Raw genomic sequence first — 115,343 nt, forward strand, 5'->3', positions numbered from 1 at the left:
TCTCTTCACGGTGGAGAACCGGGCCCAGTTGCTCCTTCGGGAAAAAGGAGTCAACGAGGACAACCTCCTGGAGCAACTGTCGGCGCATGACGCGGAGCAGGAGGGTCTGGTGCGCACCCTGTGCATGCGGGCGCGGGAGATCGCCCAGAGCATCGGCTCGCGCGAGGCGGACTGCCTGCACCTGCTGGTGGCGTTCACGCGCGTGCCCTGCACCGCGAGGGATCTGCTGGCCAAGACGTGCTCGCCGTTGATGAACCTGGCCAACACGGCGCTCTCCTACTGCGTCAGCGGGAGCACGCCCCGGCGCTACCAGCCCGGCCGCGCGAACACGCCGCTGACCATGCCCCGGCCCAGCCGGCCTCCGGGCTCGCCCCCCTCGGCCCCACCCGCCTCCATCCTCGCCCCGAGCGTGTCGCGCCCCCTGCCCGCCCTGCGCGCGCCCTCCCGGCCCGCCCTCTCCCCGCGCGACCTCATCGACGAGGTGCACGAGGACGTGGCGCCCCCCTCGCCGCCCGCGGCCCGCGCTCCCTCGCGCACGCCCGCGCCCGTTCCCCCTCCGGCGGCGCCCGCCCCCGTGACGCCCCCGCCCGCGACGGTGGCTCCCCCGACGGCCACGCCCTCGACGGCCGCCCCCTCGACGACGCCCGCCCCCGTGGCCGCTCCGGCCGCCCCTTCGGCCGCTCCCCGCCCCTCGACCACGCCTCCGCCCGCGTCCCGTCCGGCGGCGCCAGCCCGCTCCGCCGCGCCCCTGGTGCTCGACGAGAAGCGCTTCCCGGTCCTCACCTCGCAGGGCCGCAACCTGAGCCGGCTCGCCCAGGAGGGGAAGCTGGATCCGGTGGTGGGCCGCGCCAAGGAGATCGACGAAGTCATCGACGTGCTCGGCAAGCGGCGCACCAACAACCCGTGCCTGCTGGGCGAGGCGGGCGTGGGCAAGACGGCGGTGGTGGAGGGCGTGGCGCAGCGCCTGCTGGAGCTGCGCGGCAGCCTCGCGGAGAAGATTCTCATCGAGCTGGACATGGCCACGCTGGTGGCGGGCACCCAGCTGCGCGGCGCCTTCTCCGAGAAGCTCAACGCCCTCAAGGAGGAGGTGCGGCGGGCGGACGGCCGCGTGGTGGTGTTCATCGACGAGATCCACACGCTGGTGGGCGCGGGCTCCACGGGCGAGGGTCCCCAGGACGCCGCCAACGAGCTGAAGACGGCCATGGCGCGCGGGGAGTTTCCCTGCATCGGCGCCACCACCCACGACGAGTACCGCAAGTTCATCTCGCAGGATCCGGCGCTCGAGCGGCGCTTCACCCCCGTGGTGGTGCACGAGCCGTCGGTGCCGGAGACGGTGGAGATCCTCCAGGGCATCATCGGCCGCTACGAGGACCACCACGGCCTGCGCTACGAGCCCGAGGCGCTGGTGGCCGCCGCGTCGCTGGCGTCGCGCTACGTGACGGACAGGTTCATGCCGGACAAGGCCATCTCCGTGGTGGACCTGGCCGGCTCGCGGTGCAAGCGCGAGGGCAAGGAGCTGGTGGAGGCGGGGGACGTGGCGCGCGTGGTGGCGAAGATCGCGGGCATCCCCGAGGAGCGCCTGCTGATGACGGACTCGGCGCGGCTGTTGCGGCTGGAGGCGGACCTGGGCGAGCGCGTCATCGGCCACGAGGACGCCATCTCCCGCATCTCGCGCGTCATCCGCCGCAACTACGCGGGCTTCGCCTCGCGCCGGCCCATGGGCTCCTTCCTCTTCCTCGGCCCCACGGGCGTGGGCAAGACGGAGATGGCGCGCGCGCTGGCCGAGGTGCTCTTCGGCAGCAAGGATCTGCTGGTGCGCCTGGACATGAGCGAGATGTCCGAGAGCCACGGCGTGTCACGCCTCATCGGCTCGCCCGCGGGCTACGTGGGCTATGGGGACGGCGGGCAGCTCACCGAGCCGGTGCGCCGCCGCCCTTCCTGCGTGGTGGTGCTGGACGAGATCGAGAAGGCGCACCGTGAGGTGCAGCTGCTCCTGCTCCAGGTGCTGGAGGAGGGCCGGCTGACGGACGGCAAGGGAAGGCACATCGACTTCTCCAACACCGTCATCGTCCTCACGACGAACCTGGGCGCGGAGTCCTTCCACAGCAAGAGCCGACTGCTCGGCTTCGGCAATCCGCTGGCCAAGAACGCCCCCGCGGGCGACATGGAGGCGGCGAGCAACGCCGCGCGCCAGGCGATGCCGCCGGAGCTGTGGAACCGCATCGACGAGCGGCTGCCCTTCCGCCCCCTGGGCGAGGCGGACGTGGCGCGCATCGCCACCCTGCTCCTGGACGAGAGCCGCAAGCGGCTCGCCACGGAGAAGAGCATCGAGTACGTGGCGGGGCCGGACGTGGTGGAGCTGCTCATGAAGTCGGGCGGGTTCGATCCGAAGCTGGGTGCCCGGCCGATGCGCCAGGTGGTGCAGCGGCTGGTGGAGGCCCCCCTGGCCGAGCGCATCCTCGCGGGCGAGTTCATGACGGGCGATCGGGTGAAGGTGAGCGTGCAGGCCGGGGAGTTGCAGTTCCAGCGCGAGGAGCGTTGAGCCCATGAGCGCCGCGCGTCCCAATCGCCCGAGGGTGCTGGTGGTGGGCGCGGGCCGGGTGGGTGGCGCGCTCGCACTGGCGCTCGCCGCGAAGCGCTGGCCCGTGCGCGTGTGGGCGCGCTCCGAGGAGGCGCGGTGCCGGGTGCGCGACTGGGGGCTCGGGCTCGCGACGGAGAAGGACATCGCGCGGGCCCGGGTGTGCCTGTTGTGCGTGCCGGACAAGGCGGTGTCGCCGGTGGCCGAGGAGTGGAAGCCGCGGCTCGCGCGGGGAGCGGCCCTGGTGCACTGCGCGGGCGCGCTGTCGCTGGAGGCGCTCGGTGCGCCCCAGGGACGGGTGTTGGGCTCCTTCCACCCGCTCGTCGCGGTGTCGGATGCGCGCGATTCGCTGGCGGGCAACTCGGTGGCCCTGAGCACCCGCTCGCGCTGGCTGCGCGAGGTGTTGGAGCGGATGGCGAAGGACGTGGGACTGCATGCGCTCCGGGTGAAGGAGCGGCAGCGGGCCGCCTACCATGCCGGGGCGGTGCTGAGCGCCGGGGGCGTGGTGGCGGCCCTGTCCGCGGCCGTGGAGGCGCTGCGCGTGGCGGGCATTGCCGAGGAGGAGGCGCTCGCGGCGTTGTTGCCCCTCACTCGCTCGGCGCTGCGGGGCGTAGAGGCACGGGGGCTCGCGGCGGGCTACACGGGCCCCATCGCCCGGGGAGACGCGCAGGTGGTGGCGGCACACCTCGCGGCGATCCCCCCGGATGCGGCCTCGGTCTACCGGCCTCTGTCCCGGCGTGGGTTGTCACTCGTCGGCCACCGCCTCCCCGCCGAAGCCCTGGCGAAGCTGAAGACCCTCCTGGACTGAAGACAGTCAGCCCCTGGACCGCAACGGCTGGCCGTGTCGGAAGGCTTCTCCGACGGGCTTCGGGTCCTATCCTTCAGGCGCCTCCACTCGGGCGGCGATGGAGAAAGGATATATCGATCGATGATTGATATTGGGGTGATACACGGCGAGGTAGGATTCGCCTGAGATCTGGATGACCGCCTGTCTGGGTGGCGAGGTCTGCCCCTGGAGCCACGCTTCTGCCTCTCCCCTCGTCGCGAAAGAGGCCTTGGGTGGAGGGAGGCCCTCCCGCATCCGCGTGCCGAGATAGTATTCGAGAACAGGATGAGGAAAGAGGCGGCGATGGTTCTTATCTCTGATGTAGATGAGATGGTGATACTGGTCCGCCACCAGGATGTAAGCAGAAGAAGGCGGGTCCGGGAGTTCACTCAGCCATGAATCCGCTTCCTCGCGCGTGTTGAAGGATGCGACCACGCGTGGAGGATCATCGGATACGAGGTGTTTGCGATAGTCCTCGAAGACGTATGTTTGACCCGTGGATTCGATGAAGAGAAGGGCGTCGAAGATGACGTCCAGAAACTCCTGCTGCTCCTGGGATTGAGGGGTGATCCCCATCCCCGCGAGGAAGTCCGTGGCCTTGATGAGGAGTTCGCGCGTGTTCATCGGGACGGCCGTAGCCTACATGGCTCGGATGAAGACGCACCGGAAAAGGGCAGCACGGCACGGCTGCCGCCCGAGGACTTCCGAGACAGGGGCCGCTGAAGCACCCTGCCCTCCGCATCAGGAGGTGGCGATCGACTTGGGCGGTAGCTTCAACACCTGGCCGACCTTGATCTGATCCGGATTCTTGAGCTGGTCCTTGTTGATCTCGAAGATGCGTGGGTAGAGCTTCGCATCGCCGTAAATGTCCTTGGCGAGCTTGCTCAGCGTGTCCCCCGACTTCACGGTGTACACACCGTAGGGCTCCGCGTGGGTCACGTTCAGCATCACCACGATCTCGTTCTGCCAGTTGGCGTGCTTCGCCTTGATCTGATCCCACATGCGATCGCGATCCCAGGCGTACTCCACCGTCCCCTGGATGATGAGCTTGCCGTTCTCCTCGCGGGACTCGACCTTCGCTCCCACGTTCTTCGCGACGTCGAGCACGTCCTTGTAGTCATTCTGCAGAGCCATGGCGTTCCTCTCGTCCCCACCTGGAGCGGGCAGACGCCCCCTCTGGTGGCGCGCCGCACTCTAGCCATCGCCCACCCTTGCAACAGGCAAGGCGCCCGCCCCACGGCCCGGATGATGGGCTGTCAACAGAGCCGTGGTCGCCCGTCCCTCACTCCGCCTCGGGCGTTGCGTGCCCGCTTGTTTCGGCCTCTCGATGAAGATATCTTCATCGAATGAGGAAACGCTCATCCACGGAGCCGGGCACGAAGACACTCCGGGAACGCCTGCGCGAGGAGACGGAACAAACCCTCCTCGAGGCGGCCGAGCAGGTCTTCGCCGAGCAGGGAGTGGGCGGCACGCGGATCGAGGACATCTCGAAGCGGGCGGGCGTGGCCGTGGGCACGCTCTACAACTACTTCGAGGATCGCGAGGAGCTGCTCGCCGCGCTCATGGCCCGCCGCCGCGCGGAGCTCGTGAAGATGCTGGACGAGGTGAGCGAAGCGGCCCGGAGCAAGCCCTGGAACGAGGAGTTCGACGCCTTCCTGCGCGCCACGCTCACCTTCCTGGAGCAGCACCGCCGCTTCTTCTCCATCCTCATCCAGGGCGAGATGACCGCTCCCTGCCACACGAGCGCGGCGGAGAAGCGGAGCGGCTCGGGACTCGACGACATCCACGCCTGCGCGGAGCGGCTCGTGCGGCGCGGCGTGGCCGAGGGCGTGCTCAAGCCCGAGTTCGCGGCGCTCTACCCGGCGCTGCTGCTCGGCATGCTCCGCTCCGCCCTCGTCCATGACCGGTACGCGGCTTCGCCCGGTCCGCTCATCGCGCTGTTGGAACCCTTTCGCGACTTCTTCCTGAAGGGGGCGGGGAAGAAGCGCTGAGTCCCACCCCGTGGTCGCCCCCCTATCCACCAAGAAAGCCCCCAACCCCCATGCAAGCCAGTGACTACAACCCCCTGTTGTCCACGGTGCAGGCCGATCCCTACCCGTATTACACGGCGCTCCGGGAGCACTCCCCCGTCTATTTCAACGAGCAGCTCGGCTGGTACATCGTCAGCCGCTACGAGGACGTCGTCGCCATCACCAAGAACCCGGCGGTCTTCTCCTCCGCGCGAGCCATCGTGCAACCGGAGCGGCTCGACGAGGCGGAGAAGGTAGCCCCCATCTCCGTGCGCAGCTTCCGCCGGGGCGTCCTCATCGGCGAGGATCCGCCCACCCACACGAAGACCCGGAACCTGGTGACCCGGGCCTTCACCCCCAAGCGCATCGCCGAGATGGAGCCGCGCATCCGGCAGATCGCCCGCGAGCTCATCTCCCAGCTCCCTCGCTCGGGCGAGTTCGATCTCATCAAGGACGTGGCCGAGCCGCTGCCCATGATCGTCATCGCGGAGATGTTGGGCGTGGAGCCGGAGCGTCGGCACGATTTCAAGCGCTGGTCCGATGATGCCATCGCCATCTCCTTCGCGCTCGTCAAGGGCGCGGAGCTGACTGGCCTCGAGCACAGCTCCCGCGAAATGGCCGACTACATGGCGCGGGCCCTGGAAGCGCGCCGCCAGCAGCCCCAGGAGGATCTCATCCAGGCGCTGCTGGACAACGGCGTGCGCGAGGGCCTGATCTCCGTGGAGGACGCGTCCGCCTTCTGCCGGCTGCTGCTCGTGGCGGGCAATGAGACCACCACCAACCTGCTCGGCAACGGCATGCGCGCGCTGCTGAGCCATCCCGATCAGCTGGAGCGGCTCACGCGCGAGCCCGAGCTGATCCCCAACGCGGTGGAGGAGATGCTTCGCTTCGACTCGGCCGCGCAGGCGCTCTTCCGCAAGACGACGCAGGAGGTGGAGGTGTCCGGCACGCGCATCCCCGCGGGGGCGAGCGTCCTGTTGCTCTTCGGCTCCGCCAATCGCGACCCGCGCAAGTTCCAGGATCCGGATCGCTTCGACGTGACACGCAACGTCGCGGGACAGGTCGCCTTCGGCCATGGCATCCACTTCTGCCTCGGGGCGCCCCTGGCGCGGCTGGAGGCCAAGGTGACGCTGGAGGAATTGCTCACGCCGGACCGCAAGCTCTCCCTGGTCCCCGGCCAGCGCCTGGAGAACGTGTCGCACTTCACCCTCCGGGGCCTCAAGTCCCTGCGGCTTCGCACGGAGCCCGCGCGGAGCACTCACGCGAGCGCTTGAGCGGGAGGTGAACGTTCCGGGGGGGCGGAACCGTCCTCGCGCACGTCAGAGCACCTGGTTGCGCCAGGTGTTCCGGTAGGTCTTGACGATCCCTAGCGAGGGAACGAACAGCGAGTGCTCATCCGGGTTCTGCTTGTCGCTCTGGGCGAGTGGCAGGGTAGGCCATGCGTAGTTCGCGAGCTGCTCTCCATCCAGGTTGGAGCAGTTCACGAGCAGCCCGTCGTACACGGAGCGGATGATCAGATTGCCAATGAGCTTGTTGCGCAGTTCCCGTCCCTCCCGATCCTGGAGGAGGTCCACGCCATGGACCTCCTCATCACCAATCTTGCTGAAGACGTTCGCGGGCGTTCGGGTCTGGTTCAGGCCCATCCGATTGGCCCGGCTGACGTAACTCAGGAGCATCGTCTTGAAGGCCGCGTGCCCGGGTGGGCTGTACAGCGCCCAGACGTCGATCAAGGGAACGTCGATGGGCTTGGGAGAACCTTTCCCCGAATCATCCTCCCCGAAGAGGATGGCCTGGGTGGTCTGCAACAGGGGCGCGTGAGGAATGGTGTCTTCCAGGAGGACCACGCGCGGCTCCCCCCCGAGCTGCTCGATGCCCTTGTTGAGGTTCTGCTGGCCCATGTACTTCATGCGCTCCGCCATGGCCGACAGGCGAGTCGTCGTGTCCAGGTAGATGCCGCCTTGGGTATACAAAACCAACAGGCTCAGCAGATCCTTGACGGCCGAGAACGCCTTGTGCCGGTTCAGCTCATGAAGCACCCAGGTGGCGTCCTGGAAGTCCTTCTGGGCCAGCAGGCCTCTCTGGTTCTGCGCCAGCTGGAGGAAGGACTTGTTGATGCCAATGATCTCGATGCGCGTATCCAGGACCTGCCGGAAGGCTTGTCTGTCCTCGGCGCGGCACCAGAACTTGAGCTTGTGGAAGAGACCGCTGTACCGGGCAATGGCGTTGGGAGTGGCGTAGCACTCCGGACCACGAACGGGTCCCCACCAGATGAAGTGAATGTTCGCCATGGGCGGTGCTCCTCGAGGAGCACCCAGCTTACGAGGGGGCGCCCAGCCATGACAATGCGCCCCCCCTCAGCGTGCGAGCCTAGCTCAGGATGATGCGGGGCCCCTGCAGGGCGTTGCGCACCGCGGCCAGGTCACGCTCGGACATGGCATCGCCCTCGGTCATCTGGCGCAGGCACACGTCGCCCTTGCCCTCGAGCACCAGCTTCTTGAGGTCGCCCAGCAGCACCGAGGCCGCCTTGAGCATCTCCTCGTTCTGGGGGTTGGGGGGAGCGCCCTTGCCGGCCTTCTCCTCCATGTACTTGGTGAAGCGGCGCACCGTGTCCACCATCTGGTTCGGATCGAACTTGGCCAGCACCGGCTTGAGCCGCTCCATGTTCAGCTTGAGCAGGTGCAAGGGCGCCCGCGAGCGCTCGAAGCTCGCGTGCAGCGGGCTCACCTCGGTGCGATCGAACGCGCCGAGCAGCCCCTCGTCCGGCGCCTGCACCGAGTGCGGCACCACGTCCACGAACAGCTCCATGGGCGCCACGCCCTGGGTGAACGCCTGGATCTCCTCCTCGTCCACCGGCGGGAAGTCCTGCGGCGCGCCGATGAAGAGCATGGGCAGGATGAGGTGGCCCCAGAACTCGTTCTGCGCCGCACCCGTGCTCGCCTGCGTGCCGAACAGGTGCGCCATCAGCTCCACGATGCGCGGCGCCACTTCCACCTGCTCCGCCAGCTTCTTGCCCGGCTGCATCTGCTGCAGCGCATTGAGCACCTGGCCCTCGAACTGCTGGCGCACTTCCTTCGGAATCTGCGCCCGGCCCAGCGCGTCACGGATCTCCCGCGCCAGCGCGTCCGGCGTGGAGTCGAGCGCCTTGACCGTCTTGGCCGGATCCATCACCAGGAACTGCATGAAGCCCGGATCGATGAGCCGCTGGTAGTCCGCCGGGCCCAGCTTCTGCCCGCCACCCGCGCCGCCAAAGCGCGCCTTGCCCAGCATGCCGCGGATGCTCCCGGACAGCTCCTCCAGGCGCGACAGCTTGCCGGCGATGAGCGAGTTCATCACCTCACCAAACGGCGACAGCACGATGAGCGCGTCGGGGAAGCCCAGCGATGCCCCCTCGGGGGACTCGCGGTTGAGGAACCAGAACGCCCCATGGTCGCCCGCCAGACGCTCGGCCAGCGCTCCGCCGATGCCCAGCGCGAGCACCTGGTGGTTCTGGTTGTTCGGATCGAAGGCGCCGCCGAGCAGGTTCGGCAGGGCGGATTCCACCTCCTGCCAGGGCGTCTTCAGGAGATCCACGGGCTTGCCCGCGAGCTGCTCGAGGGCAGCGGCGACCTGGGCCTGGGCGGATTGGACATGCGGAGGGGCGGGATGAGCCATGAAGGATTCCTCTTCCGGGACAGTCGACCGTAACGAAACGAACGCCCCCTTACCGCGAAATCCAAGTTCATCGCCATCAATTGCGCACCCCCTTAGGATGGGGTGTTGATGCCGCGCCGCTTCCTCCCCTTCCTGGTGTTCCTGCTCTCCCTCTCGGGGTGCGCCTTCGTCACACCCCGCTTCGAGCAGAACGTCCAGACGGACTTCGTCCGGGCGGACATGCGCAAGCTGACCACGCGCACGCTCGAGCTGTACTACCCCGCCCGGCTGCGCCCCAGTGCCTTGCGCATCGCGGCGCGGGTGGAGGACTGCGTCGAGCGGCTGCGCCTGCTGCCCCGGCCCGCCCGCTCCCGCTCCCGGGTGCTCGTCTACCTGACGGGTGAGGACTTCAACAACGCGTACGTCGCCCCGGACTACTCCAGCATCCCCCAGCAGATGGTGTTGCCGGCGCACATGTCGCTGGAGCTCTTCAACCTCCTGGGCTTCGGCCCCGCGGAGCTGGGCTCGGTGGGCTGTCACGAGGCCGTGCACTACGTGCAGATGGAGCAGACGGGCGGCCTGTGGGGCGCGGTCAACACCGTGACGGGCGGCCTGTTCCAGCCCAACACCCTCACCGAGTCCTGGTTCCTCGAGGGGCTGGCCGTCCACTACGAGGGACGGATGGGCACGCACCAGGGCCGGCCGCACAGCCCGGTGTGGCGGGGCTTCTTCGAGGCCACCGCCCAGGAGCTCGGCCGGGACTTCCACGCGGGCTACCTCTCCCCCGAGCACCGGCGGATGGATCCCTTCGGGGGCAACTACCTCGTGGGCAGCCACTTCGTGGAGTGGCTCGCGCGCACCTACGGGGAGGAGCGGCTGTGGCGGCTGGTGGAGGCGCAGGGCACCACCCTCCTGCCTCCCGTGGCGGTGACGCTGCGCTTCAAGGCCGTGTACGGCGCCACCCTCGGCACGCTCTTCGACGCCTTCACCGAGAGCCTCGTCCGGGAGCTCCCCCGGCGCGAGCGCCCCCCCACGCAGCGGGTGCTCGCCCCCGAGGTGGGCTACTTCGCCCGGCTCGCGGCCTCGCCCACCGACGGCGCCCTGGCCACCGTGGACGTGGGCCGTGACGCGGTGCCCCACCTCACCGTGCGCGAGCGCGATGGCTCGACGCGCTTCCGCCGCTCGCTCACCCAGTTCCTCCCCGGGCGCCGGTGGATCTCCACCCACCCGCTCAACATGAGCGGCCTGTCCTTCACCGCCGATGGCCAGTCGCTCTTCCTCGTGGCCGCGGACGTCGACGCCCTGGGCAGCTACCTGTCGCGCGTGTGGCGGGTGGACGCGCGCACCGGCGAGGTGGTGCGCACGTGGGAGGGTCTCGAGGGCATGGGCGGCGGCGTCACGCCGGATGGTCAGGCGTATGTCTTCGTCCAGGTCCAGGACGATACCGCCAACCTCGTCCGGCTGGAGCTGGCCACCGGCGCACGCACGCCCCTCACCCACTTCGAGGGCCAGGTGTCGCTCGGGCCTCCGGCCGTGTCCGCCGACGGACGCGTCGTCTTCCCCCGCCTCACCCCGCGGGGATGGAACCTCGCGCTGCGCGAGGCCGATGGCACCGTGCGCGCGCTCACCGACGACGCGCACTTCAACTACTCGCCCCGCTGGGTGGACGCGGGCCGGCTCGTCTTCCTGCGCGAGCACGCGGGCCGCTGGCAGGCGCACGTGCTCGACCTCGCGGGCGGCGAGCCGCTGCGCGTCACCGATGCGCCCCACCTCGTCATGGACGTGGCGCCGCTCGGCAACTCGGAGCTGGTCTTCCTCAACCGCCACGGCTTCGACTTCTCGCTGGATGCCGCGCCCCTCGTCGTGCCCGCCCCGCCCGAGTCCCTCGCCCTGGTGCCCGCGCCCGCCCTGGTGCCCACCTCCGAGGCCGCGCCCGCATCCACGCCTGCCTTGGCGCACCAGCTCGACATCCTCTCCGACGAGCCCTACTCCCCCCTGGATCATTTCTTCCTGCCGGAGTTGCGCGCGCCCTATGTCTACGCGCTGCCCGACGCGAGCGCGCCCGGCCGGTTCATCGGCTACGGGGGTCTGTTGCTCGCGGGGCAGGACCGGCTGGGCTTCCACCAGTACGCGCTCGGGGTGGAGGCCGACACCCGGCTGAGGGATCCCAGCCTCACGTTCGACTACGGCAACGCCCTGCCCGCCCCCTGGTACCTGCGGCTGTCCGCAGCGCGCGTCGTCCAGGAGAGCCGCAGGGATCTCCAGGCCTCGCTGTCCCTGTCGCGGACCTTCTGGACCACGCCGGTGAGCTTCAGCCTGCTCGGGCTGCGCCGCGACTGGTACGCCACCTCCAAGCGCCCGGGGGTGCGCACCTCGCTCGTCGGCCCCTCGGCCAGCGTGTCCTACTTCGCCGGGGAGAGCACCTCCTACGGCGGGACGCAGCGGGGAATCGGCCTGGCGCTGGGCGCGGGCATGTACCCCCTGGCCTTCGACGAGACCCGGCCCTTCGCGGACGTGCGCGCCGAGCTGAACGCCTACCTGCCCGGACTGCCCTTCGTGCGGCGCGACAACCTGCAACTGTCACTCGTGGGCCGCGTCCTGCCCCAGGCCCCCGAGGGGCTGCTCCAGGTGGGGGGCGTGCCCCTGGGCGCCTTCGCCCTCCAGCGGCGCCAGGGCCCCGAGGACACCCGCAGCGTGCCCCTGCGCCTGCAGCCCGGACTGAGCTTCGTGGAGAGCCTGCGCGGCTATGAGGACTTCGCGCTCAGTGCGCGTCAGATCCTCATCGCCACGGCGCGCTACCGCTACCGCATCATCTTCGACCAGGGCTGGACGTCCTTCCTCTGGCTGGCGCCGTCCTTCTTCATCAGCCAGTTGGAGGCGGAGGCCTTCGGCACCTGGGCGCGCACGGACGGACGCGCGAATCACCGGGCGGTGGGCGGCGCGCTCTTCCTGCGCACCCGCTTCGGACAGGCCTTCCCCGTGTCGCTTTTCTACCAATACGCCCGGCGCTTCGACGATGGGCTGGGTCACCTCCATTTGGTGGGTATCGCGCTTTAGGCCGGACTCCGGGACGATTCCCCTTCCAGGATGGGATACCCCATGTAATTCCTTGATGACATGATAGGCCGGACCGCGCCTGCTCCCTTGCAATCCCAAGAAGAGAGCCGCAGCTTGCCCTACCTTCTGGATCTCCATCCGGGACGAGGACCCCCCCTCAACCCCGAGTGGGGGAATGTTCTCCAGGAGTCCTAGCCACTGGAGGTCCCGCAGATGAGAACGACTCCCAATCCCGCGGCCGAGTCCGTGCTGGTGGTCGATGACGAGCCGACCCTGCGCACCCTCCTGTCCTTCGTGGTGCAGCGCGCGGGTGCCCACCCGGTGCTGGCGCCGGACGCGGCCACCGCGCGCAAGCTCGCCACGGAGCAGTCCTTCGCCTGCGCGCTCATCGACAAGAACATGCCCGGGGAGAGCGGCCTGGAGTTCCTCAAGTGGCTGCGCTCGGCCCAGCCCGGCTGCAACGCGCTCATCGTCACGGCCTACGGCAACGTGGACAGCGCCGTGGAGGCGCTGCGGCTGGGGGCCTTCGACTACCTGCTCAAGCCCTTCGAGGTGGATGCCCTGGAGCACCGCCTCAAGCTCGCCCTGCAGCAGTACCAGATGCGCCAGGAGCGCGAGCGCATGCAGGCCATGCTGGTGCAGTCGGATCGGCTGGCCTCCCTGGGGCTCCTGGCCGCCGGCGTGGTGCACGAGGTGAACACGCCCCTGGCCTACATCCTGTCCAACCTGGACTGGCTCGACGAGGAGCTGCCCGCGCTGCGCCAGACGCTGCGCGGCCCGCCGGCCGCGGGGGGGGAGACGGGCTCGCTCGCGCAGCGCCTGGAGATGGTGGAGAGCACCCTGCGTGACATCCGCGAGGGCGCCGAGCGCGTGCGCGACATCGCCCGGGACGTGAAGGCGTTCGCGCGGGACTCGGACGACGCGAGCATGCTCGTGGACTTGCGCGAGGTGATCGACGCGGCGCTGAAGCTGGCGCTGGTGCACATCCGCTACCGGGCCCGCGTGGTGCGCGACTACCAGGAGGTGCCCCTGGTGATGGCCAACGAGCCGCGGCTGGCCCAGGTGTTCCTCAACCTCGTGGTGAACGCCGCCCAGGCCATCCCCGAGGACGGCAGCTCGCATCAGATCAGCGTGCGGCTGTGGACGGGCGCCAAGGGCGAGGCGTGCGCGGAGGTGGAGGACACCGGCACGGGCATCTCCGCGGAGAACATGGCGCGGCTCTTCGAGCCCTTCTTCACCACCAAGCCCCGGGGCGAGGGCACGGGCCTGGGCCTCTTCATCTGCAAGTCCATCATCGAGTCCTTCGACGGCACCATCACCGTGAGCAGCCGTCCGGGACAGGGCACCACGTTCCGCATCTCGCTGCCGCCCCACGTGCGCAGCGCCAACACCACCGACGCCCTGACGCCGATGTCCATCGCGGCCTCGTGAGACGCGTGCGCGCCGAGGCGCCTACCAGGTGACGGGCACGGCCACGGAGGTGACGGAGCTGGCCACCACGGGCAGGCCGTCCGTCGCGTCCTGACCCCGGGCGCCCACGCGGAAGGTACACGAGCCCGGCTGGGAGGCTTGCAGTTGCGCGCGGAAGACCGTGCGCTGCGCGCCGGGCAGATCCACCGCGCTCGGCGTGGGCGCCGAGACCAACCACACCCAGCAGCCCTGGCTGCCCTGCGTGAGGCCCGCGCCATCGAGCGCCACGCCCCGTACCTCGGACTGGCCGAGGTTGTCCACCGAGACCTCGACGGCGAACACCTCGCCCACCCGGACGCTCGAGGGCAACTGGCTGAAGCGCACCTTCAGCTCCCCTCGCTTCAGGACGGTGAAGGAGGGCGAGGTGGCCTCCGCGATGGGCACCGCGTCGCCGGTGAGCGCATCTCTGCCGGCCACCCCGACCTTGAACAAGCCCTCGCCGGGGTCCGTGGCGAGGGCGGTCCAGACGAAGTCCCGGCTCTCCTGGGGCTCGAGGTCCACGTGATCGGGCAGGGGCGCGGGAGGCAGGGCCACGCTCACGCCCTCCACGGATGGCACCAGGGGCCTCACGTCCTGCAACCGGACCTCGCTGTCGTTCGTCACGCGCAGGGTGAGGGTGAAGGGCTGGTTCACGTTCACCACCTGGGGCGAGACGAGGAGCGTGCTGGAGGGCCGGGCGCGGACATCCACCTGGAGTGGCTGGAGGGGGGCCGCCTGGAGCGCCTGCCCGGTGATCTCCTCGCGGCCCTGGAGTTCCAGCGCGAAGTGCACCGTCCCCTTCGCGCGGGCGGCGAGCTTCCACGAGAAGGAGGCGTATCCCCCCGCTTCCACGTCCAGGGGCTCCGGCTCGGGCGCGGAGAGCAACTCCACGCCCCCCGCTTCCACCGGACGCAGCACCGCCCGGACACCGAGCGCGCGCGTGCCTCCCGGGTTGTGCACCGTCAACACCAGGTGGGTCTGCTCGTCCGGCCACAACCGCGGCCGCTCCACGAAGCCCTGGGCCGTCAACGACGCGAGCGGCCGATCCGAGGCGTAGTACGCCTGGGGCAGCTCCACGCGGCCCCCCAGGGGCGTCACCACCGTCAGCGGGTACCAGCCGGGAGCGAGGCCCTCGGGAATCTGGACCCTCAACGTGCGCGCATCCGTCCACGTGACGTCGTCGAGCGCGCGCGAGCCCAGGTAGACATCGAAGTCGGAGTCCACGGTCACCGCGTCCTCACCGCCCAGCTGCTGGGTGGGGAGGACCAGGAAGTTCTCGCCCTCGATGACGCCGGACACCGGCGCCGTGGTCAGCCCCCAGCCGGGCACCAGCCGGTGCACCTGGGGCTCGTACCCACCGCTCTGGGAGCAGGAGAGCGCGAGCAGCCCCAACAACAACACCCCTGCCCAGCGGATCCGATCAGAAGAGCTCAAGCCGGTACCCCACGTGGAACCCGGCCCCCTGGAACACGCCCCTCAACACGGGCAGGGCCGGATCATTGAAACGGAAGAAACGCGCCTCGGCGAACGGCTGCCCGGGCCCCACCCTCATCCCCGCGCCCAACGTCGCCTGCGCCTCGAGCACCAGGGTTCTCTGCTCCAGCACGAGTCCCTCGCCCCACTTCGCGCGACCCCGCACCCACGCCACGCCCACGCCCGCCCCGGCCCACGCCTGAATCCCGTACTCGCGCGGCGTGCGCAACCCCACCGCCAGCGACGTGTCGAGGATCGCATTCTCCCCGGAGAAGCCGGGCACCGCCGTTCCACCCGCGCGCGAGAACCACAGGTAACCGGTATCGAGCCACACCCCCACGGAGGGCCACGCGCGCACCGGCCACGCCTCCACGCGCAGCCCCACGGACCCCGCCCGCACATCGGCGAGGTTCGTCATCACGCCCACGCGCGGCGCCAGGGACAGCACGCTGCGCCGCAGCAGTGGCAGCGTGCCGCGTTCGATCAACTCGCCCACGCGCACCACCACCTCGGACGGCTGATCCACATGGGACTCGGGCGGCACGTAGCGCAGCTCGTACTGGCCCGGCGCCTTCGCCAGGAGCATGCCCTCCAGGCCCCCGGTGAGCGTGGCCTCGGGCCGGGAGCCCACGACGGGGTTGCCGAACCGGTCCTCCAGGGAGATGTGCCAGGCCGCCTCCGACAGCCCGTCCGCCACCAGCACGGGCCGCAGCGGAGCCATCCGCACCCGGGCGAGCTTCCCCGCCAACAGCTTCAGGCGGCGCGTCGCCACCGGCGTCGCACTCCCCTCGCGCAACAGCCGCAGCTCCACGGACTCGCGTCCCGCGAAGCGCATGGGAAGCACCAACCGCGCGGCGTACTCCCCCGCCCGCTGCTCGACGAGCGGCAGCTCCTCCGAGAGCTCCGACGCGAGCCGCAGTCCGGCACGCGTGGGATTGCCCGCCGCGTCGCGGGCGGAGACCTCCACGAGCACCCGGGCCTCCTCGGACGCCACGAGCTCGTCACGATCCAACCGCATCTCGAAGTGCTGGGCCGGGCCGGGCCGCGCCTCCACCTGGACGAGCAGGGACCAGCGCGGCTCGCGGCCCACCGCGCCCCGCAGCTCCAGCGGGCCCATGGGCCCCGGCGGCACGGTCCAGCTCACGAGGAAGACCCCGGGCTCCCGCTCGACGGGCGCGCTCACGCGGCCGCGCGACACGGAGAAGGAGAAGGCACGGGGCGGCCGTTGGGGCGTGCCCGCGAGGCGCGACAGATGGAGCCACACCTCCACCGTCTCCTCGCGATCGGCCCACACCTCCCGGCGGTTGGGGACGGCATGCACGTAGGGCCAGGGGGGCACCCCGAGCTCGATGCGCCGGGAACCGAAGAAGGCCTCCCGCACCCCGGGAGGCACGGTGATGGGAACACGTGCCAGCCCCTTCGCGTCCGCGAGGATCGGCCCGAAGGTCTGCTCCCCCACCCGGACGGAAACGGGAGCACGGGCCCGGGTGCGCACCTCGGTCTCGCCCTGGCCCCAGAGTGGCAGGACGGTCCACCCCTCCAGGTCGCCCTGGGGCCCGCTCGCCCGCGCGACGAGGATGACCTCTCCGGGGCGGTTCTGCCGGGGTGGGACGTAGGTGGCGCGAAAGACGCCCGGTGCCACGGATGTCGGCGCGCCCACCGTCCCCGCGCTCACGAACAGCTCGAGCCGCGTGGCGTCCGGGGGCAGCTCCACGCGCACCTCCACCTCGCCCCCCGCGCCGAGCACCACGTGCGAGGGCTGGCACACGAGACGGATGCCCTGGGCGGGGAGGCTCGCGGCGTCCGCCCGGGCGGCGTGCACGGGGACGAGCCCCACCATCACCCCCACGAGCAGCAGCACGCATGGCACCCGGCACGCCCGCATCACGTCAGGGGGCCTCGTTCCAGTGGAACTTCACCGACTCCGACGGGGGCGGGCCGGCCGTGGGCCGGAAACGGCAGGTCAGGGAGACCTCCCGCGTGGCGCCACCCGGCTCCCGCGCGAACACCTTCACCCGCGAGCGGCCCGGGGCCTGGGGCACGTCCGCGCGGAAGCTCCCATCCTCGGACACCTCCGCGGGCTCATCCTCCACCCAGACCTCCGTGCCCACGCGCACCTTGCCCGAGAGCGACAGGCACAGCGTGTTCGCGGTGGGGGCCCTGGCCACCTTCAACAGCACGTCCAGGGGAATGGGCTCGGGGCCCACCGGCCTCGCGCCGTCGAACACGATGCCCTGCTGCCCCGCGCCCACCTGGATGCGGGCGCCCGCGGACGACAGGTCCACCGCCCCGCCCCGCGTCACCACCGCCACCAGGGTGCCGCGGCGCAGCATGGTGAAGCGCGCCGCGCGCGTCTCGGCCACCGTGCCGCCCTGGCTCCGCACCCGCAACACGCGCGCCTGACTCTCGCCGTAGTCCACGTCGATGCGACCCCGCTCCAGGCTCAGGGAGTGCACGTCGCGCGTGAGCTCGCCCACCCGCACCTCGGAGCGCTCGGGGATGGACAGCCGCGACGCCTCATCCCCCACCTGGAGATCCACCCGGGCCCCGGGGCCGGTGCGCACCGCTTCGTCCGGAGCAAGCGAGTCGCCCACCCGCAGCTCCATCCAGGCCTCGCCCCGGGTGCGCTCCACCGCGCCCACCACGTCGACCACCCGCGCGCGCGGCGCCACCTCCACGACGGGCGCCGGAGCCGGAGCGGGAGCCACGGGCGCGGCCACCTGGGGGGGCGGCGGCACGTCCGGCGCGGAGCGGCCGAGGAAGAACCCCCCGGCGCCCAGGACCAGCAACAGTACCAGCACCAGCACCCACCCTCGGGCGCGTCCGGACGGCTCCTGGCGTGGGCTCACGTCCGCGCTCCCCGGAGTCTCGTGGACTGCTCCCTCGGCCCTGTCCGCATCACGTCTCCTCGCTCCCGTCCGCCGGCCTACACCAGATGGGCCTCGGCGCCCACCGCGGGAAGGATGACGGTGATGGTGGTGCCTCGCCCCTCGGCGCTCTCCACCCGGATGCGGCCGTGGTGCGCCTCGACGATGCCGTGCGCCACCGACAAGCCTAGCCCGATCCGCCCGGGCTCGTCCTTCGTCGTGAAGAAGGGATCGAAGATGCGCTCGCGCAGGGACTCGGGAATGCCCTTGCCGGTGTCCTTCACCGACAGGCACACCGCGTCGCCCTCCACCGTGCCGAGCCCCACCGACAGAGTGCCTCCGGCCGGCATGGCGGTGACGGCGTTGCGCAACAGGTGGGACACCACGCTCTGCAACTGCTCCGCGTGTCCCAGCACCTGGGGGATGGGCTCGTTCAACGCGCACGTGAGGGTGATGCCCCGCGAGCGCAGCTCCGAGTCCACCTCGAGGAGCGCGGCGCGCACGGGCTGCGCCGGATTCAACGGCCGCCCCACCCCGCTGCGCTCCTGCTCCGTTATCTGCCGCATCTGCCGGATGATGGTGCACATGCGGCGCGACTGCTCGAGCGACATCTCCAGGCTCTGACGCAGGGGCGTGCCCTCGGGCACCTCCTCGCACGCCAGGGACAACAACCCGAGGATGCCCGTGAGCGGGTTGTTGAGCTCGTGGGCGAGCCCCGCGCTGAACGAGCCGAGCGCCGCCATCCGCCGGGTGCGCGCGATCTGATCCTGCGCCTCGCGCAACTCCCGGGTGCGCTCGTCCACGCGCTGCTGCAGCTCCTCGCTCCAGCGCCGCAGCTCGGCGTCACGCCGCTGCAGCTCGCCGGCCATGTGGTTGAAGGAGCGGGCGAGTTGACCGAGCTCATCGCGGCCCTGCTCGACGACGCGCTGCTCGTAGCGGCCGGAGGCAAGCGCGGCCACGCCCTCGGACAGCCGGGCGACGGGCTGGCTCACGCCCCGGGCGAACACGAAGCCGAGTCCGGCCGTGGCCCCCAGCGCCACCAGGGCCCCGAGCACCGTGGAGCGCCGCACCTGCTCGGCGGGCGCGAAGGCGGCGTGGGCCTCGCGTTCCACCACCACGCCCCAGCCGAGCTCCGGCACGGGCGCGAAGGCGGCGAGGTACTCCACCCCTTGCGCGTCGGACACGGTGCGCACCGCGGACGTGCCCCGGGACAGGCCCTCGCGCACGAGTTGGAGCTCCGCCTCGCTCAGCTCGCGGTAGCCGGGTGAGGCGATCACCGGCTGGCCGTCGGCGTCCACGACGAAGGCGCGTCCACCCCCCACGGAGAGCTCCTCCACGCGCGGGCCCAGCTCGGCGAGCGACAACTCCGCGAGCAGCACACGCGAGGCGTCCGTGCCCACGCGCACCGCGAGCGCCACGCGGCCGCCGGGGGACTCGGGGGACTGGTACGGCGGGCCGATGGCCGCGCCCGTGGCGAGCGCGGCCTGTACGGGCGCCTGGCTCGAGAAGAGCGCGAGGCTCGCCTCGGTGACGCGCTGCGCACGCTCGTCCTCGTCCGGCGAGTACACGGCCGGGGCGAGCGCGTGGCCGCGCTCATCCACCAGCACGAGCAGGTTGAAGGCCGACAGCTGGCGCAGGGGGATGTCCAGCACCTGGGAGAGCTGCTCGGGCGAGAGCCCCTCGAGGGGGAGGTACCTGGAGGCCAGGCGCAGGTTGTCCACGCCGGACAGGACGAGCTGGTGGCAGGAGCGCGCGAAGTCCATGGCGGCCTGCGTCTGGAGCCCGCCCACCACGCGATGCAGCTCGCGACGGTTGGCGTGGAAGGACAGCGCGCCGAACAGCAGCACGGGCACCACGCCCACCAGACAGAGCACGAGCATCAATCGTGAAGCGAAACGCACGGGCACGTCGGCACCCCGGTCCTACGAGACAGGGGGAATTGCACCACAGGGCCCCCCGGGAAGGGAGACTCCAGGACAGGTGCGACGTCACACCGTGAACGTGCCGCTCTCCCGACGTTGTGCGGTGGACAGCGCCGGGGGAGGACGGCTCGACGGGCGTCAGTAGACGACGAGCGGATGGGGCGCGTGGTAGCTGACGATGGTGAGCACGGGCAGCTTGGGCGCGTCCTCGTCCTCGTCCTCGCCGCTCGAGGTGGTGCGCAACCCATCGAAGCGGGCGAGCACGACGAAGTCCTTGCCCGGAGCGAAGAAGGGATCCGCGCTCGTCAGGCGGCCGAGCGCCTCGCGCCCCGTCTCGTCGGAGAGGTTGTCGTAGCGCGGCAGGGAGGAGACCGTCTGCTCGCTCTCCCGGGTGACGAGTTGCCCCCCCAGGTTGGCGCGGCCGAACGTGCCCACGTCCCCGCCGAGCGCGCCCGAGCGCACCTTCACCGTCTCGCGGCGGGTGGTGGCGCCCACGGGCTGCTCGCGCACCACCGAGCCCACCGACTGCTCGACGAGCCACACCGTGGGCTTGTCCTCGTCGCTGCGCACGTCGGCCACCTGGGCGCGCAGCAGCAGGTAGCGGCCCTTGTAGATGTCCGGCTGGGCGATGGCGTCGGACAACCCGAAGATGGGCACCTTGTGCTCGTGCAGGAGCGACAGCTCCCCCGGCACGCTGCCGCCGCGCAGGGCCACCACGCGGGCGATGATCCGCGCCGCGTCCGGCCGCACCCGCAGATCCTCGGCCCACGCGTCCGACAGGAGCGCGCCCAGGAGGGTGAAGTGGGTGCGCTCCACGCAGGACTTGAGCGCCGTCCAGGCCGAGTCGCGGGACGTGGCCTGGAGCGCCCGCGCCGCCGCCTCGCACTGGGAGGGCGTCGCGTAGCGCGCCCCGAAGGACTTCTCCTCCGGACGGACGGGCTCGGGAACGGATGAGGCGCGCTCCGGGAGGGGGCGCGGCTCCGGGGGGATGAGCGAGCGGGAGTTGTCGCGCGCCGCCACCGCGTGCGAGTGCCCGCCACAGCCCACGAGGGCCGCCGCGCACAGCAGGGCCGCGCCCGAGCGCGCCATGCCCTTCGTCATCTTCTGGAAGGCAGACATGAGTGCTTGCTCCGTTGAAGCGGTTGCCAACCTACAGCGAGCCCTGGGTCCGGGAGGGCCGCCGGGCCTGTTCCGTGGACCGGACATCCTCGGACGAGGCCGGGCCCGTCGGCATCGTCAGCTCACACGCCGAGCCGCACTGGTTGGACAGGCACGCGAGCGCGCTGGCGCCCAGCTTCTGCTGGGACACGTTCTCATGGCAGGAGTTTCCGGCCCCGGGGCAGCCCCGCTTCTGGGCGCACTGGCAGCAGGCGCTGGCCACCGTGGCCATGGTGGAGATGTCCTGCAGCACCAGCGACAACTGGCGGTAGCAGGCGCGCGCCGCCGGGGCGAAGCGGCCCTTGGCGTCGATGATGGGCACCTTGCCCTCCAGTCCACAGAAGTCCTGCGCGGCCTCGGAGTAGCGGCGCTCGCACTGCGCCACCAGGTCCTTGTCCGGCGCGAGCCCCGAGGACGGCCGGGCCGCCTGGGTGCACAGCGCGTGGCCAATGTCCGTGAGCGTGCGCACGTTGCCCGACGCCTGCTCCTTCACGTTGGAGGAGGAGGACACCTCGGACTCGAAGATGCATTCGCGGCCCGCGCGCAGCGTGTCCACGGTGCAGGCCCAGGCGGTGGGCAGGGCATTGGCTTGGGGGGGAGCCCCCAGGGCTTCGGGCGGCAGGGTGCCGCTGGAGGCCTCGGGAGTCGAACAGACGAGGGCGAGCAGGACTGCGGCGATCATGTATCCCCCAGCGTAGAACCAGTGCGCTCCATACTCAATCGAGCGGGGGGGCTCCAGCAACCGTCGGCCCACCACGTGCTCGCTGGTCATCACTGGCGGAGCTTCCCGGGGGGCTCGACGCCTGGCCGCTCCCCTTCCGATCGCCTCGCCCCCGGGTTCTGGCTTCTGGAAATTCCGGTATTGGACGGTTAGGATGCACGCCCCGTGGCAACTCCAGAGCCGCAGTCCTGGGGCCAGCGTCTGTGGCCCGCGGCGACCTTCCAGTTCGCCCTCATCGCCGGTGTGACGCAGCTGAAGACGGCTGTGAACGCCCTCGTGTTGTCGCGCTTCGAGTCGCACGTGCTGCCCTACCTGTACCTGGTGGGCGCGTTGCTGGTGGCGACGATCGCGCTCCTGCCGCGCCCCAAGCCGGGGGAGCCGGCCGCGTCGCTGCGGCTGCTCATGGGCCTGGGAGCGATGGTGGTGGGGGCGCTCGCGGTGGGGGTGTCGCTCGGCCACCGGCTGCCGGCACTGGCGCTCTACCTCTTCGTGGATGTGTTCACGACCTTCATCTCCCTGCGCTTCTGGGGGCAGATGGCGGCGGCCTTCGACGCGCGCGAGGCGCGGCGGGCCTTCACCGCGCTCAACGGGGTGGGCATGGCGGGAGGAATGATCGGTGGCCTGCTGGTGCAGGGGCTCGCCGAGCGGCTGGGCACCGTGGCCATTGTCGTGGGCGGAGCGCTGTCGCTGCTCGTGGCGGGCCTGGCCTTCCACTTCCAGCCAGACGAGGCGCCCGCCCCGGTGCGCTCGCGCCACCTCGCCCCGCCCGTGGCGGCGTGGGAGTACCTGGCCACCAGCAGCTACGCCCGGGTGCTGGCGGCCCTGGGGGTGAGCTTCGCGCTGCTCTCCGCCTTCGTCGACTACCTCTTCCGCCTGCGCGTGGAGCACACGCTGAGCGAGGACGGGCTGGCGGCGCTCTTCGGCTCGCTGCAGCTGTGGATTGGCCTGGTGTGCGTCGTCTTCCAGCTCGTGCTGGCCGAACGGCTGCTCAAGCGGCTGGGGCTGATGGCCTACCTGGCGCTGCTGCCGGGCATCATGGCGCCCCTGGCGGTGGCCTCGCTGGTGACGCAGCAGCTCTGGCCGGTGCACCTGTTGCGGCTGCTGGAGAACGCCGTCAACTACTCGCTGCTGCCGGTGGGCGTGCAGCTGCTCTACGCGGCGGTGCCCGACAGCGAGCGCGAGTCCCTGCGCGCCGCGGTGGAGGGGCTGTTGCGCAAGGGCGGCACGGTGCTCGCGGGCGTGCTGCTCATCGGCGCGGGCCGCGCGGCCGACGGCGTCTCCATGGCGCTCGCCGTGGTGGCCCTGTGCGGCCTGCTCGGCGTGCTGCTCATGCGCCTGCGGCCCGCGTACGTGGAGGCGCTGGGCGAGCAGGTGGGGGCCTCCACCGAGGAGGACGAGGCGCTGGGCCGCGAGGATCGCCGGCTGCTGGTGGAGGCGCTCGCCTCGAGCGCGCCGGAGCGGGTACTCAACTCGGTGGAGCTGCTGGCGCAGGAGGGGCTGCCCCTGCGGCCGCACCTGCCCGCGCTGCTGCTCCACTCGCACGAGCGGGTGCAGGAGCGCGCCGTGGAGCTCGCCCTGGAGCTGGGGGCCACGGAGACGGCGCCCCTCCTGGAGCAACTGGTGACGCAGGGCCCTCGCCGTCCCCGCGACCGCGCGGTGTGGGCGCTCTCCAAGCTCGCGCCGGAGCGGGCCGAGGTGCTGCTGCCGTCGCTGTTGCAGAGCCCGGACGTGGGGCTGCGCTGCGCGGCGATCGGCGCGCTCTTGAGCACCCGGTGGAACGCGGCGGCGCGCGTGTCCCTGGGGGCGCTGGCGGCGCGGGGCTCGCAGGCCCCGGTGGCGGACCGGCGCGAGGTGGCGGGGCTCTTCGGCCGGCTCCGGGACACCACCTACCTGCCCATGCTCACCCCCTTCCTGAGCGATCCGGACAGCTCCGTGCGGCGCGTGGCGGTGCGCTCCGTGGGCCAGGGCGGCTACGTGAAGCTGGCGCCCCGGCTGCTCACCTTCCTCACCTGGCGCGAGGAGCGGCGCGAGGCGCGCGAGGCGCTCGCCGAGCTGGGCGACGCGGTGACGCCCCTCTTGGAGACGACGCTCAACGATCTCTCGGCGCCGCTGCCCATGCGGCTGCAGGTGCCGCGCGTGCTGCGCCACATCGGCACGCCGGCGGCGCTGCATGCCCTGCTCTTCTCCAACGTGCGCGATGACGCCCGCCTGCACTTCCGCATCGGCGCGGAGCTGTCGCGTCTGCGCGACGAGCACCCCGAGCACCCGGTGGATCTGGATCGCGTGCGCGAGGCGCTCATCCGCCGGCGCGACGTGTACCGGGCGCTCGTGGGGCCCTACCGCGACGTGCGCGCGGAGCTGGGAGACCAGGCGCTGCTCACGCGCGTGATGTGCGACCGGTTGGATCAGGCGCTGGAGCTGTCCTTCTTCCTGCTCGGCCTGTTGCACCCGCCCCAGGTGATGCGGCGCGTGCACCAGCACGTGGCGGGACAGGACGCGCGGCGCCGGGCCTACGCGCTGGAGCTGCTCGAGGCGCTCACGGACGACGACGACCGGTCGCTCGTGCGCGAGCAGGTGGAGACGCACCACCGGGAGCTGCCGCCAGGAGAGACGGGACAGTTGGAGGCACACCTCGCGTGGTTGTGCCGGAGCGAGGACGTGGTGCTGCGCGCGTGCGCGCGCCAGGTGGCGGGCCGGATCGGCTTGGATCTGCCAGCGGCCCAGGAGTCGGACATGAGTCAGGCAACGGTGCAGAAGCTCTTCCTGCTGGAAGGGGTGCACGTCTTCTCGCAGAACGACGTGGATGACGTGGCGGCGGTGGCGGCCATCGCCCGCGAGACGCGCTTCCGCGCGGGCGAGCGCGTCTACAGCGAGGGAGATCCCGGCGACGCGCTCTACGTCATCATCGAGGGCTCCGTGGACGCCGTGAGCAACGGCGAGCACGTGATGCGCATTCGCGCCAAGGAGACCTTTGGCGACATGAGCCTGCTGGATGGCGCGCCCCGTCCCACCGACGCCGTCGCGATGGAGGACACGCGGGCGCTCGTCATCGACCGGCGCGACTTCCTCGATCTGCTGGCGGACCGGCCGGAGCTGCTCACGGGCTTCTTCCGCGCGGTGAGCCAGCAACTGCGCGCCGTCATCCAGGCGGCCGAGTCCCGGCAGCCGGGAGAGGTGGTGACGATGGGGCCACGTCCCGTGGAAGAGCCCCCACCGCCGCCAGAGCGGAAGCAGGCGGGTTAGCACTCCGCGCGGGATGACGCTCCGCCGCGAGCAGGTGCGCGGCGGCCACGGGAATGGTGGGGCGCAGGAAGCACCGCACCAGCGGCAGCTTCGACACAGCCCGCGCCAGCGCGAGCCCCATCAGCCCCCAGGGCCGCTGCTCCACGCACGCCGCGGGAGAGAACACCGGGTGGGTGACGCGTGCCCAGCGCGCGCCATAGGAGCCCAGCAGCGGGACGTGCGAGCCGAGCCAGTTCCAGGCGCGCAGGAACCAGGGCGCGCGCGCGTCCTCCTGGGTCCAGGCCCGCTCGCTCCTGCCGGCGGTGAAGACCACGAACCACCACGCGCCCCACAGCGAGAGCAGGATCGGCAACAGGCTCGGCTCTCCGGGCAACACCTTTGCGTACGCCATACGGCAGAGCCGATCGGCCCCCCAGAGCACGGGCACGCCCCAGGCGAACAGCCACAGCGCCCGCCAGTGCTGCTTCAGCTTCTTCATCAGCCAGGACATGTTGAGCCAGACCCGGGGCGTGAGCGGCTCATCCTCCGGCTCGAGCCCCGTGCGCACGCTCGCCTCGCGCGAGAGCACCGTGTGGTGGTCGCGCGACAGGGCGATGACGATCCACTGGAAGAGCTGCAGCGAGGAGAAGATCGCCGCCGAGTACACGAGCCACAGCTCGACGCCCGTGCGCCTGCCCACCTCGCGCGCGACGTCGTCCTTCCACTCCCGGGACAGCACCACCAGCGCGACAACGACGGCCGCCTGGGTGATGCCCACCGTCAGATAGCGCCGCCGCGTCGTTGGATCCTCCAGCAGAACCCGGACCAACTGGAAAGGCAGACAAAACCCCTGAACGAATTGGCCCCAACGACTCGCGGGCGGAGCCGCCACCTGCCACGGCAGATGATCCGCGTGACGTCTTACGTTGTCCCACACACTCCACAGCGTCTGTTCGTGGGAGGAGTCCTGCTCCGGTCCGCCCCGCGCCGGTGAAGCAGGAGCCTTCTGATGATGGCCGTGCACGGGGCCGACGATAGCACGCGGCTTCCGGGGGTCGGGACGGCCCCCTTTCTGAGGCTCCGGAGCGGGAGGTGTGCTATTCGCGCGATCGCAGCGTCAACCCTTTCGGAGACCGCATGCCTCCAGAGTTCGATTCCAAGCCGGTGTTTCGCGCGATGAAGCCGTGGCGCCGCGCTTCCGGTGTCCTGGCCCTCTCACTCGTGGGCGCGCTCACCGGCTGCGACGACAAGAAGTCCACCCCGGAGCCCGCGCCGGCCCCGGCTCCCTCGGCTCCGGCGCCCGCCCCCGCGCCCCAGCCGACGACGGTGACGGTGCTCGTCACCGGCAGCGTCAACGGTCAGCTCGCCCCCGCTCCCACCGAGGAGGGCACGACGCCGCCGGGCGCGGCGCAGCTGCTCGGCTGGTGGGAGGCCAAGGAGAAGCACTGTCCCGGCCCGCTCAAGGAGGGCCAGGCCCCCTGTGAGAACGCCTCCACGCTGGCGCTGACCATCGGCGACGCCTGGAATGGCCCCGCCCTCTCCTCCTTCCTCTACGGCGAGTCCACCGCCACGGTGATGGGCCGCATGGGCTATGCCGCGTCCGCGCTGGGCAACCACGAGCTGGACTTCGGGCGGGAGCAGTTCCAGAAGAACCAGCAGCTCGGCGGCTTCCCCTTCCTCGCGGCCAACCTCAAGGTGAAGGACGCGGCGCTGGCCAAGGGCTGGGAGCTGCCGGGCTTCAAGGTGTTCGAGCGCCAGGGCCTGAAGGTGGGCGTGGTGGGCCTCACCTCGGCCAAGACGGTGTCCACGGCCATGGCCGGCCGCGCCGAGGGCCTGGAAGTCATCCCCGACGAGCAGGCGCTGACGCAGGCGGTGGCCGAGGCCCAGAAGGCCGGCGCCGACACGGTGGTGGTGCTCGCGGACGAGTGCCCGAGCGACCTGAAGGCCGTGGTGGGTGCGCACAAGGACTGGAAGGTGTCGCTGGTGGCGGGCGGGCGGTGCCCGCAGCCCACGGAGATGAGCAAGGACGGCGACACCACGTACGTGTCGCTCGGCAAGGGCTTCGGCAAGTACCTGCGCGCTTCCTACACCTTCGATCCCTCCAAGCCCGAGGGTGAGCAGGTGACGGCGGTGGAGGCCACGCTCGTGGACGTGACGGGCGGCGAGGGCGCGCCGGCGGCCAACGCGGACATCACCCAGCAGCTCGCCGACTTCCAGCAGCGCCTGGACAAGGTGCTCGGCGAGGAGATCGGCTTCGTGAAGAAGGCGCTGCCCGCGGACTCCAAGCAGCTCGGGACCTGGGTGGCGGGCGCCATCCAGCAGCAGCTCTCCACGGACGGCGTGGTGCTCAACCGCAAGGGCTTCCGCGCGAGCCTGCCCGCGGGCAAGGTGACCAAGGGCAGCGTGTACTCGGTGCTGCCCTTCGAGAACTCGCTGCTGGTGGTGGACGTGAAGGGCGAGGACCTGGCGCGCCAGCTCGCCAACCCGGAGGCGGTGTTCGCGGGCTTCACCCCGGCCGGCAAGGGCAAGTTCAAGGACGCCAAGGGCAAGCCGTTGGACGCGAAGAAGGACTACAAGATCGCCACCGTCGAGTACCTCTACTTCGGCGGGGACGGCTTCGAGTTCGAGAAGCTCGACGCGGAGCCGGATGAGACGGGCATGTCCTGGCAGACGCCCGTCATCGACTGGACCAAGGCGCAGGCCACCACCGAGGCGAAGCCGCTGGACAAGGTCGTCAAGTAGGCCGCCCGTCCGCGGCTCGACTCCGGGGCCCGGTGGCTCCTCCCCAGGGAGGAGTGCCGGGCCCCCCGCTTTTGGGAGCGCCCCTCCATGAGCCCGTTGCCCCTGGTGCTCGACACCAACGTGGTGCTGGATCTGCTGGTGTTCGACGACCCCTCCCTCGGGCCCCTCGCGCGCGCGCTGGCGTCGGGCGCGGTCACCGCGTGGGCGGATGAGCACACCCTGCGCGAGCTGAAGTACGTGCTCGCCTACCCCACCTTCCACCTGGACGAGGCCGCCCAGCGCTCGGTTTTCGAGCGCTACCGGAGTCTCGTGCGGGAAGTGCCGGTGGAGCCGGGCGCGCCCCTGCCGCCCCTGCCCCGCTGCCGCGACCGGGATGATCAGAAGTTCCTCGAGCTCGCCGCCCGCTCGGGGGCCCGGTGGCTCGTGAGCAAGGACAAGCGGGTGTTGTCCATGGCCGATCGCGTGGGACTGCCCTTCGGCATCCTCTCCTGCCGGCAACTGGTGGCGCGGCTGCCCGGGTGAGCCCGGGCTTCAGGCGTACGTCAGGACGATCGCCTCGATGACATCCGCGGCCTCCCGGCACTTGAAGAGCGCGCTCGTGAGGGCGTCGTAGATCTCCTTCCACTTGAGCACGGTGAGGTGATCCACCCCGCTCTTGAAGAGCTGGCCCTTGCCGGCGCGCAGCACGTCCTTCGCCTCGCGCGTCAGCTGCTTGAGCTCCTTGCAGCCCGAGAGAATGGGCTCGGGGTGGCGCAGCGAGCGCAGCGCCCGCACCACCTCGCGCAGCTTCTCGGTGAGCGTCACGAGCAGGCGCGACAGCTGGGTGGCTTCCGGCAAGCTCGCGGGGATCTCGTAGAACCGCAGCCGGAGCGCCGCCGCGAGGGTGAAGTCGAGCACCTCGTCGATCCGCGACAGCAGCGCGTGGATGTGCGTGCGCTCGAACGGGGCGATGAAGGCCGAGTGCAACCGCTCGAGCGCCAGGTGGTTCACCGCGTTGCCCTGGTGCTCCATCCGCTCGAGCGCCTCGACCCGGGCGGGCACGTCGCGATAGTCGCTCAGCAACTCATGGAACAGGCGCGCTCCGGCCAGGGTCGTGGCGCACTGGGCATCGAAGTCGTCGTGGAACCCATCCGCCGTGGGCATCAATCTCTCGAGCATGCAACCTCCGGTTCACCGCACCCGATGAATGGCTCTGGGGAACGCCGGCTCATAAAGCCTTTGGCTCGTTTCGCGTTCGTTACATGTTCGTGACGAAAGATTGTGCACCCCGTCCCGGTCAGGGAAGACCCGGAGTGCGTTTTCCTCCTGGGCCACCAGGGATGGGGGGTGCCCGGACTCAGGGGGCGTACAGGTGGTGTTCGCGCGCGTAGGCGAGCACCGGGGCCGGCACGAGGTCCGCGGGAGGCTCACCCCGGACGAGGCGCTCGCGGATCTCCGTGGAGGAGACCTCGGCGAGCGGCGGCCCCACGGTGCCCTCGGCCGGGTAGCCCGCGCGGTAGAGCACCACCACGCGCGCGAGCCGCTGGATGCGATCGAAGTCCTTCCAGTACGGCAGGTCCTTGAGGATGTCCGAGCCGATGATGAGCGAGAAATGGTGCTCGGGGTGGCGCGCCTGGAGGAAGTCCAGCGTGTCCACCGTCCGCCCGTCCTTGCCCACCTCGCTCTCCACCCGGGACGTCTTCAGCCAGCCCGAGGTGTCCTCCCCGAGCAACTCACACATCCGCACCCGGTGCTCGAACGCAACGGACGCCTTGCCAAAGGGATGGCGGAAGGTGGGCATGAGCCACACCTCGTCCACGCCCTGGGTGGCGCGGACGTAGTGGGCGGCCATCAGGTGCCCCACGTGGGGCGGATTGAAGGAGCCTCCGAGCAGGGCGATGCGCATGGGTGGCTTCACTTGATGGACATCTTCGTGCGCCGCTCGAGGGGCAGCACCCGGGGCTCCAGCACGGCCTTTCCATCCAACCGCCACGCGGAGAAGCGCAGATCGCGCTCCACGCGCTCCAGCAGCGCGCACGTCTGTTCCGCGGCGCCCGCGAGCCGCCCGGGGGACAGGAAGAAGCGCGGGCCGATCTGCACGATCTTCGGCTCGGACTCGCGACCGTGGAGGAAGAGGCTGGCGTTGATGAGATCGTCCCGCTCCAGGTCGTTCTTGTCGTAGACGAGGCAGCACAGCGTGTCGCCCACCATGTCCAGCACCTTCCGGGGGATGGCCGGGTCACGGTACTGGAGGCAGTCGCGCTCGGGGGTGCGCAGGAAGTTCTCGCGCACGCGCAGGGGGTCCGCCGCCTCCTTCTCGAGTTCCTCGCGGCTCACCGACAGCGAGCGCGGACGGGGCTTCTTGTCGGAGACGGACAGCCAGCGCTCCACGTCCTGGAGGAAGTCCGTGCCCGAGTACTCCCGCCCGCCCCGGCTGCGCTCGCGCCGATCGAGGATCCACTCGTCCAGGTCGCTGTAGCGGCCGCCGAGAAAGACGAAGCGCTGGGCGCCCTTGGCGCGCAACAGCTCATAGGCCGCATCGAAGGCGGCCAGATCCCCATGGCTGTCGGAGACAATCCCGATGACGTCTTGGCTCACGAGCCGCGAGCGTACAGCAGGTGGCGCTCCCTGCGCCGGGCGAACTCCTGGGCCTGGGCGTCGAAGCCTTCCAGCAAACGATTCAGGGGCCAGCCCGCCTCGATGCCCCGGCGCACCTGGTCCGTCCCACACAGCAAGTCGAAGGCGGGCACGTCGTCCACGAACTCGTAGGCGTCCTCGCGCCAGGCGAACCCCTTGCCCTGCCCCAGCTCGTGGAGCGCCTGCCAGATGGCGATGCCCGTGCGCAGGGGGAGGAAGGCGGTGCGGTCCGTGACGTGGATGAAGGCGCCGTTGCACGACACGCCCCGGTACTTGTCGAAGGTGGGGGTGAATCCCACCGCCCGGAAACGCACCCCGGGCAACTGCTCGCGCTCGAGCCGGGCGATGAGCGCGTCCGAGTCCACCCACGGGGCGCCGAACTGCTCGAAGGGGCGGCAGGAGCCCCGGCCCTCGGAGACGTTGGTGCCCTCGCCCTGGCACATGCCGGGGTAGACGAGCGCCGTGTCGGCGGTGGGCATGTTGGGCGAGGGCGGCAGGAAGGGCAGCCCCGTGTCACTCCAGAAGTCCTCGCGGCGCCAGCCCTGCATGGGCACCACGGTCAGCTCGCAGCCAAAGCCCTGCTCGTCGTTGAAGAGGCGCGCCAGCTCGCCCGCCGTCATGCCGTGGCGGTTGGGGATGGGGTAGAGCCCCACGAAGGAGCGGTAGCGCTCGCCCACGAGGTTGCCCTCGAGGGTGACGCCGTTGAGGGGGTTGGGCCGGTCCAACACGTAGAAGGGAATCTTCGCCGCGCCCGCCGCCTTCATGGCCAGCGCCATGGTGTAGACGTAGGTGTAGTAGCGGCTGCCCACGTCCTGGATGTCGAAGACGAGCGCGTCCAGGCCCTCGAGCCACTCGGGGCGCGGGGAGAGCGACTCGAAGGTGGAGCCATAGAGGCTGTGCACGGGGACGCCCGTGCGCCGGTCCTTGTCCGCGTCCACGGCGACCATGTACTGGGCCTCGCCGCGCACGCCGTGCTCGGGGCCGAAGAGCGCCGCCAAGTGCACGCCCGGCGTGCGCGCCAGCAGGTCCGCCAGGTGCTGGAAGTTCGAGTCCACGCTGGTCGGGTTGACGATGGCGCCCACCCGCTTGCCCTTGAGCGGCGCGAAGCCCTGCTCCACCCACACATCCAGTCCCGTCTTCACCCGTCTCATCTCGTGCTCCCTCTCAGCTGCCCGAGCTGCACCAGCGCCCGCTCCGCGGCCTCGCGCGAATTGCACCCGGGATCGAACAGGCTCGGCTTCTTCTCTCCGTCCCCGCCCTTCTTCGCGAGCGTCTCCAACCCCTCGCGGGCGGACGCCACCCGGAATGCGCCCAGGACTTCCGCGGCCTCGCGGCGCACCGGGCACACCTCGTGATCGAGCAGCGCGATGAGCCGCTCGCTGGCCCGCTCCTCGCCGGCCTTCACCGCGAGGCGGTAATGCTCCACCGCGCGCTCGGGCCGCTGCAGCCCCTCCTCGAGCCGCCCGAGCAGCCACCGCCGTTCGCCCGCGGAGAGCTCCTTGTCCTCGGCGATGAGCCCGCGGGCCTTTTCCCCCCACTCGGCGCGCTCGGCGTTCGGCAACTCCCTGTTGGCGGCGGCCTTGATGGCGGCCTCGACGGGCGAGTCGTGCAGGAGCAGGAAGCCCCCCACGGCGAGCAGCACCAGGGCCAGCGCCGCGCCGCCCGCCATCAGCGCTCGGGGTGACGGGCGCCAGCGCCGCTGCCGGTGGGTCTTCACGGCGTGGAAGACCGTGCGGGTGCGCTGGGCGAGGCGCTCGCCCACCTGGGCCGCGGTGGTGGCGAGGTCCGGGCCCGTCGCCACCAGCATCGACTCGGGGACGCGTGAGAGGGCCAGGTTGCCGAACGGGGGTCGCTCCAGCGTGGGCTCGGGCGGCGCCTCGGGCGCGGGGGCGCCCATGCGGTACGGCCCTCGGGGGACGCGAAAGACGCGAATCTTGCTGGGGATGCCCTTGAGCTCGAAGAGGCCCACCTCGCGCGAGGGCACCTCGGCCTTGTTCATCGCGAGGTAGACGGCCTCGGTGAAGAAGACCTCGCCCGCCTCGGTGATGGACTCCACGCGGGCGGCGATGTTGACGGGCTCGCCGAAGACGTCCTGCTCCTCCAGCCGCACCTCGCCCACGTTGATGGCCACGCGCACATCGAGCCGCTCGGCCTCCGAGGCCGCCTGGTTGTACTGCCAGAGCCGGTCCTGAATGGCCATGCCACTCAGGACGGCCTGGGTGGGGGACTCGAAGGTGACCATGAACGCGTCCCCGATGGACTTGAGGATGCGCCCGCCAAACGCCTTGAACAGGGGCACGAGCAGCTCGTTGTGCACCCGGAGCAGACGCTCGTTCTCCTCGAGCGTCTGCCGGCTGGTTCGCTCGGAGAAGCCCTGGATGTCGGTGAACACGATGGCGAGGTTGGCGGTCTTCAAGGCGGGGGCAGTGTATGCAGTGACACTTTCCACGCAATCGCGGAAGAGCGCCCTGTCCTCCTAGCGACGCGACGGGCGCAGCGGACGCATTTTCTTGGGAGGTGAGGCGGGCCCCAGTTTCGCCCGGAGCTGGGCCGCCAGGTGGGGGCGGCCCGTGCGCTCGTAGAACCGGGCGAACTGTTCGACGACGAGCACGTTGGCGGGCTGTTCAGCGTGCAACTCACGCCACTCCTTCTCGGCGTCCTCCAGCCGGCCCTGCTGCTCGATGACGTGGATGAGCTGGAGGCGGACCTGGATCCACTCCGGGCGGGTGCGGGCGAGCAGCCGGTAGTGCATCTCCGCCTTGAGCCAATCCCCCAGGGAGGCCCAGACGCCGCCGAGGCGGAAGCGGGCCTCGTCGTACGAGGAGCGCAGGAAGACGGCACGCTCGTAGGCACTGGCCGAGCGCGTCAACTGGCCACGCTCCTCCCACAGGAGCCCGCGCAGGAAGTGCAGCCGGGGGTTGTTGGGCGCCGCGGTGGAGGCCACCTCCAGGTCCTTCTCCACCAGATCGAGGTCCCCTCCCAGCTTGAGCCTCAGGCGGGCGGCCTCCAGGCGAGGAAGCGCCTCGTTGGGCCAGGACTGGATGATCTCCTGGATGGCCGCGAGCGCTCCGGCGGCGTCGCCAGCGGCCTCCTGCGTGAGGGCGGGTGTCAGGTCCCCGGAGACGGGGACGTCCGTGGCGGCCGCGAGGGTGCCCGCTACCAGGAGCCAGAGCATGGCTGGCTGATAGCAGAGCGGCACGCGCAGTCCAACCGCACTTCCTCTTGACGGCCGCCCGGCCGCGCATGAAACCCATGACCGTGCAGATCGCTCAAAGAACTTTAGAAGACCTTGGCTACGCGGAAGTGCTTCGTGCGCTGGCCCACCGCTGTCGGACCGAACCAGGGAGGGAGCGCGCGCTCGCCCGGCCGTTCCTCGGGACGGACGAGGAGGTCGCCGAGGCCCTGGCGCTCGTCGCCGAGACGCGGCGGCTGGCCCAGGAGCAGTTCTCCCTGCCGCTCGGCGGGGTGACGGACCTGCGGGGGGCGCTGGAGTTGGCGTCGAAGAACGGCCTGCTGGAGCCCCGGCAGCTCATCGCCGCGGCGCAGCTGCTGTTCGCCTTCGTGCGCACGCGCGAGGCCCTGGAGGAGAGGCAACACGTGGTGCCCCGGCTGGCGGCCATCTCGCGGCGGCTGCCGCTGCTCGAGCCGCTCGCGGTGCGCATCGATCGGAGCTTCGAGGCGGACGGGGAGATTTCCGACCGGGCGAGTCCGGAGCTGCGCGAGGCGCGCGACCGGGTGCGGGGCCTGCACCGACGCATCAAGGGCCAGCTCGAGGAGATGCTCCACGACGAGGGCTTCCTGCCCAAGCTGCGCGAGAACTACTACACCATCCGCAATGGCCGGTACGTGGTGCCCGTCGTCTCCAACTACCGGGGCGAGGTGCCGGGCATCGTCCACAACGCGAGCCAGACGGGGCAGACGCTGTTCGTCGAGCCCGAGGGGCTGGTGGGCCTGGGCAATGATCTGGCGATCGCCCAGTCGCTGGTGGCGGAGGAGGAGCGGCGCATCCTCCAGGAGCTGACCAACCAGCTCGGGCGCGAGGCGGCCAAGGCGCTCGAGGGCATCGCGGCGGTGGCGGAGCTGGACGAGGCGGAGGCGGCGGCGGTGCTGGCCGGCGACCTGCGCGCCTATACGCCGGAGTTCCAGGGCGTGGAGGATCTGGCGCTGGTGCGGCTGCGGCATCCGCGGCTGGTACTGCGCGACACCGAGGTGGTGCCCAACGACGTGGAGATGAAGGGCGAGGCGCGGGCGCTGGTGGTGTCCGGCCCCAACGCGGGCGGCAAGACGGTGACGCTGACGGCGGTGGGCCTGTGCGCGTTGATGCTGCGCGCGGGTCTGCCCATCCCCGCGGGCGAGGGCTCGCGGATGCCGCTGTACCACACGGTGCACTCCACGGTGGGCGACGCGCAGGACCTGTCGCAGGGCCTGTCCACGTTCAGCGCGCACGTGGCGCGCCTGCGGGACATCACCCTCGCGGTGGCGAAGAACTCGCTGGTGCTCATCGACGAGATCGCCGCGGACACGGATCCGCGCGAGGGCGCGGCCATCGCCATCGCCGTGCTGGAGGAGCTGCTCGGCAAGGGGGCGGTGGTGCTGGTGACGACGCACCTGGAGGAGCTCAAGGCGCTCGCGCACCTGGATCCGCGCTTCCTCAACGCGCGCGTGGGCTTCGACTCCAAGCGCATGGCGCCCACGTACAAGCTGCAGCTGGGCGCGGCGGGTGCGTCCTCGGCGATCGAGGTGGCCGCGCGCATGGGGCTGCCGGCGCACATCTGCGAGCGGGCGCGGGACTTGTCGATGAACGCGGGCGGCGCGCTGGCCAAGGCGCTGACGGCGGCGGAGGAGGACCGGCGCCGGCTGCAGGACGAGCTGGATCGGGCCAAGGTGGCGGCGGAGGAGAGCGAGCGGCTGCGCAAGGAACTCGAGGAGCAGAAGGTGCAGTTCGAGCGCGAGCGCAAGGCGCGGCTGATGCGCTTCAACGAGGAAGTGGCGGCGGCGAGCGAGCAGGCGGCGGCGGAGGTGCAGGAGCTGCTCAAGGTGCTCCGGACGCAGTCGAACGAGAAGGCGGCGAGCGAGGCGCGCACGCAGCTGTTGCAGCGCATGGAGGAGGCCAACCAGCGGGCGAAGGCGGCGAGGGCGGAGCTGTTCCAGGTGGAGGCGCCAGCGCCGGCGGACTTGCGCGTGGGCGCGTGGGTGCGGCACTCGGGGCTGAACAAGGACGTGGAGATCCTGGAGCTGCACGGGGATCAGGCGCTGGTGGCGGCGGGCATCATGAAGATGCGCGTGCCGGTGTCGGAGCTGTCGGGGACGCGCGCGGGCAAGCCCAAGGAGTCGAAGTTCCCCGAGCGCAACAAGCAGTCGCAGCAGTTGCAGCGCGCCAAGGCGGCGGCGCCCGAGGCGGTGCCGTCGACGAACTACCGCTGCGACGTGCGGGGCATGCGGGCCGAGGATGCGCTGGGCGAGCTGGAGTCCTTCCTGGACCGGGGCATGCGCAGTGGAGAGGAAGCGGCGATCATCATCCATGGGCATGGCACGGGGGCGCTGCGCCAGGCCATCCGGGACTACCTCGCGGCCTCGCCGTACATCCGCATGTTCCGCCCCGGAGAGAACCACGAGGGCGGCGACGGCGTGACGGTGGTGGCCTTGAGGGCGTGAGGTGCCCTCCCCTTCCCCGTCACCGCCCGGGCTCGCTCCCGGCGGTGACGGGGAGGAAGGGCGTCAGCGCAGCCGTTCGATGTGGTGCTTGCGCCCCTTGATGCGGCCCTGGCTCAGGCTCTGGAGCGCCACGCGCGCGACGCTCCTGGCCACGGCGACGTAGGACAGCCGATCCTGGATCTCGATCTTCCCGATGTCGGTGGCCTTGAGCCCACCGGCCTCACCGGTCAGGGCGCCGAGGATGTCTCCCGGCCGCATCTTGTCCTTGCGCCCGGCGGAGATGCACAGCGTCTCCCAGGCGGAACCCAGGGAACCCTTGCCCGCCGGATCCTCGGGGGGCAGTGCGTCCACGCGCGCGTGCTCCAGCCTGGACTTGGTGGCGTGCTCGATCTCCTCGACCTTGCGGTCATCCTTCGGCGTGACGAGGGAGAGGGCGAGGCCCTGGCGTCCCGCGCGTCCCGTGCGGCCGATGCGGTGCACGTAGGGCTCGGGCTGTGAGGGCAGATCGAAGTTGAAGACGGCGTCGAGCGCCTCGACGTCGATGCCCCGGCCCGCCACGTCCGTGGCGACGAGCACCCGGGTGCTGTGGTTGCGGAACTTCGCCATGACGCGGTCGCGCTCGAACTGCTCCAGGTCCCCCTGGAGGCCATCCGCGCTCACCCCGGCCTCGCTCAGCGCGCGAGTCACCTCGACCACCGTCGCCTTGAGGTTGCAGAACACGATGGCGGACGTGGGCTGGTAGTGCCGGAGCAGCCGCAACAACACGGCGGTCTTCTCCTCGGGCGCGCAGAGGTAGGCGAGCTGCTGGATGTCGGGAGCCGCGTCGGTCGCCTCGACGGTGACGCGCGAGGGATCCTTCTGGAAGGCGCGGCTCATCGCCTCGATGGAGTCGGGGAACGTGGCCGAGAAGAGCACGGTCTGACGTGTCTTCGGGGTGGCGCCGAGGATGCGCTCCATGTCCTCGCGAAAGCCCATGTCGAGCATCCGATCGGCCTCGTCGAGCACCACGGTGGCGAGGTGGCGGGTGTCGAGCGCCTCGCGTTGGAGGAGATCCAACACGCGACCGGGTGTGCCCACCGCGAGGTGGGCGCCCTTCTCGAGCGCTTCGATTTGGGGCCGGATGGGTTGGCCCCCCGCGAGCACGAGCACCTGGAGGCCGGGCAATCTCCGGCCGAGGCGGCGGATCTCTCCGGCCACCTGGGCGCAGAGCTCGCGCGTCGGGCAGAGCACGAGGGCCTGGAGCCGGCGGTGTGGGAGCTGGATCTTCTGCAGGATCGGCAGCGCGAAGGCGGCGGTCTTCCCACTGCCCGTCTTCGCCTGACCGACGAGATCGCGGCCCTGGAGGAGCACCGGGATGCTCTGGGCCTGGATGGGCGTGGCGGTCTGGAACTTCAGCTCCGCGAGGACCTGCAACAACGGCGGGGACAGGGCGAGTGCGGAAAAATCCATCGGGGGTCTCGAGCGGCGGAGGTGAGGAGGCGACGCCGGAGCGCCACGAGGAGCCCCCAGCGCCATGGCTGGAGGCCCTCGGGTGGCTCCGACTGAGAGGGTCGTCGCCCGCCGCTACGACTTCCTTCCCTGGCGGGAGGTGGCCGTCTTCTTCGCTCCGCCCTTGGTGGGACGAGCCTTGGACGCCGCCGTGGACTTCTTGGCGGCGGCCTTCTTGGCCGGGGCCTTCTTCGCGGGAGCCTTCTTGACCGCCGGGGCCTTCTTCACGGGAGCCTTCTTGGCTACCGCGGCCTTCTTGGCCGGGGCCTTCTTCATGGGAGTCTTCTTGGCGGCGGCCTTCTTGGCCGCCGGGGCCTTCTTCACGGGAGCCTTCTTGGCCGCCGCGGCCTTCTTCGCGGGAGCCTTCTTGGCCGCCGCGGCCTTCTTCGCGGGAGCCTTCTTGGCGGCGGCCTGCTTCCGGGTCGCGGGTGGCTTCGCCCGCGTCGGCTTCTCCTCGGCGGCAACGGCGGCCCGCTTGCGCCGCGTGGGCGGCACGGCCTTCACCTTCTCGGGCGCCTGCTGCTCGGAAGGCTGATCCAGGGCCGCGAGGGCGCGGATGCGCTCGAAGCCCGCGGACGGCACGGGAAGGACCTCGGCGGAGACCTCCGGAGGAGCCCCCACCACCACGGCGTCGATGATCTCCTGGGGAATCTCCATCGTCACGGGAGCATCGGCGACCAGACGCCGCTGGGCCTCCTCGGCCTCGGCGAGCGAGCGATCGGCGCCGATGTCCACCCGGGGCTTGCCCCACTTCTCCTGACGCTCGCGCTCGCGCGCGAGGCGGGCCGCCTTCTTGAGATCCTCCTTGGACTGGCGCCGCTGCGCCTCCTGCTCCTGGCGCTCCACTGCGTGCATGGCCTTGATCGCCTGGCCGCCCACCTCGAGGGCCTCGAAGTCGATCCGCCGCAGGGCCAGGTTCACGCCGGTCAGCCGCACGCGGGCCTTCTGGCCCACGCGCACGCGGAAGCCACCCGGCAGTAGCAGGGCGAGCAGCGCCTTGTCGAAGCGGGTGCCGAAGCCGAGCGTGTCGGCGCGCACGAGCCCCTCGATGTGCAGCTCATCGAGCTCCACGAAGAAGCCGAACTCAGCGATGCCGGCGACGGTAGCGGCGAACTCCTCGCCCACGCGGTCCTTCACCATGAGGGCCGCGTAGTAGGAGACCACTTCGCGCTCGGCCTGCATGGCGGCGCGCTCGCGATCGGAGCTCTGGGCGGCCATGTCCTCCAGCGTGCGCTCCTCGCGCTCGACGTGGGCCTCCAGCCGCTTCTGGCCCTTGCGGTTCCAGTGCGCCTTGAGCAGCCGGTGCACGAGCAGGTCCGGGTAGCGGCGGATGGGCGAGGTGAAATGCAGGTAGTACTCGGCGGCCAGGCCGTAATGGCCCCGGTCTCCCGAGGTGTAGACGGCCTGCATCATGGAGCGCAGCAGGAGCTGGTTGAGGGCGCGCTCCTCGGGGTGGCCCTGCAACTGCGTCATGAAGCTGTTGAGCGCCTTGGGGGTGATGTCCTCGGCGTTGAGCTGGAAGCCGTAGGCCTGGGCCATCTGGGCGAAGATGGCGAGCTTCTCCTCGTCCGGCTCACCGTGGTAGCGGTAGACGCTGGGCAGCTCGCGGTCGGCGAAGTACCTGGCCACCGCCTCGTTGGCGGCGAGCATGCACTCCTCGATGAGCCGGTGGCTGTCCTTGCGCTCGCGCTTCTCCATGCGGGCGGGCAGGCCGTCCTCGCCCATGACGACCTTGTGCTCGGCCAGGTTGAAGTCGATGGCGCCGCGCTCCTTGCGCATCTGGGTGAGCGTGCGCGCCAGGGACTGGAGCCGCTCGAAGTGGGGCTTGAAGGCGTTGCGGTGCGGCACGTCCTTGCCATCGAGCACGTCCTGCACCTCGTTGTAGGTGCAGCGCGCGTGGCTGCGCATGACGGCCGGGTACAGCTCGCTGGAGACGAGCGTGCCCTTCCGGTCGATCACCATGTCGGCCACCATGCACAACCGGTCCTCGTCGGGACGCAGCGAGCAGATGCCGTTGCTCAGGCGCTCGGGGAGCATGGGCAGCACGCGGTCGGGCAGGTAGACGGAGGTGGCGCGGCGCAGGGCCTCGGCGTTGAGCGCGGTGCCCTCGCGCACGTAGTGCGTCACGTCGGCGATGGCCACCACGAGCCGCCAGCCCTCGCTGCGCTCCTCGGCGTAGACGGCGTCGTCGAAGTCGCGCGCGTCCTCGCCGTCGATGGTGACGAGCGGCAGCGAGCGCAGATCCTTTCGCTCCTCGCCCCGGGCCTCCTCCTCGGAGACGACGGTGTGGATGCGGTCCGCCTCGTCCATGACCTCGGGAGGGAACTCGTCGGAGAAGCCCTGCGAGTAGGCGATGGAGAGCACTTCCGCGCTCGGATCCCCGGGCTTGCCGAGGGAGCCAGCGACCTCGCCATAGAGGCCCTCGCCCGGCTCCAGCAGACCGGCGCCGACGCCCAGCCGCACCTTCACCAGGTCTCCGTCGCGCGCCATCTGGGTGGGCGGCACGCGGATGGGACCCTGGGCCTGCAGGTTCTTGTCGGTCGTCACCACCTGGGCGCCGTGCCGGCCGCGGGTTTCATACGTGCCCACGACGAGCTGGCGCAGGCGGCCCACCACGCTCACGAGGCGGCCCTCCATGCGTCCGGGACGGCCCCACGCCTCCACGACCACGCGATCGTTGTCGAGCGCGCGCGTGGCCTCCTGGGGCGGCAGGAAGATGTTGTCCCCCTGTCCCGAGCTGGGGTGGACGAAGCCGAAGCCATCCCGGTGCGCGTGGAACACGCCCTCGACGGTGGTGACCTCCTGACCCTTGGGTCCGCCGCGGCCACCCCGGTCACGGGACGCGAAGCGATCCCCGCCAAAGGAGCGCCCACCGGCCGGGGGACGGCGCTCCTTGTCGAAGCGGCCTGCCGGTGCTGGCCGACGCTCGTCCCGGGCGAACCGGCCCGGAGGCGCGGAACGGCCCGCATCAGCTGGATGCTCGGGACGGGCGAAGCGGCCACGCGGCTCGGCGCCACGGTCCTCGAAACGGCTTCGGGGCTGCTCGGCGCGACCCTCGCGCACGAAGCGGCCGCGTGGCTCGGGGCGGCGCTCCTTGTCGAAGCGGCCCCGGGGAGCGAAGCGCGAGTCGAGCTCGGACGGGGCTCGCGCCTCCGGGCCGGGTGCGCCGCGCTCTTCCCGGGGGCCAGCCCGTGGGGCCTCGGGGGGCCTTGCGTCCCGTTCGCGCCGGAAGGAAGGCCGGGGGCCGTCACCTCCGGGCGAAGGCGGCTGCGAGCCCCGGAGGCGGAAGCGCTTGCCCTCCTTGAGCAGGTCGCCCGCGCGCACCATGTCCCGGAGCGTCCGCTTGAGCTGGGTCTGCTGTCCGGGATGAAGCTGGGTGAGCTTGAGCAGTTCCTTGATGCCGAGGGGCTGCTTGGACTCGGCCAGGTGTCGCTTCACGTCTTGAGGAAGATCCGTCACGAGAGATCCCACGGAAGGGAGCCCAGCGGGCCCTGAAAAAAATAAGCCCGGCCGGTCCCACTGGGGACCCCCGGGCATGACTGGAAGAGCGAAAGATGGGGACGGAGGATGGTCAGCGGGACCCTCTCAGGCCTTGACGGTCACGTTGAGCTTGAACGAGCGCTCCACCTGACCGGGGTTGAAGGCCTTGGCGAGGAAGAACTCGATCTCCGAGGCGCCCGGATTGCGGGGCGTGAAGAAGAACTCGCGCGAGGCGGGCCCCTCGGCGTTGACCTCGAAGTTGGCCTCGCGCAGGCCCAGACGCTTGGCCGCCGTGGGCTCGATGGTCCACGAGAAGCCCGGCTGCTCCTGCAGGCGCACGGTGAAGGCGTGGTTGAGCCGCACGTCGATGCTGGTCGACTGCTCGCCTTCCACGTGCACCGTCTCCAGGCCCTCGCGGGACATGGGGCGGATTTCCGCGGGGCGCACTTCCACGTTCTCCACGTCGATGCGCCCGCCCCAGCCCGAGGACTTGTCCACCACGCCGGTGACGGACAGCGTCTGGCCGAGGTAGCGGCGCAGGCCCTTGGCGCCCTTGCCCTCGAGGATGTAGGACACCTGCTGCCGGGTGCCGGCGTTGGAGACCACCAGCACGAACTCCTCGCCGGTCATCTCCAGGTTGCCGCGCAGCGCGGCGAAGCCCTTCATGCCCGCGCCCATGCCGGCCGAGATGACCTGCGACACCTCGCCGGGCGACAGGTAGCGCAGGCGGGTCTCCGACTCCACCGGCTCGGGGATGGGCTCCTCGGCCTCCGGCTTCTTCGCGGAGAACTTCCGCACGTCCACCGTGCCGCCGTAGTTGGTGGTCTTCTTGATGAGACCACTGACGGACACCTTGTGGTCCACGTAGGCCGGCAGCACTTCCTGATCCGGCCCCTGGAGGATGAAGATCAGCTCGCGCTTGTCGCGGCCGATCACCACGAGGCCCGGCAGGCCCTCCACGACCGTCAGGCGGCCCTTGAGGCTGCCCTCGCCCACCACGCCCCGGCCCTGGCCGGCGGTGAGCAACTGCTCCATGTCGCGCTTGTTGAGGGGCTCGCCCGGCGGGGGCAGCTTGGTGGCGCGGGGACGAGGCTTCTCGACCGGAGGAGCGCTCGGCTCGGCGCGAGCGCCCTTGGAGCCGGACTCCTTGCCCTTGGTGGCTTCCTTGGGCTTGGCGGACTCCTTGCCCTTGGCGGCCTCCTTCACCTTGGCCGCCGCCTTGGCCACCACCTTCGTGGCCGCCTTGGCGACCTGCTTCACCTTGGCGGCGGCCTTCTTCGCGGCAGGGGCCGCGGACTTCTTCTTCGCGGGGGCCTTCTTTCCCGCCTTGGACGCCTCGGTCGCCTTCGCCACCAACTTCGCGGCCGCCTTCGCCACGCGTTTGGACGCGCTCTTGAGGACACCCCCCGATTTCGCCGACTTGACCTTCTTCGCGGCGGGAGTCGCCTTCTTGGCCCCGGACCTGGGCTTGGCCATCGACGCTGTCTCCTTGAATTCCCGTGTCATCTCAACGGGTTGGCACACCTGACCACGACCAGATCAGGTCCTCGCGATCATCACGGCTTGTAACGGTGATCATCAGACCTGTCAAACAAAGTCTTGAATTTCCTGGGGACTTTGATGCCAAAAGGGGCCCCTCGCTACACGCCTGTAACGGGTTGTTCCGCCCCCTACCCTCTCTCCGAGGTCGCCCCCGAATGAAGGATGACACCGAGTTGCTCGCCGTGGAGGAAGCGCGAGCCCGCACCCTCGCCCTGGTCCAACCGTTGTCCACCGAATGGGTGCGTTGGGAGGACGCGCTCGGGCGCACGCTGGCCGAGGACGTGCGGGCCCAACGCACCCTGCCGCCCTGGGACAACTCGGCCATGGATGGCTTCGCCGTGCGCAGCGCGGACCTCTCGGCCCCCCTGCCCGTTCGTCTGCGGGTGGGGGAAACCATCTACGCGGGGCAGACGCCGCGCGAGGAGGTAGGCCCCGGGACGTGCGCGCGCATCATGACGGGGGCTCCCCTGCCCGCTGGCGCCGACGCGGTGGTGATGCGCGAGCGGACGCGGCTGACGCCCGAGGGCGACGCGGTGGACATCCTCGAGGGGGTGGGTCCCGGCCACTTCGTGCGGCCCCGGGGGGAGGACGCGCGCGAGGGCGAGGTGCTGCTGCCCCGGGGCACGCCCCTGGGAATCCCCGAGCTGGGCCTGCTCTTGGGCCAGGGGCGCACGAGCGTGCCGGTGCCCCGCCGGCCCCGGGTGGCCATCCTCTCCACGGGGGACGAGCTGTGCCCGGCGGACGCCCCCGCCGAGGGCCGCATCGTGGATGCCAACGCGCCCGCGCTCAGCCTCGCGGTGATGCGCGCCGGAGGGGTGCCCTCGGTGCTCGGCATCGCCCGGGACACCCGGGAGGACGTGTCCCGCCTGCTCGCGGCCGCCGAGGGCCATGATCTGGTGCTCACGAGCGCGGGCATGTCGGTGGGCGAGCACGACTTCGTGCGCGAGGCGCTGGCGCAGCTGGGCGTGGCGCAGGACTTCTGGCGCGTGGCCATCAAGCCCGGCAAGCCCCTGGCCGTGGGCCGCAAGGGGGGCACCCTCTACTGCGGGCTGCCCGGCAATCCCACCTCGTCCCTGGTGACCTTCGAGCTCTTCGTGCGCCCCGCCCTGCGCCGCATGCTGGGACACGCCGACGTGGAGCCACCGCGGGTGCCGGGCCGGCTCGCCGGGGAGCTGAAGAAGGCCCCGGGGCTGGACCACTACATCCGGGTGACCGCCGCCTGGCAGGAGGGCGAGCTGTGGGCCCGGCCCCTGGCCACCCAGACCTCGGGAGCCCTGCGCTCCGCGGCCTCGGCCACTCATCTGCTTCATTTCCCTCGTTCTTCCAGTAGGTTGGCTACTGGGGACGAGGTCGAGCTATTGCCCCTGTCCTGGAGTGCCTAGAGGAACAACGGCACCCGATGAGCATCCATCTTGTGTCCCCAATTGTTGTAAGGGAGAAAGGTCTTCTCATGTCCGACACGCCTCAGGTCCTCCCCACCCGAAAAAGCTCTTCGCTCCTGGAGCGCTTCTCCGAAGCGGACGTTCCGACGGAGCGAGGCGTGCTGCGCACGGTCGTCTTCCGGGAGAAGCGCAATGGCCGGGAGCACGTGGCCCTCGTCGTGGGGGACATCCACGACAAGGAGGGGGTGCCGGTGCGCGTGCACTCCGAGTGCCTCACCAGCGAGGTGTTCGGCAGCCTCAAGTGCGACTGTCGGCAGCAACTGGACCGGGCACTGGACTTCGTCACCCAGAATGGCTGTGGCGTGGTGCTCTACCTGCGCCAGGAGGGCCGGGGCATCGGCCTGGGTAACAAGATCAAGGCCTATGCGTTGCAATCCCAGGGGTTGGACACGTACGAGTCCAACCGGAAGCTGGGGTTCGCCGATGACCTGCGCAGCTACGACGTCGCCGCGGAGATGCTGCGCTCACTGGGAGTGCGTTCCGTGGATCTCATCACGAACAACCCCCTGAAAATTGCAGGATTGGTGGAAGAGGGTATTCCCGTACGCCGACGCATTCCCTCGCGTACGGCGCATAATCCACATAACGTGGACTACCTGAGGACAAAGCGCGAGCGCACGGGACACCTGATTGAGCTCTTCGCCGAGGACGACACAGAAGCGAAGGTGGGCTGAGGACGCGCCGGGCCAGGAGCACGCCGAGCCGCGAGTCCCCTTTCACGTCCGGTTCTGGGGGGTGCGTGGCTCGGTCCCCGCCCCTGGACCGAAGACCCAGCGCTATGGGGGCAACACGCCTTGCGTCGAGATGCGATGCGGGGACGAGTTGCTCATCTTCGACATGGGCACGGGGGCTCGCGCGCTGGGCGAGTCGCTGAGCGCCGGCAGTGGACCGCTGCGCGCGTCCATCTTCCTGTCCCACTACCACTACGATCACCTGCAGGGGGTGCCGTTCTTCACCCCGCTCTTCAACCCCCGCTTCTCCTTCACGCTGTATGGCGCCACCCGAGAGGGACGCTCGGTGAAGGACGTGCTGGCCGGGCAGATGGTGCAGCCCTACTTCCCGGTGACGATGACCCAGGTCGTCAAGGCCGCGCTGACCTACCGGGACATGGCGCCGGGGCAGTCGCTGGAGCTGGGAGTGGCCACCGTGCGCGCGCTGGATCTGAACCATCCGGGCGGCAACCTGGGCTATCGCGTGGACTGCGATGGCCGCTCGGTGGTGTACGCGACGGACGTGGAGCACGGCTGCGACATGGATCGCGACCTGGTGGAGTTCGCGCGGGGCGCGGACGTGCTCATCATCGACGCGATGTACACCGAGGATGAGTACCGGGGCCGCAAGGGCGCCTCGAAGATGGGCTGGGGCCACTCGACATGGGAGGCCGCGGTGCACGTGGCCAACACCGCCCAGGTGAAGCAACTGGTGCTCTTCCACCACGAGACCACGCGCGATGACGAGGAGATGGATGCCTTCGTCGCCCGGGTGCGCGAGCACCGCCCCGAGGTGCTCGCCGCGCGGGAGCTGGAGACGATCACCCTCTGACGTCGCGCGCACCGCGCTGGAGGGCGCGCTCCACGCCCTCGCGCAGTCCCCGGAAGGGCAGCCGCTCGAGCGCCGTGGGAACATCCACCCACTCGAAGGCGTCGTGCTCGTCCCCCAGACGCACCTCGAAGCCACCCTCGCACCGGGCGGCGAAGGCGTTCTCCTCGACGAGCCGGGGCGGCACCGTGGTGCCCACCGCGAAGGCGTGGCGGTAGTCCAGATCCACCACGTCGGCGCGCAGTCCGGTCTCCTCGAACAGCTCTCGCGCGGCGGCCTCGCGGGGAGACTCGCCCGGCTCCAGCCCTCCGGTGACGATCTGCCAGAAGCCACCCCGCTGGGGACGCCGGCGCAGGAGCAACACGCGGGTGTCGGCGCCCTCGCCCTGGAGGAGCGTGACGCTCACGGTGCGCGTGGGCGGCGGGCCCTCGGCGAGTTGGAGTTCGAAGACGTCGGCGAAGTGCCGCGCCACCTTCTGCTCCACCTCGGCCATGGGCACGCGGTGGCCCAGCTCGCGCTGTAGCGACGTGACGCCCGCCTCGCGGATGCCACAGGGCACGATGAGCTGGAAGTGCTCCAGGTGCGTGTTCACGTTGAGCGCGAAGCCATGGCTGGTGAGCCAGCGCGCCAGGTGCACCCCGATGGCGGCGATCTTCCGGGCATCGCGCGTTGCCTCGCCGCCGAGCCACACCCCGGGCCACTTGGGGATCGTCACCGAGGACAGGCCATACTCGGCGAGCGTGCGGTGCATGCACTGCTCGACATCCCGCACGTAGCGGCGCACGTCCTGGCGGTGCTCGGGCAGCAGGAAGATGGGGTAGCCCACGAGCTGCCCGGGACCGTGGTAGGTGACGTCGCCGCCCCGGTCCGTCTGGAACAGTCCGATGTGCTCCTCGGCCAGCCGAGCATCGTCCGCGACGACGTTCTCGCGTTTGGCGGCCCGGCCCAGGGTGAGCACCGGCGGGTGCTCGAGCAGCAGCAACACGTCCCCGCAGAGGCCCTGGCGCCGGGTCTCGCCGAAGAGCTTCATGAGCTGCAAGCCATCCTCGTACTCGACCTGACCGAGCCGATACACCGTCAGCGTGTTCACGTGTCTCCCTTGCCCGGCCCCGGAGTCGCCCGCCGCCAGGAGCCGGGAGGAATCCGCGCCAGGAGCGCCTTCAATTCATGTCCGGTCCGAGGTGAACGGGCGGCCTCCTGGGCGAGCGCGGTGAGCGCCTCGTCGGACAGTTGGATGTCCTCCCGGGCGGCGAGCTGTCGCCGGGCGATCTCCCGCAGCAGCTCGACACCGGGCGTCTCGAGCACGACGAGCAGCTGCACCTGCTCCAACAACAACAGGGAGAGCGCGCCGCGAGTGGCCTCGGAGAGCGAGGCCGTGGTGGGCACGAAGAGGCGGCCCGAGTCCGATACGAGCTCGGGTCCGGGCACCACCGCGCCACCCCGGGCGGACATCACCACCGTGCGCTGGGGGTGACGGCTCAGGAAGGCCCCGAGCGCGGCTTGCCCGGCGGAGGGCAGCCGATCCACGTCCTCCACGAGCAGCGTGGCCTCCACCGAGGCGCGATCGATCGACTCCGGAGTGACGGCCTCGCCCTGCCCCGCCTCCACGAGCGCCCGCAGCCAGGTGCTCTTCCCCGAGCCCTCGGGACCGAGCACCAGCACCCGGCGGACCCCCGCCGCCAGCCCGCTCTCGAGCCGCGCCCGCGCCTCCGCTTGTCCCAGCAACTCCTGGGTGATGGGGCGCGACGCCCGGGGCCGAGCGGACGGAGCACGCGCCGTCACGCCTCCCAGCAGCGAGCTGGATTCTCCAATGCAGGCCGCGCAGATGAACGCGCCGGCGGGACCCGCCACCAGCGGCCCCACCTCAAGCCGGGGCCGGCAGCAGAAGGAGCACCACGCCTCGAGCGCGGGATCGGCCCGGGTCGGCCCCCGCTCGATGAACATGCCCTCCCGCTCCGGCGAGGACGGGGAGGACACGGCGGGCGGCGCGGGCGGTTCCTCCCGTCGCGGCCCCACGCTCTCCGCGGTGAGGACGGCCGAGCGCATGACCTTCACCGCCAGACCCACCGGGTTGGCACGGCGATCCACGGCCAGCGAGGCCTCGCGCAACGCGTCCTGGAGCGTCGAGGAATCCTCCTCGATCTCCCAGGTGGCCCCCTCGTGGACGTCGTCCTCGTCCTCCTCTTCGTCCGAGGACACGACCGGGATGGGGGGCGAGGGCTCGCTCTCCCCCGCCTCCAACCGGCGCAGCGCCTCCTCCAGGTCGGTGCGAGAAGGATCCAACCGCAGGGCATAGCGCAGGAGCTGTTCCGCCCGGGCCCGGTTTCCCCCGCGCCGACACAGCTCGGCGGCGCGTTGGAACAACTCGATGGCCCGGCGCTTGTCGCCGCCGAGCTCCGCCGCCTGGGCGGCACGGATGACGTCGCGGACGTTCTCGGCCATGGGCCCCTACTCCCTCGCGAAGGCCAACGGCCGTCAGGCCATGGCCAGGAACAGCATGTCTGGATGCTCCAGGTACTTGATGACTTCGTAGACGAAGTCCGCGGCCATCTGGCCGTCGATGACGCGGTGATCGGCGGAGATGGAGATGTTCATCATCTCGCGCACCACCACCTGGTCGTTCTTGTCCACCACGGGCCGCTTGCGCATGCGGTGGATGCCCAGGATGGCCACCTCGGGGTGGTTGATGATGGGCGTGGCGAAGATGCCGCCTGACTGCCCGAGCGAGGTGATGGTGAAGGAGCCTCCGGTCAGCTCGTCCATCTTCAGCTTGCGCTCGCGCGCCGCGGTGCTCAGGCGGAGGATCTCCTCGGCCAGCTCGCGCAGGGTGAGCCGGTCCGCGTTCTTGAGGACCGGCACGGTGAGCCCCTCGGGGGTGGACACCGCGATGCCGATGTTGAACTCGCCCCGGACGACGAGCTCCTGGGCGGCCTCGTCCATCTGCGCGTTGAGGTGGGGGTACTTCTTCATCGCCGCGATGACGGCCTTCACGATGAAGGGCAGGAAGGACAGCTTCGTCTTGTCCCCCGTGGCGGCCAGGCTCTCGTTGAGCCGCTTGCGCAGGGCGACGAGCTCCGTGGCGTCCGTCTCCTCGACGAAGCCGAAGTGGGGCGCGGTGAACTTCGAGCGCACCATCTTCTCGGCGATCTTCTTGCGCAGGCCGCGCAGCGGGATGCGCTCGTCGGCCCGGCCCGAGACCACCGGGGGCGCGGCCGGACGCGCGGCGGCGGCGGGAGGCGGCGACACCTCGTTGCGCGAGGAGGAGGCGCCCGCGATGGCCGCCTTCACGTCCGCCTTCATCACGCGGCCCTGCGGCCCGGAACCGGCGATCTGCGAGAGATCCAACCCGTGCTCGCGCGCCATGCGGCGGGTGAGCGGCGTGGCGAGCACCTTGGACGAGGACGCGGCCTCCGGCGCCGCGCTGGCCGCCGCGGCCACGGGAGCGGCGGCGGGAGTGGGAGCGGCCGCCGGAGCCTCATGACCCGACGAGGCCTGGGCGGGCGCGGAGCCTTCGAGCTCGAGCGTGACGAGGAGCTGGTGCACCTTCGCCATCTCGCCTTCCTTGCCGTGCGTCTGCACGACCCGGCCGGCCTTGGGGCTGGGAACGGTGACCGTGGCCTTGTCCGTCATCACCTCGGCGAGGGTCTGGTCCTCCTTGACCAGGTCACCCGCCTTGACGTGCCACTTGACCAGTTCGCCCTCCTGAACACCTTCGCCAAGATCAGGAAGCTTCAACTCGAAGATCGCCATTCGGGTTCCGTTTCGGGATGAGGGGAGAAAGGCGTCAGGTGCCGCTGGCGAGCCCCAGGCGCTCACGCTCCATGAGGCCCTTCATGAAGAACTCGGCGGCGCGGTAGCTCGAGCGCACGAGCGGCCCGGAGGCGACGTAGAGGAAGCCGAAGGACTCGGCGAGCTGCTTGTAGGCCTCGAACTGGGGCGGGCTCACGAAGCGCTCCACGCGCAGGTGGTACTGCGAGGGCTGGAGGTACTGGCCGAGCGTCAGCACGTCCACGCCCGCCGAGCGCAAGTCGCGGAAGGTCTGCTCCAGCTCGGCGTCCGTCTCGCCCAGGCCCACCATGACGGAGCTCTTGGTGTAGAGCCGCTCGGGGCGGTTCTTGAGGTACTCGAGCACCCGGAGCGACTGGCGGTAGGTGGCGCGGCGATCGCGCACGGTGGGGGTGAGGCGCTCCACCGTCTCCACGTTGTGGGCCACCACGTGCGGCCGGGCCTGGGCCACGGTGTCCAGGTCCTGCTCCTTGCCCTTGAAGTCGGGGATGAGCACCTCGACGATCGTCTTGGGCGAGTGCTGGCGCAGCTCGCGGATGGCCGAGGCGAAGTGGCTCGCGCCCCCATCCGGCCGATCATCCCGGTTCACCGAGGTGACCACGATGTACTCCAGGTCCATCTCCTTGACGGCCTGGGCCAGGTGGATGGGCTCCATCGGATCCAACGGCGGCGGCGCGCCCACCTTCACGTGGCAGAAGCGGCACGCGCGCGTGCACACCTCGCCCATGAGCATCACCGTGGCGGTGCCACCCCCCCAGCACTCGGCGATGTTCGGGCAGCGTGCTTCCTCGCACACCGTGGCCAGCTTCGTGCGGCGCACGATGGACTTCACCCGCTCGTACCCCTCGCCGTGAGGGAGACGCACCTTCAGCCACTCGGGCTTCCGGGTGGATTCGGCTACCTGGGGCAGGGGGAAACGATCGGGAGTCGCCATGGGTCGCGGGCCTTCTACGGTTGGGGCGAAAGCAGGGTCAAGCGGGAAGCCTTGACGCGATATGTCAGCTCTCGCGCGGATTCAAACGCTTCTCCCTTCTAACGCGACGCGCGCTTCCAGGCAGCGCGCGTCCACCCCGGAACACTCGCGCCCCCGCATCGAGGCCATGAGCCCGGCGGGCCCGGGTGATGCGCGGCTCGTCCACCGGGCGGGCGAGCACGCCCTTCCGACCAGCCAGCCCTCACGATGTCCATGCTTGGCGGCATGAGGGCCATCCACCTCGGGACGAGCGGGTACGTCTACAAGCACTGGAAGGCTTTGTTCTATCCACCCGGGCTGCCCGCCAGCCGCTGGCTGCCCTACTACGCCCAGGTCTTCTCCACCGTGGAGCTCAACGCTTCCTTCTACCGGCTGCCCACGGAGGACGCGGTGGACGGCTGGTTCGAGCAGACGCCTCCGGGCTTCCGCTTCGCCTGCAAGGGCAGCCGCTACCTCACCCACATGAAGCGGCTGACGGACGTGGGCGAGGGCCTGGAGCGCTTCTTCCGCGTCATCCTGCGCTTCGGCCCGAAGCTCGGTCCGGTGCTCTGGCAACTCCCGCCGCACATGAAGAAGCCGGATCCCGAGCGGCTGGAGCGCTTCCTCGCCGCCCTGCCCCGCGGCATCCACTCCGTCTTCGAGTTCCGCGACGCCGCCTGGTACCACGACGAGGTACTGGAGGTGCTCGACCGGTGGGACGTGTCCCTGTGCGAGCACGACCTCGTCCCGGTGCCCGTGCCCCGCCCCACCGGCAGCTTCCGCTACCTGCGCTTCCACGGCCTGGGGGCTCGCTACGCCGGGCGCTATGGCCGCGCGGCGCTGCGGCCCGTCGCGCGAGACCTGAAGGCGTGGCGCCAGAGGGGACGCGGCGCCTGGGTGTACTTCAACAACGACCTGCACGGGCACGCGCTGCTGGATGCGTTCGACCTGGCGGAGCTGCTCGGCCACGTCCCGGTGCACCCGCCCCCGGACATGCAACGGCCGCCCGAGACGGAGTCATCTCGGACGGCCTGAGTGAAACGGGCGTGAAGCGCCCGGCTCAGATGTGGATCGGGTGACCCAGGGTCATCTCGGCGCCTTCCTTCACGATCTCCGAGAGCGTGGGGTGGGCGTGCATCGTGTGCGCGAGCTCCTCGGTGGTGATCTCCAGGCGGAGCGCCACACAGGCCTCGGCGAGCAGCTCGGTGGCGTGCGGGCCCACCAGGTGGACGCCGAGCACCTCGTCGTACTTCTTGTCCGAGACCACCTTCACCAGGCCAATGCCCTCGTTGGAGATGGAGGCCTTGGTGACGGCGGAGAACGGGAAGATGCCCGTCTTCACGTCGTAGCCCCGCTCCTTGGCCTTCTTCTCCGTGAGGCCCACGGACGCCACCTCGGGGTAGCAGTAGGTGGCCGACGGGGTCAGGTCGTAGTTGATGGGCGTGGGCTTCTTGCCGGCGATGTGCTCCACCGCGAGCACCGCCTCGGCGCTGGCCACGTGGGCGAGCATGGGCGTGGGGATGACGTCACCGATCGCGTACACGTTCGGCTCGGTGGTGCGCATCATCTCGTCCGTCTTGATGAAGCCCCGGTCGGCCTTGATGGACGTGAAGCTCAAACCGATGTCCTCGGTCACCGGGGCGCGGCCCACGGCGGACAGGACGTACTCGGCCTCGATGGTGCGCGTCTCGGTGCCCACCGTCATGGTGAGCTTCACGCCGTTGGCGCTGCTCTCCACCTTCTCCACCTTGGCGCCGGTGTGCACGTCGATCTTGCGCTTCTTGAAGTGCTTCTCGAACTCCTTGGAGACGTCCACGTCCTCGATGGGCAGCAGGTTCGGCAGGTACTCCACCACGGAGACCTGGGTGCCCATGTGGTTGAAGACGGAGGCGAACTCGCAGCCCACCGCGCCCGCGCCAATGACGATGAGGCTCTTGGGAATGCGATCAATCGTGAGGATGGAGTCGCTGTTGAGCACGCGCTGGTGATCCACCTGCACGTTGGGCAGCGACTTGGGCACCGAGCCCGTCGCGATGATGATGTTCTTGGTGTCCAGCGTCTGCTTGGAGCCGTCGTCGGCGGTGACCTCGACCTTGCCCTTGCCGGCGATGCGGCCATGGCCCTTGAGGACCGAGATCTTGTTCTTCTTCATCAGGTAGTCGATGCCGTTGGCACCCTTGGTGACCACCTTCTGCTTGTGCTCCTGGACCTTGGCCCAGTTGACCACCGGCGCCGGCACCTCGATGCCGAAGTCCGCCGCTTCCTTGATGTGATGCAGGAGCGAGGCGCTCCAGAGCAGCGACTTGGTGGGGATGCAGCCCCGGTGGAGGCACGTGCCACCCAGGCGCTTGTCCTTCTCGATGAGGGCCGTCTTCAACCCGAGCTGCGCCGCCCGGATCGCACCGACATAACCCCCCGGGCCCGAACCGATGATCACCACGTCGAAAGTCTCAGCCACGAATGCCTCCGGGGTGGATGTAACCGCGCGGCGCTGATAACCACCCCTCCCGGCTGGAATCAAGGAGTTTGCACCTTGCGACGCTTCCCCGTCCGATCACTCCTCCTGATGACGCTCGCCCTGGTGGCCTTCGCGCGCCTCTATTACGTCACCCACACGGTGCCAGAAGGCGGAGGCGTCCCCGTGCCGCCCCGCGGCATCCCGTCCACGCCCTCCCTCAAAGCCCCGATCTGTCCGACCCTCGAGAAGTCCCTGGAAGGCGTCCTCAAGGCGCCCGAGGACCCCACGGCCCTTGCCGCGGCCCGACGGGAGCTGGACGCCTGCCCCACCCCGCCCATCCGGGCGTGCGAGCTGGGCCCGGCCCTGGATGCCCGCTTCCCGCTGACCGCCGGAATGGCCCCCGCGCGCGAGCTGCTCGACGTGCTGTGTCAGCGCTGCCCCTCGGGGGCCAACCCCTGCGAACAAGCCGTCGTCCGCGCGGTGAGGGCCTCGAGTCGGGGGGCAACACCCCCGCCCGCCCTTCCCCTCTGGCACCTGGAGCACGCTGGCCCGGGAACCCGGGAGGCCTGCGCCGAGGTGGTGCGCGCCCTGCTCGCGCCCGCCGCCCTGGACGAGGAGCCCCTGACGCAGGAGCGCAGGAGCTGGCTCGAGCAACTCACCCCGGTCTGCGCCCGCGAGGGACAGGTGTCTTCTCCGCTGCTGCGGGCCGTCGTGGTGCAAGGCGACGTGCCCGCCCTGGCCTCGCTCGTCCAGACGGCGATGCCCACCACCACGACCGCCGTGCTCAAGCCGGACCGCATCGTGGGCCCCGAGGGGGCGGAGCGGGCCTTCGACGGACAGGAGTCCACGTCCGTGACGCTCCCGGTGGCGGAGCAGGCGCCCGGGTGGCGCAAGGACGGCGCGCTGAGCGCGGTGTTCGAGCCCCCCGTCCAAGCCCTGACAGCCCTGCGCGTGCGCGCGCGAGGCCCGGGCGTGCTGCGAGCCGTGGTCCGGGTGGAGGAAGAGGTGGGGCTGAACGACCCGGACACGCGGACGAACTTCGTCCGCCCCAGGGTCTGCCAGTTCCAAGGCACCGGTCAGTGGGAGTCGTGCGCGCTGCCGGCCGCCCTCCTGAACGTGGAGGCGCTCAGTGTCTTTCCCACGAAAAGTCCACTTTCGCTGATCGACGTGGAAATCCGTGTAACGCGCTGAGGACCGAGACGTTGGAGCGGGCACCATGCGAACTACCCTGCTCGTCCTGACCCTTCTGTCCATGCCCGCCTTCGCCGCGAGTCCCCTCACCGGGCTCGTCGCCGAGTACGAGACGGGCCCGGCCGCCATCTTCCAGAACGACGGCCGCTATGGCGCCTCGGGCACGTCCTATTCGGCCGAGGATCTCCAGCAGAACGCCACCCTCTACCGCACCTGGCGCGCCGCCGTGGAGGCGCGCCTGGGCGCGCGGCATGGCCTCATCCTGCTGTACGCCCCGTTCGATGTGACCACGCGCGCGACGCTGTCGCGGGACATCGACTTCCGCGGAACCGTGTTCCCCGCGGGCACCGTGGTGGACAGCCGCTACCTCTTCGATGGGTTCCGCGGCAGCTACCTCTTCCGGCTCATCGACGGGGAGCGCTTCAAGTGGGACATCGGCGCGAGCGTGCAGATCCGCAACGCCCTGGTGGGATGGGGCGCGGTGGATGGCTCGCGCTACTCGCAGGAGAGCGACATCGGCGTGGTGGGCGCGCTGAAGACCCGGCTGCGCTACGAGCTGCCCTCGCGCGTATGGGCGGGGCTGGAGGCCGACGCGCTCTCCACCTTTGGTCTGGTGGGCAACACCACGGGCGGCATCTACGACGTGGCCCTGACGTTGGGTGTTCCGCTGAACACGCGGGGCGACGTGAATGCCTACGCGCGACTGCGACTCCTCGGGGGCGGCGCGGACGTGACACGCCGCGATATCTACAACTGGGGCAACTTCGGCTTCGCGGTGTTGGGTGTGCAGGCGGACCTCGTGTCCCTGGTGGAGCGGGGCCTCTCGACACCGTGACGGAGCGGGAACATGGTGCGGAGCCATGGACTCGCCCACTTCCCGCACCGTCACCGGCCACATCGACGTCCACCACCGGGGCCATGGCTTCCTCGTCGTGCGGCCCACCCTCACCTCCGAGGGCCTCTCCGCCTTCATCCCGGCCAAGGAGCTGAAGCACCACCTGGCCGACGATGTCGTCTCCGCGAGAATCACCCGCGCGGAGGACGGCCGGTGGAGCGCCAGCGGCTTGTCCCTCGTGCACCGGCCCCGCCAGGAGCTCTATGGCGAGGTAGTGGTGCGCGAGGAGCGCGTGCTGCTCCACCCCGACCGGGACGTGGGCGCGGGCGAGTGGCCCCTGGAGACGGAGGGCGTCGAGGTCCAGCCCGGCGACGCGGTGGTGGGACGCATCGACGAGGACAAGATCCGGTTGGTGCGCAAGCTCGCGCCCGGAGTGGACCGCGCCCTGGAGCGCCTGCTGCTGCGCCATGGCCTGCGCCGCGAGTTCGGCCCGGAGGCCCACGCCGAGGTCCCCCAGGTCCTCGCCCGGCCACTCACGCGGGAGGGCCGGAGGGATCTGCGCGAGGTGCCCACGGTGACCGTGGACTCGCCCACCACCCGCATCATCGATGACGCCCTCTCCGTGCTCCCCGCCGGAGGGGATGGCGCGCTGCGGCTGTTCGTCTCCATCGCGGACGCCGCCGAGTTCATCCCCGAGGGCTCCGCGCTGGATCGCGAGGCGCGCGAGCGGGCCACCAACGTGTACCTCGGAGACACCCTGCTGCCCATGCTCCCCGAGGCGCTGTCGGCGGGCTCGCTCAGCCTGGTGCCGGGCGAGGAGCGGCTGTGCGTCACGGCGGAGCTGCGCATCGATCCGGAAGGACGGGTCACCTCGGTGGATGTCTACGAGAGCCTGCTGCGCTCCTGGGCGCGGCTGAGCTACACCGAGGTGGCGGCGTACCTCGATCGGGGCGAGGTGTCCGAGCCGATGGCCCCGGTGCGCGAGGCGATGCCGTGGTTGCGCGCGGCGGCGGCGCGGCTGGCAGTGGCGCGGGCGGGACGCGGGGGCATCGACCAGACGCGCGACGAGGCCCACTTCACCTTCGATGAAGTCACGGGAGAGGTCTCGGGCATCGAGACCGAGCGGCCCACTTCGGCGCATGCGCTCGTCGAGCGCTTCATGGTGGCCGCCAACGAGGCCATCGCCGGCTGGCTCGTCGAGCGGGGCATTCCCGCCCCCTTCCGCGTCCAGGGGGAGCCCGAGCCCCAGGCCGTGGCGGACCTGGACGCCTTCGCCCTCCACTCGGGCTTCGCCGCGGGCCTGGGCCGCACGCTCACCCCGCTGTCACTCGCCGCGTTCGCCCGGCAGCTCTCCGGTGTGCCCGCGGAGGCCGCGTTGCGCTCGGTGATGTTCAAGGCGCTCGCCTCCTCGCGCTACACCGTGGTGCCCGCCTCCCACTTCGGCCTCGCCGCGCGCGCCTATGTGCACTTCACCTCGCCGCTGCGGCGCTACGCGGACCTCGCCGTCCACCGCGCCCTCAAGCACTACCTGCGCGGCCGGCGGGACTTCCCGCACGAGGATCCGGACGTCGAGCGGCTCTCGCTCCACCTCAACGAGCGCACCCGGCGCGCTCAGCGCGCGGAGAAGGAGCGGCACCGGCTGCTGGAAGCGCGGGTGATGGCCGCGCACGTGGGCCAGGAGTTCACCGGACACGTCACCCGGGTGCGCTCCTCGGGGCTGCTCGTCCAGCTCGACCAGCCCCTCGTGGAGGGATTCCTTCCCCTGGAGTCGCTCCCGGGCGGCCCCTACACACCGGAGGCCCGGGAGACCTCGCTCGTGGGGCCCACACGCTCCTTCACGCTCGGAATGCCGCTCCGGGTGCGCGTGGCCTTCACGGAGGAGCACCCGGGCCGCATCGGACTGACGCTCGTCGAGTAGGCCCGCCGCGTCCTACTTCGCCGGCTTGCGGGCCCGGCGCGCGAGCACCGCCTTCACGTCCTCCAGCGTCACACCCAGCGGCCGCACCGCCACGAGCAGATGGTAGAGGACATCGGCGGCTTCCTCGGCCGCGCGCTCCTTGTCTCCATCCGCGCAGGCCGTCACCAGCTCCGCCGCCTCCTCGCCGATCTTCTTCAGGCGCAGGTTGCGGTCGTCCAGGAGCCGCCGCGTGTAGCTCGGCTTCTCGCCGGGCTCCGGGGCCTTCTTCGCACGCGCGGAGATGGTCCTGTCCAGCGCCACGAGCTCATCCACCGGGCCGATGTCGAAGCACGTCTCCGCCCCGGTGTGACAGGCCGGACCCGCCTTCTCCACCCGGGCGAGCACCGCGTCCGCGTCGCAGTCGGCCGTGAGGGACACCACGCGCTGCACGTTCCCGCTCGTGCCGCCCTTGTGCCACAAGCCCCGCGAGCGCGAGCGGTAGTGCATCTCGCCCGTCTGGATCGTCTTCTCGAGCGCCTCGCGGTCCGCGTGCGCGACCATGAGCAGATCGCCCGTGTGGGCGTCCTGCGTCACCACCGTCACCAGTCCGTTGCCCTTGGTGAAATCCAGCTTCGACAAGTCCAACATCATGTCCCCTTCGCCCCGAGCAACTCGCGCACCTGCGCCGAGAGCACCGCGTTGGTGGCGATGCAGTTGCCGCCGAACGCCGTGCGCTTGCCCGTCCAGTCCGTGAAGACGCCGCCGGCCTCCTCGATGATGGGCTGCAGCGCGGCCGCGTCCCAGGGGGACATCAGCTCGTCGACCATCACCTCGGCCCGGCCGGTGGCCAACAGCAGGTAGCCGTAGCAATCCCCCCAGGTCCGGGAGACGGAAGCCTTGGCCGCCAGGCCCCGCCACGCCGCCCCGCGCTGGGGATACGTGAGGAACCGCTCGTCGGTGGACAACACCAGGGCGCGCGACAGATCCGCCTCGGTCGACACCCTCGTCTGCTTTCCATTCCACCAGCAGCCCTGCCCCGGCGCCGCCACCAGCATCTCCCCCACGGGCGGGAAGTACGCCGCGCCCGCGAGGATCGTCTCCCCCTCGGTCACCGCCACCAGCGTGCCCCACAGCGGCACCCCGCGGATGAACGTCTTGGTGCCGTCGATGGGATCGAGGATCCACCGGCGCCTGGCTCCGGGCCGCGTCTCGCCGAACTCCTCGCCGAGGATGCCGTCCTCGGGGAAGCGCGCTTCAATCCACTCGCGTGCCGTCTTCTCGGCCGTCCGGTCCGCCACCGTCACCGGCGTGCCGTCTCCCTTGGTGTCCACCGTGACGCCCTGGCGGAAGAAGCCCAGTGCCACGTCGCCCGACTTGCGGGCCACTTCCTCCGCCGCCTGCATCAACGAACGCGCATCCATGCTCAATGGCTCCTGATTTCCAGACCACCGCCTCGCAGCAGCGTCTTGATGGCTCCCACCGTGGTGACGCCGTCGTGGAGGATGCCCGCCACCAGCGCCGCGTCCGCCCCACCCTCCCTCAACGCCGCCCGGACATGCTCCGCGTTGCCCGCGCCTCCCGAGGCGATGACGGGCACCGCCACCCCCTCGGCGACGGCCCGCGTCAGCTCCAGGTCATACCCCGAACGGGCACCATCCCGATCGATGCTCGTGAGGAGGATCTCCCCCGCGCCGCGTTTCACACACTCGCGCGCCCAGGCGATGGCATCCAGGTCCGTGGGCTTCTTGCCTCCGTGGGTGTACACGCGCCAGCTCGCCCCGTCGCGCTTGGCGTCGATGCTCGCCACCACACACTGGGCCCCGAAGCGCTCGGCGCACTCGGTGAGCACCTCGGGACGGGCCACCGCCGCCGAGTTGATGCTCACCTTGTCCGCTCCCGCCCGCAGGGCCCGGCCCACGTCGTCCGCCGTGCGCACGCCGCCTCCCACCGTGAGCGGGATGAACAGCCGCTCGGCGGTGCGCCGCACCAGTTCCCACAGCGTGCCGCGCTCCTCCTGGGTCGCGGAGATGTCGAGGAAGGTCACCTCGTCGGCGCCCGCCTCCTCGTAGCGCAGGGCGAGTTCCACGGGATCTCCCACGTCGCGCAGGCCCTCGAACTGGACGCCCTTGACCACGCGGCCGCCCTTCACATCCAGACAGACGATCAGTCGTCGCGTGAGCATCTCACTTCACCTCCAGGGCAACGGCGCCCTTCGTGCTGAACACCACGCCCGAGTCCACCATCGCATCGCGCAGCGCCATGCCGAGCGCCTTGAAGGCCGCCTCCGTCACGTGGTGGCTGTCCTTGCCGCGCAGGATGCGCAGGTGCAGCGTCACGCGGGCGTGCTCGCAGAACGAGCGCATCACGTGCTCGTAGAGTTTGTTGCGCAAGGGGCCGCGGTAATAGAAGCGCCCGCCCACGTCGATGCACGCCTGCACGAGCGCGTCATCCATGGGCACGGTGCGCTCGCCGTAGCGCGCGGCCGTGGCGGGGACGACCTTCTGCACGGCGGTGCCCAGGGTGATGGCCACGTCCTCCATGAGGTGGTGGCGCAAGTCTCCGCGGGCGTGCAGCGTGAGGTCCAACCCCGCGTAGCGCGCGAAGGTGCCGAGCATGTGATCGAAGAAGGGCTGGCCGGTGTCCACTTGGGCGATGCCCTTGCCCAGGGCGATCTGCACCGTGACCTTCGTTTCCTTCGTTTCCCGAACGATGGTTGTCATGCGAACTCCCGCGCGACTTCGGCCGCGTCCAATCTGCCCGTGTACAGCGCCATGCCGATGACGGCCCCGCTGGCCCCCACGCGCCCGAGTGCCCGCAGGTCCTCCAGCGTCGTCACGCCTCCCGAGGCGGACAGCGGATGGCGGCTCGCGCGCACCACCGACTCCACCAGCGGCAGATCCACCCCCTCCATCTGCCCTTCCTTGTGGACGGCCGTGACCAGCAGGCCCCCCAGGGGCAGGCGATCCAACGACGCCAGTACGCTCTCGATGTCGCGCGCGGTGCTGGACGTCCATCCGCGCGTCACCACCTCGCGGCCCTTCACGTCCGCGGCAACCACGATCTGGCCCGGAAAGCGCTCGGCCACCTCGCGCAGCCAGTCCGCGTCCTCGATGGCCCGCGTGCCCACCACCACGGAGGTGGCGCCCAGCATGAGCAACGACTCCACCTTGACCGTGCTGCGCACGCCGCCGCCCACCGAGAAGGTGAGGCCCGGCTCGTGCGTGAGGAGCGCGCGGATGGCGTCCTCGTTGGAGCCCTTGCCCAGGGCGGCGTCGAGGTCCACCACATGGAAGGTCTTGAAGCCGTGCGCGCGCCAGCGCTTGAGGGCTTCCAGGGGATCCTTCACCCGCACGCGCTCGTCGGCATAGGAGCCGCCCACGAGTTGCACGCACGCGCCCTCGCGCAGGTCGATGGCGGGAATGGCGATCATGAGCCCACCTCCTTCAGGAAGGCGTGCACGAAGCGCACGCCCGGGGCCGAGCTCTTCTCCGGATGGAACTGCACACCGAGCACCTTGCCGCGCCGCACCGAGGCCGGGAAGCGATCCCCCTCGTGCGTCGTCCAGCCCACCACCACGTCGGAGTCCTCGGCGCGGCAGGCGAAGCTGTGCGCGTAGTAGACGGTTCCCGGCTTCTCCTCGCGCAGCGCGGTATCCTCCTCCACCGAGTTCCACCCGATGTGGGGCACGTGCTTGGACGTCAGCCGCGTCACCCGGCCCCGGAAGAAGCCCAGGCCCTGGCCCGCTCCCTCGTCGCTGCCCTCGAAGAGCAGCTGCATGCCCAGGCAGATGCCCAGGCACGGCAGGCCGTCATCCAACGCGCGCCGCATCTTCTCGGCGCCCGGGGCCAGGCGCGCCATCGCGGCACCGAACGCCCCCACGCCCGGCAGCACGAGCAGGTCCGTGTCCAGGGCGCGCAGGGGATCCTCCTCCACGTGCACCTTGACTCCCGGCGCCAGCGCGAGCGCCTTGGCGAGGGAGTGCAGGTTGCCAGCTCCATAGTCGAACAGGGTCACTCTCACCGTCGCTCCTCTCGCAGCGCATCGAGCGCCGTCTGAATCACATCCCAGGGCCCGCATCCGATGCGCAGCGCATCGCCAATGCCCGGCAGACCCGCGAAAGCCCGAACGTTCACGTCCCGCGCCCGCATCCGCTCCGCCACCTCGAGCGCTCCGCGCAGCTTCACCATCACGAAGTTGGCCTCGGTGGGCAGGCAGGTGAGCCCCATGCCCTGGAGCTCGGCCACCAGCCGCTCGCGCACGGCGAGGGACTCGGCCACCTTCGCCCGCATCCACGGCACGTCCTCGCGCAGCGCCGCCACGGCCATGCGCTCGGACAGGGCCGTCACCTTGTAGGGCCCGCGGGCCTTCTCCACCTCGGCCACCAGGGCGGGCGCGCCCACCGCGTAGCCCACGCGCATGGACGCCAGCCCGAAGGCCTTGGACATCGTGCGCGACACGAGCACGTTCGGCCGACGCGCCAGGTCCAGGTGACTCTCCCGGGCGAACTCGGCATAGGCCTCGTCGAGCAGGACGAGTCCGGGCGCGCGCTCGATCAGTTGCTCCAGGGCGGCGCGCGAGGCCACCGTGCCCGTGGGGTTGTTGGGCGAGCACACGTAGATGAGCTTCGCCTGGGTGGCGAGCAGCCCCTCCACGTCGATGTCGAAGTCCGGCCGCAGGTTCACCGGGGCGTAGCGCAGGCCGTTGACCTTGGCGAAGTAGGACATCATCACGAAGGTGGGCGAGGGAAAGGCGATGAGCTCGCCCGGCTCGAGGAAGGCGCGCAGGGTGCTGTCGATGACGTCGTCCGAGCCGCACCCGGTGGTGACGCACGAGGTGTCCACGCCGGTGTAGTGGGCCACGGCCTCGCGCAGGTCGGGCGAGTAGCCCACGGGGTAGCGCGTCACCAGGGGGACGGCCACCTCGCGCAGCACGCGCTCGGCGCCAGGCGGCATGCCGAAGAGGTTGGTGTTGTCGCTCAGGTCCACCCGGCAGCGCGCCTTGGAGGGCGAGTAGAGCGGAATGTCCCGGTACGACGCACGCGAGGGCAGGCTCATGATTGCCTCCAGGCACGAGCGGCCTCGGCGTGGGCGAACAGGCCCTCGCTGTCGGCCAGGACGCCCACGTCGTCGGCGAGCCGGGAGGCCGCCTCGCGCGTCACGCGCTGGTACGTGGTCCATCGGTAGAAATCGAGCACGCTCAGTCCCGAGTACGCCCGGGCGAGGCCCGCGGTGGGCAGCACGTGGTTGGCGCCCGTCATGTAGTCGCCGTAGGCCACGGAGGCATGCTGGCCCACGAACACCGTGCCCGCGTTGCGCACCCGGGGCAGCGCCTGCGTGGGATTCTCGGTGGCGATCAGCAGGTGCTCGGGAGCGAAGTCCGCCACGAAGGGCCAGGCCTCCTCCAGCGAGTCCACGCTCAGCACCGCGCCGCGCTCGCTCAGGGAGCGCGAGACGATCTCCTTGCGCTGGGCCCGGGCCGCCAGGCGCTCCACCGCCATGGCCACCGCCTCGGCCTGGGCCTCGCCCACCGCCACCGTGACACAGCAGGCGTCCGGATCGTGCTCGGCCTGGGCCAGCATCTCCCGGGCCACCGCCTCGGGATCCGCCGTGCCGTCCGCCACCACGAGGATCTCACTGGGCCCCGCCGGCGCGTCGATGGCCACCGCGTCCACCACCTGGAGCTTGGCCGCGGCCACGTACGCGTTGCCGGGTCCGACGATGCGATCCACCCGGGGCACGCTCTCGGTCCCGTAGGCCATCGCCGCCACCGCGCCCGCGCCGCCGAGCGCGAAGACACGATCCGCGCCCGCGAGCGCCGCCGCCGCCAACACACCCGCCGAGGGCACCCCATCCGGGCCGGGCGGCGAGCAGACGACGACCTCCCCCACCCCGGCCACCTTCGCCGGCACCACGCCCATCAGCACGCTGCTCGGGTAGACGGCGCGGCCTCCGGGCGCGTACACGCCCACGCGTCCGAGCGGATCCGGCCGGCGGCCCACGAGGATGCCGGGCTCGGTCTCCACTTCAATGGCCTGGGGCTTCTGGGCCGCGTGCGCCCGGGCGATGTTGCGCGCCGCGCGGCCGAGCGCCTCGCGAACTCCGGGCTCGAGCGACGCGAGGGCCGCCTCGCACACGGAGCGGGGAATCTCCAGGGCGCCCAGCTCGGCGCGGTCGAACTCACGCGCCATCTCGCGCAGGGCGCGGTCCCCCTCCCGGCGCACCCGGGCGATGATCTCCGCGGTGCGCTGGGCGACGCGGGCGTCCGCGCTCCCCGAGCGATCCAACAGCCGGCCGCGCGACTCGGGGGCCAGCTCCTTCAGGCGGCCCCGGTACTTGAGAGGAGGAGTGCTCATGGCATCAGCCTCTCGATGCGGGTGACGAGGATGCCCTGGCAGCCCAGGTTCTTCAGGGCGTTGATGGTGCGGTAGATGTTGCGCGCGGGCACCACGGCGTGCACGGCCACGAAGTCACCGCCCTGCACCTCCACCACGGTGGGCCCGTTGAGGCCCGGCAGCACCTCGTGCACGTTCGGCAGCACGCGGCGCGGCACGTTGGCCATGAGGTAGCGCTTGCCCCGGGCCGCGAGCACCGAGCCCAGCGCCTGCCGCAGCTCTTCCAACTGGGCCGCCGCCTCGGGGGCGTGGCCCTTGCGCCCGATGAGCCGCGCGCTCGACTGGACGATGGTGCCCACCTCGCGCAGGCCGTTCATCTTCAGCGTCGAGCCCGTGGACGTCAGGTCCACGATGATGTCCGCGATGCCCAGGTGGGGGGCGATCTCCGTGGCGCCCGACACCGGCACCACCTTCACCGACTGGCCCCTCTTGGCGAAGAACTCCTGGGTGATGCGCGTGAAGGAGGACGCCACCCGCACTCCGCTCTGGATGTCCTCCAGCTTCTGGATGCCGCTCTCCTCTCGCGCGGCCACCACCAGCCGGCACCGGCCGAACTCCAGGTCCATCAGCATCTCCAGCTCGCGGCCGGACTCGCACACGAGATCCCACCCGGTGACGCCCGCGTCCGCCGCGCCATCGGCGACGAACTCGGGGATGTCCTGGGCGCGCACGAAGATGGCCTCGAACTCGCCACCGAGCGACGCGGTGAGGGCCCGCTCTCCTCGGACGCGGACCTCGAGCCCTGCATCGTTGAATAGTTCACGAACCTCGTCGGAGAGGCGGCCTTTGTTGGGAAGGGCGATCTTCAGCATCGGAGAGACCTGGGGTGGGGACGGGCTCGGAAACGAAAAAAGCCCGTCCGGGGTGGGACGGGCCTTCGTTCACTGCGGCAGGTGCGGTGGGCTGTCTCTAGACATCGACCCAGGCATGCACACGGTGATCGGACCCGTCGGGGCCGAACCGATGATGATGCGCCGGATGATGGTGGATGGAGACGAGGTGCACGGGACACCTTGCTAATGGAAAGCCCCTCCGCCGTCAACCGATGGCACGGGATTGTTGCGCGCCCTCTCGGAGCGAGCAGCCGCGTCGGGATGCGTCACCTCGACGGGCCGCTCCCTCGGAGGAGAGCGGAGTCATGCGACGTGGCCACGCCCCGCGGCCGTGTCATGTGGCGGTTGCTCCATCCGCCCCCCGGGCCACGCTCGCCTGCCTGCTCACTTCCGCTCGCGCTCCTCACCGCCCACTCGACTCTTCTTGGGAGGAGTCGTTCATGAACCTGGAAGCTTTCCGCTTCGAGCGGTTCTCGTATGCTGAGGGAACGAGGCGGCGAGCGAACACCTCCGGGCCAGCGAACAGCCAGGAAAGCTGAAAATCGGCGACGGGTTGGCCTTCTGTTGCCCGTTCCTCCTAGAATCACACCCCGTGGAAGCCATTCCTCCCGTACCTCCCCGGATCCTCATCGTCGATGATGATGACTCCGTTCGCGACGTCATCTCCGTCCTTCTTCGGGAGGAGGGTTACAACTGCGTTGTGGCCAGTGGCTCCGAAATGGCCCTGGACCTCGCGGGCCAGGAAGAGACGCCCCTGGTCATCAGCGACATGAAGATGCCGGGCAAGGACGGCCTGTGGCTGCTCGAGCAGTTGCGCGAGCGCTACCCGGACACCTCCGTCATCATGCTCACCGGCTATGGGGACACCGAGTCCGCCGTGGACTGCCTGCGCCGGGGCGCGGTGGACTACCTGCTCAAGCCACCGAAGCTGACGGATCTCATCCGCGCCATCGAGCGCGCCCTGGCCAAGCGCCGCATCGAGCTGGCCCGTAAGCGCTACCAGAAGAAGCTCGAGCGCAAGGTGCGCGACCGCACCACCGAGCTGCGCAACGCCCTGCGCGACATCGCCCACACCTACCAGTCCACCCTGCTCGCCCTGGTGGCGGCGCTGGACGCGCGCGAGCACGAGACGTCGGACCACTCGCAGCGCGTGGTGCGCTACACGAGCGCCGTGGCCGAGCGCATGGGCATCAAGGGCCCGGAGCTGGAGGAGATCGGCCGCGGCGCGCTCCTGCATGACATCGGGAAGATTGGCGTGCCGGACGCCGTGCTGCTCAAGCCGGGCAAGCTCACGCCCGAGGAGTGGCAGGAGATGCGCAAGCATCCGGACATCGGCTTCCAGATGATCCAGAACATCCCCTTCCTCGCCACGCCCGCGCAGATCGTCCTGTCGCACCAGGAGCGCTGGGACGGCCAGGGCTACCCGCGCAACCTGCGCGGCCAGGAGATCCACATCGGCGCGCGCATCTTCGCCGTGGCGGACACCCTGGACGCGATGACGAGCGACCGGCCCTACCGCAAGGGGACCACCTTCGCCAACGCCATCGCGGAGATCCACCGCTGCGCCGGCACCCAGTTCGACCGCGAGGTCGTCCGGGCCTTCCTCGATATCGGCGAGCAGGCGCTCGTGAAGATCAAGGAGGACATGCAGAACCGGAAGCTGACGCTGGTGCAGGCCGAGGCCCACGCGCAGGAGGCCGAGGCCACGCTCGCCCGCCTGACCGAGGACATAGACGAGCTGGACCAGACCATCCCCGGCCCGGTGGGACCCACGGTGAGGGCGCCTCCGGCTCCGCCGGCGTCCAGCACGACGGGCGCCAACACGCTCAACCAGGGCGTCGTCCTCTCGGTGCTCGCCGGGGGACGCCAGGGAAACCCGCGCGACTGACGCGCCTCCTCACGGAGGCTCGGGCCGGGCCTCCACAAGGGAGTGCCAGGACGGGAGGCTCCGGTTTATAGAGAGCCCCCATGAGTGCCGCCCCCGCCCAGGCCCCCCTGTCGACCCCCCTGAAGGATGCCCAGGGGCGGACCATGACGTACCTGCGCCTGTCGGTGACCGACCGGTGCAACTTCCGCTGCACGTACTGCTCGCCGGCGAGCTGGGGTGGGAAGAAGGATCTGCTCTCGCCCGAGGAGTTCGAGCGCATCGTCTCCGTGTTCGCGGCCATGGGCATCCGCCGGGTGCGGCTCACGGGCGGCGAGCCGCTCATCCGCCCGGACATCCTCGAGGTCGCCCGGCGCATCGCCGCGGTGCCCGGCATCGGCCACGTGGCCATCACCACCAACGCGAGCCACCTGGCGCGGCTGGCCGTGCCGCTGCACGAGGCGGGGGTGAGCCAGCTCAACATCAGCCTGGACACCCTGTCCGAGGCCACCTTCCGGCGCATCTCCAAGCAGGGAGACCTGGCGTCGGTGCTCGAGGGCATCGACGCGGCGGCGGCGGCGGGCTACGCCTCGCTCAAGCTCAACGTCGTCGTCATGCGCGGGGTGAATGACGACGAGGTGCCCCAGCTCATCGCCCACGCGCATGCGCGCGGCATGACGCCCCGGTTCATCGAGCTGATGCCCTTTGGTCAGGGCACCCCGGTGCCCACGGCGGAGCTGGTGGAGAAGCTGCGGGCCGGGGGCCTGCCGCTCGTGGAGGACGAGGGACCCCAGGGCCTGGCCGCGGGTCCGGCGCGCTACTGGCGCGCGCCCGGAGGGCTCGTGGGCTTCATCTCTCCCCTCACCCAGAACTTCTGCGGCGGCTGCAACCGCGTGCGCGTGGCCTCCAATGGAGACCTGCGCAGCTGCCTCGGGGGCCGCGCCCAGGCGCCCCTGCATACCCTCATCCGCGGCGGGGCCACCGACGAGGAGCTCGCCCTGGCCATCCGCCGGGCGCTCGGCGACAAGCCCGAGGGCCACCGCTTCACCGAGCCCGGCGCGGCGGCCAGCCTGCTGCCGATGATGGGCATCGGCGGCTGAGCGCTACTTCACCAGCCGGACGGTGGCCGGGTAGCGGTACATCTCGCCATTGTTGGCCTTGATGCCCGCGAGGATCGTCAGCACCAGCGCGACCAGCGCGACGAGCGGCGCCAGCACGAACCCCACCAGGCAGAACATGCTCGCCAAGGCGATCCACAGGGCCACCGTGACGGTGATCTGGAAGTTGAGCGCCTCCTTCGCGTGCTGCTCCACCCAGGCGGACTCCTTGCCCTTGGTGAGCATCACGATGAGCGGCCCGAGGAACGAGAAGCCAAACAGGCCCGCGATCAGCGCGCTCAGGTGCGCCAGCATTCCCCACGTCTTCTCGTCCGCCGTCGGCGACGGTGATCCGGTGATGAACCCCCCGCGATTCTGCGTTTCCATTTCGGATTCCCTCTGAAGTTCGGACGGACGCGGTCGCGCGCCCGTCAACCCTCTCATTCTGTCATCTTCGGGACAAAAGTCACGAGGTTGGCGTCTCCTGGAGGGACGCGACTTCAAAGGTCGGGAGGACTCAGCGGTACACCTCGCCGCCGGCCTTCTTGAACTCCTCGCTCTTCTCCGCCATGCCGGCCTCCAGGGCGTGCTGCTCGCTCGCGCCCACCTTCTGGGCGTAGTCGCGCACGTCCTGGGTGATCTTCATCGAGCAGAACTGGGGGCCGCACATCGAACAGAAGTGGGCCACCTTGGCACCCTCCGCGGGAAGGGTCTCGTCGTGGAAGGCACGCGCCCGCTCGGGATCCAGGGAGAGGTTGAACTGGTCCTCCCAGCGGAACTCGAAGCGCGCCTTGGACAGGGCGTTGTCGCGTGCCTGGGCGCCGGGGTGGCCCTTGGCGAGATCCGCGGCGTGCGCGGCGATCTTGTAGGTGATGACGCCCTCCTTCACGTCCTCCCGGTTGGGCAGGCCCAGGTGCTCCTTGGGCGTGACGTAGCAGAGCATCGCCGTGCCGAACCAACCGATCATCGCCGCACCGATGCCGCTGGTGAAGTGGTCATACCCCGGCGCGATGTCCGTGGTGAGCGGCCCCAGCGTGTAGAAGGGCGCCTCGCCACACACCGCGAGCTGCTTCGTCATGTTCTCCTGGATGAGGTGCATGGGCACATGGCCCGGCCCCTCGATCATCACCTGCACGTCGTGCTTCCAGGCCACCTGAGTCAGCTCGCCCAGCGTCTCCAGCTCGCCGAACTGCGCCGCGTCGTTGGCGTCCGCGATGGAGCCCGGCCGCAGCCCGTCTCCCAGGCTGAAGCTCACGTCGTACGCCTTGAGGATCTCGCAGATCTCCTCGAAGTGCGTGTAGAGGAAGTTCTCCTGGTGGTGCGCCAGGCACCACTTCGCCAGGATGGAGCCACCCCGGCTGACGATGCCGGTGAGGCGTCTGGCCGTGAGCGGGATGTAGCGCAGGCGCACGCCCGCGTGGATGGTGAAGTAGTCCACCCCCTGCTCACACTGCTCGATGAGCGTGTCGCGGTAGAGCGCCCAGGTGAGCTCCTCGGCCTTGCCGCCCACTTTCTCCAGCGCCTGGTAGATGGGCACGGTGCCGATGGGCACCGGGGCGTTGCGGAGGATCCACTCGCGCGTCTCGTGGATGTCGCGGCCGGTGGACAGGTCCATCACCGTGTCCGCGCCCCAGCGGATGCTCCACACCATCTTCTCCACCTCCTCCTCGATGGAGGAGCTGACGGCGGAGTTGCCGATGTTGGCGTTGATCTTCACCAGGAAGTTGCGGCCGATGATCATCGGCTCCAGCTCCGGGTGGTTGATGTTGGCGGGGATGATGGCCCGGCCCCGCGCCACCTCGTCCCGGACGAACTCGGGGGTGATGTCGCGGGGAATGGCGGCGCCCCAGGAGTGGCCCGGGTGCTGGTGCGCCAGTTCCGCCGCGGCCTGGCGCTTGAGGTTCTCGCGCAGGGCCACGAACTCCATCTCCGGGGTGATGAGGCCCCGGCGCGCGTAGTGCAGTTGGGTGACATTGGCGCCCGCCTTCGCCACCCGAGGCGCGCGGCGGTGGGCGAAGCGCAGGCCGGCCAGACGAGGATCCGCCTCACGCACGCGGCCGTACTCGGAGGAGATGCCCGGCAGGGCTCGCGTGTCCCCCCGCCGCTCGATCCACTCCGCGCGCACCGGAGGCAGGCCCCGCCGCAGATCGATGGCGGCCTCGGGGTCCGTGTACGGGCCGCTCGAGTCGTAGACGAAGACGGAGGGATTGGGCGTCTGCTTCGCGTCCGGACCGTGGCCATGGCGCGTGGGCGTCTGGCTGATCTCCCGGAAGGGCACGCGCAGCTCCGGGTTCAACACGCCGGACACGTACACCTTGCGCGAGGCCGGCAGTGGCCCCCGGGTGATGCCCTGCAACACCGCTCCGTCCACCTTGAGGCTCTTCGATGCTCCGCTCACGTGACTCCTCCTCGGCGCATGGCAAGAGAGAAGAGTCGGGCATGGGAAGCCCGCCGCTTCCCTCCGCCGGTCCAAACCGGTTCAGGTTCCAAGGGTCGGCCGCGAACACGGCCCTCTCAGCTCCTCACGGGAGCACCCCTAGCGACACGGCCCATGTAACCCGCGAGCACGTCCGGTGGCAACCGCCTCAAGCCACCAGGGGCAGCCGCAAGAGGAAGCGCGCTCCTCCGGACGGGGAGCTGGTCACCTCCAGCGAGCCTCCGTGCTGCGACACGACGGAGTGGACGATGGACAACCCCAACCCCGAGCCCTCCTCCTTCGTGGTGAAGAAGGGCTCGAAGACGCGGGTGCGCAGCTCCGGGGGCACGCCCGAGCCCGTGTCGTCCACGCACAGGCGCACCATGTCCTCCTCGCGTTGCGCCGACAGGCGCACGACACCCTGCTCGGGTGTGGCCTCCAGGGCGTTGAGGGTCAGGTTGATGAGCACCTGGCGCAAGCGCTCCTCCTCGCCCTTGAGCGGCGGAAGCGACTCCTCGCCCTCCAACTCCAGACGCACCCGCCGCGCCTCGGCCTTGCTGCCCAGGAAATCCACCACGCGCCGCAGCAGCGCGAGCACGTCCACCGGCTCCGGGCGGAAGCCCCGTGGCCGCGCGAACTGGAGGAAGTCCTCCAGCGCATGGTCCAACCGGCGGATCTCATCGCGCACCATCAACAGGGGATCCAACAGGGCCGGTTGCTGCTCCGCGGACAGCCGCCGCACCCGCCGCTCCAGCACGGCGAGCTGCAGGGCCGCGGCGTTGAGGGGATTGCGAATCACGTGCGACAGGCTCGCCGTGAGCGTGCCCACCGCGGCGAGCTTCTCCGTCACCTGCGCCCGGCGCGCCAGCTCGCGCTTCTCCGCCTGCAAGCGCACCTGACGCATGGTCTGCTCCAGCGTCAGCAACAACTCGTTGGGCGCACAGGGCTTCATCAGGTAGGCACACGCGCCCGCGCGCACCGCCGCCACCGCCGTCTCCAGCGTGGCGAAGCCGGTGAGCAGCACCACCTCGCACTCGGGCACCTTCTCCTTCAACTCCCGCGCGAGCTCCGTCCCGTCCCCGTCCGGCAGGCGCAAGTCCACCAGCGCCACATCGAAGCCATCCTGCACCCGCTCGAGTGCCTCGCGGCAACTGCTCGCGCCGGACACCAGGTAGCCCGCGTCGCCGAGCAACTCCCGGAGATTGTCGAGGAAGGCCGCGTTGTCCTCGACGACGAGCACACGGGGGGGATGGAAGGAGGAGAGGCTCATGGGGCCTTGCTGTTAGCGCGAGTCGTGGGCTCGCTCCAGGGTATCCAACAGTGTCTGGAGGTCGACAGGCTCGGAGAACACCGGCAGTGTGGGGAAGCGTGTCCGCAGCCAATGCAACGCCTCACACTCCGGCTCCCCGGGCCGCCGTGGAGGCACCAGCGCCGCGAAGAGCCGCGCCCCCGCGAGGCGCTCGGCGTCCTCCACCGAGCGCGCGGTGACACACGAGAAGCCGCGCGAGCGCAGTTGCTCGGCGAGGGTCTCGTCACGCGCCGGCTCCCCCTCGATGAGCGCCACCAGTCCATCCCGGCGCGCGTGGGCCAACAACGACACGAGCGGGGCGAGCGGCACGGGCTTGGGCAGCACCGCGAGCAGTCCCTCCCGGCGTACCGCCTCCAGCTCTTCCTCTCCCGGGTAGGCGGTGATGACCACGACGGCGAGACCGGGATCCACCTGGCGGATGTGACGCACCGCCTGCGCCCCATTCATGCCCGGCATCTTCATGTCCGTGAGGAGCACGTCGAAGCGGCGGGCGCCCGCGAGCGACAGGGCACGCGGCCCTTCCGTCACCACCGTGGCCTCGTCCCCCCCATCCCGGAGGATCTCCGCGAGGTTCTCCGCGAAGGCCAGATTGTCATCGAGCAGCAGGTAGCTCCTCATGGCGGGCCCTCACGCGCAGTGCGGGGGAAGGGCGAGCCGGAGGACGAAGCGTGCCCCTCCCCCGCCCTGGGGGTCGTAGACGATGGAGCCCCCATGGCGCTCGAGGATGCGCTTGACGAGTGGCAGGCCCAGGCCGATGCCCCCGGACTTGGTGGTGATCAGGGGCTCGAACATCCGGCGCCGGATGGCCTCGCTCACCCCCGGCCCCGAGTCCTCCAGCACGAGCACCACCGAGTCCGACTCCGCCGAGCCCGACAACCGCACCGAGCCCGTGTCGCCCACCGCATGCACGGCGTTCTCCATCAGGTTGACGAAGACCTGGCGGATCTGCCCTGGATCTCCCTCCAACGTGGGCAGCGACTCGAGCCCCTCGGCGCGCAGGGACACGCCCGCGGGCGCGTCCACCGAGGACAGCGCGTCCTTCCACACGGCCTCCAGCCGCAGCGACTCGCGCTTGAGCGGCCGGTCCCGGATCATGTCCAGCAGGTCCGAGACGATGCGGTTGGCGAGCGCCACCTGCTCGCCGATGCGCGCCAGGTGCTTGGCGGCGCGCTCCTCGCTGGCCAGGGGCCGGCCCTTGAGGATGAAGAGCGACGTCTCGATGACGCCCAGCGGATTGCGCAGCTCATGGCCGATGGAGCCCACGAGCTGGCCGAAGGTGGACAGCCGCTCGTGGCGCGCCTGCTGCGCGAGCAGATCCTCGCGGAAGGTGTGCAGCATGATGGCCAGGTCCAGATCGAGGATCTTCCCCAACGCGAAGCTCATGGCCCGGAACCGCTCGGGCTGGCCCGCGCAGTGCTCGGTGATGAGGAGGTTGAACTCCTGCCTCAGCACGTTCATCGCGCCCAGCATGTAATGCTGAGGGAGCGCGACGCGCACATGCATGCGGCCGATCTGGCAGCGCGCCCGGTAGTAGTCCTCGTCCCAGGGGCCGCTGAGCAGCTGCTCCATCCAGATGACCAGCGACACCTTGAGGTGGCCCACCTGGCTCTCGCCCGCGAGCGCCTTGCGCGCCCCCTCGTGCTCCAGGATGCGCGCATAGAAGACGTCCGCGATGGCGGGAAACCGCGGCTGCGCCACCTCGTGCAGTTCCCGGAGCAACAGCCCATCGGCCGGCCCGAACCCCACGTAGCGCTTGAGTTCCTCGAACAAGGTTTCCACCATGAGGAACACATATGTAGCGCACTGCTGAAAACTGAAACAACGCGGCCCCGGCCCCGTAACCACCCGCCAACACTTCACCCGGGGAAGGGCTCGGGCGGTCCGCAACCCGTTGGACCCGGTGGCTGGCGGTGGTCCGCGCTCCGGATTAGATGGGTCGGTCCGGACAGCCTGCTGCATCCCAGCGACGGCGTCCGACTCCGGGAGCGGCATGGATCTCAACGAACTCCTCGTCTTCGCCAAGGTCGTCCAGGCGGGCAGCTTCACGGCGGCGGCGCGTGGGCTGCGCATGCCCAAGTCCACGGTGAGCCGCAAGGTGTCCGAGCTGGAGGAGCGCGTGGGCGCGCAACTGCTGCAACGCACCACGCGCCAGCTGCGGCTCACGGACGTGGGACAGGCCTACTACGAGCACTGCGCGCGCATCGTGGCCGAGGCGGAGCAGGCCGAGCTGGCGGTCACGCGCATGCAGGCCGCTCCGCATGGGCTGCTGCGGGTGACGGCCCCGCTCACCTTCAGCATCCTCGGGCCGATCGTCGCGGAGTTCCTCCGGCGCTATCCCGAGGTGCAGGTGGAGATGGTGTGCACGGACCGCACGGTGGACCTGGTGGACGAGGGGTTCGATCTGGCCGTGCGCGCGGGCAAGCTGGCCGACTCCTCGCTCATGGCCCGCCGGATCGGCACCCTCGAGCGCGTGGTGGTGGCCTCGCCGGACTACGTCCGGGCGAGAGGCGCCCCCAAGACGCCTCGAGACCTCGAGAAGCATGACTGCCTGCTCTTCGGCTCACCCCGGGAGGCCAGCCGCTGGACGCTGCACTCCGGGAGCAAATCCGTCGAGGTGCAGGTGTCCACGCGGCTCGCGGTGAACGAGCCGGACATGTTGCGCGGCATGGCCCTGGCGGGCGCGGGCATCGCCTTGCTGCCCAACATCGCCTGCTCCGAGGACGTGACGAGCGGACGTCTGCAACACCTGCTGCCCGACTGGGCCGCCGCCGAGACCCCCGTGCATGCCGTCTATCCCAGCAGCCGCCACCATGCGCCCAAGGTGATGGCCTTCGTGGAGCTCGCGCGCGAGCGCTGGGCCGCGTCCTGGAATCCGATGTCCCGTGGATAGGACAGTGTTTCCCGGGGAGCCCATCTGGTGCAGGGCATGTCTCACTCGCATGATGTCTGGCGAAGGAGACACGGCATCATGATCATCGTTCGGAATTCGGAAGCGCGCGGCCATGCGAACCACGGGTGGTTGGACTCCCACCACACCTTCTCGTTCGGGGACTACTACGACCCGTCCGCCATGGGCTTTCGCTCCCTGCGCGTCATCAACGAGGACCGGGTGGCCGCGCGCAGCGGCTTCGGCGCGCATCCCCACCGGGACATGGAGATCATCACCTACGTGCTCAGCGGGCAGTTGGAGCACCGTGACAGCATGGGCTCGGTGGGCGTGCTGCGCGCGGGAGAGATGCAGCGGATGACGGCGGGCACGGGCGTGCGGCACAGCGAGATGAACAACTCGGACGAGGAGGTGCACTTCCTGCAGATCTGGATCCTCCCGGAGCGCAAGGGGCTGACGCCCGGCTACGAGCAGAAGGAGTTCCCGCTCGCGGAGCGCCAGGGCAAGTTCCGGCTGGTGGTGTCCCCCGAGGGACAGGACGGCTCGTTGAAGGTGCACCAGGACCTGCGGCTGTACAGCACCGTGCTGGGCCGGGGAGAGAAGACGGAGTACACCCTGGCGCCGGGGCGGCACGCGTGGCTGCAGGTGGCGCGCGGCGCGGGCACGCTCAACGGCATGGCGCTCAAGGCCGGTGACGGTGTGGCCGTGTCCGAGGAGTCGCGGCTGGAGCTCTCCGCGACCGAGCCGCTCGAGGCCCTGCTGTTCGATCTGGGCTGAGCCCTGGGTGAACGGAGGGCGAAGGCAAGGGGTCCAATGACCGCGGGTCAAACCACCTTGAACTTCGCCCCCGTGGCGCCCATCCGCTCCAAGGCCTCCTTGAGTTCCTCGGAGATGATGAGCGCGATGGTCCATCCCCAGGTGCGAAACACCTGGGCGTCACCAACTTTCGAGGGATCGATGCACAGGCCGGACACGTCCCGATACTGTCCGACCTTCTCGGGTCGCCCATCTTCCGGCATCCAATACTCCACCTCCTCGGAGGCTTGGTCATCGATGCACTGGATGAGCCGTGTGACAACGAGGATGCAGAACGGGTCTGGCTGCCCTGGGATGTCCACCGGAAGAAGCTGAACGTCACGGGGAGCCAATTCCCTGAACAGGGAAGCCACCCTGGCGTGAACGACCGGGATGCTGAAGCCCGCGAGGGTGAAGTCGAGCGCCCTGCCCGGACGACCGACGGGGAGAATCAATCGCCCCGGATCCGCGACTGGCATCCCCTCTCTGAACATCCAGGGGTTGTCCACCTCCCGGCCCTGTGGATCCGTGGGATTGCCCAGATCCCAGCCCCCGGAGCCGTCAACATCCTGAGACAGCTTGAAGTACTTGGAATCCATCCTACCGGCTCGTCACCTCATAAACCGTCCGGAGCCCGGTCCATCCGGGCTCCGGCGTCCCACGGCTCAGTGGCTCGCGGGCTCGGAGATACCCTCGAGCGCCTTGCCCACGCGGTGGCCACTCTCCTCGCCCGCCAGGTCGCCCAACGCCACGATGCCCACCAGGTTCTTGTCGCGATCCACCACGATGAAGCGGCGCAGCTGCTGCTCCTCCATGCGATCGAGCACGTCCTCGGCTTGATCGTCCTCGAAGCAATACTCGATCCCCTTGGTCATGATGTCGGACACGGCCGTCCGGGCTGGGTCCATGTCCTCGGCGATGGCGCGCACCACGATGTCGCGGTCGGTGATCATCCCCTGCACCCGCTTGCCGTCGCAGACGGGAATGGGTCCCACGTCCAGGTCGCGCATCTTCCGGGCCGCCTCACGCACGGTGTCGGTCGGACGGATGACCTCCACTTCGCGCGTCATCACTTCACGGATCAACCTCGCCATGTCCGCTCCTCCTCATGGGGGCCCGGAGCGGGCTCCCCGCGTATTCACGCCAACGGTTGGGCGCCTCACGCGGGTCAACCAGTGGTCCGCCGAGTGCCGCCTGGAGGGCATCCGGGAGTGCATCCGCTTCGCGGCCCCTACCGTACCGCGCTCGTGCCCCCCGAGACGTGGCTCTTGAGCCTCACGAGGATGTCCCGGGCCCTCGTCCAGAGGATTGATCCGCCCTCCTGGGGCTCCACCGTGAGGGTCGCGTTCGGCAGGCGGGCGGCCAGGGTGGCGCCGAAGTCGGGCGAGTGGACCGTGCTCGTGTCCAGGCCCCCGTACCAGAGGTCCACCTTGACGGAGATGCGCTCCGGCGCCACCAGCCACGGGCCCAGCGCGTTGACGAGATCCCTCGCGTACCCGCGCGCGCCCTGGGAGAAGCCCTCTCGCAGGCAGCGCTGATATGCCGAGCCGAAGGGCTCGCTCTGGTAGAGCGCCCGGTCGCGCTCGCCACTCATGCCAAGGATGAGCTGCCACAGTCCGTCCGCCGTGGCCATCCCCGCGAAGGACTGCTCGAAGCCCTCGGGCTCCTGCCGCGCGGCGCGCACCATCGCGGCCACGTCGGGGTGCAGCCGGGGCGCCAGGGCCGGCCAGGCCAGGTCGTCCTGTCCGGACACGATCGCCACGGCCTTCACGAGCTCCCGGCCCGCGAGCGCCAGCGCGAACGGCGCGCCCTGGGAGAAGCCCACGGCGGTAACGTCCCGCGGCGAGCCCAGCGCCGAGAGGAGTTGCCGCGTGTCCTCCACCCAGGAGGCCAGGGTCTTGCCGGGATGCGCGTCGGACGCGCCGAGGCCGGGCCGATCGATGGCGATGAGCCTCAGGCTGAGAGCCGCGAGGTGGTTCTCGCCGAAGCCGAGTGAGCCGCTCATGGCGGCGCCCGTGCAGAACAGCACGGGGAGACCCTCGGTGGGTCCCCATTCGGACCATGCGAGGACGCGGCCATCGCGCAGACGCAGGGAGGACTGTCGTTCGGGAGGAAGGACACCGGTATTCATGCGGCGGATGATACGGGTGGCGTCCGGCGGGGAACGCGGGAAAAGCTCACCGTTTGCGGCGGCGGGTCCCGCGCTCGTAGCGCTTGAGCTTGCCGATGCGCAGGTCCTCGGCTCGCATGGGCTACCTTTCATCTTGAAATGAAAGGTAGCCCGTTTCGACGACCCGGAGCGCTATGCCAGCGACGCCGCCGGGCCGAAGAACTCGTAGTGGCACTGCTGCTCGGGCACGCCCAGTTCCCTCAAGGTGCGCTGGATGGCCGCCATGAAGGGCTTGGGGCCGAGGAAATAGACATCGATGTCCCGCTCCTCGGGCAGCCATCGCGCGAGCCGCTCGCGATCCAGCAGGCCGACGGCATCCGGCTGGGGATCCCCCTCGGTGGCCTTGGAGTAGCAATAGAAGCGCCGCAGGTGGGAATGTTTGCGGGCCTGCTCGTCCACCCACTCGCGGAAGGCGTGGACCTCGGCGTTGCGCGCGCAGTGGATGAAGTGGATGGGCCGTCCCTGCGGCAGGGCCGCCGTCAGCATGGCGAGCGTCGGGGTGATGCCCACGCCGCCGCTGATGAGCACCAGGGGCTTGGTGCTCGGGCGCAGGGTGAACTCGCCCGCGGGAGGGAACAGCTCCAGCGAGTCCCCCACTCCCACCCGGTCATGCAGGTAGTTGGACACCTTGCCGCTCGGCTCGCGCTTGACGCTGATCCGGTAGGACTCGCCATTGGGCACCGCCGACAGCGAGTAGTTGCGGCGCATCTCGACACCCTCGATGACGAGCCGCATGCCGATGTACTGCCCCGGCGCGAAGTCCATCAGCGGGCCGCCATCCGCGGGCGCCAGGTAGAAGGAGGTGATCTCCGCGCTCTCCTGCTCCTTGCGGATGACCCGGAACTCGCGCCCGCCGCGCCAGCCGCCGCGCGCCTGGGCCGTCTGCTCGTAGACCCGCTCCTCGCTGGAGATGAGCAGATCGGCCAGTTGCTGGTAGGCGGCGGCCCATGCGGCGATCACCTCGTCCGTCGCCACCTGAGGCCCGAGCACCTCGCGGATGGCGCGCAGCAGGCACGTGCCCACGATGGGGTAGTGCTCGGGCAGGACCCGCAGGGCCACATGCTTGTGGATGATCTGCTTCAGGAGCCCGCCGAGCTGCTCCAGCTCATCGATGTGGCGGGCGTAGCGCAGCACGGCGTTGGCCAGGGCGCGGGGCTGGGCACCACTGGCCTGGTGGGCCTGATTGAAGAGCGGGCGCACCTGGGGGTACTCGCCGAGCATGATGCGGTAGAAGTGCGTGGTCAGGGCTTCGCCACCACTCTCCAACAGCGGCACGGTGGCTTTGACGATGGCGCGTTGCTGAGCATTGAGCATGGGATGGGCTCCGAAGTCGGGTTCACGGCGCGGGGGCGGGGAAAACCTCCACCACCAGGACGTCGTGCTTTGATAGGAGCAGCTTCCATGCCGACTTCCGGGCACCGGGAAATCAAGGGGTTGGGACGAGCCCAGGTCATTTCGACCTGGGGGGCGCGGAGTCGAATCGACTTCCGGTGGTCGAAATGACTCCCAATCCCCTGCTCCACGCGTTGATCCCCCTGGTGGATGACCTGTCACGGGAGCTGCCCGAGCGCGAGCGCTACCGGCGGCTGCTGCAAGCATTGCGGGTGCTGATGCCCTGCGACGCGGTCGCGCTGCTGCGCCTGGAGGGGGAGTGGTTGGTACCGCTGTCGGTCAATGGCCTCTCCGAGGACACCCTGGGGCGGCGCTTCCGGGTGAGCGAGCATCCACGCTTCCAGGCCCTGCTCGCGAGCGCGACTCCCACCCGGTTTCCCGCCGACAGCCCCCTGCCGGATCCCTACGATGGCCTGGTGCAGGGGGCCGGGGGCGATCTCCAGGTGCATGACTGCATGGGCTGTCCCTTGCTCGTGGATGGACACGTCTGGGGCCTGCTGACCGTGGACGCACTGTCATCCGGAAGCCTGGCGTCCGTGGATCTGGCGTCCCTGCAGGCGTTCGCCAGCCTGGCGGCGGCGACCGTGCGCGTGGCCCAGCGCATCGAGCGGCTCGTGATGCGGGCCGAGGGCGAGTTCCAGCGGGCGGAGAGCTACCGCCTGGCGGCCGGGGAGCGCCCGCGCGCGTTGATCGGACAGAGCCCGTCCTTCCTCAAGCTCCTGGAAGACATCGCCCTGGTGGGATCCAGTCCGCTGAGCGTGCTCATCAGTGGGGAGACGGGGGTGGGCAAGGAACTGGTGGCGCAGGCCGTCCACGCGGCGTCCCCCCGGGCGCACCGGCCGCTCATCAGCCTCAACTGCGCGGCCCTGCCCGAGACGCTGGTGGAGAGCGAGCTGTTCGGCCATGTGGTGGGCGCCTTCTCCGGCGCGGTCAGCGACCGGCGGGGCAAGTTCGAGCTGGCCGACGGTGGCACCCTGCTGCTGGACGAGGTGGGCGAGCTGCCGCTGACGGTACAGGCCAAGCTGCTGCGCGTGCTGCAGAGCGGGCAGTTGCAGCGCCTGGGCTCGGACCGGGAGCACCGCATCGACGTGCGGTTGATCGCCGCCACCAACCGGGACCTGGCCGAGGAGGTGCGCCAGGGGCGCTATCGCGCCGACCTCTACCACCGGCTCAGCGTGTTTCCCGTGCATGTGCCGGCCCTGCGCGAGCGGGGCAATGACGTGCTGCTGCTGACCGGCTATTTCCTCGAGGAGAACCGCTCGCGCCTGGGGCTGCGCGGCCTGCGCCTGAGCAGTGACGCCGAGGCCACCTTGCTGGCCTACTCCTGGCCCGGCAACGTGCGCGAGCTGGAGCATCTGGTGGCCCGGAGCGCGCTCAAGGCCTATGGCCAGCGCCGCGATGACGGCCGCATCCTCACCCTGTCGGCGACGGACTTCGCGCTCAACGGCGATTCCCCTCCCCCGGCCCGGGCCGAACCGCCGCCCGAGCCGGCGCCCGTGGGGGACCTGCGCGAAGCCGTGGAGCACTTCGAACGGCAACAGATCAACACGAGCCTCCAGCGGCACCAGGGCAACTGGGCCTCAGCGGCGCGCGAGCTGGGAATGGATCGCGCCAACCTCCGGCGGCTGGCCCGGCGCCTGGGCATCGTCTAGTCACGCCCCGAGGTGCCCGGCTATGACCAGGTTGGCGTGTCCTCGGCGGCGTGGGACGGAGTCCGCTCGAAGGCGTGCAGCGCATCCGCCACCCCCTCCGCCCAGGCCCGGATGATGCGCGGGTCGCGCCAGTCGCCCGCCAGCGAACTGGCCATCTTGCTCGCGATGAAGCCCTTGGCGTCGGGCAGTAGACGCCCTCCGAAGGTGATGTGGCCTTGCGCCCCGATGCGCGCCATCAACCGCTGGACCTGCTCCACCGGCGGCACCTCGTTCCAGGTGGCCGAGTCATCGAGCGGCCCGCTGCTGAACAGCCAGACCGGCCGGGCCCGCAGCGCCTGGGTGTGCCGCCTGACGAAGCGGCGCGCGTCGCGATGCCAGCGCGACATATAGAGCGCGCCGCCCACCACGACGGCATCGTATCCGTCGACGGACTCGATCTCGGCGGCCGGGCTCAGTTCGACCTGGAAACCCCGTGCGGAGAGCGTCCGCGCGATGATGCCTGCGATCTCGGCCGTGCCGCCCCGCTTGGAACCGTAGCTGACCAGGATTCTCATGATGGATCCGCCTCCGAGCGGGCCTCCTGCAAGGTCCGCACTCCCCCGCGGGTTCGTCGACTCGTGAGACGTGGCCTGCGTCCGCCCTCCCTGACTGAGAGGCAGGGCGAGGAAGAGGAGGGCCGCCCCCCCGTGGCCCGGGGCTTGGACTCGCGGGGCGGAACGCACCGGGGGGCCGATGCTCCAGGGCCGGGCGGCCAGGGGCGTGCCCAGCACCTTACCTCCGAGAGGGGCCGGCTGATTAGAGTAATCCCGGTAGGAACGTGAACCAGGGGAGCCGTCATGACCATCCTTTGCGCCACCCACTTCTCGGACGCCGCGCAGCGAGCGGCCACGGCCGCCGCGCAGCTCGCGCGGAAACTGGATGAGCCCCTCTTCCTGGTGCACGTGCTGCCAGACAGCCTGACGCGCGCCATCAAGCAGGCGCTTCAGGAGACGATGCAGTCGGCGCTGTCGGACGAGGCGCGGCGGCTGGAGAAGCTGGGAGCACGCACGAGCTTCCAGTTGCTCACGGGCGAGCCGGCCGAGGAACTGGCGCGCTTCGCGAAGGAGAAGGGAGCGGGGCTGGTGGTGACGGCGGGTCCCACGAGCGCCTCACCCTTCCTGGGGGTGGGCGGCACGGTGGACCGGCTGGCCACGACGCTGCCGGTGCCACTGATGGTGGTGCGCGAGGCGGAGTCCTTCGAGGCCTGGGTGAAGGGGACTCGTCCCTTGAAGGTGATGCTGGGCGTGGATCGCTCGCTGCCCTTCGAGGCGGCGCGCGACTGGCTGCGAGGCCTGCGGCGCTACGGCGACGTGGAAGTGGTGGCCGGGCGCATCTACTGGCCCCACGAGGAGTACTTCCGGATGGGGATGGAGCAGCCGACGTTCTACCAGGAGGTGACGCCCGAGCTGCTGAGCGCGCTGGAGCAGGAGGTGCGCACGCAGGTGGCGCCGCTGGAAGCGCAGGGCCAGCCGCCGATGCGCATGCGGCTGGAGGCGGGGGTGGGACGCATCGCGGACCACCTGGTGGCGCTGGCGGCGGAAGAGAAGGTGGATTTGCTGGTGGTGGGCTCGCACCAGCGGCGGGCGCTGGGCAAGCTGGGGAGCGTGTCGCACCACGCGCTGCGGCTGGCGGCCATGTCGGTGGTGAGCGTGCCGCTCGCGGGGGCGGCGCGGGGCTCGGAGGTGGCGGTTCCCACGCTGCGCTCGGTGCTGGTGGCCACGGACTTCTCGGAGGCGGCCAACCGGGCCATTCCGTATGCCTTTTCCCTGCTGCCTGGCGGGGGCACGGTGTACCTGGTGACCGTGGCGCGGCATGCGACGGAGCAGGCGCAGGAGTTGCGGTCGCGGCTGCTCCTGTTGCTGCCCAAGGACGCGGATGCCCAGGGGCGCGAGGTACGGGTGATGGTGCTGTCGGGCCACGACGTGGCGCCGGTGCTCCTCAAGGTCGCCGAGCGCCTGTGCGTGGACGTGATCTGCCTGGGCACCCACGGGCACTCGGGGCTGAAGAAGACGGTGATGGGCGCGGTGGCCAAGGAGGTCATGTCGCACGCCGACCGGCCCGTACTGGTGGTCCGCCCGCCCGAGGGGTGACGCCCCGGTCGCCCGTTCCACTGCGGCTCCAAAGGTTATCGTCTCGGGTTCGCTGATCAGCTCACGGACTCACGACCTCGGGTGGCGCCACCACGAGCCAGATGGCTGGATGAGTTGGAGGAGCAACCTCCCCGTCTGCCGTGGGGGTGATGGAGACTGGTCCTCTGCCTGATGGGAAGCGTCGCCCTGGCCCAGGGCACTTCCGTGTTGTTCGGAACCATCATCGACGCCTCGACGAAGCAGCCAATCCCAGACGTGGTGGTGACCGCCCGAGCCCCCAGTCTCCAGGGTGAGCAGAGCGTCGTCACTGACAGCTCTGGCGAGTACCGCATCCCACAGTTGCCCTCCGGTGTGTACACGCTGAGGTTCGACAAGGAGGCGTACCGGCTCCTCTCGCGCGACGGAATCACTCTCCGGCTGGGCTACTCGGTGCGCGTGAACGTGGAGCTGCTTCCGGCGCCCGGCGCGGCCGCGGACACTTACGGAGTCTCTCTCAGTGGCGCCACTTCCCCCGAAAACCAGTACTTCATCGACGGCCTGTCGGTGGAATGCTCCCAGCACCGGGGTCAATGGCACACCGCTGAGCGTCGAGTTCATCCAGGAGGTGAACGTCCTCACCGGCGGTTACCTGCCCGAGTTCGGCCGCTCCACGGGAGGAGCGGTTGAAGCGGTGACGAAATCTGGCTCCAACGAGTTTCGGGGCTCGGTCTTTGGCAATTTCGCACCGGGAGCACTCGCCACCAGGGGCACGGAGGTCCGCCAGGAGACAGGCACCATCTCCGGCCGGGAATCCCTGTGGAATCTGGGGGACATTGGCGCCGAGCTGGGTGGCCCCCTGATCCGGGACAAACTCTGGTTCTACGTGGGCATCGCGCCCTCGTTCACCCGGTACCAGATCGAGCGCAACCTCAACGTCAGAGTGCCCGATGAGAACGGGGAACCACAGGTGGACGAGGATGATTTCACACGCACCCAGCCCATCGAGGGGACACAGCAGCACTTCTTCGCTGAGCAGCGGAGCCTGCAATACATTGGGAAGCTGACGTACCATGTGAGCACCAACCACACCGTGGCGCTCTCGGTGGTAGGCACCCCTTTTTCCTCGGGGGGCCCAGGACGCTTCTCTCTCCTCCCGGACAACGGTGCTCCAGAAATAACGGTCATCGTAGGAGCACCTGAGGCATTGAGCACCCTTCGCGGCAGGAACGGTCTGGATCTGGGACTCAAGACGTCCTCCTCGTTCTTCAACAAGCACTTGCTCCTGGACGCCACTCTGGGCTGGCACCTCAGGGCAGCGCCGTGCGTGCCTCGGATGGCACGCGGGCGGGCAGCAAATATCTCGCGAAGGATGAGGTGTACGACCGGAACGAGGTATTCATCCTCCCACGCGGCTCCGCTGGACGCAGGCCCTGGCTCCACCGGGTCGATACCCGCTTGGCCGTCACATACAAGCTGACGAGAACCCTGACCACATCGGCCGGTGTAGACGTGTTCAACCTCTTCAACTTTCAGGCGGCCACTGCCTACGACGAGGAGTACACATCCGGACGAGCTGGCTCCCGAACACCCGCCGTACGCTCTCGGCGTGCTACCGGAGGAGGCAGATGCGAAAGGCTTCTGTACCGTCCCTTCCCTCTCGATTGCGGAGAAGCATGTGCCGGAGAATCCGGACCAGTTGCTTCCCACGGATGCCGTTTATCACTGGAGCAACGTCCGGCTCGTGGCGCTGCCGGAGGTGCCGGGAACACAATTGGTAGCGGACCTCGAGTACACGGCGGATGGCTGCACCGCCGGGTTGATGCGCAGCGTGCTCCCGGAGACCCGGCGATTCATCCAGGGCATCCGCTGGGCAGGCCGTGAAGCGAGCGCAGGTTCTGACTCTCCCTGGGGGAGCCTGCGCGAGCACAAACGCCAACACGCGACTCCTTCATAGTTGAAGAGGACATGCCCATGAACAACTTCATGGCGACTTCTTATTGGAGAAGATTCATGCAGAGTTCACGGGAATACACGAGCGCAGCCCATCATCGAATTGTAGGGGGACTCATTTGTCTGTCGGTGCTCACTCTTGCGATGAAGCTCCGTCTAAAGCTGCGGATGCTCGCTTCACCGCTACCGTCGAAGCAGCCTCCAAAGTCGCAACTTGGGCACTCCATGTCGAGTCCATTGAATACTGGTTCTCGTTCATTTCAAGGTAGTTACACGGGAATTGAAGTTGATGAATTTTCCGCCTCTACTGATGATTGCAATTCTTCGGATTTTTCGGAGACTCCGGGTAGGCCGAGGACCATGATCATAACGGTGAGGCCGAATTCGGGGACTGGTATCGTCTAAACCAGTGTTCATGATTCCCGATCACCCCTTGACCTCGAAGACTGTCCTTCCAAGGGAACATCCCAACGGACAGGGGCGCTCCCCGTTCGAGAATCGTGAGCGGTCGTTCAGCAGGGCCACGAGTCGAGGGATCGCCATGTCGAGGGAGCGCCATATGGACCGAGCGTTGCCCATGCACACATACTCGGTTGGAAGAGCGCTTCCGAGAGGAGAGCAAACGTGATGAGGGTGGGTGATGTTCGATGTCTTCCTTTCCCATAACAGCCAGGACAAGGCTTCTGTCGAGACCCTGGCCGAACGTCTGAGAGCCGAGGCCGGGCTGCAGCCCTTCCTGGACAAGTGGCATCTGGTGCCAGGCACGAGGTGGCAGCCCCACCTGGAGGCAGCACTGGCGAAGAGCCAGGCCGTGGCCGTCTTCTTCGGTCCCTCGGGTGTCACGCCCTGGCACAACGAGGAGGTGCGTGTCGCGCTCGACAACGCGGTGCGCACTCACGACGAGTACCGCGTCATCCCCGTGCTCCTTCCCGGTGCGAAATCCGAGGACATCACGGGATTCCTGGCCCAGCGCACCTGGGTGGACTTCCGGACGGGGTTGGATGATGCCGCCGCCTTCAAACGGCTGGTGGCGGGCATCAAGGGCCACGCCTCGGAGGAGGACACCTTCCGGCTTCCGGACGAGCCGGCCCCCTACCGGGGCCTGCTGCCCTTCGGCAAGCGGCACTCCCGGTTCTTCTTCGGCCGTGAATCGGAGATCGAGACGGTGCTCGCCAAGCTGAGGCACTCCCCTTTCGTCGCGGTGGTGGGTGCCTCGGGGGTCGGCAAGTCCTCCCTGGTGCTCGGCGGTGTCCTCCCTCGCCTCGAGTCCTCCGGCACGGGGGACGACGCACCGCTCCGTGTCCGCACGATGATACCGGGAGGTCGTCCTCTCCGGGGACTCGCGGATCAACTCGCGACGCTGGCGCCTCCCGAGGTCCGCCTGTCCACCGCCGATGCACTCCACGAGCGGCTCGCCGCGGAGAGCCATGCCTTCAGGACGGCGGTGTCCACCCTGACCGCCGACCAACCGGGCATCTTCCTCCTCGTGGTGGATCAGCTCGAGGAACTCTTCACCCATGACCTGGAGGGAAGCCTCTCCAAGTCCACGACGGCCTTCCTCGCCAACCTGCGGGATGCCGTCGAGCACGGAGGAGGTACCCTTCAGGTCATCGTCACCCTACGCGCGGACTTCTTCGAGCACTGCCTGCGCCACCCCTCGCTACGGGCCATCCTGCAGGACCGCGAGGTGTTGCTGGGCAGCATGGGCCTGGAGGGCCTCCGGGATGCCATCAGCCGGCCCGCCCATGCCGTGGGGGCCTTCCTGGAGAAGGGGCTGATGAGCGCCATCCTGAAGGACGTGTCCCAGGAACCTGGCTCGCTGCCCCTGCTCGAGCACGCCCTCTATGAACTGTGGCGGGCCCGTAGCGGCGCCTGGTTGACCCTGTCCGCCTACGAGGCGAGTGGCGGCGTGGTGGGAGCACTCCAGCAGCGAGCGCAGACCTGCTACGAGGCACTGGACGTCCCACAGCGGGAGATCGCGAAAAGGCTCTTCCTGCGGCTGACGACGCTGGGCGAGGGCACCCCGGATACGCGACGGCGCGTCCCATGCGTCGAACTGAATTTCCCCGAGGTGGACTCCACCCAGGTCGAACACGTCCTCCGGGCGCTGTCGGGACCGAAGGCCCGGCTCCTCGTCGTCCACGAGAATTGCGTGGAGGTGGCACACGAGATCCTCATCCAGACGTGGTCCACCCTGCGCGGGTGGCTGGACGAGAACCGCCGGGAGCTGAGCATCCACCGCCGGCTGACCGAGGCCACCCACGAATGGACGGAGCACCAACGGGACGCCAGCTATCTGTACCTCGGCTCCCGCCTCCTGGAAGCCGAGGAGGGTTTCTCGGTGAAGTCCGGAGCCCTGAACGAGCTGGAGAGAGACTTCCTGGCCGCGAGCGTGAAGCGCCGCGACGAGGAGAAGCTCGCGGAAGAGCGCCGCCGTCAGGAGGAGCTCGAACACACGCAGCAACTCGCCCGGGTAGCCGAGGCGGGAAGGCGGGCCGAGGCGGCACGGGCCCTGGTGGCCCGAAGGGCGACGCAGAGACTACGCGTGCTGGCCCTGGTGCTCGCGGTGGGCGCGGGGGCCATCTTCTCCTTCTGGAAGGAGGCACAGCAAGAGCGGGATGTATCCCTCTCGCGTGAGCTGACGGCCAATGCCTTGCTGGAGATCAAGGAGGACCCACAGCGCAGCCTCCTCCTCGTCCAGCGGGCTCACCTCATCGCACCGACGGAGCACGTGGCGAGGGCGCTGTCCGCGTGGGAACTCGAGCCAGCCCTGCTGGTCGTGCGAGACACCACCAGCATCTTCGGTCGACCCGATTTCCACCCCGATGGTTCGCGCATCATCGCGCCCAATAGCCATGGCACGGTGCGCATCTGGGACGTGGCTTCCGGAAGGCCCCTGATCACCTTGAGGGGACACACCGGCACGGTGGGGAGCGCTTGGTTCGACACCGAAGGCTCACGCGCCGTCACCGCCAGCCTGGATGGCACGGCGCGCATCTGGGACGTGGCCTCTGGCAAGCTCCTCGTCACCCTCTCAGGGCACACTGGTGTGTTATGGGATGCCCGGTTCAGCCCCGACCGTAAGCGTGTCATCTCCGTGAGTCGTGACGGCACGGTACGCACCTGGGACGCAACCTCCGGCAGGTTCCTCCGCATCCTCGCGAGACATCCCGAGGCGGTGGAGTTCGCCATGTTCAGCCCCGACAGCACACGCGTCGTCACCACCAACAATGGTGGCACGGTGCGCATCCGCGATGTGGAATCCGGCGGAATTCTCGTCACCCTCTCGGGCCACACCAGGAAGGTGAGGGAGGCCCGGTTCAACCCCAAGGGCACGCGCATCGTCACCGCCAGCGAGGATGGCACGGCACGCATCTGGGATGCGACCTCCGGCAGACTCCTCGCCACCCTCTCGGGTCACACCAACGCTGTGCAGGGCGCCAAATTCAGCCCTGATGGCACGCGCATCGTCACCGCCAGTCTGGACGGCACGGCACGCCTCTGGAACGCGAACTCCGGCAGGAGCCTCGTCACCCTCGTGGGGCATACCGGTCCCGTGATGGAGGCGGGCTTCCGCCCTGATGGCGCACGCGTCGTCACCGCCAGCGAGGATGGCACGGCACGCATCTGGGATGCGACTTCCGGAATACTGCTCACCACCCTCTCCGGTCACACCAATGCGGTGCACGGCGCCACCTTCAGCCCCGATGGCAGGTCCATCGTGACCTGCAGCCTCGACGGCACCCTACGCATCTGGAATGCATCTGGAAAGGTCTCCACCACCCTGCCTGGCACCACGGCGGACTTCAACTCCGAGGGCACGCACGCCGTCACCGCCAGCGATGATGGCACGGCACGCATCTGGGATACGGGCTCGGGCAGGCCCCTCGTCTCCCTCTTGGGGCATACCGGCGCCGTGCTGAGCGCGACCTTCAGCCCCGACGGGACGCGTGTCGTCACCACCAGCCATGACGGCACTGCACGCCTCTGGGATGCTGCCTCCGGCAAGCCGCTCGTCTCGCTCTTGGGGCATACCGGAGAGGTATGGTCCGCCAACTTCAACTCCGACGGGGCACGCGTTGTCACTGCCAGCAATGATGGTACGGCGCGCCTCTGGGATGCTGCTTCCGGCAGGCTCCTCGTCACCCTCTCCGGGCACACCGGAGAGGTGTGGAACGCCAGGTTCAGCCCCGACGGGGCATGCGTCGCCACTACCAGTGATGATGGCACGGCGCGCCTCTGGGATGCTGCTTCCGGCAGGCTCCTCGTCACCCTCTCCGGGCACACCGGACCGGTGTCTGATGCGAACTTCAGCCCTGACGGTACGCGCATCGCCACAGCCAGCATGGATGGCACAGCGCGCCTCTGGGATGCTGCCTCCGGCAGGCTCCTCGTCACTCTTTCGGGGCAAACCACCGGTCCGGTGGTGGAGGCGCGGTTCAGCGCCGACGGTATGCGCGTCGTCACTGTCCATGGGGAAGATATCCCTTGCCTCTGGGATGCTGTCTCCGGCCAGCTCCTCGCCAGGCCCTTCGGGGAGACCAGCGTGCTCCGAGGCGCCCTTCTCAGCTCCAATGGATCACGCCTCTTCACCCCCAACGAGAACAGCACGGTACGCATCTGGACACGCCAACTATGGGAGCCCCTCGAGACCCAGCTCTCGCGTTGGAGCGCCGGGCGGGACCTGACCTGCGAGGAACGCGTGCTCTACCTCCACGAGAAACGCAAGTGCCGCTCTACTGGCGGGGGTCCAAGTTAGAGCGCATCAATGTGATAGCGGCTCTGTGCCGATGCCGTCGGTGGAGGGAAGGTGACGCCCCAGCCACTCGCCCTACAAATCAATGACGGTGCCGGAGCCACGCGGCCAGAACTCCTGGACGGTCAGATCGGTCCAGGTATCGAACTGTTGCCAGGTGTTGGGATTGCTGGATCTTCCAAAGCGAAGCACCTTCTTCCAATGCGTCGCGCGGACCCGGTGCTGGACGTAGAACGTCCAGGCACCCGTCCTGGGATCGCGCACGCCGAACACCGTTCCGAAGGTGATCGTCTTGAAGTCCCCGATGTGCCTCACTCGGGACTTGCCCTTCTCATTGATGACGGTGATGGGGGCGAGGTTGCGATTGACTCCAAGCTGTTTGGCGATTCGCGCGTCATCCTGAGCCCGGCTGACGCCGCCGACCTGCTCGGACATGTACCGGCCCGCGCTGAGGGAGCGTCCCGTGGGGCCCGGAGTCTTCTTCACCGCATGGTGGGAAAAGGCCTTGTAGACCGTCTCCATGCGGGAGACCTTGGCGATGAGGCCATGGGGCGTCTCGATGGATCCACCCGTCCCACCCGCGTTGGCGTGATAGACCGTCGGCTCGGTTTCGCTGCCCTCGACGAAGACGGAGCAGCCATTGACCGTCGCGGTGACGAAGACATGCGGCTCCTGGAAGGCGGCCGTGGCGAGCAAGGGGAGATGGTGTTTCTTGCTGGGCGTCAGCGTGGTCCGGATGATCTGATTGGCCTTCCAGGGCAGCCAGTAGATGGGAAAGGACCCTGTCGCCTGGGCCTGCGCGATGCTCAGGCTGTAGATGTTCTGATCCTTGGAGGTATTGAAGCCAGCGTCTCCGTTGGAGACTCCCGATGCCGTCACCGAGCAATAGAGGACCCGGTTCTGCCCCTCGACCTGGTAGTAGGACGTCGTGGCGTCGTAGTTGCCCTTGTGCTTCAAGTTGGCGGGGTTGGAGAGCAGATTGCCCACGGGAGCAATCGCATGCTTCTGGGCGAACTTGACCGGGTCCTGCAAGAACTTGGCATTGAGATCCATCGGGCTCCTCAGCTCACGGCCTCGGGCGGCTCCACCACGAGATACACCACGGCCGCGCCCAGACTACCCCAGGATGCGCTGGAAGTAGCGGGCGAGGAAGTCAGCGAAGGCCCGCACCTTGGGAGGCGTGAGCTGGCGGTGCGGGTACACGAGGTAGATGTGGCGCTGGGTCACCGGGTGCTCGGCGAGGAGTGACACCAGGGCCCCCGAGCGCAGCTCCTCCAACACCAGGTAGCGCGGCAGGTTGGCGATGCCCCGTCCCAGGAGCGCCGCCTGCCGGAGGACGAGGTGGTTGTTGGCCACGAAGCGCCCCTGGACCTTCACGCTCCGAGAGCCCTCGGCTCCCTGGAACTGCCACTCCCTCACCACCCGGCCGGGCTTGAAGAGCAGACACTCGTGGTGGGCCAGTTCCTCCAGGGCCTGGGGCCTGCCGGCGCGCTGGAGGTAGAAGGGGCTCGCGCACAGAACGCGTTCCTCGTCCGCGAGGCGTCGAACCACCAGCGAGCTGTCCTTCAACGCGCCGGCGATCCGCACCGCCGCGTCGAAGCCATCCTCCACGAGGTCCACCACCCGATCGCTCGCCTCGAGTTCCACCTGCACTTCCGGAAAGGACTCCTGGAACGCCGCCGCGGCGGCCCCGACGTGGACCTCGCCGAGCACCGCGGGCACGGACACGCGGAGGGTGCCCCTCGGACGCTCGTCGAGCGCCGCCATCGCGAGTTGGGCCTCCTCCAACTCCCCGAGCACCCGCTGACAGTGCTGGTAGAAGATGCTTCCCGCCTCCGTGAGGCTCAGATGGTGGGTCGTCCTGCGGAGCAGCCGGGTCCCGAGCCGCTCCTCCAGATGGGCCACCTGCTTGCTCACGGCCGAAGGCGTCAACCCGAGCTGCCGTGCCGCCACCGAGAACCCCTGGTTGTCGACAGCTCGCACGAACACCACCAGGGGCATCAACCCCTCGAGAAGCACCGGACCCTGCTTTTTCCGTTCAGGCACAGCCGTCTTTCCTCGGAGCCACGTTCTCAATCGGCGCGGGGAAGCGCAAGTAGAGGGGGCGAAGACGAAACGCGGTCCCGCCCTCGCCTCCTCGCGCTCTGGCTCCCCGGCGCGAAGGGCCCCTCAACCGCATCGGGAAGACACCATGAAGCCCTCGACCTCGACAGAGGACGCCTCCCCCCTCTTCTTTGGCATCACGAACGCGGTAGCGGGTCATCTCCTGCTGCGGCTCGCCCTCGGCATCAACCTCCTCGGGCATGGCCTGGTCCGGATCGGCAACCCTGGCGCCTTCGCCGACGTGCTCGTCCAGCTCTTCGCGAATACCTGGCTCCCCTCGCCGCTGGTACGCCTCTTCGCGCTGCTGCTGCCCTTCCTCGAACTCATCATCGGCGTGCTGCTCACGCTCGGGTTGCTGACGCGCGCCGCCCTCTTCACCGGCGGCCTCCTGATGGTGTCCCTCATCTTCGGCACCACCCTGCGCAGCGACTGGGAGACGGCGGGACTGCAGATGATCTACGCGGCCTTCTACGCGGCGCTCATGGCGACGGCCCACCTCAACCACGTCTCCGTCGATGCCTGGTGGGCCAGGACCCGGAGCCACTCCGCCCCCGTCTCCTCGAACAGCCCCGCTCCGGTCCCCTGAAGCAGGCGAGGTCCCCGTCATGTCCCTCCCCGAACCGATGCCCCTCCCCTCCCCCGCCGTTCCCGAGCGTCGCGAGTTCCTGCGCCACACCGGAATGATCGCCGTCGGTGCGCTCATCGCGGCGACCCCTTCCTCCGACGCGCTGGCCGCGAGCCCGGTGCCCACGGCCCCGCGGGAGCCGTCTCCCACGCGAGGCGGTCGCTCCTCGTCCAGACAGTTCTGGCCGGACGGAGCGCGGCTGGTGATCTCCCTCTCCATGCAGTTCGAAGCGGGCGCGCAGCCCGAGCGGGGAGCGAGCAGCCCGTTTCCTCCCATTGATCCGAAGTACCCGGATCTGCCCGCCGCCACGTGGTACGCGTATGGCGTCAAGGAGGGCATTCCCCGGCTGCTCGACCTCTTCGAGCGCAAGCGCATCAAGGTGACGTCCCACATGGTCGGTCAGGCGGTGGATCTCCACCCCCAGCTGGCCAAGGAAATCGTCGAGCGGGGCCACGAGGCCGCCGCCCATGGCCAGACCTGGACGCCCCAGTTCTCGATGAGCCCCGGGGAGGAGCGGGCCTCGTACGAGGCCAACGTGCGGAGCATCGAGCGGGCCACGGGCACGAAGCCGGTGGGCTTCAATGCCTTCTGGATGCGCGGAACACCCCACACGCTGGAGATCCTCCAGGGCCTCGGGTTCACCTACCACATCGATGACGTGAGCCGGGACGAGCCGTTCCTCATTCCCGTGAAAGGCAAACCCTTCGCGGTCGTGCCCTATACCCTGGGCATGAATGACATCGTCCAGTTCGAGGGGCGCAACACCACGGCCGAGGCCTTCGGGCGTGAGCTCAAGGACGAGTTCGAGGTGCTCTACGCCGAGGCCGCCACGCGCCGGCGCATGATGTCCATCAGCACCCACGATCGGATCGCCGGCCGTCCCTCGCGCGTCAAGGCACTGGAGGAATTCATCACCTACGCCCAGAAGCAGCCGGGCGTGGTGTTCATGCGCAAGGACGAGATCGCCCGCTTCGCGCTGGAGAGCCCCCTGACGCCCCGGGAAGGTGGCATCTGAAGGAGGCAGAGTCCGAACGTACATGACGGAGTCCAGGGGCCCAGGACGCATTTCCGCGCGGGCTGTCGCATCTTCGGAGACGTTCCCGCGCCCGACCGGTTCGACATCACCCGCGAGAACAACCCGGGGAGTTGATAGAAGCTCGGGTCGGTCTCAGCGCCTTCCCCAGCCCCATGCCCCTTCGCGCCTATACCCGCGTCGCCGTCGTCCAGCTCGCCTGCCAACCAGCCATTGCACTCCCGGGGCGGGCGCCCTTCGAGGATCCACTCTTCGATCTGGCTCGCGCGGATGCCCTGCGCCCGGAGGGCGAGCCCCCACCCGAGCTGGACACCCGCTTCAGCGAACTGCGCGAGCGCATCGCCCGCATCCACCGCGAGCAGCTCCTGCTCAAGGTCCAGGCGATCCTCGGCCAGTGTCAACAGTGGGGCGTCCGACTCATTGTCTTCCCCGAGTACAGCCTGCCCTGGCAGGTGCTCGAGCAGGTGGCGCGTGCCGGTGGAGACCTTGTCATCGTGGCGGGGACCCACTCCGTCACCCGGCCCGCGCGACAGTCCAGTGTCTACGAGCGGCTCGGCGCACAGTCCCCGGCGCTCGGCCAGGCCGTCTGCCCGGTGCTCCATCGCGGGCGCCTGCTCGCGCTCCAGCCCAAGCTCTCCCTGACAGAGATGGAGCAGGAGCTACGGCCAGGCCAGGCGTGGCACCCCATCCCGCTCGAAGGACTCCCCGGACCCATGGGCGTCCTCATCTGCCTCGACTTCCTCAACCGAGAAGGAGAGGCCCATCGCAAGCTCGTGGCCGAAGCCTTGGAGCACAGCCACTTCCTGGCGGTGCCAAGCTACACGCCCTTCCACACCATCCCGGAGTTCCACGCCAAGGCGCAGGAAGAGGCTCAGCGCTACGGGCGGCCGGTGCTCTGGGCGGACGTGGCCGTCTTCTCGGGGAAGAAGGCCGCGGGCGGCAGTTCCATCTTCGTGGACGAGGGCCACGTCGGAGATCTGCGCCGCTTCCCCGAGCACGCCGGCTACCTGGAGCCGGGCGACGAGGGAGTCATCGTCGCCGATGTGGATCTCGGCTTCGCGCGCGTGGGGCCGTCCACGCGCTACGACCAGAAGCGCCCCATTGTCCCCTTCGCCGCAGCGGGACTCGTCTACCTGGTGCAGCCAGCGGGTGAGCGCTATGCACGGTGGCTCGCGCAGATGGGGCCCCTGCTGGAGCGCGAGGATGACGAGGCGGTGGAGGCCCTGGCGAAGCAGGTCGCCGAGGCGCGAACCCTGCTCCTGGATGCGGGCGCCAGCAACAAGGCTCGCGAGACGCGCCTCCGTCGGCTCTTGAGGGAGATGGACAGCCTCGTCTCGGTGGAGCAGTTCCGCCGCTATACCCGCGAGATCGTCCTGCCGGCTCAGGCGCTGCCGCTGCCCGCCCTGCGGGCCGTACTGGCCGGCGGCGCGGCGGACGCGCTCTTCGAGTGGCAGAAGGACTGGAGCGGCTTCGGACTGGGCTCGCTGGTGCAGCAGTTCCATGAGGCGGCACGATCGGTGAGCCCTCCTGATCCCGGCGAGTGGACGGAGGCGGGGAGTACGGCGCTGGAGTCCGTGCGTCGGGCGGTGCGCCACGAGCCCTCGAGTCCCGCGCCCTCCGAGCCTGTGCACGAGGCAGAGGTGCGCTGGGCCATCCCCGCCGGGATCGATCCGGCGGCGCTGGGCGAACTGCGGCACGGGGGCTTCGTCTTCCGCTTCCGTCCACGACCCGAGGACTTCCGTGCCGCGACGCAGGAAGTGCGTGCGCGCCACGCGGCGCCAACTCCCATCCATCATGATGATGGGGAAGAGGTCAGCCGGGGCGTACTCCTTGCCGCGCAAGATCTCTTCCTGCTGACCGTGGCGGAAGCATCCGGCCCCACCGCGGCCATGGCCGTGGCGGTGGAGGGGCAGGCCGTGGGCACGATCCTCCCCATCACCCACGAGGGGGAGCACTGGGCGATCCAGTTCTGGGACGTTGACGGTTGGTGGAGAGGGCACAGCCCGCGTGTTCAGCGCGCGCTAGAGGAGGCGCTCCCGCAGGTGAAGGTGCAGCGCGTCTCCACCGAGTCAAGCACGAAGCAGCTCGAGGCCCTGCGCTCCCGCTTCGAGAAGGGACGAGAGCGGGTGGAGGCGCTCCGCGTCGAGCGCTTGGCCTCCGTGAATGGATCCTTCGTCCAGCCCACCGTCCGGGTGGGTGAGACGTCACTGCCCGCGCTGGAGGGGCTGGACCAATGGCTTGGCTCAGGGCTCCAGACGGCCCTGGTCCTGGGTGAATACGGCGCCGGCAAGTCCACCACTCTGGCGGTGTGGTGCTCACGACTGTGGAGCCGGGACGAGGCACCACGCCCCCTGCTGTGCAGCCTCGCCTCCGCCGCCACCGGCCGCGACACTCACGGCCTGCTGCTGGACGCCGCGGGCACTGAGGATACTCCTGCCAACCGCGCGGCCCTGCGTCTGCTCATCAGGACCCGGCGGGTGCTGCCCGTCTTTGATGGCTTCGATGAGATGGCCACGCGGCTCGGCTCGGGCGGGCTGGCCGGGCGGCTCTCGGAGTTGCTCGGCGTCGCGGAGGACACCGGCCGCGTGGTGGTGTCCTCGCGCGAGCACTACTTCGAGTCCGAGACCACGCTCCACTCCACCGCGGTCGAGGCGCTGAGCCAAGCGCTGGGTGCCTCCTCGGGGCTCACCCGCCTCTCCTTCCTGCCCTTTGATCTCGGCCAGATCCGAGAGCTTATGGAGAAGAGCCTGCCCTCGCCGCGGAAGGTGGACGAGGCGCTCAGGCGGCTCCAGGACACCTATGATCTGATGGACCTGGTGACGCGGCCCTTGCTGCTCGGCATGGTGCTGGCGTCCCTAGAGCGCATCGCACCCACGGCACGGGTGGCGCCAGCGGACATCTACGAGGCCTACCTGCGGCACTGGCTCTCACAGACCTCGGAGGACGGCGAATCCCTCACCCACGCCCAGAAGCAGGAGTTCGCCGAGGCGCTCGCGGAGGAACTGTGGCGATCGGGCAGAACGTCCTGCTCGTGGCGGGAGCTGCGAAAGACCGTGCGGGAGCGCATGGGTCGACAGCTCCCCGATCACCTGACGCCCGCCGCCGTCTTCCGGGACATCGAGGGAGGCGCATTCTTCGTGCGCGAGGGAGAGGAGAACTACCGATTCGCACACAAATCCTTCCTCGAGTATTTCCTCGCCCGAGCGCTGGTGGAGACCCTGGAGACCCAGCCAAAGCAGGCGTTGGACACACGTCCATTCACTCGAGAGGTGGCGGCGTTTCTCGGTGAGGTGCTAAGGCGCCGGACAGGAGATGCTCTGCAATCCCGCGCCGTGCTCGCCCTGCATGCGCTGCTGCGAGCGAGGGGGACGGCGGGAGGTACGGCGGACCCGGCGGCGGCCAATGCATTCCGGCTCCTTCACGGGTTGGCGGTCTGGGCTCAGGACGGGAGGCAGTGGCTCCCCGAGCGGGCCGACCTGCGCGGGGTGGATCTGACGGGCGAGGATCTGCGCGGAGCCCGCATGGGGGCGGCCCTGCTGGAGGGCGCCCGGCTCGCGGGAGCGGATCTGTCTGACGCAGACCTCGCGGGGGCGGATCTCTCCCGTGCGGTGTTGGTAGGAGTGCGCCTGGAGGGGACCTCGCTGCGTGGCGCCAATGCGATGGGGGCGGACTTCACCCAGGCCGAGGCGATGCGATGCGATGCGGAGGGCGCGAACCTGTCCCGAGCGACGCTGACCCAGTCCGTATGGTTGGAGAGTCGCTGGGAGGGCGCTGAATTGGGTGGAGCGGAGGTGACCGCAGCTCTCATGGTACCCGCGCCCTCTCTCGCGGCGCGGTGGTTTGTCCCCCGCTCTATGCAGGCAAGCATCTCGACTGGTCACACAGACATAGTCAGGTCCGTGTCTTGGAGTGCGGACGGACGGCATTTGGCCTCCTCAGGAGAAGACGATACCGTGCGCCTGTGGGACGCCGAGTCTGGCCGCGAGCTGCGCTGCCTTTCGGGCCACACAGACAAGGTCTTCTCCGTATCTTGGAGCGCAGACGGGCGGCGACTGGCCTCCGCAGGAGGGGACGGCACCGTGCGCCTGTGGGATGCCGAGTCCGGCCGCGAACTGCGCTCCTTCCCAGGCCACAAAGGCAGGGTTTGGACCGTGTCCTGGAGCGTGGACGGACGGAGACTGGCCTCCGCAGGAGAGGACGGAACCGTGCGCCTCTGGGACGCCGAGTCCGGCCGCAAGCTGCGCTCGCTCTCAGGCCACAAAGGCTGGGTCAGGTCCGTGTCCTGGAGCAAGGACGGACGGCGGCTGGCCTCCGCAGGGGATGATGGCTCCGTGCGTCTGTGGGACACCGCGTCTGGTCGCATGTTGCGCTCTCTGTCGGGAGAGAAAGGTCGGGTCTGGTCCGTATCCTGGAGCGCGGACGGACGGCGGTTAGCATCCGCAGGGGATGACGGCACGGTGCGCCTGTGGAACGCCGAGTCCGGCCACGAGCTGCACTCCCTCCCAGGCCACAAAGGCATGATCTTTTCCGTATCTTGGAGCGCAGACGGGCGGCTGGCCTCCTCAGGGGGAGACGGCACCGTGCACCTGTGGGACGCCGAGTCCGGCCACGAGTTGCACTCCCTCTCGGGCCACAAAGGCTGGGTCTTCTCCGTATCCTGGAGTGCGGACGGGCGACGACTGGCCTCCTCAGGAAGGGACGGTACCGTGCGCCTGTGGGACGCACAGTCTGGCCGCGAACTGCACTCCCTTTCGGGCCACCCTGACAGGGGCTTTTATACCGTGTCTTGGAGTGCGGACGGTCGTCGTCTGGCATCCCTGGCAGGGAGCGGTACCGTACGTCAATGGGACGCAGAGTCCGGCCGCGAGCTGCGCTCCCTGTCGGGAGAGAAAGGCAGAGTCTGGTCCGTGTCCTGGAGTGCGGACAGATGGCAGCTGGCATCCTTGGGGGGGGACGGCACCGTGCACCTGTGGGACGCCGAGTCCGGCCGCGAGCTACGCTCCCTCACCGACCACAAAGGCATGGTTTGGACCGTGTCCTGGAGCGTGGACGGTCGAAGACTGGCCTCCGCAGGAGAGGACGGCACCGTACGCCTGTGGGACGCCGAGTCCGGCCGCAAGCTGCGCTCGCTCTCAGGCCACAAAGGCTGGATCAGGTCCGTGTCCTGGAGCAAAGACGGACGGCGGCTGGCCTCCGCAGGGGATGATGGCACCGTGCGTCTGTGGGACGCCGAGTCTGGTCGCAAGCTGCTCTCCCTCTCAGGCCATAAAGGCTGGGTTTGGTCCGTATCCTGGAGCGCAGACGGCCGACGGTTAGCCTCCGTAGGGGAGGACGGCACCGTGCGCCTGTGGGATGCCAAGTCCGGCCGCGAACTGCACTCCCTCTCGGGCCACGAAGGCACTCTTAGGTCTGTATCCTGGAGCGTGGACGGACAGCGGCTGGCCTCCGCAGGAAGAGACGGCACCGTGCGCTTGTGGGATGCCGAGTCCGGCCACGAGCTGCACTCCCTCTCGGGCCACAAAGACTGGGTCTTCGCCGTATCCTGGAGTGCGGACGGCTGGCGGCTGGCCTCTGCGGGGTACGACGGCCTGTGCGTCTGGGACATCACGAAGGGCCAGCTCCTGGCGAAGTGGGAGGTAGCGGGCTTGAGCAGCCTGACGTCTACACCGAGCGGCTATTGCCTCTTAAACGGAGATCCCTCACGCCACTGGCTGTCCGTGTCTCGACCCGAACAGCCCGCGACACTTCTCTACCTCCCTCTTCCGCAGACGCTGCGCGCCATCATCCACCAGCCAGACAAAGTGAGGGCAGCGCTGGAAGGCAAACCAGGAGACAGCAGCGAGCTGGCAGAAGAGCTGGCCGCCCGAGGATGGCCAAGCCTCGAGCCATGGAATGGCGAGCGCCAACACATCCCCGAAACGGCGCCTAATGCCTCGTCCGTGCCCCTCTCCGCCGAAGCACTCCCCTCTTCCCCATTCCGGCCCGGCTCCGCGCTCGAAGAAGCTGGTCTCCTCGTGGGCCGAGAGGTCACCGTCCGCGAGTTGCTCGCGCTCGTGACAGGGCGCAGCCCGGCCATCCTCCTGGGCCCCCGCAGAGCCGGAAAGACATGGCTGCTGGAGCACATGTCGCAGCGCCTCTCCGAGGCAGGGTACACAGTCCACTACGAGTCGCTCCAGGGGCGCCCGCCCCGCTCCGCCGACGAGTTGGCACTGCTGCTGGAGCCAGCGCTGGCAACCTCTACCTCGCGCGGCTCGTCACCTGGTGCCGAGTTGCTCCGGAAGATGGGAAAGCGTTCCCAAGGCAAGCCCGGCAAGAGCACCCGCGCCCAGGCCAAGGCTCCCCGCCACGTCTACCTCCTGGACGAGGTGGGCGCGCTCGATCAGGGCGACCAAACGCTCTTCCCCTGGCTGCGCGAGCTGGGCCAGCGCCATGCCGCCCTCGTGCTCGCGGGCTCGCACTGGGACTGGGTACGGGTCATCCGCCGCGCCACCGAGGTCTGCCCCGGCTCCTCCTTCGGCAATGACTTCACTCCAGTCATCCTTGAGCCTGTATCCCAGGAGGAGGCGCGCCGATTCCTCACGGAGGCGGTCCCAGGCCTCATCCCGGAACATGTAGCGGACTGGATCCTGGAGCTGTGCGGCGAATGGCCCTTCTACCTGCAGGCGATGGGCCACGCGCTGTACTTCGCGCGTGAAGCCGGCAATCGCAAGCCCTTCAATGACAAGGCCGCACTGGCCGAGCTGTATGATCAACGTCTGCTGGTCGGGCGTTCCGCAGTGTTCGAGGATCGCCTCCGAGAACTCCCCGAGTCCGTGAGAAAAATCCTCTTCACCCACCGCGAGCGGCGGCCAGAGTTCCATGCGCTGCCGCCCGAGGAGCGGACGCTGCTGGTGGATACTGGGCTGTGCACCGAGGCGGGCCGCTGGTTGGCGGACCGACCGTTCTTCGATTGGCTCCGCCGCCGCGCGGAGGCCCTGGACCCGTGAGGATCTGACATGGCCGTCTATGACGCCCGCCGCAGCTACGAGCCGAACCTGACGGCCCGCGATTACACGGAGCTGCTGCAGAAGGTGCGTACGCCTCCCCCAGAGGGGGCTCTCTGGCTCGTGCTCGCACCTCGTCGCTACGGGAAGACGTGGACACTTCGGGAGCTGGAACATCGGCTGGGCACCTCCGCGTGCTACCTGGATCTGCGCCTCCCCAGCGACAAGAAAACTTGGTCCTCCGGCAGGAAGGTGCAGTCCGGAGGCTTCTGGCTCCTGGACGAGCTCTCTGGCCTGCTTGAGAGCAACGACGAGGCTACGGCACTCAAGGCGGCCCAGGGATTCCTCTCTAGGTGCGAGAAGCTGCGGAGCGCGAAGACGAGCGTGATCCTCGCGTTGACTCCGCGGGAGTTGCACCACCTCCAGCGCGCGGATAGAGGCAACGGGCGCATCTCCTTCAAGTCCATTCTCAGGCTCGACCCGCTCTCTTCCGCAGAGGCCGCGAAGTTGGCGCGGACTCCCGAAGCTCACGAGGTTCTGGCGCAGGTGCCACCGGACTGGAGGCGAACCCCGTTCCTGCTCGAGTTGCTCTTCGAGGTGGACGAGCGAGCCCGGAAGCAAGGAGCGCTCCTGGAGCGCAAGCTCCTCAAGGCGGCGCTGGAGTCCGCTGAGAGTTCACGGCACCAGTACTTCCACCATGTCTTCTGGGATGCCCTTACAGAGGACAACCAGGCAATGCTCCGCACCATTGTGAGGAGTGAGGTGGTGGATCCCCGCTCCTGCGAACCGCTGGTGGACGCAGGGCTCGTGGAGGTGGATGCAATCACGGAGCGTCGCAGGCTCGCCGACCCGGTGCTGGCCGCGCGCCTCTCCCCGTTGCGCATCCACCACCTCTCGGACATCCATGTCGGCCCGAGGTCCGCGCAGAGCATCGACGCCAAGGAGGCTGGACTGCTGGCCGAGGCGCTCGATCCCGGCCTCGTCCGTGAGAGCTACCTGTCCCACCTGGAAGGGCTGCGCAAGAGCGGCAAGGCGCCGCACGTGCTCATCATCTCAGGGGATCTGACGGAGTGGGCGACAAAGGAGCAGTGCCAGGAGGCTCGGAACTGGCTGGACCGCCTCCTGCCGCAGTTGGAGCCGCATGTGCTGCTTGGCGAGGAGGCCCAGCGAATCCTCCTGGTGGGTGGCAACCATGATGTCGACTGGAGCCAGACCCGCGGCGGGCCCGGGTCCACCCGGCACCAGAACTTCGCCGATTTCTTCCATGGTTACGCGCACCCTCACCTGGAGGTGCCGCCCGCAGACCGAAAGCTCGAGCCAATCGAGTGGATGGATCTCGGTGTAACAGTCCTGCTCCTGGGCACCAGTGAGCTCGGAGGGCAGATCGAGGAAGAGCGGGAGCATTACAATCTGCTCCAGGAACTAGTGAAGCTCCCGAAGGCGCCCACGAAAGAGGAGCGGGAAAAGGCCGATAAGCTCGCGACGGATGCGGCCCGCATCGATCCCGGGTTGGTGGAGGCCAGGGACTTGCGCCGCGTCAGCACGCATCCTTGGAAGGATAGCCTCCCGGTGCGGATCGCCGTCCTGCACCATCCGCCCTCACCGCTGCCCTCCACGGAGGTGGCTCGCTACTCGGGGCTGCTCAACGCGGGAGCAGTCAAGCAAGTGCTGATGGAGAAAGGCTTTTGCTTGGCACTCTGCGGGCATGTTCACACCGGATGGTTCGCCGAGGAACGCTGGTTCAAGCACTCCGGTGGGCACATACTCCGCATCGCCGCGGCGCCTTCGCTGGGCAGCCGCGAGATTCCGTCGAACAATGGCTTCAATCTCGTGGAGGTGTTCCGTGATCGGGACCGGAATGGCATCCCCGAGTACCAGGTCCGGGTCCGGCGCTACGTTCGCAATGGGGACCTCGGATGGGACGTGCACGCGGATCAGCTGGGCCCCTTCGCTCCAGGCAAGTAAGCCATCCCCTTGCTCTTCCAGGGTGAGCCTTCCAGGCACAATGCACGCTGACTCGCCGCAGCTCCTCTGGGCGAGCCTGCTGTTGGCCGCCATCCTGGTATCCACCGGTTGCGTGTCGCTGACGCCACCACCCAGTGGAACAATGGGGCCGCACTACACGCCACGCGAGGCCGCGGGGACTGCGTTGGCCGACGGTTCGGGCAAGGAACTTCCGCACGTCCTCTCCGCTCTACCCCGCTCCTCGCTCGAATCCGAGGCGCCGGAGCGGCTGCACCGTCGCCGGAATGCCCGGAAAGCCGGCACAGGGACTGGCAGCGACATCGGGGGTGAAGTCCGCCGTGACGCCGCGAAGTCCGCCAGGCAGAGCGCAATCGCGGCCCATCTCGCAGTCCTCGGTGCCATTCGCGACGTATCCAGCTCCACTCGCCGGATCTCCGGCGAGTTCTCCAGACTCAAGGCCGACGAATGGGGCCTTGTCGGCGGAGGCGCTGGCATCTTCGTCCGCTACGTTGAGTATGGCGAACGTCAACTGCGGTGGATTGACGCCCAGCCCGCCGCCGCCACCCAGCTGGCCAACGCGGCTTCGGAGGTGGAAAACCCTGATATGCAGCTCGCCCTCCTGCGCCTCGCCGGCCCACGGCTCGAGACCGCCATGATGGGCTCCCTCTTGCTCGCCGTCTGGCTCGACTTCCTCCACCTCGCCGACATCGCGCTCAAACAGCGCTTCTACAGTGTGGAGAGGCTGTTCGTGGACATGAACCGCGTCCAGGAAATGATCGAGCCCGCCATGACGGCGCTTTCCTCCATGGAGCCAGAACAAGTGGAGGCAACGGCGAAAGACATCCCCATGCGGGTCGGCCATCTCACCCGCGAATTCGCGGCAACACGTGAGGCCATGCGCGTGGCGGCGGAGAACCTCCAGAAGATTCTGGTGCTCAAGGAGACCATTGAGGCACTCACCATGCTATCGGCGATGAAGTTCTCGCTGCCCTCGTTGCCGCCGTCCGCTCCCGCCCTACTCAGCATGGGCCTGATGGTGGGAGGTGACGGCGTGATGGTGGGCACACGCGTTGTCGTCTCCGCCGATTGGGTGGAGATGATGCGCCAACTGGTGCGGACGGGCATCATCTCCCTTCCCGTTGTCAGCGCCACCGTGCGGATCCAGGCGGGCCAGGTGTTGCTGGCGCAGGCTCACGACGAACTGCCGAAGGGCGTGCGCGACGCGCTGGGAGATGGGCCCGAGGTAGGGGCCATGCACGAGACGGGCAAAGCCGGGGCTGGCATGGCCGAGCCACCGCGGCACCACGTCCTGCCCAAGGAGTTCCGCGAGTGGTTCGAGAAGCGCGGCTTCACCGGCGAGATGGATATTGACGAGTTCTGCATCAAGATGGAGCGGGCTCACCACGAGGCCATCCACGGCGGTGGCCACTGGAAGCTGGGACGCACATGGCCGGGTGAATGGAACCGGATGATCATGAAGGCGCTGTTCGAGGCCGAGGCCGAGGCCGGCCGGATGTTGACGCGAAAAGCGATCCTGAACATCGTCGCGAAGCGTATGGAGGATTACTACATCCCGATAAACTTCATCCCGTGGAGAGGACCATGAGTGACGGACATCCTTTTCAGGGCAACTGGGTGGCACGCCTATACGAGCGGGTACGCGAGCTTGGTTACGACTCGCTCACCGCCTTCGCTGATGCACGTCCCACCATGCCGCTGCACTTGCTTGCCAAGGAGCTCGGTAAGGACGACGTCGCCGGGGTGCAAGTACTGCGCGGGCTGCTCGCCGAGGCGGAGCGGCGCAAGCAAGTCACTCGGTTCGTGCGCGACATATTCGTGCGCCTGTGGTCCCAGAGCGTCCCAGAAGGTTGGCCGGCGGTGATGGATGACGACAACCTTTTCAAGGTTGCCGAGGCACTCGGCTCCTGGTCCGCGTACACCCCTGAAACTCATGAGGAGCGTGTCAAGCAGGCCAGGGCAGCGCTCCGCGCCTCGCCGCCGCCGCCCGGCTGGCGCCCGCTCGGCCCCGACGACGAGTTCCTGCTCACGCTCTTGCCCGATGAGAGGGTCTAAGCCACCTCATCGGCACCATCCCTCGAGCCAGCAGTTCCCGGGGACCTGGCCCAGAAGAAGCCCCCCTACGCCCTGCGGATCCCTGTCACCTCGCCGTAGCCGCCGGGGATGAAGAAGTCATGCGTGCTCATGCCCATGATTCGCAGCGCGGTGGTCACGGCGTCCGCGGCTCTGGGCACGCGCTTGGAGGGCTGACCGTTCTCCTCGATGATGTCCACCGGAACGCCGAGCCCGCGCGAGGTGTACGAGCCCACCTGCCGGTTCGCCGCCACGTTTCCACCCGCGAAGCAGACCGAGGTGTACGGGTGGTGATCATCCGGCAGGGAGTAGGAGCCGTCGCGTCCGCGAGAGGCCCAGCTGCGGCCGAACTCACTCATCACCAGCACCAGCGTGTCATCGAGCAGCGTCTTGCCCGGCTTGCCGGGAGCGGGCGCGGCCTTGAGCTCGCCCAGGAAGCGCGCGACGCAGTCCATCAGTCCACGGCCGTGCGCGCAGCTGAAACCGTGGCCACCGGCGTTGTGCGTGTCGAAGTCGAGCTGCAACGAAACGTGCACCGAGGTGCAGAGGTCCGACTTGAGCAGGCGCAGCGCGAGATCCATCCGCGGGTCGAGCCCGGTGAGGTGGAAGTTGGCCAGGCCGAACGTGTACGTGAACGACTGGTTGCCGAGGTAGCTCGACAGGTACGAGGGACGGTTCGCCGTCAGGAAATCGATGCCCTTGGTGTTCTGCAGCACGGACACCACATCCGTCGCGAGCACGCGCGAGACCGACGACAGCGAGCCATGCAATCCCTCGAGGTAGCCGTCCACCTTCGCCGTCGAGCGGCCCATCAACTGCTGGGCGCGCGCGAGCGAGAAGCGCTCCACCGTGGTCGTCTTCAGGGTGCCACCGGTGGGCTGACCGCGCGCGTCCAGCTCGGGGCCCGCGGTGCGAGCATCGAGCCCCGTCCACCAGGGATTGTCCGTGGGCTTCGCGGAGAGCTGCGGCTTGAGCGCCTCGATCGACGGAACGCGAACGGGCGAGGCGTGTGAGGGCAGCCCCATCCCGAGCGGCGTACCGCGCTCACCGGAGACGACCACGAACGGCAGCGGTCTGCTCTCGCGGTACTTCTCGAACAGGTGGTTGGCGATCACCGAATGAACGGCGGGCGCCCGGTAGTCCGCACCGGCGACACCACACATCGAGGCGATGAACGCGCTCGCGTGGTCGTTGGTGCCCTGGTCGATGCCGTGCAGCACGCTCAGCTGCTCGTGCAGCGCGAAGTGCGAGAAGCCATACATGAGCGGGCTGAAGCCGCCGCGCTCGGCGGGGTTGGCGGGGTTCCACGACTGCCAGGTCCGGAGCGGTTTGTAGGAGCCGTTCGGAGGCCCGAGGTTCACCACCTTGCTCGCGTCGAAGAAGACGGGCTCGCCGCTGTAGTTGGAGGGCGTGGGCACGCAGAGCGGAATGTCCGCGTCGTCCATGGGGGTGAAGTAGTACGCCGGCCGGTAGCCGCCCGGGATGTAGAGGACCGCGAGCCGTGAGGGGACGTCGATGTCCGCGGCGCGCGCGGCGCTCGAGCCGAGGAGGCCCGCGCGTTCGAGGAGCGCGAGCTGTCCCGCTCCGAGGGCCCACTTGAGCAGCGTGCGACGAGAGGTGTTCGTCATGGTGTCCTCGGATCAGTAGGTGAGCCACAGCGGGTGACGGACGAGCGACGCACAGACGCCGATCCAGGCGAGGCGCGTGTTCTGCGCTTCGAGCGGGAGATAGACCTGTTCGTACAGGGCCTTCGCTTCCGCGTCCGAAGGCGGCTGTCCGAGCATGCGCAGGTAGAGCGAGCGCAGGTTCTTCTGTACCGCGCCCGGGTTGCTCGAGGATTTGTCGGTGAGCGTGACGTGACGCAACACCGCGGTGTTGCCCTTCTTGTCCACCGCGCGCGCACACCAGGCCTGGGACATCTGGACCAGCGTCTGCGCGGCGGAGGGGCCGAAGCTCACGTCCCGCTTGCGGTAGAAGAGCGAGTTGCCGCCGCCGAGCGCATCGAACCGCTCGACGCTGCGTGAGTCGGAGACGTACTCGCCCGAGATGCCGGGCGCCCAATCGCCGGGCCACACGAAGAGCTTGCCGCCATTCACCACGTACGCCTTGTTGCGCCAGTTGGGATCGCTGGTGCTGACGAAGTCCTCGAGCGTGAGCCCGAGCTGATCCATCAAGCTCACGACCATCTCCTCGGCGGAGAGCCGGCGGACGTTGAACGCTTCCGGATCCGGAGCCCCCAGCCGCTCGGGAGGAGGCGGCAGCTCGCGAATCCAGGCCTTCACCTGCTCGATGGACAGCGTGACGCGGCCGTTGGCGACGAGTTCGCCGTAGGGCTGACCCGGCGGCATCTGCGGATAGCTACCGGCGGCGGTTCCCTCGAGCATCTGGATCAGCAGGCTGTTGTCGGGATCCCCGGGCTTCACGTACCGCTCGTCGTACACGAGCCCGTTCTCGAACGCGGTGAGCGAGGCGAAGAACGGCTTGTTCCCGATGAGGTGGCACCCCTCGCACGCGGGCGCGAGCCCGAGCCGGATCTCGTCGTTCCTGCTCGAAGGCGCGCAGTTCCCATCCGTGCCGTTGTTGTCTTTGCAGGCAGACGCGAAGAGCGCGAGCGAGGTCAGCGCCACGGCCCCCATCGTCGAACGCAGCGTGCTCATCACAGGCCCCTCCGCAGTTCGGGTTGTTCGAAGAGATAGCGGATGAAGGGCCGGAGCTTGCGGTCGCGTGCGACGAACTCCCTGGCGAGCTTGTCGATGAAGTGCTTCTCGGAGGCCGGGTTCAGCTCACGGCCGATGAACATCGAGTAGAGCTTGCGCGAGACGCAGCGATCGAACTCGCCGGAACGAACGAGGAGCTTGCCGAACCCGAGTGGACCCATGGTGCCGTCGCCGTGCACTCCGAGCAGCGTGTAGGACTCGGGCATGGTGTCGAGCAGCACCGCTTCCGGATTGGCCGTGATCTGCTCGGGGGTGACCGGGGTCAACATGGTATTGGGAAGGAACGCGTTCTTCCACCGATAGCCCGGTGAGTTGCCGGTGTACGGGTACTTCCCGGACAACCACTCCTTCGTGACGCGATGATTGCCCACGCCGGGAATGAAGGGCCATGGGACGTAAGCGCTCTGGGCCGAACCGAAATCCCACCGCTTGAACGAGATCGCCGCGGGATCGAGTGTCTTGTGGCAGTGCAGGCACGTTCCGCCGGTCGCGGGATCGACCTCGTACGGAGGGAAGTGCACGTCCGCGGGAGGAGGCGAGAAGCTCTGGCAGGCGAAGATCTCGAGGAAGCGCGCGGCCCGGACGCGCTCGCGCGGGAACGAGGACATCGCGCCGATCATGGTGAGCACCCCGGCGGAGGGAAGACCCTTCGGCGCTTCGGTCGTGGTGCGGGGATCGAAGCGGTACGTGCGCTCGAGACTGCCGGAGCGCGCCCGGTTGTTGGAGAGCGCGAGGTGGAAGGGCTCCAGATCCTCGACCACGAACTCACGCCACGCCTGCGGATCATTCGGTGACGGGTGCAGCGGGTCGCGAGGTGCGTTGTCCGCGTCCGGGCGCCACCACGTCGTGTTCGCGTCCAACGCATTGCTACCCATCTGCCGGCCCAAGCGCACGTACAGCGCGCGCAGCCAGTTGGTTCCGACCGAGTAGTTGCCAATGATGAGATCCGAGAGCGGCCGGTCGTGCCACGCGAGGTGCGCGAACAGGCGCGCGGGTTCCTCGTACGGATGGCGGCGTTGAACACCGAGGTCGTGGTTGCTCCCGTTGATCAAGCCGGTGAGGGGTGAGCACCACACGAGGTTGGGTCCGCAGCCGCACCCGGTGGGCAGCATGGGATCGTAGTAGCCGCCGCGCGCGATGCCGCAGTCGAGCATCTGCCCCTTGGCGTCGGCGACCTGGGTGACGTTGGAGCCGGCCTTGCCGAGCACCTCGACCCGTGTTCCCGGCGCCCACCAGGGCTCGACCGAGCGCGCCTCGGCCACCGCGGGATTGCCACCCGCATCCAGGTCCTTGCACTGATTGGACGACTTGTCCCCCGCCGTGAACTCGTTCACGTGGTAGTACGCGCCCGGGTGCATCGTATCGGTGCCGCACTTGAAGAGGTGGCCGGACAGGTCACCCTGATACGCATCACCGGAAGCACCGGTGGTGTACGCGCCCACCGCGATCCACTCGTGTCCGAAGCGCAGCATCCGCTCGTAGAACTTCGGCGAGGCGAGCACCTCATCCAGTGTCGAGCGCAGGATCGCTTCTCGCGCATCAGGTGTGGCCGCGTCCGCCATGGCTTCGTATTGCTCGACGGTCGGCGTGGTCCCGGTGAGCCCGAGCACGAGGCGCCGCAAGAGCCGCGTGTCACTCATCCGATCATCGGGAGGCTCGACCGTCTGTGGAGTCTCGGGACCGCATTGCTGGGCGTGCGCGTCGACTCCGATGAGACCAGAGATCGTGAGCATCACGGTCAGCAGAGCCGCGCGCTTCGACTGCAAAGGCCAGTGCATTCGTGGGACGTTACCGAATTAACGGTTTCAAGGTAAAGGGATTTTTCCAGAATAAACACCGAAACGGTGTCTTTCGAGGACGGTCTGCCCGCCCAGGAGATGGCGAAGCTGGAGGCCCCACCGAGAGCGAGCAGCACCTCGACGATGCCGTCACAAGCCTCCCGCGTCCCGGACGACGAGGCGCAACTTCAACTGCTCCTCGAGCCAGGCCACTCGGATTGGCACGAGCCGGCGGTGCAGGAGCAGCCTGCGCACCGGCCGGCTCAAGGTCGTGCTCGAGGCCTACTCGCCCACCGGGCTCGGCTTCTTCCTCTACTTCCCCAGCCGGGCGCAGCGCTCCGGGCCGCTGCGCCTCTTCGTCGAGGCGGCCAAGGAGCTGGCCACGCACGCGCTGTGAATCGAGCAGGAGTCCTCAACGAGCAGGAGAGTCTTTTACCGTCCACTCGATGACCGGATTCCTCTTCGTGCTCGACAGGGACTTGTCGGGGCACTTCAAGAAAAGGGAAAGGACCTCATCTCCTCCGCGATCCAGGTAAGCGACGATCTCGCTCGAGTGCATAGCCATCGCGGAAACGAGGCGCACTGGACCGGCGGGCGTGGGGAAGCTCGTTGGCAGGGTCGGCGACTCCAAGCCGAACAGAGCCATCGACATCCCGTGTTCTGACACCCAGTCGTTCGGCCGGAACTTCTTGAAGACATCTGGCGGCACCACGAGCTGTTCCGGCATTCCCTTGCCGGAGAACTGGATGAACGCCAGCTCTGTCTCCAGGAGCTTCCGAGTGTCCGCGTAGTTGGCGAAGCCATCCGAGACCCACATCAACATGTCCAGCGGCCACCCGTCGTCCCCCGGCAGCTCCTCGTCCGTCTCAACCGCCAGCTCGAACCCGAAGCCCACGGACGGCTCGCTCGCGTCAAGAAATGGGTCGGATAGCCCATCACTCACGAACAGGGTACGCTGACCTCTCTTGATGATCCTCCACGCCTGAAAACCGCTCGGCCAATTTCCGCTCGTGGGAACGATGCGCCTGATGACGTCTTCAGAGAGGTCCCCGAGCTTGCTGTACGCGGCGGCCCTCGCCTCCCGGGCTTGCTTGAGCGTGGCTGGAACCTCGCGCGGCGGTGGCAGCGGTTCATGCGGCCCCGTCACCCGCTCGAAATCAACCCCCAGATTCCCTACTCTTTCGAGCGCAGCCTTGACCTCTTCGGAGACAATGAGTGCGTGAGTGAACCTCTTCGGCCTGAAGACACGCGCACCTTCAGTCTTCGCTGGGTCAATTCGCAATCCGTAGATCCAGCGATAAGCCCCTCTGCGCGCAGGTTCAGGGTCGTCTTGGTCGTATAGGTGGACTTCCCGGCAGTTCGCTTCGTCAATGCAGTCAATGGTCTTGCGTCCATTGACAACGAAATACCGCCCCGATTCGCTATCCACTGTCACCGGGAACAGTTGCACATCGTCAGACGCAAGAACCATGAAGACATTTGCGACTGCTTCGCTGACGATGGGGACACTCTCAAGCCCAGCGAACACAAAGGCGCGTCGCTCGCCTTGCTGCTCAACCTGGGTCTTCATCGCCCCCGGGTGTTGGAGGAGGTGCCCTTCTCCGAACATCCAAGGCTCGTCGAACTCACCGCCTGATGCCGGTACTGGAGTCGCGATGAGCCACTGAGGCACATCAGCAATTCGGACCCAATAAAAGTGACGTTCCATCCGCCCCTCCTACTTCACAATGTAGCCCCGCCTCTTCACTCTCCCGGAATGCAACGTCCATCCGCATGTCGAGGAGGAGCCGCGTGAGGGCCACCTTGAACTCGGCCTCGCTCACCTCGACCGGATCAACACCCACGGACGTGTAGGTGATTGGTTCCCCATGCCCGGTATCCAGATGGACAACACGAGTGGTCGCGCACCCCACCCCAAGCCCAAGCAACAGTAGACCGACTCCTACGACCAGCCTCATGGCCGCCCCCCCGAAAGTCCAGATTCCAGAAAAGCAGGACCCGGACCCGCTTTGCGAGGCTCGTGGAGTCGCGAAGGGGCGCGTTCGTCATCCACTCGTCATCTCCCGTCCGAATCACCTCACGCCCGGCTGCTTCCTTCTTCCAGGCGTAGAGTGGGGGCGTGACGCCCGACTCCTTGGAGATTTCGTGGACGCGTCTTCGGGGATGAGCGTCTTCCTGGCAGTGGCCGAGGTGCGGAGCCTCCGCGGCGCTGGTGACCGTCTTGGCGTGAGCGGCTCGGCGGTGAGCCAGGCCCCGCGGCGGCTGGAGGATCGGTTCGGGGTGACGCTGGTGCAGCGGACCACGTGCAGCATCCGGCCGGCTTGGCGAAGTCATCGACCGGGAGGTTCGCGTGCCGCCTTACTGCCCAAGCAAGGGTGACGCCCTTCGGACGTCGGCCCGAGGGCCTTCAACGCCGTCAAGGAAGGCCACGCCTTATTCTTAAGCAGGGGTTTACAGGCCATTTGCTCCCTGGCGCCTAGTCCTCCGCGAGACGTGGATGTACCTCAGAAGACGGTGAGCGTGGCGAAGCGGCCGTGAGTGAAGTCGCCGTGCCAGAGGAGGAACAATGCAGAAGCGCAAACTTGGAAACAGCAACCTGGAGGTTTCCGCCATCGGCCTCGGCTGCATGGGCATGAGCTGGAGTTACGGCCCACCGAAGGACACCCAGGAGATGATCGCGCTCATCCGCGCAGCGGTCGATCGCGGCGTCACGTTCTTCGACACGGCGGAAGTGTACGGACCGCTGACGAACGAGGAACTCCTCAGCGAAGCCCTCGCGCCGTTTCGCGGGCGCGTCGTCATCGCGACGAAATTCGGGTTCGCGCCAGCTCACGAAGGGGAAGGGAGATGGAGCCTCATCAATAGCCGCCCGGAGCACATCAAGCAGGCCGCCGAAAGATCGTTGAAGCGGCTGAAGGTCGACGCGATCGACCTCTATTACCAACACCGCGTCGACCCAGCGGTACCGATCGAAGACGTCGCGGGCGCCGTGAAGGACCTCATTCGCGAGGGGAAGGTCAAACACTTCGGTCTCTCCGAAGCGGGGGCGCAGACGATCCGTCGCGCGCACGCGGTGCAGCCCGTCACCGCGCTCCAGAGCGAGTATTCGTTGTGGTGGCGCGAGCCCGAGACGAGCGTGTTGCCGACGCTCGAGGAACTGGGCATCGGCTTCGTGCCGTTCAGCCCGCTCGGCAAAGGCTTTCTGACCGGCAAGATCGACCCGACCACGACGTTCGATTCGAGCGATTTCCGGAGCACCCTCCCGCGGTTCCAGCCCGAGAACCTTCAGGCGAACCAGGCCTTCGTGGAGCTGCTCGCGCGGATCGCCAAGGAGAAGAACGCCACCCCCAGTCAGATCGCGCTCGCGTGGGTGCTCGCACGGAAACCGTGGATCGTACCGATCCCAGGGACGACGAAGCAGGCGCGCATGCTCGAGAACGCGGGCGCCGCCGACATCGTGCTCACGGCAAGCGACCTCCGCGAGATCGAGGACGGCGCCTCGCGTATCAAGCCGAGCGGGGACCGCTACCCGCCGCAACAGCAACGCCTGATCGATCGCTGAAGGGGTAGTGTAAGCCGTGGCGCCAAGAATTGGCGGCATCAATCCCTGGAAATGAATGCACATGAACCTCAGGCAATTCTTGATGGTGTGCGCGTCGGCGCTGGCGTTGTGCCTTGGCCCGCCCGCCCTGGCCCAGAAAGCGCAGGTCCCGTTCGTGCGACTGGAGGACCTGGAAATCGACCCCGCGCAGTTGGAAGGCTTCAAGGCAGCGGCTCGCGAGCATGCGGTGGCGACGCTTCGGATGGAGCGGGGCGTGCTGGCCCTCCATGCCGCGGCAGAGAAAGGCAACCCGGCCCGCATCCGTGTGTTCGAGATGTACGCGGACGAAAGGGCGTATCAAGCGCATCTGCGGACGCCGCATTTCCAGAGGTTTCGCTCTGTCACGGCCAAGGGGGTGTTGGCCCGCGGAATGTACGACGCGGTGCCTGTCCTGCTCGGCGCGAAGCCGCGGTTGCCTGCCAAAGCGCTCGTGCGTATCGCCGAGCTGGAGATCGATCCGGCCCAGCTCGAAGCCTACAAGGCCGCCGTGACGGAGGAGATCGACACCTCGATCCGCGTCGAAGCCGGCGTGCTGGCCATCTACTCGGTGGCCTTGAAAGAGAACCCGACCCATCTGCGGTTTTTCGAGATTTACGCGGACGAGAAGGCATACCGGCAGCACCTCGAGTCGCCGCACTTCAAGAAGTACGTGGACGTCACCAGGTCCATGATCACGGCGCGCAGGCTTTTCGAGACGGAGCCGCTCTCGCTCAGCGCGAAGCCACGGTGAGGCCGCTTTCACCCAAAGGAAGTGACATGAAGACGAAACGATCGCTTCTGCTCGCTGTACTGGCCGGCACGGCCATCGGCGCTCTTCCGGCCATGAGCCTGTACGCCCAGGCCGAGGCAAAGACCATGAAGATTCGACTGACGGTTGGAGAGAAGGTCCTGACGGCCACCCTGCGCGACAACGAGACCACGCGCGACTTCGTATCCCTGCTACCACTGACCCTGACCCTCGAGGACTACGCGGCAACCGAGAAGATCAGCGACTTGCCGAGGAGGCTGTCCACGAAGGGCTCGCCTCCAGGCACCGATGCCTCGGCCGGAGACATCGCCTACTACGCCCCCTGGGGGAATCTGGCCCTGTTCTACAGGGGCGCCGGCCATGCGAGCGGGCTCGTCACGCTCGGGAAGATCGACGGTGGCGTCGAAGCCTTGAGGGAGCCCGGTCCGCTGAAGGCGAGGATCGAGCTCGTCAAGTAGGTGAGCAGCACCACGCGCAAGCGCTCCTCGAGTTGGCGCACGGGCTGACGGGCCGGAGCCGCAAAGGCGCCGAGTCCGCCCACTCCGGACGTCTACGAGGAGTCCGTGCCCTCACCCAGGAGCCGTTCATGACGGGGGGCGACAGCCCAAACGGCCGCCGGTCAGCGCTCCTGGTCGGGGAAAATGAAAAGGGCCGGTCACTCGCGTGACCGGCCCTTTCCTTCTTCTGGAGCCGACACCCAGATTTGAACTGGGGACCTACTGATTACGAATCAGTTGCTCTACCGACTGAGCTATGTCGGCCCAACGAGGCCCTTCCGGCGTCACCGAAAGTGGGCGCGAAGTACCATGAGCATCCGGACACGGCAAGCACTTCTTTCGGGCCCCTCGCCACCCCCTCCCGGAAATTTTCCAGGACCCCGCGCACATACGGGCTCCGACGGCCCGTCCATGACACGCCGCGTTGGCTAACTACCTGAAAGTACTTGGGCTTTTACACCTTGACCGCAGCCCGCCCCGATTGACCACCGCGAGCGCCTATGCGCATAAGGGCCTTGCTTCTCCCCACGATCGCCTCAACCCCAAGGAGCGATTTTTCCCATGGCCAGTGAAGAGAACTTCATGCGCGCCCCGGCGCCGACGCCCAAGCGCACCGTCTACACGGAGGCGATGGAGATCTTCCATCGCGCCGCCGATCTCATCGGGCTGGACAAGCGCGTCCGTCTCGAGCTCGAGGAGCCCGACTACGAGCACATCTTCTACGTCACCGCGAAGCTGAAGGACCGCCTGGTGCCTCTGGCGCCCGAGCAGGCGCGCGACTTCGCGGACCTGCCGCCCACCCAGGTGCGCAACCCCGAGGGCCTCGAGCGCCTGGCCGACGGGAAGATCATCCTCAATGGCCGCGCCCTGCTCGGCTCGGACGTCTCCATCCGCCGCGGTCACCTGCGCCTTCCCGACGGCCACGTGTACCAGCTCGTTCCCGGCGAGTCCCAGCGCTTCAAGGCCTACCGCGTCCAGCACAACCAGGCGCGCGGCCCCTACAAGGGCGGCATCCGCTACCACCGCGAGGTGTCGCTGGACTTGTTCAAGGCGCTCGCCGCGGAGATGACCTGGAAGACGGCCATCTCCGAGGTGCCGTTTGGCGGGGGCAAGGGTGGCATCCAGATCGATCCGCGCTCGTACGGCCGGGAGGAGCTGGAGAACATCACCCTGCGCTTCATGTACAAGCTCAAGAGCATGATCGGCCCCAACATCGACATCCCCGCGCCGGACGTGGGGACCAACGGGGACATCATGGCGCTCATGTACCGGCAGTACTCGGACGGTGAGCGCGACCGCCACGGCATGCGCGGCATCGTCACGGGCAAGGACGTGCGCATCGGCGGCTCCGAGGGCCGCGCGGCCGCCACCGGCCAGGGCGTGGCGTACTGCATCGAGGACTACTACGCCGAGAAGGGCGAGAACCTGCGCGGCAAGAGCTTCATCCTCCAGGGCTTCGGCAACGTGGGCAGCCACGGCGCCGCCATCCTCCAGCGCATGGGCGCGCGCCTGCTCGCGGTGAACGACGCCGACGGCACCATCTACAACGGCGATGGCATCGACGTGCCCGCCCTGCTCGCCTACATCAACGACCCCAAGAACCTGCGCCGCAGCGTGGTGGGCTTCCCCGGCGCCCAGAAGATCGACAAGAAGGACTTCTGGGAGGTGCAGGCCGACATCTGCCTGCCCGCCGCCCTGGGTGGCGAAATCACCGCCGACGTGGCCGAGCGCCTCAAGGTGAAGCTCGTGGCCGAGGGCGCCAACGGCCCCACCACCCCGGACGCCGACCGCGTCCTGCAGAAGCGCGGCATCGACATGATCCCCGACATCATCGCCAACGCTGGCGGTGTGACGGTGAGCTACTACGAGTGGATCCAGAACAAGCGCATGGAGCGCTGGAGCGAGCCCGAGGTCAACCAGCGCCTCGAGCACGCCATGAAGCGCAACTACCGCATCATCCGCGACATCTCGCGCAACCAGGCGCGCCGCTCGGACACCCACGACAGCCGGCCGTTCTGCATCGGCAAGGAAGTGGACCCGCGCTGCGCCGCGATGATCCTCGCGCTCAAGCGCATCGAGGCCCACTACCTCCTCGAGGGCTTCTCCCAGTAGTCCCCCGCCTCCCGCCGTGAAGCACGAAGGGCACGGTCCGCACCCGACGCGGCCGTGCCCTTCGTCGTTTCCTCCCGGCGTGCTTCCCACCGGCCCGTCCGGGCTCAGTGCATGACGCGCTCGCGCGCCACCAGCAGCAGGGGCTGATCCTCCTGGACCTCATAGGCCACGATGCGCAGGCCCACGCCGCGGCTGTTGCCCTCGCGCCCGTCCTTGCGCCCGTACGCCAGCGCCACCTGGTAGCGTACCTCGCACAGGCACGTCATCTCCGTGCCGTCCTCGCCCGCGAACGTCACCTTCACCCGCTCTCCCAGCGTCAGGGGCTCGCGCGTCTCCACGAACAGGCCCTGCTGGCTGATGTTGCGGCCAATCCCCCGGCTCAACCCCCCCTCCGTGGAGAGGTAGATGGTGAAGACCTTGTCGAAACGCAGATGGGCGCGGCGCTCTCGGACCTGAACCTGTGCCAACGGGTGTCTCCGGGGGAGGTGGAAGTGGGCGAGAAACTACATGGTGAGAACATGTAGTCAAAATCTCCACCGACCCGTACCACCACGTACTGCTACGTACCCACATGCGGGTGTCCGGAGGCCCCCGAGAGTGGCAGCATCCGCGCGCCCCCATTTCCTGCCCCCTGCCTTGGAGAGGCCCCCATGAAACGATTCATCCTGGCCGTTGCCCTGTTGCTGCCATCGCTCGTCCTGGCGGACGCGGATCCCCGCTTCGCCCGGTTGAGGGATCAGGCCGAGCCCCTGGGGAGCCTGTCGGCGTTCCTGGACAAGTACGTGGGGGAGTGCAGTGGCCTGTTCGCGGGCCTGGGCTGCCGCGACGCCGCCGAGGCCTTCCGCAAACAGTATGAGGGCAAACGGCTATACATGATCGTCGGAGAGGACGTGGCGACGATGGTGCGCCCGGGCCCGTACCAGCCCGGCAGCGGC

General features: G+C 69.1%; 90 protein-coding genes, 1 tRNA gene, 2 pseudogenes and 1 riboswitch (2 of these 94 running past the window's edge). Of the genes and pseudogenes, 40 read left to right on the forward strand and 53 right to left on the reverse strand.

Annotated features, from left to right (window positions below):
• Both D187_RS15100 and D187_RS15105 read left to right on the forward strand, forming a co-directional pair.
• On the forward strand, positions 1 to 2,542 hold the 3' portion of the coding sequence (locus D187_RS15100; RefSeq protein ID WP_002626207.1) for an AAA family ATPase. Its footprint begins 98 nt before the window's first position; only the last 2,542 of its 2,640 coding nucleotides appear in the window; its start codon lies off the left edge, out of view; its stop codon occupies positions 2,540 to 2,542.
• A 4-nt stretch (positions 2,543 to 2,546) separates the two neighbouring features.
• The gene (locus D187_RS15105) at positions 2,547 to 3,386 is read left to right on the forward strand and encodes a Rossmann-like and DUF2520 domain-containing protein (protein ID WP_002626208.1); all 840 of its coding nucleotides are present in this window, start codon (positions 2,547 to 2,549) and stop codon (positions 3,384 to 3,386) included.
• 66 nt (positions 3,387 to 3,452) lie between these two features.
• On the opposite strand, the gene D187_RS15110 is transcribed toward D187_RS15105, so the two are convergent.
• Entirely contained in the window at positions 3,453 to 4,028 is a 576-nt protein-coding gene (locus D187_RS15110) for a hypothetical protein (protein WP_002626209.1), read from the reverse strand.
• Positions 4,029 to 4,145: 117 nt separating this feature from the next.
• Complete coding sequence (locus tag D187_RS15115; protein WP_002626210.1) at positions 4,146 to 4,538, reverse strand: LysM peptidoglycan-binding domain-containing protein; 393 nt, start codon at positions 4,536 to 4,538, stop codon at positions 4,146 to 4,148.
• Positions 4,539 to 4,750: 212 nt separating this feature from the next.
• On the opposite strand from D187_RS15115, the gene D187_RS15120 reads away from it, so the two are divergent.
• Both D187_RS15120 and D187_RS15125 read left to right on the forward strand, forming a co-directional pair.
• The gene (locus D187_RS15120) at positions 4,751 to 5,395 is read left to right on the forward strand and encodes a TetR/AcrR family transcriptional regulator (protein WP_002626211.1); all 645 of its coding nucleotides are present in this window, start codon (positions 4,751 to 4,753) and stop codon (positions 5,393 to 5,395) included.
• A gap of 50 nt (positions 5,396 to 5,445) precedes the next feature.
• On the forward strand, positions 5,446 to 6,687 hold the full coding sequence (locus tag D187_RS15125; protein ID WP_002626212.1) for a cytochrome P450: 1,242 nt from the start codon (positions 5,446 to 5,448) through the stop codon (positions 6,685 to 6,687).
• 45 nt (positions 6,688 to 6,732) lie between these two features.
• Here the strand turns inward: D187_RS15125 and D187_RS15130 are convergent, their stop codons facing one another.
• Entirely contained in the window at positions 6,733 to 7,701 is a 969-nt protein-coding gene (locus tag D187_RS15130; protein ID WP_002626213.1) for a glycosyltransferase, read from the reverse strand.
• A 79-nt stretch (positions 7,702 to 7,780) separates the two neighbouring features.
• A complete protein-coding gene (locus D187_RS15135; protein WP_002626214.1) occupies positions 7,781 to 9,064 on the reverse strand; it encodes a hypothetical protein in 1,284 nt (427 codons plus the stop codon).
• A gap of 108 nt (positions 9,065 to 9,172) precedes the next feature.
• Between D187_RS15135 and D187_RS15140 the strand changes: the two genes are divergently transcribed.
• Positions 9,173 to 12,100, forward strand: coding sequence for a TolB-like translocation protein (locus tag D187_RS15140; RefSeq protein WP_002626215.1), 2,928 nt, complete (start codon positions 9,173 to 9,175; stop codon positions 12,098 to 12,100).
• 213 nt (positions 12,101 to 12,313) lie between these two features.
• On the forward strand, positions 12,314 to 13,531 hold the full coding sequence (locus tag D187_RS49925) for a sensor histidine kinase (protein WP_002626216.1): 1,218 nt from the start codon (positions 12,314 to 12,316) through the stop codon (positions 13,529 to 13,531).
• Between the two features lie 21 nt (positions 13,532 to 13,552).
• Here D187_RS49925 and D187_RS15150 read toward each other — a convergent pair whose 3' ends face one another.
• The 6 genes from D187_RS15150 to D187_RS15175 form a co-directional block, all read right to left on the reverse strand.
• Positions 13,553 to 14,983 (reverse strand): COG1361 family protein, encoded by a 1,431-nt coding sequence (locus D187_RS15150; protein ID WP_155893368.1) that lies wholly within the window; start codon positions 14,981 to 14,983, stop codon positions 13,553 to 13,555.
• Complete coding sequence (locus D187_RS15155) at positions 14,970 to 16,910, reverse strand: hypothetical protein (RefSeq protein WP_043429984.1); 1,941 nt, start codon at positions 16,908 to 16,910, stop codon at positions 14,970 to 14,972. The genes D187_RS15150 and D187_RS15155 overlap by 14 nt, the downstream gene beginning before the upstream one ends.
• A 1-nt stretch (position 16,911) precedes the next feature.
• On the reverse strand, positions 16,912 to 17,871 hold the full coding sequence (locus D187_RS15160) for a FecR domain-containing protein (protein ID WP_155893369.1): 960 nt from the start codon (positions 17,869 to 17,871) through the stop codon (positions 16,912 to 16,914).
• Between the two features lie 77 nt (positions 17,872 to 17,948).
• A complete protein-coding gene (locus D187_RS15165; protein WP_002626220.1) occupies positions 17,949 to 19,796 on the reverse strand; it encodes an ATP-binding protein in 1,848 nt (615 codons plus the stop codon).
• Positions 19,797 to 19,949: 153 nt separating this feature from the next.
• Positions 19,950 to 20,930 (reverse strand): hypothetical protein, encoded by a 981-nt coding sequence (locus tag D187_RS15170; protein WP_002626221.1) that lies wholly within the window; start codon positions 20,928 to 20,930, stop codon positions 19,950 to 19,952.
• Between the two features lie 31 nt (positions 20,931 to 20,961).
• The gene (locus D187_RS15175; RefSeq protein WP_043430057.1) at positions 20,962 to 21,651 is read right to left on the reverse strand and encodes a hypothetical protein; all 690 of its coding nucleotides are present in this window, start codon (positions 21,649 to 21,651) and stop codon (positions 20,962 to 20,964) included.
• Between the two features lie 204 nt (positions 21,652 to 21,855).
• Here D187_RS15175 and D187_RS15180 point away from each other — a divergent pair, with 204 nt between their 5' ends.
• On the forward strand, positions 21,856 to 24,933 hold the full coding sequence (locus tag D187_RS15180; RefSeq protein WP_002626223.1) for a cyclic nucleotide-binding domain-containing protein: 3,078 nt from the start codon (positions 21,856 to 21,858) through the stop codon (positions 24,931 to 24,933).
• On the opposite strand, the gene D187_RS15185 is transcribed toward D187_RS15180, so the two are convergent.
• On the reverse strand, positions 24,830 to 25,741 hold the full coding sequence (locus D187_RS15185; RefSeq protein ID WP_155893370.1) for a hypothetical protein: 912 nt from the start codon (positions 25,739 to 25,741) through the stop codon (positions 24,830 to 24,832). The two genes, D187_RS15180 and D187_RS15185, sit on opposite strands and share 104 nt — an antisense overlap.
• A gap of 308 nt (positions 25,742 to 26,049) precedes the next feature.
• Here D187_RS15185 and D187_RS15190 point away from each other — a divergent pair, with 308 nt between their 5' ends.
• Positions 26,050 to 27,654, forward strand: coding sequence for a bifunctional metallophosphatase/5'-nucleotidase (locus D187_RS15190; protein ID WP_002626224.1), 1,605 nt, complete (start codon positions 26,050 to 26,052; stop codon positions 27,652 to 27,654).
• An 87-nt stretch (positions 27,655 to 27,741) separates the two neighbouring features.
• The gene (locus tag D187_RS15195) at positions 27,742 to 28,176 is read left to right on the forward strand and encodes a putative toxin-antitoxin system toxin component, PIN family (RefSeq protein WP_002626225.1); all 435 of its coding nucleotides are present in this window, start codon (positions 27,742 to 27,744) and stop codon (positions 28,174 to 28,176) included.
• Positions 28,177 to 28,185: 9 nt separating this feature from the next.
• Here the strand turns inward: D187_RS15195 and D187_RS15200 are convergent, their stop codons facing one another.
• The 6 genes from D187_RS15200 to D187_RS15225 form a co-directional block, all read right to left on the reverse strand.
• The gene (locus tag D187_RS15200; RefSeq protein ID WP_002626226.1) at positions 28,186 to 28,812 is read right to left on the reverse strand and encodes a DUF47 domain-containing protein; all 627 of its coding nucleotides are present in this window, start codon (positions 28,810 to 28,812) and stop codon (positions 28,186 to 28,188) included.
• 178 nt (positions 28,813 to 28,990) lie between these two features.
• Positions 28,991 to 29,539: a nicotinate (nicotinamide) nucleotide adenylyltransferase gene (nadD, locus tag D187_RS15205; RefSeq protein ID WP_002626227.1), complete on the reverse strand. Its 549-nt coding sequence runs from the start codon at positions 29,537 to 29,539 to the stop codon at positions 28,991 to 28,993.
• A gap of 8 nt (positions 29,540 to 29,547) precedes the next feature.
• Positions 29,548 to 30,231, reverse strand: a complete 684-nt coding sequence (locus D187_RS15210; protein WP_002626229.1) for a metallophosphoesterase family protein — start codon at positions 30,229 to 30,231, stop codon at positions 29,548 to 29,550.
• The gene (locus D187_RS15215; RefSeq protein ID WP_002626231.1) at positions 30,228 to 31,421 is read right to left on the reverse strand and encodes an exo-beta-N-acetylmuramidase NamZ family protein; all 1,194 of its coding nucleotides are present in this window, start codon (positions 31,419 to 31,421) and stop codon (positions 30,228 to 30,230) included. Before D187_RS15215 ends, D187_RS15210 begins: the two co-directional genes overlap by 4 nt.
• Complete coding sequence (locus D187_RS15220; RefSeq protein ID WP_051256377.1) at positions 31,418 to 32,686, reverse strand: adenylate/guanylate cyclase domain-containing protein; 1,269 nt, start codon at positions 32,684 to 32,686, stop codon at positions 31,418 to 31,420. The genes D187_RS15215 and D187_RS15220 overlap by 4 nt, the downstream gene beginning before the upstream one ends.
• Positions 32,687 to 32,746: 60 nt before the next feature.
• Positions 32,747 to 33,445 carry a tetratricopeptide repeat protein gene (locus tag D187_RS15225; RefSeq protein ID WP_002626235.1) on the reverse strand — a complete coding sequence of 233 codons (699 nt, stop codon included), beginning with the start codon at positions 33,443 to 33,445 and terminating at the stop codon, positions 32,747 to 32,749.
• 77 nt (positions 33,446 to 33,522) lie between these two features.
• Here D187_RS15225 and D187_RS15230 point away from each other — a divergent pair, with 77 nt between their 5' ends.
• Entirely contained in the window at positions 33,523 to 35,925 is a 2,403-nt protein-coding gene (locus D187_RS15230) for an endonuclease MutS2 (protein ID WP_002626237.1), read from the forward strand.
• Positions 35,926 to 35,988: 63 nt separating this feature from the next.
• Here the strand turns inward: D187_RS15230 and dbpA are convergent, their stop codons facing one another.
• From dbpA to D187_RS15245, 3 genes are all read right to left on the reverse strand, one after another.
• A complete protein-coding gene (gene dbpA / locus D187_RS15235; protein ID WP_002626239.1) occupies positions 35,989 to 37,374 on the reverse strand; it encodes an ATP-dependent RNA helicase DbpA in 1,386 nt (461 codons plus the stop codon).
• Positions 37,375 to 37,488: 114 nt separating this feature from the next.
• Positions 37,489 to 40,851 carry a ribonuclease R gene (gene rnr, locus D187_RS15240; protein ID WP_245591723.1) on the reverse strand — a complete coding sequence of 1,121 codons (3,363 nt, stop codon included), beginning with the start codon at positions 40,849 to 40,851 and terminating at the stop codon, positions 37,489 to 37,491.
• Positions 40,852 to 40,998: 147 nt separating this feature from the next.
• Positions 40,999 to 42,369: a protease inhibitor I42 family protein gene (locus D187_RS15245; RefSeq protein ID WP_002626243.1), complete on the reverse strand. Its 1,371-nt coding sequence runs from the start codon at positions 42,367 to 42,369 to the stop codon at positions 40,999 to 41,001.
• A 221-nt stretch (positions 42,370 to 42,590) separates the two neighbouring features.
• On the opposite strand from D187_RS15245, the gene D187_RS15250 reads away from it, so the two are divergent.
• From D187_RS15250 to D187_RS15260, 3 genes are all read left to right on the forward strand, one after another.
• Complete coding sequence (locus D187_RS15250) at positions 42,591 to 43,817, forward strand: molybdopterin molybdotransferase MoeA (RefSeq protein WP_002626245.1); 1,227 nt, start codon at positions 42,591 to 42,593, stop codon at positions 43,815 to 43,817.
• A gap of 68 nt (positions 43,818 to 43,885) precedes the next feature.
• On the forward strand, positions 43,886 to 44,551 hold the full coding sequence (ribA, locus tag D187_RS15255) for a GTP cyclohydrolase II (protein WP_002626247.1): 666 nt from the start codon (positions 43,886 to 43,888) through the stop codon (positions 44,549 to 44,551).
• 130 nt (positions 44,552 to 44,681) lie between these two features.
• Positions 44,682 to 45,419, forward strand: coding sequence for an MBL fold metallo-hydrolase (locus tag D187_RS15260; RefSeq protein WP_245591724.1), 738 nt, complete (start codon positions 44,682 to 44,684; stop codon positions 45,417 to 45,419).
• Here the strand turns inward: D187_RS15260 and lipB are convergent.
• The 4 genes from lipB to lipA are packed head-to-tail and all read right to left on the reverse strand — an operon-like array spanning position 45,409 to position 50,136.
• Complete coding sequence (lipB, locus tag D187_RS15265) at positions 45,409 to 46,506, reverse strand: lipoyl(octanoyl) transferase LipB (protein ID WP_002626251.1); 1,098 nt, start codon at positions 46,504 to 46,506, stop codon at positions 45,409 to 45,411. The genes D187_RS15260 and lipB overlap by 11 nt on opposite strands.
• A complete protein-coding gene (locus D187_RS15270) occupies positions 46,503 to 47,858 on the reverse strand; it encodes a ClpX C4-type zinc finger protein (protein ID WP_002626253.1) in 1,356 nt (451 codons plus the stop codon). The genes lipB and D187_RS15270 overlap by 4 nt, the downstream gene beginning before the upstream one ends.
• A gap of 33 nt (positions 47,859 to 47,891) precedes the next feature.
• Complete coding sequence (locus D187_RS15275; protein WP_002626255.1) at positions 47,892 to 49,166, reverse strand: dihydrolipoamide acetyltransferase family protein; 1,275 nt, start codon at positions 49,164 to 49,166, stop codon at positions 47,892 to 47,894.
• Between the two features lie 34 nt (positions 49,167 to 49,200).
• Positions 49,201 to 50,136 (reverse strand): lipoyl synthase, encoded by a 936-nt coding sequence (lipA, locus tag D187_RS15280; RefSeq protein ID WP_002626257.1) that lies wholly within the window; start codon positions 50,134 to 50,136, stop codon positions 49,201 to 49,203.
• Between the two features lie 252 nt (positions 50,137 to 50,388).
• Between lipA and D187_RS15285 the strand changes: the two genes are divergently transcribed.
• A complete protein-coding gene (locus tag D187_RS15285; protein ID WP_002626259.1) occupies positions 50,389 to 51,189 on the forward strand; it encodes a DUF72 domain-containing protein in 801 nt (266 codons plus the stop codon).
• A 25-nt stretch (positions 51,190 to 51,214) separates the two neighbouring features.
• Here D187_RS15285 and lpdA read toward each other — a convergent pair whose 3' ends face one another.
• A complete protein-coding gene (lpdA, locus tag D187_RS15290) occupies positions 51,215 to 52,612 on the reverse strand; it encodes a dihydrolipoyl dehydrogenase (RefSeq protein WP_002626261.1) in 1,398 nt (465 codons plus the stop codon).
• Positions 52,613 to 52,687: 75 nt separating this feature from the next.
• Here lpdA and D187_RS15295 point away from each other — a divergent pair, with 75 nt between their 5' ends.
• Genes D187_RS15295 through D187_RS15305 form a run of 3 tightly spaced genes read left to right on the forward strand, consistent with a single transcriptional unit; the run spans position 52,688 to position 56,556 of the window.
• Complete coding sequence (locus D187_RS15295) at positions 52,688 to 53,803, forward strand: hypothetical protein (RefSeq protein WP_002626262.1); 1,116 nt, start codon at positions 52,688 to 52,690, stop codon at positions 53,801 to 53,803.
• 25 nt (positions 53,804 to 53,828) lie between these two features.
• A complete protein-coding gene (locus D187_RS15300) occupies positions 53,829 to 54,638 on the forward strand; it encodes a hypothetical protein (protein ID WP_002626263.1) in 810 nt (269 codons plus the stop codon).
• A gap of 25 nt (positions 54,639 to 54,663) precedes the next feature.
• Positions 54,664 to 56,556, forward strand: a complete 1,893-nt coding sequence (locus D187_RS15305; protein WP_002626264.1) for a ribonuclease R family protein — start codon at positions 54,664 to 54,666, stop codon at positions 56,554 to 56,556.
• A 12-nt stretch (positions 56,557 to 56,568) separates the two neighbouring features.
• Here the strand turns inward: D187_RS15305 and hisIE are convergent, their stop codons facing one another.
• Genes hisIE through hisG form a run of 9 tightly spaced genes read right to left on the reverse strand, consistent with a single transcriptional unit; the run spans position 56,569 to position 63,738 of the window.
• Positions 56,569 to 57,183: a bifunctional phosphoribosyl-AMP cyclohydrolase/phosphoribosyl-ATP diphosphatase HisIE gene (gene hisIE / locus D187_RS15310; protein WP_211241535.1), complete on the reverse strand. Its 615-nt coding sequence runs from the start codon at positions 57,181 to 57,183 to the stop codon at positions 56,569 to 56,571.
• Entirely contained in the window at positions 57,183 to 57,956 is a 774-nt protein-coding gene (hisN, locus tag D187_RS15315; RefSeq protein ID WP_002626266.1) for a histidinol-phosphatase, read from the reverse strand. The genes hisIE and hisN overlap by 1 nt, the downstream gene beginning before the upstream one ends.
• A gap of 2 nt (positions 57,957 to 57,958) precedes the next feature.
• The gene (gene hisF / locus D187_RS15320; protein ID WP_002626267.1) at positions 57,959 to 58,717 is read right to left on the reverse strand and encodes an imidazole glycerol phosphate synthase subunit HisF; all 759 of its coding nucleotides are present in this window, start codon (positions 58,715 to 58,717) and stop codon (positions 57,959 to 57,961) included.
• A gap of 1 nt (position 58,718) precedes the next feature.
• Complete coding sequence (locus D187_RS15325) at positions 58,719 to 59,255, reverse strand: imidazoleglycerol-phosphate dehydratase (RefSeq protein WP_002626268.1); 537 nt, start codon at positions 59,253 to 59,255, stop codon at positions 58,719 to 58,721.
• Positions 59,252 to 59,965: a 1-(5-phosphoribosyl)-5-[(5-phosphoribosylamino)methylideneamino]imidazole-4-carboxamide isomerase gene (locus D187_RS15330; protein WP_002626269.1), complete on the reverse strand. Its 714-nt coding sequence runs from the start codon at positions 59,963 to 59,965 to the stop codon at positions 59,252 to 59,254. Before D187_RS15330 ends, D187_RS15325 begins: the two co-directional genes overlap by 4 nt.
• Positions 59,962 to 60,555: an imidazole glycerol phosphate synthase subunit HisH gene (gene hisH, locus D187_RS15335; protein ID WP_043429989.1), complete on the reverse strand. Its 594-nt coding sequence runs from the start codon at positions 60,553 to 60,555 to the stop codon at positions 59,962 to 59,964. The genes D187_RS15330 and hisH overlap by 4 nt, the downstream gene beginning before the upstream one ends.
• On the reverse strand, positions 60,552 to 61,589 hold the full coding sequence (locus D187_RS15340; RefSeq protein ID WP_002626271.1) for a pyridoxal phosphate-dependent aminotransferase: 1,038 nt from the start codon (positions 61,587 to 61,589) through the stop codon (positions 60,552 to 60,554). Before D187_RS15340 ends, hisH begins: the two co-directional genes overlap by 4 nt.
• A complete protein-coding gene (gene hisD, locus D187_RS15345) occupies positions 61,586 to 62,887 on the reverse strand; it encodes a histidinol dehydrogenase (protein ID WP_002626272.1) in 1,302 nt (433 codons plus the stop codon). The genes D187_RS15340 and hisD overlap by 4 nt, the downstream gene beginning before the upstream one ends.
• Entirely contained in the window at positions 62,884 to 63,738 is an 855-nt protein-coding gene (hisG, locus tag D187_RS15350) for an ATP phosphoribosyltransferase (RefSeq protein ID WP_002626273.1), read from the reverse strand. Before hisG ends, hisD begins: the two co-directional genes overlap by 4 nt.
• A gap of 613 nt (positions 63,739 to 64,351) precedes the next feature.
• Between hisG and D187_RS15355 the strand changes: the two genes are divergently transcribed.
• Complete coding sequence (locus D187_RS15355; RefSeq protein WP_002626274.1) at positions 64,352 to 65,647, forward strand: HD-GYP domain-containing protein; 1,296 nt, start codon at positions 64,352 to 64,354, stop codon at positions 65,645 to 65,647.
• A gap of 80 nt (positions 65,648 to 65,727) precedes the next feature.
• A complete protein-coding gene (gene moaA / locus D187_RS15360; protein WP_002626275.1) occupies positions 65,728 to 66,723 on the forward strand; it encodes a GTP 3',8-cyclase MoaA in 996 nt (331 codons plus the stop codon).
• A gap of 3 nt (positions 66,724 to 66,726) precedes the next feature.
• On the opposite strand, the gene D187_RS15365 is transcribed toward moaA, so the two are convergent.
• The 5 genes from D187_RS15365 to D187_RS15385 all read right to left on the reverse strand — a co-directional run bounded on the left by D187_RS15365 (position 66,727) and on the right by D187_RS15385 (position 72,227).
• A complete protein-coding gene (locus D187_RS15365; protein WP_002626276.1) occupies positions 66,727 to 67,107 on the reverse strand; it encodes a DUF4870 domain-containing protein in 381 nt (126 codons plus the stop codon).
• Positions 67,108 to 67,237: 130 nt separating this feature from the next.
• Positions 67,238 to 69,118 (reverse strand): phosphomethylpyrimidine synthase ThiC, encoded by a 1,881-nt coding sequence (thiC, locus tag D187_RS15370; protein WP_002626277.1) that lies wholly within the window; start codon positions 69,116 to 69,118, stop codon positions 67,238 to 67,240.
• Positions 69,119 to 69,159: 41 nt separating this feature from the next.
• A riboswitch (TPP riboswitch) is annotated at positions 69,160 to 69,268 on the reverse strand.
• A 37-nt stretch (positions 69,269 to 69,305) separates the two neighbouring features.
• Positions 69,306 to 70,406, reverse strand: coding sequence for a sensor histidine kinase (locus D187_RS15375; RefSeq protein WP_002626279.1), 1,101 nt, complete (start codon positions 70,404 to 70,406; stop codon positions 69,306 to 69,308).
• Positions 70,407 to 70,418: 12 nt separating this feature from the next.
• Positions 70,419 to 71,063 carry a response regulator gene (locus D187_RS15380; RefSeq protein WP_002626280.1) on the reverse strand — a complete coding sequence of 215 codons (645 nt, stop codon included), beginning with the start codon at positions 71,061 to 71,063 and terminating at the stop codon, positions 70,419 to 70,421.
• 9 nt (positions 71,064 to 71,072) lie between these two features.
• Positions 71,073 to 72,227 carry a protoglobin domain-containing protein gene (locus D187_RS15385; RefSeq protein ID WP_020918060.1) on the reverse strand — a complete coding sequence of 385 codons (1,155 nt, stop codon included), beginning with the start codon at positions 72,225 to 72,227 and terminating at the stop codon, positions 71,073 to 71,075.
• Positions 72,228 to 72,435: 208 nt separating this feature from the next.
• Here D187_RS15385 and D187_RS15390 point away from each other — a divergent pair, with 208 nt between their 5' ends.
• Positions 72,436 to 73,335, forward strand: a complete 900-nt coding sequence (locus D187_RS15390; protein WP_002626282.1) for a LysR family transcriptional regulator — start codon at positions 72,436 to 72,438, stop codon at positions 73,333 to 73,335.
• A 78-nt stretch (positions 73,336 to 73,413) separates the two neighbouring features.
• Positions 73,414 to 74,109 carry a pirin family protein gene (locus D187_RS15395; RefSeq protein ID WP_002626283.1) on the forward strand — a complete coding sequence of 232 codons (696 nt, stop codon included), beginning with the start codon at positions 73,414 to 73,416 and terminating at the stop codon, positions 74,107 to 74,109.
• 47 nt (positions 74,110 to 74,156) lie between these two features.
• Here the strand turns inward: D187_RS15395 and D187_RS15400 are convergent, their stop codons facing one another.
• The 4 genes from D187_RS15400 to hmpA form a co-directional block, all read right to left on the reverse strand.
• Positions 74,157 to 74,726, reverse strand: a complete 570-nt coding sequence (locus tag D187_RS15400; protein ID WP_002626284.1) for an imm11 family protein — start codon at positions 74,724 to 74,726, stop codon at positions 74,157 to 74,159.
• Between the two features lie 66 nt (positions 74,727 to 74,792).
• Entirely contained in the window at positions 74,793 to 75,221 is a 429-nt protein-coding gene (locus D187_RS15405) for a CBS domain-containing protein (protein WP_002626285.1), read from the reverse strand.
• 137 nt (positions 75,222 to 75,358) lie between these two features.
• Entirely contained in the window at positions 75,359 to 76,258 is a 900-nt protein-coding gene (locus tag D187_RS15410; protein ID WP_211241528.1) for an alpha/beta fold hydrolase, read from the reverse strand.
• Between the two features lie 171 nt (positions 76,259 to 76,429).
• On the reverse strand, positions 76,430 to 77,611 hold the full coding sequence (gene hmpA / locus D187_RS15415) for an NO-inducible flavohemoprotein (RefSeq protein ID WP_002626287.1): 1,182 nt from the start codon (positions 77,609 to 77,611) through the stop codon (positions 76,430 to 76,432).
• Between the two features lie 185 nt (positions 77,612 to 77,796).
• Between hmpA and norR the strand changes: the two genes are divergently transcribed.
• Positions 77,797 to 79,341: a nitric oxide reductase transcriptional regulator NorR gene (gene norR / locus D187_RS15420; protein WP_002626288.1), complete on the forward strand. Its 1,545-nt coding sequence runs from the start codon at positions 77,797 to 77,799 to the stop codon at positions 79,339 to 79,341.
• 20 nt (positions 79,342 to 79,361) lie between these two features.
• Here norR and D187_RS15425 read toward each other — a convergent pair whose 3' ends face one another.
• Positions 79,362 to 79,895, reverse strand: a complete 534-nt coding sequence (locus D187_RS15425) for a flavodoxin domain-containing protein (RefSeq protein ID WP_002626289.1) — start codon at positions 79,893 to 79,895, stop codon at positions 79,362 to 79,364.
• A gap of 282 nt (positions 79,896 to 80,177) precedes the next feature.
• Between D187_RS15425 and D187_RS15430 the strand changes: the two genes are divergently transcribed.
• From D187_RS15430 to D187_RS15440, 5 genes are all read left to right on the forward strand, one after another.
• Positions 80,178 to 81,470 (forward strand): universal stress protein, encoded by a 1,293-nt coding sequence (locus D187_RS15430; protein ID WP_002626290.1) that lies wholly within the window; start codon positions 80,178 to 80,180, stop codon positions 81,468 to 81,470.
• A 171-nt stretch (positions 81,471 to 81,641) separates the two neighbouring features.
• Entirely contained in the window at positions 81,642 to 82,136 is a 495-nt protein-coding gene (locus tag D187_RS57830) for a carboxypeptidase-like regulatory domain-containing protein (RefSeq protein ID WP_002626291.1), read from the forward strand.
• Positions 82,075 to 82,926, forward strand: coding sequence for an outer membrane beta-barrel protein (locus D187_RS57835; RefSeq protein ID WP_245591726.1), 852 nt, complete (start codon positions 82,075 to 82,077; stop codon positions 82,924 to 82,926). The genes D187_RS57830 and D187_RS57835 overlap by 62 nt, the downstream gene beginning before the upstream one ends.
• Positions 82,927 to 83,022: 96 nt before the next feature.
• A complete protein-coding gene (locus D187_RS57840; protein ID WP_497463186.1) occupies positions 83,023 to 83,403 on the forward strand; it encodes a hypothetical protein in 381 nt (126 codons plus the stop codon).
• A gap of 636 nt (positions 83,404 to 84,039) precedes the next feature.
• Positions 84,040 to 88,158 (forward strand): nSTAND1 domain-containing NTPase, encoded by a 4,119-nt coding sequence (locus D187_RS15440; protein WP_002626293.1) that lies wholly within the window; start codon positions 84,040 to 84,042, stop codon positions 88,156 to 88,158.
• A 72-nt stretch (positions 88,159 to 88,230) separates the two neighbouring features.
• Here the strand turns inward: D187_RS15440 and D187_RS15445 are convergent, their stop codons facing one another.
• Positions 88,231 to 89,208 carry a hypothetical protein gene (locus D187_RS15445; protein WP_002626294.1) on the reverse strand — a complete coding sequence of 326 codons (978 nt, stop codon included), beginning with the start codon at positions 89,206 to 89,208 and terminating at the stop codon, positions 88,231 to 88,233.
• Positions 89,209 to 89,271: 63 nt separating this feature from the next.
• The gene (locus D187_RS15450) at positions 89,272 to 90,201 is read right to left on the reverse strand and encodes a LysR family transcriptional regulator (RefSeq protein WP_002626295.1); all 930 of its coding nucleotides are present in this window, start codon (positions 90,199 to 90,201) and stop codon (positions 89,272 to 89,274) included.
• Positions 90,202 to 90,346: 145 nt separating this feature from the next.
• Between D187_RS15450 and D187_RS15455 the strand changes: the two genes are divergently transcribed.
• The 6 genes from D187_RS15455 to D187_RS15485 all read left to right on the forward strand — a co-directional run bounded on the left by D187_RS15455 (position 90,347) and on the right by D187_RS15485 (position 102,937).
• On the forward strand, positions 90,347 to 90,844 hold the full coding sequence (locus tag D187_RS15455; RefSeq protein WP_002626296.1) for a DoxX family membrane protein: 498 nt from the start codon (positions 90,347 to 90,349) through the stop codon (positions 90,842 to 90,844).
• Between the two features lie 19 nt (positions 90,845 to 90,863).
• The gene (locus D187_RS15460; RefSeq protein ID WP_211241529.1) at positions 90,864 to 91,898 is read left to right on the forward strand and encodes a polysaccharide deacetylase family protein; all 1,035 of its coding nucleotides are present in this window, start codon (positions 90,864 to 90,866) and stop codon (positions 91,896 to 91,898) included.
• A 173-nt stretch (positions 91,899 to 92,071) separates the two neighbouring features.
• Positions 92,072 to 98,902, forward strand: a complete 6,831-nt coding sequence (locus tag D187_RS49940; protein ID WP_002626298.1) for a WD40 domain-containing protein — start codon at positions 92,072 to 92,074, stop codon at positions 98,900 to 98,902.
• Positions 98,903 to 98,911: 9 nt separating this feature from the next.
• The gene (locus D187_RS15475) at positions 98,912 to 100,864 is read left to right on the forward strand and encodes a metallophosphoesterase family protein (protein WP_002626299.1); all 1,953 of its coding nucleotides are present in this window, start codon (positions 98,912 to 98,914) and stop codon (positions 100,862 to 100,864) included.
• An 82-nt stretch (positions 100,865 to 100,946) separates the two neighbouring features.
• Positions 100,947 to 102,470, forward strand: coding sequence for a DUF2380 domain-containing protein (locus tag D187_RS15480; protein ID WP_245591727.1), 1,524 nt, complete (start codon positions 100,947 to 100,949; stop codon positions 102,468 to 102,470).
• Positions 102,467 to 102,937, forward strand: a complete 471-nt coding sequence (locus tag D187_RS15485) for a hypothetical protein (protein ID WP_043429994.1) — start codon at positions 102,467 to 102,469, stop codon at positions 102,935 to 102,937. The genes D187_RS15480 and D187_RS15485 overlap by 4 nt, the downstream gene beginning before the upstream one ends.
• A gap of 65 nt (positions 102,938 to 103,002) precedes the next feature.
• On the opposite strand, the gene D187_RS57055 is transcribed toward D187_RS15485, so the two are convergent.
• Genes D187_RS57055 through D187_RS15505 form a run of 3 tightly spaced genes read right to left on the reverse strand, consistent with a single transcriptional unit; the run spans position 103,003 to position 107,450 of the window.
• Positions 103,003 to 104,583, reverse strand: coding sequence for a DUF1501 domain-containing protein (locus D187_RS57055; RefSeq protein ID WP_002626302.1), 1,581 nt, complete (start codon positions 104,581 to 104,583; stop codon positions 103,003 to 103,005).
• A gap of 12 nt (positions 104,584 to 104,595) precedes the next feature.
• The gene (locus D187_RS15500; protein ID WP_043429995.1) at positions 104,596 to 105,612 is read right to left on the reverse strand and encodes a hypothetical protein; all 1,017 of its coding nucleotides are present in this window, start codon (positions 105,610 to 105,612) and stop codon (positions 104,596 to 104,598) included.
• Complete coding sequence (locus D187_RS15505) at positions 105,612 to 107,450, reverse strand: DUF1549 domain-containing protein (RefSeq protein ID WP_043429997.1); 1,839 nt, start codon at positions 107,448 to 107,450, stop codon at positions 105,612 to 105,614. The genes D187_RS15500 and D187_RS15505 overlap by 1 nt, the downstream gene beginning before the upstream one ends.
• Positions 107,451 to 107,675: 225 nt before the next feature.
• On the opposite strand from D187_RS15505, the pseudogene D187_RS52335 reads away from it, so the two are divergent.
• A pseudogene (locus D187_RS52335) lies at positions 107,676 to 107,847 on the forward strand (LysR family transcriptional regulator); the annotation flags it as partial.
• A gap of 15 nt (positions 107,848 to 107,862) precedes the next feature.
• On the opposite strand, the gene D187_RS57845 reads toward D187_RS52335, so the two are convergent.
• Together D187_RS57845 and D187_RS59545 are read right to left on the reverse strand one after the other, a co-directional pair.
• Positions 107,863 to 109,158 carry an imm11 family protein gene (locus D187_RS57845; RefSeq protein ID WP_002626307.1) on the reverse strand — a complete coding sequence of 432 codons (1,296 nt, stop codon included), beginning with the start codon at positions 109,156 to 109,158 and terminating at the stop codon, positions 107,863 to 107,865.
• A gap of 28 nt (positions 109,159 to 109,186) precedes the next feature.
• Positions 109,187 to 109,408, reverse strand: a pseudogene (locus D187_RS59545) (AHH domain-containing protein); the annotation flags it as partial.
• A 205-nt stretch (positions 109,409 to 109,613) separates the two neighbouring features.
• On the opposite strand from D187_RS59545, the gene D187_RS52340 reads away from it, so the two are divergent.
• The 4 genes from D187_RS52340 (at position 109,614) to D187_RS15530 (ending at position 112,257) form a co-directional block, all read left to right on the forward strand.
• Positions 109,614 to 109,829, forward strand: coding sequence for a helix-turn-helix domain-containing protein (locus tag D187_RS52340; protein ID WP_081713707.1), 216 nt, complete (start codon positions 109,614 to 109,616; stop codon positions 109,827 to 109,829).
• A gap of 187 nt (positions 109,830 to 110,016) precedes the next feature.
• Positions 110,017 to 111,012: an aldo/keto reductase gene (locus D187_RS15515; RefSeq protein WP_002626309.1), complete on the forward strand. Its 996-nt coding sequence runs from the start codon at positions 110,017 to 110,019 to the stop codon at positions 111,010 to 111,012.
• Between the two features lie 61 nt (positions 111,013 to 111,073).
• Positions 111,074 to 111,781 carry a putative quinol monooxygenase gene (locus D187_RS57850; RefSeq protein WP_002626310.1) on the forward strand — a complete coding sequence of 236 codons (708 nt, stop codon included), beginning with the start codon at positions 111,074 to 111,076 and terminating at the stop codon, positions 111,779 to 111,781.
• Positions 111,782 to 111,807: 26 nt separating this feature from the next.
• On the forward strand, positions 111,808 to 112,257 hold the full coding sequence (locus D187_RS15530) for a cyclophilin-like fold protein (protein ID WP_002626311.1): 450 nt from the start codon (positions 111,808 to 111,810) through the stop codon (positions 112,255 to 112,257).
• A 227-nt stretch (positions 112,258 to 112,484) separates the two neighbouring features.
• Here the strand turns inward: D187_RS15530 and D187_RS15535 are convergent.
• Positions 112,485 to 112,560: transfer RNA gene (locus D187_RS15535), tRNA-Thr, on the reverse strand.
• Between the two features lie 297 nt (positions 112,561 to 112,857).
• Here D187_RS15535 and D187_RS15540 point away from each other — a divergent pair.
• Positions 112,858 to 114,408, forward strand: coding sequence for a Glu/Leu/Phe/Val family dehydrogenase (locus tag D187_RS15540; protein ID WP_002626312.1), 1,551 nt, complete (start codon positions 112,858 to 112,860; stop codon positions 114,406 to 114,408).
• 104 nt (positions 114,409 to 114,512) lie between these two features.
• On the opposite strand, the gene D187_RS15545 is transcribed toward D187_RS15540, so the two are convergent.
• The gene (locus tag D187_RS15545; protein WP_002626313.1) at positions 114,513 to 114,875 is read right to left on the reverse strand and encodes a PilZ domain-containing protein; all 363 of its coding nucleotides are present in this window, start codon (positions 114,873 to 114,875) and stop codon (positions 114,513 to 114,515) included.
• A 183-nt stretch (positions 114,876 to 115,058) separates the two neighbouring features.
• On the opposite strand from D187_RS15545, the gene D187_RS15550 reads away from it, so the two are divergent.
• A protein-coding gene (locus D187_RS15550) for a DUF6066 family protein (protein WP_002626314.1) crosses the window boundary here: on the forward strand, positions 115,059 to 115,343 show its start. Its footprint extends 354 nt past the window's final position; 285 of the gene's 639 nt are visible here — the first part of the coding sequence; the start codon lies at positions 115,059 to 115,061; its stop codon lies beyond the right edge, outside the window.

The sequence above is a fragment of the Cystobacter fuscus DSM 2262 genome (assembly GCF_000335475.2).
GTDB classification, from domain to species: Bacteria; Myxococcota; Myxococcia; order Myxococcales; family Myxococcaceae; genus Cystobacter; species Cystobacter fuscus.

Coding starts and splice junctions, on each gene's coding strand:
- moaA (WP_002626275.1), top strand. CDS start 65,728: ATGAGTGCCGCCCCCGCCCAGGCCCCCCTGTCGACCCCCCTGAAGGAT.
- D187_RS15375 (WP_002626279.1), bottom strand. CDS start 70,406: ATGAGCCTCTCCTCCTTCCATCCCCCCCGTGTGCTCGTCGTCGAGGAC.
- D187_RS15195 (WP_002626225.1), top strand. CDS start 27,742: ATGAGCCCGTTGCCCCTGGTGCTCGACACCAACGTGGTGCTGGATCTG.
- D187_RS15120 (WP_002626211.1), top strand. CDS start 4,751: ATGAGGAAACGCTCATCCACGGAGCCGGGCACGAAGACACTCCGGGAA.
- hisG (WP_002626273.1), bottom strand. CDS start 63,738: ATGCTGAAGATCGCCCTTCCCAACAAAGGCCGCCTCTCCGACGAGGTT.
- D187_RS15225 (WP_002626235.1), bottom strand. CDS start 33,445: ATGCTCTGGCTCCTGGTAGCGGGCACCCTCGCGGCCGCCACGGACGTC.
- D187_RS15230 (WP_002626237.1), top strand. CDS start 33,523: ATGACCGTGCAGATCGCTCAAAGAACTTTAGAAGACCTTGGCTACGCG.
- D187_RS15215 (WP_002626231.1), bottom strand. CDS start 31,421: ATGAGACGGGTGAAGACGGGACTGGATGTGTGGGTGGAGCAGGGCTTC.
- D187_RS15340 (WP_002626271.1), bottom strand. CDS start 61,589: ATGAGCCTGCCCTCGCGTGCGTCGTACCGGGACATTCCGCTCTACTCG.
- D187_RS15505 (WP_043429997.1), bottom strand. CDS start 107,450: ATGCACTGGCCTTTGCAGTCGAAGCGCGCGGCTCTGCTGACCGTGATG.
- D187_RS15105 (WP_002626208.1), top strand. CDS start 2,547: ATGAGCGCCGCGCGTCCCAATCGCCCGAGGGTGCTGGTGGTGGGCGCG.
- D187_RS57830 (WP_002626291.1), top strand. CDS start 81,642: ATGGGAAGCGTCGCCCTGGCCCAGGGCACTTCCGTGTTGTTCGGAACC.
- hisIE (WP_211241535.1), bottom strand. CDS start 57,183: ATGTTGGACTTGTCGAAGCTGGATTTCACCAAGGGCAACGGACTGGTG.
- D187_RS15475 (WP_002626299.1), top strand. CDS start 98,912: ATGGCCGTCTATGACGCCCGCCGCAGCTACGAGCCGAACCTGACGGCC.
- D187_RS57055 (WP_002626302.1), bottom strand. CDS start 104,583: ATGACGAACACCTCTCGTCGCACGCTGCTCAAGTGGGCCCTCGGAGCG.
- D187_RS15170 (WP_002626221.1), bottom strand. CDS start 20,930: ATGTCTGCCTTCCAGAAGATGACGAAGGGCATGGCGCGCTCGGGCGCG.
- D187_RS15190 (WP_002626224.1), top strand. CDS start 26,050: ATGCCTCCAGAGTTCGATTCCAAGCCGGTGTTTCGCGCGATGAAGCCG.
- norR (WP_002626288.1), top strand. CDS start 77,797: ATGACTCCCAATCCCCTGCTCCACGCGTTGATCCCCCTGGTGGATGAC.
- D187_RS15445 (WP_002626294.1), bottom strand. CDS start 89,208: ATGGATCTCAATGCCAAGTTCTTGCAGGACCCGGTCAAGTTCGCCCAG.
- D187_RS15135 (WP_002626214.1), bottom strand. CDS start 9,064: ATGGCTCATCCCGCCCCTCCGCATGTCCAATCCGCCCAGGCCCAGGTC.
- dbpA (WP_002626239.1), bottom strand. CDS start 37,374: ATGGATTTTTCCGCACTCGCCCTGTCCCCGCCGTTGTTGCAGGTCCTC.
- D187_RS15365 (WP_002626276.1), bottom strand. CDS start 67,107: ATGGAAACGCAGAATCGCGGGGGGTTCATCACCGGATCACCGTCGCCG.
- D187_RS15385 (WP_020918060.1), bottom strand. CDS start 72,227: ATGGTGGAAACCTTGTTCGAGGAACTCAAGCGCTACGTGGGGTTCGGG.
- D187_RS15260 (WP_245591724.1), top strand. CDS start 44,682: ATGCGATGCGGGGACGAGTTGCTCATCTTCGACATGGGCACGGGGGCT.
- nadD (WP_002626227.1), bottom strand. CDS start 29,539: ATGCGCATCGCCCTGCTCGGAGGCTCCTTCAATCCGCCCCACGTGGGG.
- D187_RS15140 (WP_002626215.1), top strand. CDS start 9,173: ATGCCGCGCCGCTTCCTCCCCTTCCTGGTGTTCCTGCTCTCCCTCTCG.
- D187_RS15305 (WP_002626264.1), top strand. CDS start 54,664: ATGGACTCGCCCACTTCCCGCACCGTCACCGGCCACATCGACGTCCAC.
- D187_RS15455 (WP_002626296.1), top strand. CDS start 90,347: ATGAAGCCCTCGACCTCGACAGAGGACGCCTCCCCCCTCTTCTTTGGC.
- D187_RS15325 (WP_002626268.1), bottom strand. CDS start 59,255: ATGACAACCATCGTTCGGGAAACGAAGGAAACGAAGGTCACGGTGCAG.
- D187_RS15330 (WP_002626269.1), bottom strand. CDS start 59,965: ATGATCGCCATTCCCGCCATCGACCTGCGCGAGGGCGCGTGCGTGCAA.
- D187_RS15200 (WP_002626226.1), bottom strand. CDS start 28,812: ATGCTCGAGAGATTGATGCCCACGGCGGATGGGTTCCACGACGACTTC.
- D187_RS52340 (WP_081713707.1), top strand. CDS start 109,614: ATGAGCGTCTTCCTGGCAGTGGCCGAGGTGCGGAGCCTCCGCGGCGCT.
- D187_RS15485 (WP_043429994.1), top strand. CDS start 102,467: ATGAGTGACGGACATCCTTTTCAGGGCAACTGGGTGGCACGCCTATAC.
- D187_RS15380 (WP_002626280.1), bottom strand. CDS start 71,063: ATGAGGAGCTACCTGCTGCTCGATGACAATCTGGCCTTCGCGGAGAAC.
- D187_RS15285 (WP_002626259.1), top strand. CDS start 50,389: ATGCTTGGCGGCATGAGGGCCATCCACCTCGGGACGAGCGGGTACGTC.
- ribA (WP_002626247.1), top strand. CDS start 43,886: ATGTCCGACACGCCTCAGGTCCTCCCCACCCGAAAAAGCTCTTCGCTC.
- D187_RS15115 (WP_002626210.1), bottom strand. CDS start 4,538: ATGGCTCTGCAGAATGACTACAAGGACGTGCTCGACGTCGCGAAGAAC.
- D187_RS15270 (WP_002626253.1), bottom strand. CDS start 47,858: ATGGCCGAGAACGTCCGCGACGTCATCCGTGCCGCCCAGGCGGCGGAG.
- D187_RS15245 (WP_002626243.1), bottom strand. CDS start 42,369: ATGGCCAAGCCCAGGTCCGGGGCCAAGAAGGCGACTCCCGCCGCGAAG.
- D187_RS15500 (WP_043429995.1), bottom strand. CDS start 105,612: ATGAGCACGCTGCGTTCGACGATGGGGGCCGTGGCGCTGACCTCGCTC.
- D187_RS15130 (WP_002626213.1), bottom strand. CDS start 7,701: ATGGCGAACATTCACTTCATCTGGTGGGGACCCGTTCGTGGTCCGGAG.
- D187_RS15110 (WP_002626209.1), bottom strand. CDS start 4,028: ATGAACACGCGCGAACTCCTCATCAAGGCCACGGACTTCCTCGCGGGG.
- D187_RS15390 (WP_002626282.1), top strand. CDS start 72,436: ATGGATCTCAACGAACTCCTCGTCTTCGCCAAGGTCGTCCAGGCGGGC.
- D187_RS49925 (WP_002626216.1), top strand. CDS start 12,314: ATGAGAACGACTCCCAATCCCGCGGCCGAGTCCGTGCTGGTGGTCGAT.
- D187_RS15440 (WP_002626293.1), top strand. CDS start 84,040: ATGTTCGATGTCTTCCTTTCCCATAACAGCCAGGACAAGGCTTCTGTC.
- D187_RS15530 (WP_002626311.1), top strand. CDS start 111,808: ATGAAGACGAAACGATCGCTTCTGCTCGCTGTACTGGCCGGCACGGCC.
- D187_RS15405 (WP_002626285.1), bottom strand. CDS start 75,221: ATGGCGAGGTTGATCCGTGAAGTGATGACGCGCGAAGTGGAGGTCATC.
- D187_RS57850 (WP_002626310.1), top strand. CDS start 111,074: ATGAACCTCAGGCAATTCTTGATGGTGTGCGCGTCGGCGCTGGCGTTG.
- D187_RS15410 (WP_211241528.1), bottom strand. CDS start 76,258: ATGAATACCGGTGTCCTTCCTCCCGAACGACAGTCCTCCCTGCGTCTG.
- hisF (WP_002626267.1), bottom strand. CDS start 58,717: ATGCTCACGCGACGACTGATCGTCTGTCTGGATGTGAAGGGCGGCCGC.
- D187_RS15395 (WP_002626283.1), top strand. CDS start 73,414: ATGATCATCGTTCGGAATTCGGAAGCGCGCGGCCATGCGAACCACGGG.
- D187_RS15300 (WP_002626263.1), top strand. CDS start 53,829: ATGCGAACTACCCTGCTCGTCCTGACCCTTCTGTCCATGCCCGCCTTC.
- D187_RS15275 (WP_002626255.1), bottom strand. CDS start 49,166: ATGGCGATCTTCGAGTTGAAGCTTCCTGATCTTGGCGAAGGTGTTCAG.
- D187_RS49940 (WP_002626298.1), top strand. CDS start 92,072: ATGCCCCTTCGCGCCTATACCCGCGTCGCCGTCGTCCAGCTCGCCTGC.
- D187_RS15540 (WP_002626312.1), top strand. CDS start 112,858: ATGGCCAGTGAAGAGAACTTCATGCGCGCCCCGGCGCCGACGCCCAAG.
- hisD (WP_002626272.1), bottom strand. CDS start 62,887: ATGAGCACTCCTCCTCTCAAGTACCGGGGCCGCCTGAAGGAGCTGGCC.
- D187_RS15515 (WP_002626309.1), top strand. CDS start 110,017: ATGCAGAAGCGCAAACTTGGAAACAGCAACCTGGAGGTTTCCGCCATC.
- hisN (WP_002626266.1), bottom strand. CDS start 57,956: ATGGATGCGCGTTCGTTGATGCAGGCGGCGGAGGAAGTGGCCCGCAAG.
- D187_RS15125 (WP_002626212.1), top strand. CDS start 5,446: ATGCAAGCCAGTGACTACAACCCCCTGTTGTCCACGGTGCAGGCCGAT.
- D187_RS15400 (WP_002626284.1), bottom strand. CDS start 74,726: ATGGATTCCAAGTACTTCAAGCTGTCTCAGGATGTTGACGGCTCCGGG.
- D187_RS57845 (WP_002626307.1), bottom strand. CDS start 109,158: ATGGAACGTCACTTTTATTGGGTCCGAATTGCTGATGTGCCTCAGTGG.
- D187_RS15460 (WP_211241529.1), top strand. CDS start 90,864: ATGTCCCTCCCCGAACCGATGCCCCTCCCCTCCCCCGCCGTTCCCGAG.
- lipA (WP_002626257.1), bottom strand. CDS start 50,136: ATGGCGACTCCCGATCGTTTCCCCCTGCCCCAGGTAGCCGAATCCACC.
- D187_RS15250 (WP_002626245.1), top strand. CDS start 42,591: ATGAAGGATGACACCGAGTTGCTCGCCGTGGAGGAAGCGCGAGCCCGC.
- D187_RS15175 (WP_043430057.1), bottom strand. CDS start 21,651: ATGATCGCCGCAGTCCTGCTCGCCCTCGTCTGTTCGACTCCCGAGGCC.
- hmpA (WP_002626287.1), bottom strand. CDS start 77,611: ATGCTCAATGCTCAGCAACGCGCCATCGTCAAAGCCACCGTGCCGCTG.
- D187_RS15425 (WP_002626289.1), bottom strand. CDS start 79,895: ATGAGAATCCTGGTCAGCTACGGTTCCAAGCGGGGCGGCACGGCCGAG.
- D187_RS15430 (WP_002626290.1), top strand. CDS start 80,178: ATGACCATCCTTTGCGCCACCCACTTCTCGGACGCCGCGCAGCGAGCG.